At 69.2% G+C, this 115,343-nt stretch carries 85 protein-coding genes and 18 pseudogenes (1 of these 103 only partly in view); 68 read left to right on the top strand and 35 right to left on the bottom strand.

All coding sequences use genetic code 11. The features are described from left to right. Positions 1-177: 177 nt before the first annotated feature. Together ACKTSN_RS08535 and ACKTSN_RS08530 are read right to left on the bottom strand one after the other, a co-directional pair. The gene (locus tag ACKTSN_RS08535) at positions 178-987 is read right to left on the bottom strand and encodes a TetR family transcriptional regulator (RefSeq protein WP_409468533.1); all 810 of its coding nucleotides are present in this window, start codon (positions 985-987) and stop codon (positions 178-180) included. 135 nt (positions 988-1,122) lie between these two features. Further along, entirely contained in the window at positions 1,123-2,928 is a 1,806-nt protein-coding gene (locus ACKTSN_RS08530) for a 3-hydroxyacyl-CoA dehydrogenase family protein (RefSeq protein WP_409468532.1), read from the bottom strand. Positions 2,929-3,330: 402 nt separating this feature from the next. Here ACKTSN_RS08530 and ACKTSN_RS08525 point away from each other — a divergent pair, with 402 nt between their 5' ends. Further along, entirely contained in the window at positions 3,331-3,912 is a 582-nt protein-coding gene (locus ACKTSN_RS08525; RefSeq protein ID WP_409468531.1) for an adenylosuccinate lyase, read from the top strand. A gap of 11 nt (positions 3,913-3,923) precedes the next feature. Here ACKTSN_RS08525 and ACKTSN_RS08520 read toward each other — a convergent pair whose 3' ends face one another. The 3 genes and pseudogenes from ACKTSN_RS08520 to ACKTSN_RS08510 all read right to left on the bottom strand — a co-directional run. Next, on the bottom strand, positions 3,924-4,454 hold the full coding sequence (locus ACKTSN_RS08520; RefSeq protein WP_409468530.1) for a GNAT family N-acetyltransferase: 531 nt from the start codon (positions 4,452-4,454) through the stop codon (positions 3,924-3,926). 108 nt (positions 4,455-4,562) lie between these two features. Next, positions 4,563-6,125, bottom strand: a complete 1,563-nt coding sequence (locus ACKTSN_RS08515) for an alpha/beta hydrolase (RefSeq protein ID WP_409468529.1) — start codon at positions 6,123-6,125, stop codon at positions 4,563-4,565. Between the two features lie 136 nt (positions 6,126-6,261). Continuing rightward, a pseudogene (locus tag ACKTSN_RS08510) lies at positions 6,262-6,405 on the bottom strand (Rv2578c family radical SAM protein); the annotation flags it as partial. Here ACKTSN_RS08510 and ACKTSN_RS08505 point away from each other — a divergent pair. Next, positions 6,406-6,813: pseudogene (locus ACKTSN_RS08505) on the top strand (Rv2578c family radical SAM protein); the annotation flags it as partial. 351 nt (positions 6,814-7,164) lie between these two features. Here ACKTSN_RS08505 and ACKTSN_RS08500 read toward each other — a convergent pair. After that, positions 7,165-8,427, bottom strand: coding sequence for an IS701 family transposase (locus ACKTSN_RS08500; protein WP_409467247.1), 1,263 nt, complete (start codon positions 8,425-8,427; stop codon positions 7,165-7,167). A 232-nt stretch (positions 8,428-8,659) separates the two neighbouring features. On the opposite strand from ACKTSN_RS08500, the gene ACKTSN_RS08495 reads away from it, so the two are divergent. The 3 genes from ACKTSN_RS08495 (at position 8,660) to ACKTSN_RS08485 (ending at position 10,711) form a co-directional block, all read left to right on the top strand. Continuing rightward, positions 8,660-9,172: a DUF4145 domain-containing protein gene (locus tag ACKTSN_RS08495; RefSeq protein ID WP_409468528.1), complete on the top strand. Its 513-nt coding sequence runs from the start codon at positions 8,660-8,662 to the stop codon at positions 9,170-9,172. Positions 9,173-9,881: 709 nt separating this feature from the next. Further along, positions 9,882-10,130 (top strand): hypothetical protein, encoded by a 249-nt coding sequence (locus ACKTSN_RS08490; RefSeq protein ID WP_409468527.1) that lies wholly within the window; start codon positions 9,882-9,884, stop codon positions 10,128-10,130. A 272-nt stretch (positions 10,131-10,402) separates the two neighbouring features. Further along, positions 10,403-10,711: a hypothetical protein gene (locus ACKTSN_RS08485; RefSeq protein ID WP_409468526.1), complete on the top strand. Its 309-nt coding sequence runs from the start codon at positions 10,403-10,405 to the stop codon at positions 10,709-10,711. A gap of 385 nt (positions 10,712-11,096) precedes the next feature. Here ACKTSN_RS08485 and ACKTSN_RS08480 read toward each other — a convergent pair whose 3' ends face one another. Next, entirely contained in the window at positions 11,097-11,816 is a 720-nt protein-coding gene (locus ACKTSN_RS08480) for a hypothetical protein (protein ID WP_409468525.1), read from the bottom strand. Positions 11,817-12,080: 264 nt separating this feature from the next. After that, a complete protein-coding gene (locus ACKTSN_RS08475) occupies positions 12,081-12,434 on the bottom strand; it encodes a DUF6233 domain-containing protein (RefSeq protein ID WP_409468524.1) in 354 nt (117 codons plus the stop codon). A gap of 57 nt (positions 12,435-12,491) precedes the next feature. Between ACKTSN_RS08475 and ACKTSN_RS08470 the strand changes: the two genes are divergently transcribed. The 7 genes and pseudogenes from ACKTSN_RS08470 to ACKTSN_RS08440 form a co-directional block, all read left to right on the top strand. After that, positions 12,492-12,740 (top strand): hypothetical protein, encoded by a 249-nt coding sequence (locus ACKTSN_RS08470; protein WP_409468523.1) that lies wholly within the window; start codon positions 12,492-12,494, stop codon positions 12,738-12,740. A 74-nt stretch (positions 12,741-12,814) separates the two neighbouring features. Next, complete coding sequence (locus ACKTSN_RS08465) at positions 12,815-14,065, top strand: helix-turn-helix domain-containing protein (protein ID WP_409468522.1); 1,251 nt, start codon at positions 12,815-12,817, stop codon at positions 14,063-14,065. A gap of 185 nt (positions 14,066-14,250) precedes the next feature. Continuing rightward, positions 14,251-14,403, top strand: a complete 153-nt coding sequence (locus ACKTSN_RS08460) for a hypothetical protein (RefSeq protein ID WP_409468521.1) — start codon at positions 14,251-14,253, stop codon at positions 14,401-14,403. Beyond that, on the top strand, positions 14,400-14,891 hold the full coding sequence (locus ACKTSN_RS08455; protein WP_409468520.1) for a DUF6415 family natural product biosynthesis protein: 492 nt from the start codon (positions 14,400-14,402) through the stop codon (positions 14,889-14,891). Before ACKTSN_RS08460 ends, ACKTSN_RS08455 begins: the two co-directional genes overlap by 4 nt. 232 nt (positions 14,892-15,123) lie before the next feature. Next, positions 15,124-16,020: pseudogene (locus ACKTSN_RS08450) on the top strand (IS630 family transposase); the annotation flags it as partial. A 724-nt stretch (positions 16,021-16,744) separates the two neighbouring features. Then, positions 16,745-18,457, top strand: a complete 1,713-nt coding sequence (gene ltrA, locus ACKTSN_RS08445) for a group II intron reverse transcriptase/maturase (protein ID WP_409467920.1) — start codon at positions 16,745-16,747, stop codon at positions 18,455-18,457. A 116-nt stretch (positions 18,458-18,573) separates the two neighbouring features. After that, positions 18,574-18,774, top strand: a pseudogene (locus tag ACKTSN_RS08440) (IS630 family transposase); the annotation flags it as partial. Positions 18,775-18,795: 21 nt separating this feature from the next. Here the strand turns inward: ACKTSN_RS08440 and ACKTSN_RS08435 are convergent. Further along, entirely contained in the window at positions 18,796-19,890 is a 1,095-nt protein-coding gene (locus ACKTSN_RS08435) for an IS630 family transposase (RefSeq protein ID WP_409468486.1), read from the bottom strand. Between the two features lie 121 nt (positions 19,891-20,011). On the opposite strand from ACKTSN_RS08435, the gene ACKTSN_RS08430 reads away from it, so the two are divergent. The 4 genes and pseudogenes from ACKTSN_RS08430 to ACKTSN_RS08415 all read left to right on the top strand — a co-directional run. Then, entirely contained in the window at positions 20,012-20,905 is an 894-nt protein-coding gene (locus ACKTSN_RS08430; protein ID WP_409468485.1) for an IS982 family transposase, read from the top strand. A 63-nt stretch (positions 20,906-20,968) separates the two neighbouring features. Beyond that, a pseudogene (locus ACKTSN_RS08425) lies at positions 20,969-21,520 on the top strand (IS630 family transposase); the annotation flags it as partial. Positions 21,521-22,094: 574 nt separating this feature from the next. Further along, the gene (gene ltrA / locus ACKTSN_RS08420; protein WP_409468519.1) at positions 22,095-23,345 is read left to right on the top strand and encodes a group II intron reverse transcriptase/maturase; all 1,251 of its coding nucleotides are present in this window, start codon (positions 22,095-22,097) and stop codon (positions 23,343-23,345) included. Positions 23,346-23,440: 95 nt separating this feature from the next. Further along, positions 23,441-23,980: pseudogene (locus ACKTSN_RS08415) on the top strand (IS630 family transposase); the annotation flags it as partial. Between the two features lie 15 nt (positions 23,981-23,995). Here ACKTSN_RS08415 and ACKTSN_RS08410 read toward each other — a convergent pair. Beyond that, positions 23,996-24,220, bottom strand: a pseudogene (locus ACKTSN_RS08410) (allantoin permease); the annotation flags it as partial. Between the two features lie 386 nt (positions 24,221-24,606). Between ACKTSN_RS08410 and ACKTSN_RS08405 the strand changes: the two are divergent. Then, positions 24,607-25,716 (top strand): IS110 family transposase, encoded by a 1,110-nt coding sequence (locus ACKTSN_RS08405; protein WP_409468518.1) that lies wholly within the window; start codon positions 24,607-24,609, stop codon positions 25,714-25,716. Positions 25,717-26,110: 394 nt separating this feature from the next. Here the strand turns inward: ACKTSN_RS08405 and ACKTSN_RS08400 are convergent, their stop codons facing one another. Both ACKTSN_RS08400 and ACKTSN_RS08395 read right to left on the bottom strand, forming a co-directional pair. After that, complete coding sequence (locus tag ACKTSN_RS08400) at positions 26,111-26,719, bottom strand: hypothetical protein (RefSeq protein ID WP_409468517.1); 609 nt, start codon at positions 26,717-26,719, stop codon at positions 26,111-26,113. Positions 26,720-26,874: 155 nt separating this feature from the next. Continuing rightward, positions 26,875-27,669, bottom strand: coding sequence for an AraC family transcriptional regulator (locus ACKTSN_RS08395; protein ID WP_409468516.1), 795 nt, complete (start codon positions 27,667-27,669; stop codon positions 26,875-26,877). Positions 27,670-27,742: 73 nt separating this feature from the next. Here ACKTSN_RS08395 and ACKTSN_RS08390 point away from each other — a divergent pair, with 73 nt between their 5' ends. After that, positions 27,743-28,561 carry a phytanoyl-CoA dioxygenase family protein gene (locus ACKTSN_RS08390; RefSeq protein WP_409468515.1) on the top strand — a complete coding sequence of 273 codons (819 nt, stop codon included), beginning with the start codon at positions 27,743-27,745 and terminating at the stop codon, positions 28,559-28,561. Beyond that, positions 28,558-28,833 carry a hypothetical protein gene (locus ACKTSN_RS08385; protein ID WP_409468514.1) on the top strand — a complete coding sequence of 92 codons (276 nt, stop codon included), beginning with the start codon at positions 28,558-28,560 and terminating at the stop codon, positions 28,831-28,833. Before ACKTSN_RS08390 ends, ACKTSN_RS08385 begins: the two co-directional genes overlap by 4 nt. A gap of 38 nt (positions 28,834-28,871) precedes the next feature. Here the strand turns inward: ACKTSN_RS08385 and ACKTSN_RS08380 are convergent. Together ACKTSN_RS08380 and ACKTSN_RS08375 are read right to left on the bottom strand one after the other, a co-directional pair. Next, positions 28,872-29,088 (bottom strand): annotated as a pseudogene (locus tag ACKTSN_RS08380) (glycoside hydrolase family 6 protein); the annotation flags it as partial. Between the two features lie 96 nt (positions 29,089-29,184). Continuing rightward, positions 29,185-30,529, bottom strand: a pseudogene (locus ACKTSN_RS08375) (glycoside hydrolase family 3 C-terminal domain-containing protein); the annotation flags it as partial. 323 nt (positions 30,530-30,852) lie between these two features. On the opposite strand from ACKTSN_RS08375, the gene ACKTSN_RS08370 reads away from it, so the two are divergent. The 7 genes from ACKTSN_RS08370 to ACKTSN_RS08340 all read left to right on the top strand — a co-directional run bounded on the left by ACKTSN_RS08370 (position 30,853) and on the right by ACKTSN_RS08340 (position 39,767). Next, positions 30,853-32,532: an extracellular solute-binding protein gene (locus ACKTSN_RS08370; protein WP_409468513.1), complete on the top strand. Its 1,680-nt coding sequence runs from the start codon at positions 30,853-30,855 to the stop codon at positions 32,530-32,532. After that, the gene (locus ACKTSN_RS08365) at positions 32,532-33,584 is read left to right on the top strand and encodes an ABC transporter permease (RefSeq protein WP_409468512.1); all 1,053 of its coding nucleotides are present in this window, start codon (positions 32,532-32,534) and stop codon (positions 33,582-33,584) included. Before ACKTSN_RS08370 ends, ACKTSN_RS08365 begins: the two co-directional genes overlap by 1 nt. Next, the gene (locus ACKTSN_RS08360) at positions 33,581-34,507 is read left to right on the top strand and encodes a carbohydrate ABC transporter permease (protein WP_409468511.1); all 927 of its coding nucleotides are present in this window, start codon (positions 33,581-33,583) and stop codon (positions 34,505-34,507) included. The genes ACKTSN_RS08365 and ACKTSN_RS08360 overlap by 4 nt, the downstream gene beginning before the upstream one ends. 203 nt (positions 34,508-34,710) lie before the next feature. Then, positions 34,711-37,062, top strand: coding sequence for a xyloglucanase (locus tag ACKTSN_RS08355; protein ID WP_409468510.1), 2,352 nt, complete (start codon positions 34,711-34,713; stop codon positions 37,060-37,062). A gap of 180 nt (positions 37,063-37,242) precedes the next feature. Next, positions 37,243-37,461: a hypothetical protein gene (locus ACKTSN_RS08350; protein WP_409468509.1), complete on the top strand. Its 219-nt coding sequence runs from the start codon at positions 37,243-37,245 to the stop codon at positions 37,459-37,461. A gap of 101 nt (positions 37,462-37,562) precedes the next feature. Next, a complete protein-coding gene (locus ACKTSN_RS08345; protein WP_409468508.1) occupies positions 37,563-37,718 on the top strand; it encodes a hypothetical protein in 156 nt (51 codons plus the stop codon). 45 nt (positions 37,719-37,763) lie between these two features. Further along, positions 37,764-39,767 carry a beta-galactosidase gene (locus tag ACKTSN_RS08340; protein ID WP_409468507.1) on the top strand — a complete coding sequence of 668 codons (2,004 nt, stop codon included), beginning with the start codon at positions 37,764-37,766 and terminating at the stop codon, positions 39,765-39,767. Here ACKTSN_RS08340 and ACKTSN_RS08335 read toward each other — a convergent pair. Then, entirely contained in the window at positions 39,737-39,898 is a 162-nt protein-coding gene (locus tag ACKTSN_RS08335; RefSeq protein WP_409468506.1) for a hypothetical protein, read from the bottom strand. The two genes, ACKTSN_RS08340 and ACKTSN_RS08335, sit on opposite strands and share 31 nt — an antisense overlap. A gap of 286 nt (positions 39,899-40,184) precedes the next feature. Here ACKTSN_RS08335 and ACKTSN_RS08330 point away from each other — a divergent pair. After that, positions 40,185-40,601: pseudogene (locus ACKTSN_RS08330) on the top strand (phosphotransferase family protein); the annotation flags it as partial. Here ACKTSN_RS08330 and ACKTSN_RS08325 read toward each other — a convergent pair. The 3 genes and pseudogenes from ACKTSN_RS08325 to ACKTSN_RS08315 form a co-directional block, all read right to left on the bottom strand. Continuing rightward, positions 40,598-41,437 carry an IS5 family transposase gene (locus tag ACKTSN_RS08325; protein WP_409467189.1) on the bottom strand — a complete coding sequence of 280 codons (840 nt, stop codon included), beginning with the start codon at positions 41,435-41,437 and terminating at the stop codon, positions 40,598-40,600. The pseudogene ACKTSN_RS08330 and the gene ACKTSN_RS08325 overlap by 4 nt on opposite strands. A 278-nt stretch (positions 41,438-41,715) precedes the next feature. Further along, positions 41,716-42,159: a hypothetical protein gene (locus ACKTSN_RS08320; RefSeq protein ID WP_409468505.1), complete on the bottom strand. Its 444-nt coding sequence runs from the start codon at positions 42,157-42,159 to the stop codon at positions 41,716-41,718. After that, a pseudogene (locus tag ACKTSN_RS08315) lies at positions 42,156-42,989 on the bottom strand (IS5 family transposase). The gene ACKTSN_RS08320 and the pseudogene ACKTSN_RS08315 overlap by 4 nt, the downstream one beginning before the upstream one ends. Positions 42,990-43,094: 105 nt before the next feature. On the opposite strand from ACKTSN_RS08315, the gene ACKTSN_RS08310 reads away from it, so the two are divergent. Then, positions 43,095-43,298, top strand: coding sequence for a substrate-binding domain-containing protein (locus ACKTSN_RS08310; protein ID WP_409468504.1), 204 nt, complete (start codon positions 43,095-43,097; stop codon positions 43,296-43,298). A gap of 69 nt (positions 43,299-43,367) precedes the next feature. On the opposite strand, the gene ACKTSN_RS08305 is transcribed toward ACKTSN_RS08310, so the two are convergent. The 5 genes from ACKTSN_RS08305 to ACKTSN_RS08285 all read right to left on the bottom strand — a co-directional run bounded on the left by ACKTSN_RS08305 (position 43,368) and on the right by ACKTSN_RS08285 (position 53,833). Next, positions 43,368-45,140: a cellulase family glycosylhydrolase gene (locus ACKTSN_RS08305; RefSeq protein ID WP_409468503.1), complete on the bottom strand. Its 1,773-nt coding sequence runs from the start codon at positions 45,138-45,140 to the stop codon at positions 43,368-43,370. Positions 45,141-45,213: 73 nt separating this feature from the next. After that, positions 45,214-46,725 (bottom strand): glycoside hydrolase family 43 protein, encoded by a 1,512-nt coding sequence (locus tag ACKTSN_RS08300; protein WP_409468502.1) that lies wholly within the window; start codon positions 46,723-46,725, stop codon positions 45,214-45,216. Positions 46,726-46,766: 41 nt separating this feature from the next. Next, positions 46,767-48,899 (bottom strand): alpha-galactosidase, encoded by a 2,133-nt coding sequence (locus tag ACKTSN_RS08295; RefSeq protein WP_409468501.1) that lies wholly within the window; start codon positions 48,897-48,899, stop codon positions 46,767-46,769. Between the two features lie 15 nt (positions 48,900-48,914). Beyond that, the gene (locus ACKTSN_RS08290) at positions 48,915-50,900 is read right to left on the bottom strand and encodes a beta-galactosidase (protein WP_409468500.1); all 1,986 of its coding nucleotides are present in this window, start codon (positions 50,898-50,900) and stop codon (positions 48,915-48,917) included. Positions 50,901-51,601: 701 nt separating this feature from the next. Further along, on the bottom strand, positions 51,602-53,833 hold the full coding sequence (locus ACKTSN_RS08285) for an alpha-L-fucosidase (RefSeq protein ID WP_409468499.1): 2,232 nt from the start codon (positions 53,831-53,833) through the stop codon (positions 51,602-51,604). A gap of 472 nt (positions 53,834-54,305) precedes the next feature. Here ACKTSN_RS08285 and ACKTSN_RS08280 point away from each other — a divergent pair, with 472 nt between their 5' ends. The 12 genes from ACKTSN_RS08280 (at position 54,306) to ACKTSN_RS08225 (ending at position 65,995) form a co-directional block, all read left to right on the top strand. Then, on the top strand, positions 54,306-55,367 hold the full coding sequence (locus tag ACKTSN_RS08280) for a sugar ABC transporter substrate-binding protein (protein ID WP_409468498.1): 1,062 nt from the start codon (positions 54,306-54,308) through the stop codon (positions 55,365-55,367). 45 nt (positions 55,368-55,412) lie between these two features. Continuing rightward, positions 55,413-56,975 (top strand): sugar ABC transporter ATP-binding protein, encoded by a 1,563-nt coding sequence (locus ACKTSN_RS08275; protein WP_409468497.1) that lies wholly within the window; start codon positions 55,413-55,415, stop codon positions 56,973-56,975. A gap of 4 nt (positions 56,976-56,979) precedes the next feature. Further along, positions 56,980-58,026 (top strand): ABC transporter permease, encoded by a 1,047-nt coding sequence (locus ACKTSN_RS08270; protein ID WP_409474773.1) that lies wholly within the window; start codon positions 56,980-56,982, stop codon positions 58,024-58,026. A gap of 85 nt (positions 58,027-58,111) precedes the next feature. After that, positions 58,112-59,446: an L-fuconate dehydratase gene (locus ACKTSN_RS08265; RefSeq protein ID WP_409468496.1), complete on the top strand. Its 1,335-nt coding sequence runs from the start codon at positions 58,112-58,114 to the stop codon at positions 59,444-59,446. Continuing rightward, the gene (locus tag ACKTSN_RS08260; RefSeq protein ID WP_409468495.1) at positions 59,439-60,338 is read left to right on the top strand and encodes an amidohydrolase family protein; all 900 of its coding nucleotides are present in this window, start codon (positions 59,439-59,441) and stop codon (positions 60,336-60,338) included. The genes ACKTSN_RS08265 and ACKTSN_RS08260 overlap by 8 nt, the downstream gene beginning before the upstream one ends. Further along, complete coding sequence (locus ACKTSN_RS08255; protein ID WP_409468494.1) at positions 60,329-60,766, top strand: RbsD/FucU domain-containing protein; 438 nt, start codon at positions 60,329-60,331, stop codon at positions 60,764-60,766. The genes ACKTSN_RS08260 and ACKTSN_RS08255 overlap by 10 nt, the downstream gene beginning before the upstream one ends. Beyond that, complete coding sequence (locus tag ACKTSN_RS08250) at positions 60,763-61,806, top strand: zinc-dependent alcohol dehydrogenase (RefSeq protein ID WP_409468493.1); 1,044 nt, start codon at positions 60,763-60,765, stop codon at positions 61,804-61,806. The genes ACKTSN_RS08255 and ACKTSN_RS08250 overlap by 4 nt, the downstream gene beginning before the upstream one ends. Then, positions 61,803-62,564, top strand: coding sequence for an SDR family oxidoreductase (locus tag ACKTSN_RS08245; RefSeq protein WP_409468492.1), 762 nt, complete (start codon positions 61,803-61,805; stop codon positions 62,562-62,564). The genes ACKTSN_RS08250 and ACKTSN_RS08245 overlap by 4 nt, the downstream gene beginning before the upstream one ends. Further along, positions 62,561-63,190: a bifunctional 4-hydroxy-2-oxoglutarate aldolase/2-dehydro-3-deoxy-phosphogluconate aldolase gene (locus tag ACKTSN_RS08240; RefSeq protein WP_409468491.1), complete on the top strand. Its 630-nt coding sequence runs from the start codon at positions 62,561-62,563 to the stop codon at positions 63,188-63,190. The genes ACKTSN_RS08245 and ACKTSN_RS08240 overlap by 4 nt, the downstream gene beginning before the upstream one ends. Continuing rightward, positions 63,187-64,224 (top strand): PfkB family carbohydrate kinase, encoded by a 1,038-nt coding sequence (locus tag ACKTSN_RS08235; protein WP_409468490.1) that lies wholly within the window; start codon positions 63,187-63,189, stop codon positions 64,222-64,224. Before ACKTSN_RS08240 ends, ACKTSN_RS08235 begins: the two co-directional genes overlap by 4 nt. A gap of 35 nt (positions 64,225-64,259) precedes the next feature. Continuing rightward, positions 64,260-65,273, top strand: coding sequence for an aldo/keto reductase (locus ACKTSN_RS08230; RefSeq protein ID WP_409468489.1), 1,014 nt, complete (start codon positions 64,260-64,262; stop codon positions 65,271-65,273). Further along, positions 65,264-65,995, top strand: coding sequence for a FadR/GntR family transcriptional regulator (locus ACKTSN_RS08225; protein ID WP_409468488.1), 732 nt, complete (start codon positions 65,264-65,266; stop codon positions 65,993-65,995). The genes ACKTSN_RS08230 and ACKTSN_RS08225 overlap by 10 nt, the downstream gene beginning before the upstream one ends. Before the next feature lie 161 nt (positions 65,996-66,156). On the opposite strand, the gene ACKTSN_RS08220 is transcribed toward ACKTSN_RS08225, so the two are convergent. The 3 genes from ACKTSN_RS08220 to ACKTSN_RS08210 all read right to left on the bottom strand — a co-directional run bounded on the left by ACKTSN_RS08220 (position 66,157) and on the right by ACKTSN_RS08210 (position 70,151). Continuing rightward, the gene (locus tag ACKTSN_RS08220) at positions 66,157-67,533 is read right to left on the bottom strand and encodes an IS1380 family transposase (RefSeq protein ID WP_409468487.1); all 1,377 of its coding nucleotides are present in this window, start codon (positions 67,531-67,533) and stop codon (positions 66,157-66,159) included. 286 nt (positions 67,534-67,819) lie between these two features. Beyond that, entirely contained in the window at positions 67,820-68,968 is a 1,149-nt protein-coding gene (locus ACKTSN_RS08215; RefSeq protein WP_409474772.1) for an IS701 family transposase, read from the bottom strand. An 88-nt stretch (positions 68,969-69,056) separates the two neighbouring features. Beyond that, entirely contained in the window at positions 69,057-70,151 is a 1,095-nt protein-coding gene (locus ACKTSN_RS08210; protein ID WP_409468486.1) for an IS630 family transposase, read from the bottom strand. A gap of 121 nt (positions 70,152-70,272) precedes the next feature. On the opposite strand from ACKTSN_RS08210, the gene ACKTSN_RS08205 reads away from it, so the two are divergent. After that, positions 70,273-71,166: an IS982 family transposase gene (locus ACKTSN_RS08205; protein ID WP_409468485.1), complete on the top strand. Its 894-nt coding sequence runs from the start codon at positions 70,273-70,275 to the stop codon at positions 71,164-71,166. A 32-nt stretch (positions 71,167-71,198) separates the two neighbouring features. Here the strand turns inward: ACKTSN_RS08205 and ACKTSN_RS08200 are convergent. After that, positions 71,199-71,342: pseudogene (locus ACKTSN_RS08200) on the bottom strand (RICIN domain-containing protein); the annotation flags it as partial. Positions 71,343-71,641: 299 nt separating this feature from the next. Between ACKTSN_RS08200 and ACKTSN_RS08195 the strand changes: the two are divergent. From ACKTSN_RS08195 to ACKTSN_RS08175, 5 genes and pseudogenes are all read left to right on the top strand, one after another. Further along, positions 71,642-73,072, top strand: a complete 1,431-nt coding sequence (locus ACKTSN_RS08195; protein ID WP_409468484.1) for a glycoside hydrolase family 43 protein — start codon at positions 71,642-71,644, stop codon at positions 73,070-73,072. 248 nt (positions 73,073-73,320) lie between these two features. Then, positions 73,321-74,637, top strand: a pseudogene (locus ACKTSN_RS08190) (family 43 glycosylhydrolase); the annotation flags it as partial. Positions 74,638-74,723: 86 nt separating this feature from the next. After that, positions 74,724-76,967, top strand: coding sequence for a glycoside hydrolase family 97 catalytic domain-containing protein (locus ACKTSN_RS08185; RefSeq protein ID WP_409468483.1), 2,244 nt, complete (start codon positions 74,724-74,726; stop codon positions 76,965-76,967). After that, positions 76,967-78,346 carry a glycoside hydrolase family 43 protein gene (locus tag ACKTSN_RS08180; protein WP_409468482.1) on the top strand — a complete coding sequence of 460 codons (1,380 nt, stop codon included), beginning with the start codon at positions 76,967-76,969 and terminating at the stop codon, positions 78,344-78,346. Before ACKTSN_RS08185 ends, ACKTSN_RS08180 begins: the two co-directional genes overlap by 1 nt. Before the next feature lie 46 nt (positions 78,347-78,392). Continuing rightward, the gene (locus tag ACKTSN_RS08175) at positions 78,393-79,808 is read left to right on the top strand and encodes a non-reducing end alpha-L-arabinofuranosidase family hydrolase (RefSeq protein ID WP_409468481.1); all 1,416 of its coding nucleotides are present in this window, start codon (positions 78,393-78,395) and stop codon (positions 79,806-79,808) included. Positions 79,809-79,890: 82 nt separating this feature from the next. On the opposite strand, the pseudogene ACKTSN_RS08170 reads toward ACKTSN_RS08175, so the two are convergent. Further along, positions 79,891-81,874, bottom strand: a pseudogene (locus ACKTSN_RS08170) (glycoside hydrolase family 31 protein). 35 nt (positions 81,875-81,909) lie between these two features. Here ACKTSN_RS08170 and ACKTSN_RS08165 point away from each other — a divergent pair. Continuing rightward, positions 81,910-82,191: a hypothetical protein gene (locus ACKTSN_RS08165; protein WP_409468480.1), complete on the top strand. Its 282-nt coding sequence runs from the start codon at positions 81,910-81,912 to the stop codon at positions 82,189-82,191. On the opposite strand, the gene ACKTSN_RS08160 is transcribed toward ACKTSN_RS08165, so the two are convergent. Further along, entirely contained in the window at positions 82,148-82,678 is a 531-nt protein-coding gene (locus tag ACKTSN_RS08160; protein WP_409468479.1) for a hypothetical protein, read from the bottom strand. The genes ACKTSN_RS08165 and ACKTSN_RS08160 overlap by 44 nt on opposite strands. Before the next feature lie 351 nt (positions 82,679-83,029). Here ACKTSN_RS08160 and ACKTSN_RS47530 point away from each other — a divergent pair. Both ACKTSN_RS47530 and ACKTSN_RS08145 read left to right on the top strand, forming a co-directional pair. After that, positions 83,030-83,981: pseudogene (locus ACKTSN_RS47530) on the top strand (IS110 family transposase). A gap of 502 nt (positions 83,982-84,483) precedes the next feature. Then, on the top strand, positions 84,484-84,972 hold the full coding sequence (locus tag ACKTSN_RS08145; protein ID WP_409468476.1) for a GNAT family N-acetyltransferase: 489 nt from the start codon (positions 84,484-84,486) through the stop codon (positions 84,970-84,972). Between the two features lie 382 nt (positions 84,973-85,354). Here ACKTSN_RS08145 and ACKTSN_RS08140 read toward each other — a convergent pair. Beyond that, positions 85,355-86,130: pseudogene (locus tag ACKTSN_RS08140) on the bottom strand (MerR family transcriptional regulator); the annotation flags it as partial. A gap of 328 nt (positions 86,131-86,458) precedes the next feature. Between ACKTSN_RS08140 and ACKTSN_RS08135 the strand changes: the two are divergent. Then, the gene (locus ACKTSN_RS08135; RefSeq protein ID WP_409468475.1) at positions 86,459-87,874 is read left to right on the top strand and encodes a DEAD/DEAH box helicase; all 1,416 of its coding nucleotides are present in this window, start codon (positions 86,459-86,461) and stop codon (positions 87,872-87,874) included. A 205-nt stretch (positions 87,875-88,079) separates the two neighbouring features. Then, positions 88,080-88,322 carry a DUF5302 domain-containing protein gene (locus ACKTSN_RS08130; protein ID WP_409468474.1) on the top strand — a complete coding sequence of 81 codons (243 nt, stop codon included), beginning with the start codon at positions 88,080-88,082 and terminating at the stop codon, positions 88,320-88,322. 694 nt (positions 88,323-89,016) lie between these two features. Here the strand turns inward: ACKTSN_RS08130 and ACKTSN_RS08125 are convergent. Beyond that, positions 89,017-90,702: a ribonuclease J gene (locus ACKTSN_RS08125; RefSeq protein ID WP_409468473.1), complete on the bottom strand. Its 1,686-nt coding sequence runs from the start codon at positions 90,700-90,702 to the stop codon at positions 89,017-89,019. A 793-nt stretch (positions 90,703-91,495) separates the two neighbouring features. Between ACKTSN_RS08125 and ACKTSN_RS08120 the strand changes: the two genes are divergently transcribed. Together ACKTSN_RS08120 and ACKTSN_RS08115 are read left to right on the top strand one after the other, a co-directional pair. Beyond that, positions 91,496-91,672, top strand: coding sequence for a hypothetical protein (locus ACKTSN_RS08120; protein ID WP_409468472.1), 177 nt, complete (start codon positions 91,496-91,498; stop codon positions 91,670-91,672). A gap of 44 nt (positions 91,673-91,716) precedes the next feature. Continuing rightward, positions 91,717-92,897 (top strand): IS3 family transposase gene (locus ACKTSN_RS08115; RefSeq protein WP_409468471.1). Its coding sequence is split into 2 segments (ribosomal slippage): positions 91,717-92,001 and positions 92,004-92,897, totalling 1,179 coding nucleotides; the frame shifts between segments, so codons are not numbered across the junction. Positions 92,898-93,530: 633 nt separating this feature from the next. Here the strand turns inward: ACKTSN_RS08115 and ACKTSN_RS08110 are convergent. Beyond that, positions 93,531-93,737 carry a hypothetical protein gene (locus ACKTSN_RS08110; RefSeq protein WP_409468470.1) on the bottom strand — a complete coding sequence of 69 codons (207 nt, stop codon included), beginning with the start codon at positions 93,735-93,737 and terminating at the stop codon, positions 93,531-93,533. Positions 93,738-94,002: 265 nt separating this feature from the next. Here ACKTSN_RS08110 and ACKTSN_RS08105 point away from each other — a divergent pair, with 265 nt between their 5' ends. After that, positions 94,003-95,631 (top strand): IS200/IS605 family accessory protein TnpB-related protein, encoded by a 1,629-nt coding sequence (locus tag ACKTSN_RS08105; protein WP_409468469.1) that lies wholly within the window; start codon positions 94,003-94,005, stop codon positions 95,629-95,631. On the opposite strand, the pseudogene ACKTSN_RS08100 reads toward ACKTSN_RS08105, so the two are convergent. Next, positions 95,556-95,834 (bottom strand): annotated as a pseudogene (locus ACKTSN_RS08100) (hypothetical protein); the annotation flags it as partial. The gene ACKTSN_RS08105 and the pseudogene ACKTSN_RS08100 overlap by 76 nt on opposite strands. A gap of 181 nt (positions 95,835-96,015) precedes the next feature. On the opposite strand from ACKTSN_RS08100, the gene ACKTSN_RS08095 reads away from it, so the two are divergent. The 13 genes from ACKTSN_RS08095 to ACKTSN_RS08035 all read left to right on the top strand — a co-directional run bounded on the left by ACKTSN_RS08095 (position 96,016) and on the right by ACKTSN_RS08035 (position 112,691). Next, positions 96,016-96,459, top strand: a complete 444-nt coding sequence (locus ACKTSN_RS08095; protein WP_409468468.1) for an SRPBCC family protein — start codon at positions 96,016-96,018, stop codon at positions 96,457-96,459. A 148-nt stretch (positions 96,460-96,607) separates the two neighbouring features. After that, positions 96,608-99,013: an MFS transporter gene (locus ACKTSN_RS08090; RefSeq protein WP_409468467.1), complete on the top strand. Its 2,406-nt coding sequence runs from the start codon at positions 96,608-96,610 to the stop codon at positions 99,011-99,013. A gap of 138 nt (positions 99,014-99,151) precedes the next feature. After that, entirely contained in the window at positions 99,152-101,632 is a 2,481-nt protein-coding gene (locus ACKTSN_RS08085) for an ATP-binding SpoIIE family protein phosphatase (protein WP_409468466.1), read from the top strand. Positions 101,633-101,778: 146 nt separating this feature from the next. Then, positions 101,779-102,504, top strand: coding sequence for a class I SAM-dependent methyltransferase (locus ACKTSN_RS08080; protein WP_409468465.1), 726 nt, complete (start codon positions 101,779-101,781; stop codon positions 102,502-102,504). A 95-nt stretch (positions 102,505-102,599) separates the two neighbouring features. Continuing rightward, on the top strand, positions 102,600-103,433 hold the full coding sequence (locus ACKTSN_RS08075; protein ID WP_409468464.1) for a M55 family metallopeptidase: 834 nt from the start codon (positions 102,600-102,602) through the stop codon (positions 103,431-103,433). Further along, positions 103,426-104,730, top strand: a complete 1,305-nt coding sequence (locus ACKTSN_RS08070) for a M20/M25/M40 family metallo-hydrolase (protein WP_409468463.1) — start codon at positions 103,426-103,428, stop codon at positions 104,728-104,730. The genes ACKTSN_RS08075 and ACKTSN_RS08070 overlap by 8 nt, the downstream gene beginning before the upstream one ends. Before the next feature lie 3 nt (positions 104,731-104,733). After that, entirely contained in the window at positions 104,734-106,698 is a 1,965-nt protein-coding gene (locus ACKTSN_RS08065) for a S9 family peptidase (RefSeq protein WP_409468462.1), read from the top strand. Further along, positions 106,695-107,618 (top strand): S66 peptidase family protein, encoded by a 924-nt coding sequence (locus ACKTSN_RS08060; RefSeq protein WP_409468461.1) that lies wholly within the window; start codon positions 106,695-106,697, stop codon positions 107,616-107,618. Before ACKTSN_RS08065 ends, ACKTSN_RS08060 begins: the two co-directional genes overlap by 4 nt. A 164-nt stretch (positions 107,619-107,782) precedes the next feature. Further along, on the top strand, positions 107,783-109,561 hold the full coding sequence (locus ACKTSN_RS08055) for a CocE/NonD family hydrolase (RefSeq protein WP_409468460.1): 1,779 nt from the start codon (positions 107,783-107,785) through the stop codon (positions 109,559-109,561). Between the two features lie 34 nt (positions 109,562-109,595). Next, positions 109,596-110,147 carry a GNAT family N-acetyltransferase gene (locus tag ACKTSN_RS08050; RefSeq protein ID WP_409468459.1) on the top strand — a complete coding sequence of 184 codons (552 nt, stop codon included), beginning with the start codon at positions 109,596-109,598 and terminating at the stop codon, positions 110,145-110,147. Positions 110,148-110,200: 53 nt separating this feature from the next. Next, complete coding sequence (locus ACKTSN_RS08045) at positions 110,201-111,100, top strand: arginase family protein (protein WP_409468458.1); 900 nt, start codon at positions 110,201-110,203, stop codon at positions 111,098-111,100. A 64-nt stretch (positions 111,101-111,164) separates the two neighbouring features. After that, complete coding sequence (locus tag ACKTSN_RS08040) at positions 111,165-111,668, top strand: phage holin family protein (protein WP_224736362.1); 504 nt, start codon at positions 111,165-111,167, stop codon at positions 111,666-111,668. Between the two features lie 33 nt (positions 111,669-111,701). Next, a complete protein-coding gene (locus ACKTSN_RS08035) occupies positions 111,702-112,691 on the top strand; it encodes an SDR family oxidoreductase (RefSeq protein WP_409474771.1) in 990 nt (329 codons plus the stop codon). On the opposite strand, the pseudogene ACKTSN_RS08030 reads toward ACKTSN_RS08035, so the two are convergent. Together ACKTSN_RS08030 and ACKTSN_RS08025 are read right to left on the bottom strand one after the other, a co-directional pair. Continuing rightward, a pseudogene (locus tag ACKTSN_RS08030) lies at positions 112,688-113,811 on the bottom strand (enolase C-terminal domain-like protein). The gene ACKTSN_RS08035 and the pseudogene ACKTSN_RS08030 overlap by 4 nt on opposite strands. Positions 113,812-113,826: 15 nt before the next feature. Further along, on the bottom strand, positions 113,827-114,786 hold the full coding sequence (locus ACKTSN_RS08025; RefSeq protein ID WP_409468457.1) for an LLM class F420-dependent oxidoreductase: 960 nt from the start codon (positions 114,784-114,786) through the stop codon (positions 113,827-113,829). A 202-nt stretch (positions 114,787-114,988) separates the two neighbouring features. Here ACKTSN_RS08025 and ACKTSN_RS08020 point away from each other — a divergent pair, with 202 nt between their 5' ends. Next, positions 114,989-115,343 carry the 5' portion of an NAD(P)/FAD-dependent oxidoreductase gene (locus ACKTSN_RS08020; protein ID WP_409468456.1) on the top strand. 1,289 nt of this gene lie beyond the right edge of the window, so 355 of the gene's 1,644 nt are visible here — the first part of the coding sequence; it begins with the start codon at positions 114,989-114,991; its stop codon lies beyond the right edge, outside the window.

The following is a 115,343-nucleotide window of genomic DNA, read 5'->3' as shown; positions in this document are numbered from 1 at the left end:
GCACGCCGTGTCACCTGGCAAGGCACTGGGTGCCAGAAGTTTCGCTCAGACGAAATCTTTACGTAACAAATGAGCGATGATCGATCGTGTGGGGGCTGGGAAACGGGCGAAAGAGGGCTCCGGCATGCCAAAACGGCCACCCCGGTGGGGTGGCCGTTGTCACTGCGCTGCGGGCGCTCAGCGGTCCCGGAGGGCCTCCTCGATGGTCCGCATGACCTCGTCCAGCGGAGCGTCGGTGCGGGCCACCGTCACCAGCACCTCGCCCTGCGCCGAGACCGAGGCGGGGGGCGGCTTCGGCGCCGCGGAGCGTCCGATTCCGATGCCCGCCCCGAACGTCTTCCGCACGATCGCGAAGGCATGGTCGAGCTGTGCCTCCACGTCCCCCTGGCCGCCGGCCCGCAGCCAGCGCCGCAGCACGTGGTTGTGGGCGGTGACCACGGCGGAGGCGGCGACCTCGGCCAGCAGAGGGTCGTCGTTGGCGTCGTCGTCGTGCGCGTGCTCGTCGAAGTGGCCGAGCAGATAGCGGGTGAAGAGGCGCTCGTAGCGGGCCACCGACGCGATCTCCGCCTCGCGCAGGGTGGGCACCTCGCGCGTGAGCTTGTAGCGGGCGACCGAGATCTCCGGCCGTCCCGCGTACATCTTCATGACTTCCTTGATCCCGCGGCACACCGTGTCGAGCGGGTGCTCGTGCGCGGGTGCCGCGTTGAGCACCGCCTCGGCCCGGATCAGGGTGTCGTCGTGGTCGGGGAAGATCGCCTCTTCCTTCGAGCGGAAGTGGCGGAAGAAGGTGCGGCGGGCGACCCCGGCCGCGGCCGCGATCTCGTCGACGGTGGTCGCCTCGTACCCCTTGGTCGCGAACAGCTCCATCGCCGCGGCCGCCAGCTCCCGGCGCATTTTCAGCCGTTGGGCGGCGGCGCGACTGCCTGCGGCACTCTCCGGTGCGTCGGGCGCGGCTGGTGTACGTGAGGACTTGGCGGGCTGGGACATGCCCCGAACGTACTGCATGTGCGCAGCTCGATGCGCAGGTCCGGGGTTTCCCCCGCCCTGGAAGGGCGGGGGAAACCGGCCGGGTCGAGCAGTCCGCCCCACTCCGCGCCCGCGCGAAACCAGTCGCCGGGACGCTCAGCGGCGGGCATATTCGCGGAAGCCGCGGCCCGTCTTGCGGCCGAGGCAGCCCGCGGCCACCAGGTGCTCCAGGAGCGGCGCCGGGGCGAGGCCCGGGTCGCGGAACTCGCGGTGCAGGACTTTTTCGATGGCCAGCGAGACATCCAGGCCGACGACGTCCAGCAGCTCGAAGGGGCCCATCGGGTAGCCGCCGCCCAGCTTCATCGCCGCGTCGATGTCGTCGAGCGACGCGTAGTGGTCCTGCACCATCTTGATCGCGTTGTTCAGGTACGGGAAGAGCAGCGCGTTGACGATGAATCCGGCCCGGTCACCGCAGTCGACGGCGTGCTTCCTGATGGCGGAGCAGACCTCGTGAACCGTCGCGTGGACGTCGTCCGCCGTCAGCACCGTCCGCACGACCTCGACCAGCTTCATCGCCGGCGCCGGGTTGAAGAAGTGCATGCCGATCACGTCCTGCGGACGCGAGGTGGCACGGGCGCAGGTGACGACCGGCAGCGACGAGGTGGTGGTCGCCAGGACCGCGCCCGGCTTGCAGACCTTGTCCAGCGTCGCGAACAGCTGCCGCTTGACCTCCAGGTCCTCGGCGACGGCCTCGACCGCCAGGTCGACGTCGCCGAAGGCGTCGTACGAGCCCGCCGGCGTGATCCGGTCCAGCGTCTGCGCCGCCGCCTCCGCCGTCAGCCTGCCCTTGTCGACGGAGCGCGCGAGCGACTTGCCGATCCGGGCCTTGGCGGCCTCGGCCTTCTCCGCGCTGCGGGCGGCGAGGACCACGTCGTAGCCCGCCTTGGCGAAGACCTCGGCGATGCCGGACGCCATGGTGCCGGAGCCCGCGACGCCGACCGAGCGGACCGTACGGCCCGGCGTCCGGGAGTCGCCGGACCGCGGCGTCAGTGCGTCGGGCACGACGGTGGCGCTGCCCGGAGCGTCGTAGGTGTAGAAGCCGCGGCCCGACTTACGGCCCGTCAGGCCCGCCTCGCTGAGCTGCTTCAGGATCGGCGCGGGGGCGTGCAGCCGGTCGCGGGACTGCGCGTACATGGCGTCCAGGACGGTGCGCGCGGTGTCGATGCCGATGAGGTCGAGCAGAGCCAGCGGGCCCATGGGCAGCCCGCAGCCGAGTCGCATCGCCGCGTCGATGTCCTCCCGGGAGGCGTACTTCGCCTCGTACATCGCGGCCGCCTGGTTGAGGTAGCCGAACAGCAGCCCGTCGGCGACGAATCCGGGCCGGTCACCGACCGCGACGGGCTCCTTGCCGAGGTCGAGGGCAAGGCTGGTGACGGCGCTGACGGCAGCGGGCGCGGTCAGCACCGAGGAGACGACCTCGACCAGCTTCATCGCCGGCGCCGGGTTGAAGAAGTGCAGCCCGAGCACACGCTCGGGACGCGCCGAGTCGGCGGCCAGGCGCGTGACGGACAAGGCGTTGGTGCCGGTCGCGAGGATCGTCTCCGGGCGGACGATCCCGTCCAGTTCGCGGAAGATCTGCTGCTTGATCTCGTACGACTCCGGCGCCACCTCGATGACCAGGTCGGCGTCGGCCGCCGCGCGGAGATCGGTGGCGGTACGGACCCGGGCGAGGGCGTCCGCGCGCTCCTGCTCGGTCAGCCGGCCCCGCTCCACGGCGCGGGCCGTGAAGGCCTCCAGGGCGGCGACGCACCGGGCGGCCTGAGCCTCGCTGACGTCGATACCGACGACCTCGCGACCGGCCTTGGCCAGGACCTCGGCGATACCGGTGCCCATGGTGCCGAGGCCGACGACGGCAACGGTCTTGAGCGGGGACAGAGGGGTGTCGGACAGGGGAGTGGCCATCGCGGGACTCCTGGAAATGAGGGTGACGTCTGGGAACGCGACCGGGTGCGCCGAGGGGCGCACCGGGTGCGTGAGGAGTGCGGGTGGTGCCGGGCTGCAAGCGCACACGCCCGGTGCCGGCATGGGGGTCCCCCCGCTCGAGCGGAGCCGAGAGTGGGGGAGGACGTGCACACGTCCGAGGAACGGTGATGCCGACCGGCCCTGTCCCGTGGCCGAGTCGTACTCAGGTACGTGATGTACCGAACCGACTGCTCTCCCGACGGCTGCGTCACCAAACCGTCGCGAGGAGGGGCGGGTGGGTAACCCGCTCGTCTGAGCTTAACCCGCGGGTAACGAGCGCGCCAGTCCTCTGTCGTTGTGATGTGGGTCCCCCGAACCGAGATCGTTTGTACCCTCGGCGTCATGGACGAAGAGTTGCGATCGCTCACGGAGCGCTTACGGCGGGAGTCGGGCGCCACCACGGCGTACGAGCATCTGGTGGCGACCGAGGACCACGAGGAGCTGGCGAGTGTGCTCACCGCGGCGGAGCGGCCGCTGTGGGCCAGGGAGCTGGCCGCCTTCCGGCTGGGGCTGGCGGGCGACCGGCGGGCCTTCGAGTCCCTCGTCCTGCTCCTCAACCACCGCGACCCACCGCGTTGCGCCTCCGCCGCCCATGCCCTCGCCCGCCTCGGCGATCCGCGCACCGCCCGCGCCGCCGCCGCGCTCGCCACCAACGAACTGCGCGTCGCCTACGCCCTGCACCCGATCCGACTCCTCGTCGAACTGCGCGCCCCGGAGTCGGTGCCCACCCTGATCACCACGCTGGAACGACGGCTGCGCCCCCACGACCCTTACCGCCGCGTGGCCCTGGCCTGCGTGGAGGGGCTGGGGGTGCTCGGCGACGCCCGGGCCCGACCCGTACTGAACGAAGCCCTCGCGCACCCGGCGCTCGCCGAGGCCGCCGTGGCCGCGCTGGCCCGCATGCCCCGGCCACGGCAGAGGTGATGCCCGCCGGGTCACTCGACGCGGGTCAGCACCCGCACGTACCGCACCTCCGGCACCTCGGTCCCGGCCACCTCGAACGGCTCCTCGGCCCCGTCCGCACGGAATCCCGCCCGCTCGTAGAAGCGCCGCGCGAAGGCGTTCTCCTTGAGCACCCAGAGGAGCATGCGGGCGTGTCCGGCGGCCGTGCACTGCTGTACCGACTCGGCCAGCAGGGCCTGCCCGATGCCGGCGCCGTACCGCTCGGGATGCACGTATATCGCGTACAACTCGGCGTCGGCCGTGCGGACTTGGCCGTCGCGGTACGGGCCGTGGCAGGCCCAGCCGAGCACGTCGCCGTTCAGCTCGGCGACCAGGTTCACCACGCTGCCGTCGCCCTGGGCGAGGCGGGTGCGGTGGCGCTCGGCGTCCTCCGCCACGTCGAGCGCGTCGAGATACTCCTGCGGTATGAGGCCCCGGTACGCGCTCTGCCAGCCGCCGATGCGGATCTCGGCCACGCGGTCGCAGTCGGCGACGGTCAGTTCCCGGATCCGCAGGCCGCTCACGCGCCCACCACCGCGAACGCCTCGATCTCCCACGGCAATCCTGGTCGGCTCACTCATGCGTCCATGGTGGACCATGGGTCTGACAACGCCCCCGACGGGCCGGATCACTCAGCCCCGGAAGCCCAGCAGCCTGTGCAGCGTCGAACCCCGGGTCGCGCCGGACGCCCTGGTGGTCAGCGGCTTCGGGTCGGGCAGTGCCCTGCACACCGCGTCGACCCCGCCGCTCCCGCGCGGCACCGTGCCGTCGGTCAGATAGGCCGCCAGGTGCTTGTCCAGGCAGGTGTTCCCGCTCAGCGTGATGCCGTGGTTCCCGCCGCCCGCCTCGACGACCAGGCTGGAGCGGTGCAGCAGCCGGTGGACCGTCGCGGCACCCTGGTACGGGGTGGCCGCGTCGTGCGTCGCCTGGAACAGCAGGACCGGCGGCAGGTGGCCGTTGGCGATGTTCACCGGCCGGAGCGAGTCCGTCGGCCAGAACGCGCACGGCGCGTTGTACCAGGCGTTGTTCCAGGTCAGGAACGGCGCCTTCTCGTACACCGCCCAGTTGTCCTTGCTCCACTGGCGCCAGTCACGCGGCCATGCGGCGTCCCGGCACTGCACCGCGGTGTAGATGCTGTAGCCGTTCTCGTCGGAGGCATCCACGGCCCCGAAGTCCTCGTACGCATCGACCAGCGGGTCCGGATCCTTGTCGTTGACGTACGCCGCGAACGCCTCGGCGAGGTGGGGCCAGTAGCCGTTGTAGTAGCCGCCGGGCAGGAAGGTGTCCTCCAGTTCGGCGGCGCCGACCGTGCCACGCGCGGGTTTCCTGGCCAGCGCCGCGCGCATCGCGTACCACCTGGCCTCGACCCGGGCCGGGTCGGTGCCCAGCCGGTAGGTGGCGTTGTGCTTGGCGACCCACTTCATGAAGGCCCGGTGGCGGTCGTCGAAGGCGTGGTCCTGCGCCAGGTTGTTGTCGTACCAGACGCCGGTGGGATCGACGACGGAGTCCAGGACCGCACGACGGACCCGCTCCGGGTGCCGCCTGGCGTAGACCGCGCCCAGGTACGTGCCGTACGAGTAGCCGAAGTAGTTGATCCGCTCCGCACCCAGCGCGCGCCGGATCCAGTCCATGTCCTCGGCGGCGCTGACCGTGGCGAGGTACGGCAGCACGCGCGCGTACTTCTTTCCGCAGGCGGCGGCGAAGGACTTCGCGCGCGCGAGGTTGGCCGTCTCGGCGGCGGGCGTGGCGGGCCTCGGGTCGGGGCGCGCCGGGTCGAAGTGGCCGGGCCCGCAGTTCAGCGCCGGTTTGCTCGCGCCCACCCCGCGCGGGTCGAAGCCGATGACGTCGTACTGCGCCGCAACCGACTTCGGCAGGGCGGACGCGACGAATCCGGCGAGGGTCAGGCCGCTGCCGCCGGGACCGCCCGGGTTGACCAACAGCGGGCCCTGGTACCTCTTCGCGGTGTGCGGGACGCGGGACAGCGCCAGCGTGATCTTCTGCCCGTGCGGGTTCGCGTGGTCGAGCGGCACCTTCAGCGACGCGCACTGGAGCGTCGGGTAGTCGGTGGTGCCGCACTTTTTCCACGCCGGCCCCGAGGGAGCGGCGCGCGGGGCGCTCGCCTCGGCGGGGACTGCCGTGAGGGTGCCGGCCACGACGAGCGCGGCGCCGCACAGCACGGCTGCGCGTTTGTTCATCGGGTCCTCCCGGGACGGAGGGTTGCGGGGCCGCGCATCCCACGGCCCTCGCCGCATCGTCCCGAACGGAACGCCCGGAAGAACATATTCTGATCATACTTGACCCGATTGGGTCGATGGTTGCGCTCGAACGCTCTCAGATCAGCGAGAGTTGGGTCGGCCCGGGCAGGTCCGCAGGCGTCGGCTCGGGTTCCCGGATCCGGCGCGGCATACCCGCGCGGGTCGGCCCGATGCCGTACTCCTGGGCCAGCTCGTGGACCTGACGGGTGATCCGGCGCTTTGGCGGGGCGAGCACATCGCGATGGGCACCAACGTCGACTGCTACCAGCGCGCCGAGGGCCGCTACCGCCTGATGTCGGGCATCCTCGCCGCCCTGCGCGACCACGCGAACCCGTTCTCGATCCTGACGAAGGGCACCCTGATCCTGCATGACCTGGACCTGCTGACGCAGGCCGCCCGGGTGACGGACGTCGGCATCTCTGTCTCGGTCGGTTTCACCGACACCGAGCTGTGGCACACCGTCGAGCCGGGCACCCCGGCGCTGGAACGCCGCCTGGACGTCGTACGGACCCTGGGAGAGCACGGGATCGGCTGCGGTGTACTGATGGCGCCGGTGATCCCGTTCCTGAGCGATCAGCCCGCCCAACTGCGGGCCACCGTGCGGGCGATCGCCGCCGCCGGGGCCACGCCGGACCGCGCTGCTTCGGCTACACCGCCGACGGCAGCGCGCTGCGACGACGCCGGCGACTTCTGCCCCAACGACCGCTCGGCGCGCGCGACGGCGCGCGCCGCCGAACCGCAGGGAGCGAGCCAGTGAGAATGCCCGCGCCGCTCACGATCCCCGCGCGCCGCGCCATGGTCGAAGAGCTCATGCGCCAGGAACCGGGTATCAGCGCCAGGAACATCGCTGCTCGCCTAGTAGGGCTTTGTTAGGTCCTGTGGTGGGGTTCGGGTGCTGGTGCGGGTTGGCCGCATATCGAGCAGGCGCCGGTCCAGGTGGCCAGGAGGGCCTGGAGTTCGCGGAGGACCGCGTAGAGGGTCAGGCCGGCGCAGGGGCTTTTGGGTCGAGCCTGAGCATGGTGCAGAAGGCCTGGGCGAGGGACGCGAGGGTGACGTGGCGGTGCCAGCCGAGGTAGTTGCGGCCCTCGAAGTGGTCCAGGCCCAGACCGTCCTTGAGCTCGCGGTAGTCGTGCTCAACTCGCCATCGGATCTTGGCGATTCGTACCAGTTCGCGCAGTGGGGTGTCGGCGGGAAGCGTCGAGAGCCAGTAGTCGGTTGGCTCGGCGGAGTCGGGTGGCCACTCGACGAGCAGCCAGCAGTCGGGCAGGGAGCCGTCGGCGGCGCGGCGGATGGTGCGGTTGGCCGGTCGGACCCGCAGGGCCAGGAACTGCGAGCGCATCTCGGCGTTCGGGTTGCGTCTGGTGGCCTTGCTGCCCTGGCGCCAGGTGACGGTGCGGGTGGCCGCTCGGCCGACGGCCAGGGCCAGGGCGCGCAGGGTGGTGTGCGGTTGGGGGTAGGCGGACACGGGAGGGCGGCCCTGCCCGGAGTACGGCGGGCGTTGGGGTGTGGCATTGCCGGGGTGCGCGGTCGTGGTGGCTTTGACCGCGACCGCGTAGGTCAGGCCGCGCTCGGTCAGGCCCTCGCGAAAGCCGGTGGCGTCGCCGTATCCGGCGTCGGCGGCGACCGGAAGGTCGGGCAACTCCCAGTTGTCGCGCACCTCGTCGAGCATGTCCAGCGCCAGGCGCCACTTCTCCCGGTGCCGCTCGGTGTCCGGGATTCCCGCCTTGGCGCGGCGGCGCCGGATCGCCTCGGCCATCAGCGCGTCCTCGCCGTACTTGGTGTCGTCCCAGCTCTCGGGCAGGAACAGGCGCCAGTCGACAGCCGATGACGCACGGTCACTGACCAGGTTCACACTGACGCCGACCTGGCAGTTGCCGCGCTTACCCAGGGCGCCGCAGTACATCCGCGCCACCCCCGGTGAGTCGTAGCCGTCCTTGGGGAAGCCGACATCATCGATCGCGTACGCCTCGGGAGAAATGTGCGCGGCAGCCCAACGGGCCAGCCGCTCACGGACCTTGGAGTAGTCCCAGGTGGACGATGAGACGAACTGCTGCAGCTGCTGGTGGTCCACGCCCAGGCGCTCGGCCATCGGCTGCATGGACTTGCGCTTGCCGTCCAGCATCAGCCCGCGCAGATACAGCTCGCCCTTGGCCCGCTGGTCCCGACGCGCCAGCGAACCGAGCATCTCCGCCGCGAACGCCTCCAGGCGCGGGCGGACCGTCTCCATCTCCTCAGGTGTCACACCTGACAGAACATCACAATCTACCTGACGATGATCAATCGGGGTACCTAACAAAGCCCTACTAGGCGTCGGCAAGGACACGATCCGCCGGGACCTCGCCGAGATCCGCCAGGCGCAGAGGCCCGTGTACATGGCCGCCTTCCGGTGCGCCAACGAGAACTGCCAGCGTCTGTCAATCGGGTGGGCCGCCATTCCCAGGCACGCTTCCGGGACGCCCAAGCAGCTGCTGGCCATGGCAGAGCTGGAGTGGGAGCCGGTGAGAGCGCGCCGACCGGGCTTCCCTGACGTGCCGCCGGAGATCGCCCAGACGGCCAGCGAGGCTCACGCGTGCCTCAGCATCGGAGCCGCTCGCGGAGCGGTCGCCCTGGCACGGGCCGTCGTGGAAGCATCGGCCAAGGCCAAGGCCAAGGCCAAGGGCATCACCGTCAACGGCATCATCGGCAAGATCGACGCCCTGCGTGATGACGGGATCATCAGCCCCCTCACTGCGGAGGCGAGCCATCAGATCCGCAGGGACGGCAACAGCATCGCCCACGGCGACATCGGCGATGAGCCCATATTGCAGGACGACGCTGAAGCCATCCTGGAGTTCATGGACGCACTGCTGGACGAGGTCTTTCAGCGCCCCGCCAAGCTTGAGCGCCTCAAGGAGCGGCACGAGGAGCGGAAGCAGGCCAACGGCGTGAACTCCCAGACGTCACCGGGCCGCAGTGGCGCCGACTTTGGCGGCTCAGCCGCGACGTGAGCGCTCCCGCGAGCCCCGCCTAGGCAGGCGGGGCTCGCTACGTCAAGTAGGTCGGCCCACGGGCCCTGACCCCGGCGAGGCTGCCGTAAGCCTGAAGAGCGGCCCCTGTCACTCCGCCCACCGAGGGGCCCGGTTGCCCTGCCATGGCTGGGTGCCCCGGCCGGCTCGGCCGACCTCCCACCGTCGTGCTTCATGCCGTGGAACCAGGCAGCGTTCAGGCCCAGGTGTGTCGTGGCATCGAGGAACCGGCGGTAGACCTGAGCGCGGTCCTCCGAGTTTCCTGTGCGGACTACGCCCACAGGCCGGTACCGATTGATGACCGCGCCAGCGGCGGTCCCCGCAGCGCGGATGAGAGAAGAGCTCACTGCTGGATCCATGCCGTGGTCCTACCACGGAGCAGCCCCGACGGTGGGGGCAACCTACGTATTGCGAGCAGGGGCAGACCCGTCACGGGGGGAAACGAGCCTGCCCCTGCACGATGGCGCCCGCGTACCTCCCCCCGGAGGGTCGGCGCCCTGACCCCGATCGGGGTCACTCTGCTCAGCGCACCATGCGACTGGAGTGTCACGGGTGACCGCTGATGGTTGCAAGGTCAACACCCATGTGGACGGCGGCACTTGCGAACGTCACAACCACATCACACCCCCTCCACAGTCGGCGCACCGCGCGTCACAATGCGCGTGCCCGACATCAGCGCAGGGGGGAAGCAATGTCCGAGTACAGGGACGTGCAGACGGCCGTCAGAGTCGAGAAGTTCCGCATCTGGTTCGCCTGGGCCACCGGCACCTTCATCCTGCTCGCCATCGCCCTCGCCACCCAGGACGTCCGCATCGTCAGCGTCGCCACCCAAGTGCTGCTCGTTGTCGGCTTCCTTCTCCTGACCTTTACCGCCGTGCGGATGAGCAACGCTCTCAACCGCAAGGCTGTGGCCGCACGTCGTGAGGTCCTCGGCGACTGACGCTTGCCCTCCACGTGTCGATCGCGGGCGACCAAACTGCGGGCATCCGCCCAGATTAGGAACGAGGACAAAGGCTCATGGCTCTATTCCAGCGTGGCAGGAAACGTGACGTAGCGCGGATGGAGGCTGTGGCGCGCGGGTGGTGGCCGTAGGTTCCGCAGACCTTCCCCGACGGCTCACCATTTCCCGCCCGTGAGCCATACGAGGAGGTCCTCGCGATCGCCCTTCAGACCGTACGCAATGGAGGCCCCGCCTGGCTCCTTGCGTTCTGCATGAAGGTCCTCGCTCACTTCGCGACGCTGACCGAAGTCCCGTTCTACAAGTTGAGCTTCGTGGCGGGGGAGGTGCCGGAAGCCCGTAAGCAACTTCTTGCAGCGGGCATGAGAGCCGAAGAGCGGGCGATCGCAGACGCGATGCTCTTGGCGTTCGACTTCCATCAGAAGGCTGGTCACCGCCTGGTCCAGAACGTCGACCCGGAAGGGAGCGTCCTCGACGTGGACGACGCCGGGAACCTGCTCGACGAACATGGGAACATCCTGGCGACAGCTGAGCAGGGTCGAGCAAGCTGGCCAGAGAGCTGAGGGGCAGTTACACAAGCCAGGCACACTGAACACGTGACCACCCCGCGCACCGGACATGACGGCCGGCCCCTGGTCGCTACTGCCCCATGGGCTGTGGCACTCGGCTGCCCGCTCCAAACCGTGACGTACGAGCCTGCCGTATAGGCGCAGTCTGCCTCCGCCGCTTCGCGCAGCGGGGGCTTATTCGCATGCCTGCGCGCCCGGGGCGCGGTTACGGTGGACGTGTCCAGGCGCGCAGGCTGCGGCTACTTCCTTGTGCAGGCGCCCGCTTGAGTGCGGGCGGTTGCCGCTGCCGACCTCGATCTCTGGGCGTTTACACACAAGCCCCTGCGACACCAATGGGACAGGGGCTCACCTACCGGTACATTCTGTGAGCCCGGCAGGCCTATCCGCAGGCGTCGAGATCCGACGTTTCATACTTCTGGTCAATAAGGTCAGGCACCTTCACGATCCTCTTTTCCTCCTCGTCGGTGACCCTGCCGAACTCGGCGACCCTGGTGATTGACCGGTCGGGATTCAGCCACCAGTTATTTCCCCTGAAATCCGAGAATGCAAGGCTGAAGTCAAGATCTGTGCGCACTTTCTCACTATTCTTGGCGCCGTCGATCTGTACCGTGATACGGCTACACGGAGGAATATCGCCAGGCAAGTAGGACTGCTTAATGACGTCATCTTCAATGCCCTGGAGTGCAACGTCATAGATGGGGCTGAGGCCGCGATTTTCAATCGCTACGAACTCGGGTTTGTCTTCGGTCTTCCACCGAAAATACCAGACCACCTTGCTGACGGTGGAAAGGATGACCTCGCGCTCACTGACCCGTGCCGCCTTGTCCTGCGTCTCATTCGCGTTCAGTTGAGACCGATACGTCAATCCAGAGATGACCAAAGAGGCGATGGCGAAAAGGGCGGCGGCGATCGTGGCAATGGTATTGACTCGTTGGTACCTCTGTTCCCAATGAGATGGTGTAGTAGAGGGGCTACCGCCCCCTCCCGAGCTCCCACTCGTGCCGCCCCCTGATCCCGCGGGAGGCTGGGCAGCTGGCGCGTGCGCACCTGCGTTCTGGGGCGGGACACTCGATGATTGGTTGGAGCTGGCAGCGCTCAACTCATCCTCCTTGTCGCTGGGTTGGCGTGCGGAGGATCATGTTAGAGCGGCGCATAGGCGGCGCGTGCTCTTTCGAATGCGCACCGTCGGGCACGGGCCGCCCGCCACGGGGATCAGGCGGACGGCTGCGCCACGTCGTAGCCCGGACGCGTGATCTGCTCTTTCGCCTGGCAGGCGGGGCAGTGACCTGAGCGTTGCGCCCGTATCGGCACGTCAGTCTCTGGCAGCGGGCGCACGGTCCGAAATCGGGAAGCCGGACAGCGCCTACTCCAGAACGCCCAGCGCCGTATCCGGACGGCAGTACTGGCACGTCGGCACCTGATGCCGCAGCGCGTCGAGCGCTTCGGCGCGCCCGACCGGGCGGCACCGCCCGCTCTGCGCGGCCGCCCAGCAGTCCCCTGTGTGCACGGCATCCGCGTTCCGCCGGTTCAGGCCGTACTGGAGCAGCCACTCTGGCGGGGTCGGTTTCTGTGCCTCAGCTTCGCGCCGCTCCGCCTCTCGGCGCTCTTCGTCCGCGATCCACCGGTCGATCTGTGCCAGGCCTGCCGTCGCCTGTTGCACGAATACGCGCCGGGCGAAGTGCAGCAGCTCCAGGCGGGACGGCAGATCTTCACTCACGCGTTCGAGCCTACGCCGGCTTGCGTGAAAAATCGAACACACGCTCTAATCGGGTGTATGGCCAGACAGCGAGTGGACCACCTCACCGACCAGCAAGAACGCATCGTGCAGTGCATTCGGGAGTGGATCACGGAGCATGGGGAGGCGCCGACCGTCGTGGAGATTGGCCGGGCGGTTGGGCTGCGCGGCCGGGCGTCCGTCCACGAGCAGCTGGTGAAGATCGAGGAGAAGGGCGCCATCGTCCGCGAGCCCGGACGCGCGCGGCATCCGGCTCGCAGGGGAGCGTCAAGCGGGAATGCGCGTTAGAGCGGAGCCTCACATGAGACCGGCCCTGCCCCTACTCTGGCAGTGACGAAGCTGCTAGGAGGGGCAAGGCCGTGATGTCTCAAGATGCTACCCCGGACCCGTACGCCGATCCGCTGAAGTTCGGTCAGCGGGTTCAAATCCTGCGCGAGCGCCGGGGGATGACCCAGTCGCAGGTCGCTGATCTGCTGGGTATGTCACCGCACACGTACCGCAAGATTGAGAACGGACAGCAGAAGGCACCCGGCCTTGAGACGGTCCTGCGCATCGCCGAGGTACTCCGGGTTCGCGACCTTGCTGACCTGACAGGACGGCCGGAGGCACACATTGACCTGTTCATCGGCCCCGGCCACCCGCGCCTCGCTTCCGTGAAGGCAGCCATCGACAGCTTCCCGCTCACCGCGGGAGTTGAGCCGCCGCCCGTGGCACACCTCGAGGCCCGGCTGCACGCTGCGTGGAAGGCACGGCACGCGTCGAAGAACCACCGCGAGGCGATCGGCAAGCTGCTGCCCGACCTGATCCGGGACGCCCAAGCCCTTGTACGGCACGCCGACAGCGCTGCCGAGCGGCGCGAGGCACAGTCCCTCCTTGCCCAGACGTACTCGCTGTCGCAGTTCTTCATCGCCTACCAGCCCGACAGTTCCCTGCTCTGGAGGGTCGCTGAGCGCGGCATGATCGCCGCCCAGGAGAGCGAGGACCCGCACACCATCGGCGTTGCTTCCTGGCTGCTGGCGCAGGCCCACCGCGACAGCGGACCGAGGCATTACGAGGCGGCCGACTCCGTCAACCGCGAAGCGGTCCGGTTCCTGGAGCCTCTACTGCCTGACGCCCCGGACGATGTGCTGGCGATCGCCGGCGCCCTGGAGTTCGAACTTGGCTACACCGCGGCCCGCCGAAGGGAGACCGGTACGGCGTGGCGGCACTGGGACAAGGCGAACGACATGGCTGCGCGGCTGCCTGCCGAGTACTACCACCCGGTCACCAGCTTCAGCCGGGCCGTGATGGGCGCGCACGCGGTGACCGTGGCTGTCGAGCTGCACCAGGGCGGCGAGTCCGTCCGGCAGGCAGCCAGGGCAGACCAGAGCGTCATCAAGTCCCGCCCGCGGCGCGCCCGGCACCGCATCGAGGAAGCGAGGGGCTACCAGCTCGACAACCAGCCCGACGTCGCCGTCGCGTCGTTGGAGAAGGCGTACGAGGCCGCGCCTGAGACGATCCGTTACAACGGCTACGCCAGGGTGATCCTCTTGGAGGAGGTGGAGTCGACGCAGGCTCCCCGTCGTCGCCGGGCCGCCGAACTGGCGGAGAAGGTAGGCATCCTGGCTGCCTGAGAGTAGCGACCGGATTACGGTCGGCGGCACCGCACGGGCGCCCCTATGGTCAAAGCGTTAGACCCCGGCGAGGTGGTGAGACCTCCCGGGGCATGGCCAACGCTACGTAGGAGCGTCGACATGCCGAACGTTACTGCCCCACCCCCGGGGCGCGCACAGGGCGCCAAGATGACCATCGAGGTGTTGTGTACACGGTCAGCCGGGACGGGGTCGTGGTGAGCCCGCCGCGCGCCACGGTCAGCGTGCCGCACGGGTACGAGCCCGCCCTCGAAGCGCTCAACACCCAGCTCGCGCCGTGCGCCTGCCCCGTCCACCGCCAGGCGGGAGCTGCCCAGTGAACGCCACCCGCGACGAGACCGAGACTCCCGCGCAGTCCACCGCCACGATGCGCGCAGCAGCGACCTGGCTCCTGGACCAGCGCACGGTGCCGCGCCACCAGAGCGTGAAGCTCTTCAGCCAGGGCTTCCACGACTACCTGGGGCAGCTGATCCCGCAGATCGAGCAGCTCGCCGAAGTCCTGCCCCCGGAAGACGTTCCGGCGAAGGTGGCACTGGCCGCTGTCGGCGAGGCCCGGCGGCGTCTGGAGGAGCCCGAGGCTGCGGGCCTCTACGGCGAGGTCGACCGTGTCAGGCGGCTCGCCCGGTCCGTCGTAGCCCTGTGCGACCACTACGACGCGCTGACCGGCGTGGCGATGTGCCTGGTCTGCGACAAGCCGATCGAGGCAGGCGACGCCTGGGTGCCGTACGACAAGGTCAGCCCCTCCGGCGGCGCGGCACGGGCTGGCCGGATCCACTGCCGCTGCGCGAACGCGCCCCGCCGCCGCTGACCGGCCGCCCTGCCCCGGCGCGAAGGGGCCCCATGGCGACCGCAGGGTCAGGGTCGCGCCCCGAACGCCCCGCCCGTCGGTGTCCCGCAAGACTCCGGCGGGCGGGGTCCGCAAGCCCCCGCCCCGGCCCCAACCCTGGACAGGTCGAGCTCGGGGCGGGGTCCTCCCAGTACGGCACGACGCCCTAGTGTCCTGCGCCTGAAGTTCGTTGAATATGTGTAGCCTTGCGCGCATGGCGCGCATGGGACGGCCGGTGGCCGAGGTGACGTTGACCGACGACGAGCGCGAGACGCTGGTGTGTTGGTCTCGGCGGGCGACCTCGGCTCAGGCTCTGGCTCAGCGGTGCCGAATCGTGCTGGGCTGCGCGGAGGGAAAGTCGAACCAGCAGGTGGCCGCCGAACTGGGCATCTGGCCGCAGACGGTGGGCAAGTGGCGCCGCCGTTTCCTGGAGTCGCGCCTGGACGGTCTGGCGGACGAGCCGCGTCCCGGCGCCCCGCGCAAGATCTCCGACGAGGAGGTCGAGGCACTCGTCGTGGCTACCTTGGAGCGCACCCCGAAGGACGCCACGCACTGGTCGCGAGCCTCCATGGCGGCCGAGAGCGGCTTGTCGAAGTCCACCGTGGGGCGGATCTGGCGGACCTTCGGCCTCAAGCCGCACCAGGTGGACACCTTCAAGCTGTCCAACGACCCGCAGTTCGTCGACAAAGTCCGCGACATCGTCGGCCTCTACCTCGATCCGCCGGAGAAGGCCCTGGTCCTGTGCGTCGACGAGAAGTCCCAGATACAGGCGCTGGACCGCTCGGCACCGGTGCTGCCGATGATGCCGGGCATGCCCGAGCGCCGGACTCACGACTACGTCCGTCACGGCATCACCACCCTCTTCGCCGCTCTCGACGTGGCCACCGGTGAGGTGATCAGCTCCATTCACCGCCGCCATCGAGCCGCCGAGTTCAAGAAGTTCCTCGCCAAACTCGACAAGGAGGTGCCCGCTCACCTCGACGTCCACCTGATCTGCGACAACTACAGCACCCACAAGGCCCCGACCATTCGCAAGTGGCTCGAGGCCCACCCCCGCTTCCACATGCACTTCACGCCCACCTACTCGTCCTGGCTCAACCAGGTCGTGCGACACGAAAGCCGCTTGAGAAGAGCGGACTCACCGAAGGAGGATCGACTGATGTCGAAGGTGTAGCTCCCGAGCCAGTGCACAGGGCTCGTTCCCGCCTCAGCGTGCGTCGTGAGTAATCGCGGGGTGCGAAGCCTGGGGAAATGCCCAAGGATCCTCGTTCCATCCGGGGGTTACAGGCTGGGAAATGCCGGACGGGTGAATGCGAATGAACCCTTGATGATGCCTCGTCATGAGCACTCTCGCCGATGGGTCGTTTCAGCGAGAGATAGGGACTGGCCGCTGGAAATCGGCAGGCGCCGACTGGGGAAATCTGGCCAGTCGGGAGTGCACCGCCGTCCCCGGGGTGCAGAGGGCCCCCTCACCGGCAGCATCTCTCTCATGCGGAACGTGACAACCCCGATGGAGTCCAGGCAATGCAATTCTGACCTGGTAAGCCAACCGCAAGGAAGGCCCAACTCTCCAGCGGGCGCAGGAAGACCCAGCAAGCGAATGCCGGTCGCCGAAAGGCAACAGGAAACCGGGAACCATGCGCTGACACCTCCGTCGGTGGTCCCCGCATAACTGGCCGGATAGGGGCCGATGTCCCGGCCTGAAAGGGCGCTGACGTGGGTCTGGTGAGCCCGTGAAGAAACGATGACCAAAGACACCTGAACCGAAGGGCAAGTTGGACGCCGTGACGACACACGTGGCTGGGGCGGCGCAAGCCGCTGCGACCGCAGCCGGCATGGCGAACGGACCGGAGGACGAGATCACCGACTGGCCGTCGATCGACTGGCGGACCGTCGAGGACGACGTACGGCGTCTGCGGCAACGCATCTTCACGGCATCGCAGGCAGGAGACCTGGCCAAGGTCAGGAATCTGCAGAAGTTGATGCTCCGCTCCCGCGCCAACACACTCGCGAGTGTGCGGCGGGTCACGGAAGTCAACGCTGGCCGCAAGACGGCGGGCATCGACGGGAAAGTCGTCCTGCTGCCCCAGGGAAAGGCCGAGTTGGCCGACTGGGTCCAGCATGGCGCGGCCCCGTGGAAGCCCAAGCCCGTCAAGCGGGTGTATATAGCCAAGGCGAATGGGAAGCAGCGCCCACTTGGAATTCCTGTGATCGCCGACAGATGCCTTCAAGCTCTGACGCTGAATGCACTGGAGCCCGAGTGGGAGGCACGGCTGGAACCGAAGGTCTACGGTTTCCGTCCAGGCCGTGGCTGTCATGACGCGATCGTTGCCATCCACACGACGGCGAGCGGCAAGAACGCCAAACGCTTGTGGGTGCTCGACGCGGACTTGAAAGCGGCATTCGACCGAATCGACCACGATCACCTGCTCGCGTCATTGGGCTCCTTTCCCGGGAGGGGAATGATCGCCGGATGGCTGAAGGCGGGTGTGGTCGAGAAAGGTTGGTTCACCCCCACGGTGGAGGGAACTCCCCAGGGCGGGGTGATCAGTCCCGCGTTGTTGAACATCGCCTTGCACGGCATGGGAAAGGCTGCTGGAGTCCGCTACCAGAATCTCGGCAGTGATGCCACGATTCTGGCGCGCGATTCTCCGGTTCTGGTCGTCTACGCCGACGACCTTCTCGCCCTGTGTCATTCTCGGGAACAGGCCGAGCAGGTCAAGGCGCGGCTGACTGTGTGGCTCGCGCCCCGGGGCCTGGCCTTCAACGAGGACAAGACGCGCATTGTCCACCTCGATGAGGGCTGCGACTTCCTGGGGTTCAACATCCGACGCTACCGCAGCAAGCTGCTGACCAAACCGAGCAACGCGGCCTTGCGGCGGATCCGGGAACGGCTTGCCGCCGAGGTGCTGGCCCTGCGAGGGGCCAACGCCGACGCGGTGATCGCCAAGCTCAACCCGATCATCAAGGGCTGGGCTGCCTACTACCGGATCGGGGTGTCCAAGCGGGCGTTCAACTCGCTGGACGCCTACGTGTGGAGACTGGTCTACAAGTGGGCCAAGTTCTCCCACCCGAACAAGCCGATGCGCTGGGTGACTGCCCGGTACTTCGCCATGTTCAACCCGTTCAGGCAGGACACATGGGTATTCGGGGACCGCACCAGCGGTTTCTACCTCTACAAGTTCGCCTGGACGCCGATCGTCCGGCACCGGATGGTGCCAGGGAGGGCGTCAACCGACGATCCCGCCCTGGCCGACTTCTGGGCCAAGCGGTGCCGCCGCGGCAAACTCCCGCTGGGCAAGGGCACCTTGCATCTGTTGCAGATGCAAGACGGCCGATGTCCGCTCTGCGGAGGGCTGCTGCTGCACGCCGACCACGAGCCGCAAACTCCCGACCAGTGGGAGCAGTGGCTCAAGGTCACCCGCATCGCGATCCGCAAACACGCGGTCACCGCCGAAGCGGGCAACGGCAAGCCGGACAAACCCGCCGCCTCACGCCTGATACACACCCACTGCCGGCGTCGGCTGGCCACTGGCCCCGGCCGGTGACCAGCACTTCTGTTCGCCCGCGAGCCCAAGGGGCTTGCTTGAGCCGGTTGCCTGGAAAGCGGGCACGGCCGGTTCTGAGGGGGGACCGCTGCAGCAATGCAGCGGTCCTACCCGACGAGCGGTGGTTCGGACTGCTGACGGACAAACGGATACGGCGAGGCGTCCACAAGAACCTCCAGGCGTTGGAACGCGACATCCGCGCCTGGGTCGCCCAGTGGAACGACAACCCGAAGCCGTTCATCTGGACCAAGGACGCCGACGAGATCCTCCAACGCCTCGCTGCATATCTTGATCGAATTCCCGGCGCAGGACACTAGTGTCTCGTGATCCTGATTGTGTTACTTCGAGTTGTTGTTGACGAGTTTCTTCACGCTGGTCTGGACGAGGCGGACCTTGGCGAGGATCTCGTCGGCGGTGGCGGTCCAGGTGAAGGGTTTCGCGTTCTCGTTCCAGGAGTTGATGTAGTCGCGGATCTGTTTGACCAGGACGTTGACGCTGGAGAACGTGCCACGGCGGATGGACTGCCGGGTGATGATCCCGAACCAGATCTCGATCTGGTTCAGCCACGAGGACCCGACGGGAGTGAAATGGAAGTGGACGTGCGGGTTTTTCGCCAGCCACGCCTTCACGCCCGGGGTGGTGTGCGTGGAGAGGTTGTCCAGGACGACATGGATCTCCTTCCCCGCGTGCGGCTTGACGGCCTTCTTCAAAAACGCCAGGAAGTTCGCGCCGTTCCGGCTCGGCTTGCACTCGCCCAGCACTTCTCCGGTCGCGACGTTCAGCGCGGCGAACAGGTTCGTGGTGCCGTGCCGGACGTAGTCATGGGTGCGCTGCTCGGTGGCCGCGAAGGCCACCGGCAGCACCGGCTGGGTCCGGTCCAGCGCCTGCACCTGCGTCTTCTCGTCGACCGACAGCACTACGGCGCCACCGGGCGGGGCCAGGTACAGGCCGACGATGTCGGCGACCTTCTCCGCGAACGCCGGGTCTTTCGAGATCTTGAAGGTGCCCGAGCGGTGCGGTTTCAGATTCTCCTCACGCCAGATGCGGGCAACGTAATGCCAGGACACCGAGATGCCCTCGCGCCGCTTCAAGTGGTCGGCCAGCGATCGCGTCGACCAGTGCGAGAGCCCGGAATCCGCCGGCGGGGACATCCTCGTCAAGGCGATCACCCGCGCCCGCACCCGAGGCGGCACCTGAGTTCGCGGCCCGCCCCGGCGTTTGTCCTCCAGCCCGGCAACACCACGCTCGGCATAGCGGGACTTGCACCGGTCCACCGTCAGCGGTGCCACACCGGCGAGCTCGGCGATGTCCTTTCGCCGCCGCCCTTCGGCCGACCACAACACGACCCGCGCGCGAAGCGCCACGACAGCCGGCACATGCCGCGAACCCGCCAACTCCCGCAGCTCAGCAATCTGTTCAGAGGAGAGATCCATACCAGACTCAACGATCACAGACGCCTCAGGTTCCATGAACAGGATCACAAGACACTAGACGAGTTATTCCGAATGCTGACGGTGCGTCCGGGAACGCAGACAGGGCGTCCAAGATCGTTGTGTGACGAACAACCTAGACGCCCTGCTGACCGCACTGTACGTGAAGATCGACGACGGGATCGGAGGCACCCGGTGGCTGGGCCGACCGCCGCGGCTGACGGACTCCGAGCTCGTCTGCCTCGCCGTCGCGCAGGCGCTGCTGGGTTTCACTTCGGAGTCGCGGTGGCTGCGGTTCGTGGACTCCCGGCTGGGCGCGATGTTCCCGTACGTGCCCAAGCAGCCGGGCTGGAACAAGCGGCTGAGGGCCGCGTTGCCGCTGGTCAAGAAGGCGATACGGCTGCTGGCCGCCGACACGGACTTCTGGTTCGACAACCACTGGATCGTCGACTCCACGCCCGTGGAATGCGGTCGCTCGCGTCCCACGGTGAAGCGGTCGGACATGGCCGGCTGGGCCGGATACGGGTACTGCGCCAGCCACAGCCGGTTCTTCTGGGGCCTGCGCCTGTTCCTGGTGTGCACCCCGGCCGGGATGCCGATCCTGTGGGCTCTGGCGACCCCGAAGATGGACGAGCGCGAGGTACTGACCGCGATGCTCGACCGTGAACCGGAGACGGTCACGGACCGGCCTGGGCTGCTGGTGATCTCGGACAAGGGCTTCGCCTCCAAGGAGTTCGAGGCCGATCTGGCCTTGAGGGGCGCCGAGTTGCTGCGGCCTTCGTTCAAGCGTGAGAAGAAACGCAAGGGCGAGAGCCTCCTGAAATCAGTGCGACAGCTGATCGAGTCGGTCAACGACACTCTCAAGGGCCAGCTCGACCTGGAACAGCACGGCGGCCGGACCTTCGAAGGCGTCGCAGTCCGCGTCGCCCAGCGCATCCTCGCGATGGCCGCAGCAATCTGGCACAACCACAAGACCCGCCAGCCGATCACCCGATCACTGGTCGCCTACGACCACTAACCATTCGGAATGACTCGTCTAGTGTATTGAGTCTTTATTTCGCTATAGAAGTAGGCTGGGCTCATGGCGCGTATGGGTCGGCCGACGGTCGAGGTGGTCCTGACGGATGAGGAGCGAGAGACGCTGCTGCGCTGGTCGCGGCGGGCAACGTCCTCGCAGGCTCTGGCGTTGCGGTGCCGGATCGTGCTCGCGTGCGCGGAGGGCGGCTCGAACACCGCGGTGGGGGCGGAGCTTGGGGTCCACCCGGTCACCGTGGCCAAGTGGCGTAAGCGGTTCGCGGCCGACCGGCTCCAAGGCCTGTCCGACGAGCCGCGACCCGGCCCGCCGCGCACGGTGAGCGACGAGAAGGTGGAGGAGGTGGTCGTGCGGACCTTGGAGACCACTCCGAAGAACGCCACGCACTGGTCGACACGGGAGATGGCCAAGGTCAGCGGCCTGAGCCAGTCCACCATCTCGCGGATCTGGCGGACCTTCGGCCTCAAACCGCACCTGGTGGACACCTTCAAGCTCTCGAAGGACCCGCAGTTCATCGAGAAGGTCCGCGACATCGTCGGCCTGTACCTGGACCCGCCCGAGCGGGCCATCGTCCTCTGCGTGGACGAGAAGTCGCAGATTGTGTGCCACGAACGCTGAAGGAGGCATTGATGTAGCAGCTTCTGGAAGCGGTGCTGTGCAGGAGATGGAGATAGGTCCTCCGGGGTCGCCCTGCAGGGGGAGGCTCCAAACCACCGCAGGCTGCGTCGGTTAAGTGCCGATCGTGGTGAGCGCTGCGGCAAAAGGCGCGGCAGTGATCGCGTCAGGTGTGGGTCAGGAAGGCGAGCGTGAGCGAACCGCTGACGACGTGTCGTAACTTTCTTCAATGGCGTCGAAACCGGGGCATGATTTGGGCTCCGGGACAAGTCCGGGGGGAGCCTGCCGACTGCCCGGATGGCGTCCGGCATGGAGGCGGCGCGAGCCTGGCCCGGGCTCTTGCACGGAACGTGGGAACCTGTCGCCCCGATACTGCGGTCGGCCCGGTGGGCCGGCGGCGAGAGGGAGTGCTCCAAGCGGACAAGACCGCGAGGGGCCGAGTACCGAAGCGGGGCACGGGGGCGGACCGTCTCGTAGTAGTGGTGAAGCCCGGTAATGCGGGTGGAGCGAAGGGGACGGGTCGTCCGGGTCTGTTTGGCGGTCAACCGGAGTGCCCGGGATGAGCCGGACGAGCGGACCAAAGTCGTTCGGGATCTCGAAACACCTGGTGTTCGAGGCGTACTTGAGGGTCAAGGCCAACAAGGGAGCGGCGGGCGTCGACGGCGAGTCGATCGAGCAGTTCGAGGCTGACCTGCGGGGCAACCTCTACAAGCTGTGGAATCGCATGTCGTCGGGCTGCTACTTCCCGCCGCCGGTGCGGATGGTGGAGATCGACAAGCCGGGAGGACGCGGGGTCAGGATCCTCGGTGTGCCCACGGTTGCGGACAGAATCGCGCAGACGGTGGTGGCCATGGTGCTGGAGCCGCTGGTGGAACCTGTGTTCCACCCGGACTCCTACGGCTACCGGCCCCGCCGCAGTGCGCTGGATGCGGTCGCGGTGTGCCGGGAGCGGTGCTGGAAGACGGACTGGGTGATCGATCTGGACATCCGGGGCTTCTTCGACAACCTCGATCATGATCTCGTCCTCAAGGCGGTCGCGCACCACACCGACCAGCGGTGGGTCCTGCTGTATGTGGAGCGGTGGCTCAAGGCCCCGCTCCAGCGGCCGGACGGCAGCCTGCAAGCCCGGGACCGCGGCAGCCCGCAGGGCTCGGCGGTCTCACCCGTGTTGTCCAACCTGTTCATGCACTACGCGTTCGACGCCTGGATGGCCCGGGAGCACCCTGGCGTCCAGTTCGAGCGCTATTGCGATGACGTGGTGGTCCACTGTCGCAACGAGGTCCAGGCGCATCAGATGCGTGAGGCCATCGCCGGGCGGCTGGCCGACTGCGGGGGGCTGCAACTGCATCCCCAGAAGACCCGCATCGTGTATTGCAGGGACAGGAACAGGCGTGGCTTGGCCGAGCACACCTCGTTCGTGTTCCTGGGGTACGGGTTTCGCGTACGGAAACTCCGGACGAAGCGCGGAGACTTCTTCTTCGGCTTCAACCCGGCCGTCAGCGACGAGGCCGCCAAGCAGATCCGGGTGCAGATCCGCCGCTGGCGGCTGCACTTGCGAAGTGAGACGACCCTGGAGCAGCTCGCCCGGGAGATCAACCCGGTCGTGCGGGGCTGGATCAACTACTTCGGGCGCTTCCATCCGTCCGCGTTGTACCCCAGCCTCAACCGCATCAACGACTACCTGGTGCGGTGGCTCGTCCGCAAGTACAAGCGGTTCAAACGGAAACGAGCCAGAGCGCGTGAAGCCCTGAGCCGTCACGCCAGGCGGTTCCCCGGACTCTTCGCCCACTGGAAGTTCGTCAAGCCGTGACCGCGAACGACTGGACGATGGGAGCCGTGTAAGCCGAGAGGCTTACGCACGGTTCTGAGAGCGGCGGCGGGTGAAACTCCCGCCGCCGACTCACCCAGGCCCTGGACCGGACCCAGCCGGTGCTGCCGATGGCGCCGACCACGCCGGCGAAGATGACGCACGACTACGTCCGGCACGGCACGACCAGCCTGTTCGCCGCCCTGGACATCGCCTCTGGCTCGGTCATAGCCCAGCACTACCGCCGCCACCGCCACCAGGAGTTCCTCCGCTTCCTGAAGGTCATCGACGCAGCCGTTCCCAAGCACCTCGAACTCCACCTGGTCCTGGACAACTACGCCACCCACAAGACCGAGCCGGTCAAGAAGTGGCTGCTTCGGCACCCCCGCTTCCATCTGCACTTCACTCCCACCTCGGCGTCCTGGCTCAACCTCGTCGAGCGCTGGTTCGCCGAGCTGACCTGCCGCAAACTCCGCCGCTCGGCCCACCGCAGCGTCGTCGAACTGGAACGGGACATCCGCGGCTGGATCAACGAGTGGAACCGGAACCCCAAGCCGTTCGTCTGGACGAAGACCGCCGACGACATCCTCGACACCCTTGCCGCATACTGCACACGAATTAACGACTCAGGACACTAGCCGACCCGTACATGCGCCCTTGGTGGCGATCGCCATCAGCGGCGTGAGTACGAAGGCGATGACGGCGGCGGCGACAGGAGAGTACGGCTGGAGGGTGTCGCCGAGGGCGTGGAAGTACATGGCGGTGGACAGGCCGGAGGCGGCCACGAAGGCGACCACGCCGACCGGGTTGACGGCGTGGAGCATGCCGCGGCGGAACTCCGGCTGGAGCGGGGAGATCTTGAGTACGTACTTGTTCATGCGCCGCACTTGCTGCTGGCGACCCCTGATCGCGCAGCTCCCCTTCGTGCGCTGTTGTGCTCGGTCGGGATCAGGTTCGGGGTGTGCGTGAAGGGGATTGAGCATGTCCTTCGGTTCCTGAGCGGTAGCGAGATGAGGGGCGGGAGGATGGGCGGGTGCTGTCCCGGGTCCGTGGTCTGACTCATGATTTCTCTGACCGAAGTGTCTCGATCACACGGTGTCGGCCTTTGGCCGGGGATGGTGCGTTGTCGGTGCCGGGCCGGCGGGGTGTGTCCCGATAGGGGCCTGCCGATTGTTGTGGCGTCCTCACGATTCTGACCGTCTGACGCGGCCTGGTACCGGCAACGCGACACGTCATCGGACCGGAAGGGAGGAACGGGACGGGCATGTCCAGTTCGACCGTGCCCAGTACGTCGTCGGTTCCGCGGACCCGCCGCCCTGCGGGGGAGGTGGTGCTGGGGGTGGATACGCACCGGGATGTTCACGTGGCTGCGGTGCTTTCCGTGTCAGGGGCAGTCCTTGCCACCGATGAGTTCCCGGCCACCGCGGCGGGATACCGCGATCTGCTGAAGTGCGCCAGGAAGTGGGGAATCGTGAGGCGGGCCGGAGTGGAGGGGACCGGCTCATACGGAGCGTCGTTGTCTCGCTATTTGCTGGCCCAGGGCATAGACGTGTTTGACGTGAATCGGATGGACCGTGCGGATCGTCGTCGGCGCGGCAAGTCGGATCCGCTCGATGCCCAGAACGCGGCGCGATCCGTGTTGAGCGGGCGGGCCCGTGCCCGGGCCAAAACGGGCGACGGGCCGGTGCAGATCGCGAGAATGTACAAACTCACGAAAGTGTCGGCCGTCAAAGCCCGCACGCAGGCCATCAACCAGCTCAAGTCCGTCCTCGTCACGGCGGACCCCGTCTTGCGGGAGGAAATGGCCGGACTGGGCAATGCCGAACTCTTCCGTACCTGCGCACAGTTCACCGATGCGCGTGGTCGCGAGGAGGGCGGCGCGGAGTCGGTGGTGCAGGCCACCCGGATCACGCTGGGCCTGCTGGCTCACCGGATCGGCCGGCTCTCCGAGGAGATCCGGGACGTTGAGGCTCGTCTGACCCGGCTTGTGGAACGGCATGCCCCGCAGCTGCTCGATGTGGTGGGGATCGGTCCGGACACGGCGGTCGCTCTGCTGATCACAGTGGGGGACAACCCGGAACGGTTGGACAGTGAGGCGTCGTTCGCCGCGCTGTGCGGTGTCAGCCCGGTTGAGCGTTCCTCGGGGCGTCGGCAGTTCCGCCGTCTCAAGCGTGGCGGCGACCGGCAGGCCAACGCCGCGCTGCATCGCATCGTGTTCACCCGTCTGCGGGTCGACCCGCGTACCCAGGACTACTACGAGCGGCGGATCAAGGAGGGCAAGACCCGGCGTGAAATCGTCCGTTGCCTCAAACGCTATGCGGCCCGCGAGGTCTTCCACCTGGTCAAACAGCTACAGTCGGCACCCCGCTCATAGGGGCTGTGTGATAGCGGGTGATACGGCGAGGCCCCGCCGGGGACCATCCTGACGGGACCTCTGCGCGGAGCCGTGAGACGACGAAGCCGCACCGGAGCGCTCCGGTGCGGCTTCGTCGTGAGGTCGGCTGCGCTGACGCGCACGATGCGGTCGGCGCCTCATGCGGTCCGTGTTCCTGTGATGCGCTGGCCCGACCGCACAGCGCGCCGTCTGCTCGGGAAGTCGGACCCGCTCGATACGCAGGCTGCTGCGCGGGCCGTGCTCAGTGGCCGCGCCCAGGCCCGCGCCAAGACTGGCGACGGTCCGGTGCACAGCGCCCGGATGTTCAAACTCGCGAACGTCTCCGCGGTCAGGGCCCGTACCCAGGCGATCAACCAGCTCAAGGCTGTCCTGGTCATAGCCGACCCGGCCCTGCGAGAGCAGCCCAGCGTCCCCCCGTTATAGGGACGTCCGGGACTTGGGTTTCGTGGACGCGTTCCATGCGCAGGGTCTGTGATTCATGAATGGCGTGAGTCGTGTCGTCGGACCAGGTGCGCCACTTCTCCCAGTCCGCGTGTGTGGCGAGGAACTCATCGAGGATGGCGTCGTGGTCGGCGGGGTCGGCGGCGAAGGCCGGCACGAGCGTTGGTCCTGAGACGGACGACTTGGAGGCTGTGGCCGGTGTGCCGAGGGCGGTGCGGGCTTCGGCGGCGTGGCGCTCGGCGGCGGTCGCCGGCGCGGGGCCGTCGCGCATGGTGTCGCATTGGAGGCGCTCGAAGGATGCGAGGGCCTGGGCGGGTGAGTCGAAGGTGTCGGTGATCTGCCGCAAATGGTTCTCGCCGTGGAGGTAGACGCTCTTGCCGCTGTCGCAGTAGGTGCCGATGGCGACCACGGTGCCGGCGTCGTCGGCGTGGGCGTGGATGACCAGGCGGCCGTAGCGGATGTCGTCGTAGATCTTCTGGGCTTTGTTGGAGACCCCCGGATCTCCTCGCGGGTGCACCAGGGCATGGGGTGGTTGGCCCATGTCCACTCTTCATCGATCGCCTCGCGGAGCCGCGGGATGATCTCGGTGGTGATGCCCGCAGCGGTCAGGGCCTGAGCGGCCTTCCAACGAATCGGCCAGGGCCGGCTTCGTGGACGCCACCTGCCGGGCCGACGGCAGCTGTCCGTCGGCACCGCTTACGGTCCTGGGCCGTCCGGCCCCGCAGGGGCAGCCGCACGTACGTCACGCGGGCTCGCGCCGAGTTCGCGGCGGCAGGCCTTGTTGAAGGCCTGGAGATCGGCGATGCCCACGGCCGCGGCGATGGCGGTGATGGACAGGGTGGAGGACAACAGGAGGTGGCGGGCGCGTTGAAGGCGTCGGTGCCGGATGTACGACACGACCGTGAGGCCGGTTTCGGCACGGAACACGCGCGTCAGGTGTGTGTGGGAGATTCCGACGGCGCGAGCGACGTCCGGTACGGACAGCGGGCCGGCCAGGTGTTCCTCGACGTAGGCCTGGGCGGCTGCCACGAAGGGGTGGCGGCGCCCGGCTCCATCGCCCCTCGGCAACTCGGCGATGCGCCACAGAGCGGTCCAGACCTCGGCCGTGGCTCGCGGGGGAGAAGTCGGCATGGCCGTCACGGCGTGTCGGAGCAGATCGGCCAGGCGTGTGCTCTCGGCCGCGGCGTCCTGCATCACCGGGACCATGCGCGCGGTTCCGCCGTCGTGCAGCCGCAGGTGGACGTAGAAGTGCTCCGACCTGCCCCGGTAGTGAAAGTGCACCTCGGTGTTCGGCGGTACGAGGCTGACGTGGCCGGGGCGTATGGGCTGGACCGACTGCCCGAGGGACAGTGCGCCCTCGTAGTGGTAGAGGTGCAGCTGCCACAGGTCGGGCAGCCGGAAGACGTCGTGCGCGGTGGAGACGCCGTGCACGCCGATGCCTGCACCGACCACGGTGGGCGCCTCGTCGAGCCGTAGCGTTACGAGCTTCACGAGGACGAGAAATTACCAGCAGTGGACGATTTCAGCCCACGACGGAGCGGGAGTCGGCCCGTACGTTCGTCGTATGTCAACCAGCAAACAGCTCCTGACATCGGTTCAGGTGGCACGCTTCGTCGCGCAGGGATTTCTGCGCCTGGACGGGGTGGTGCCGGAGGAGATCAATCAACGGGCCGTCGCGGCCTTGACGGAGGGCCTGCCGGAGGTGTCCTACGGCACTCCGCTGGGCAAGGCGTTCGCGCAGGACACCTTCGTCCATGAGCTGCTCGCCCTTCCGGTCGTCGCCGGCGCCGTGGAGAGCCTGGTCGGGCCCGAGCCGACCGTCGACCACCATGCGGTGCATGTGCGCGAGCCGCACGAGGGACAGGCGCAGCCGCTGCACGGAGACGCGATCATCGACGTGCGGCCGGATGCGTTCGACATCCAGCTCATGTACTACCCGCACGAGGTGACCGCCGACATGGGCGGCACGCTCAGTGTGCCCGGCAGCCATCTGCGCAGGATCAACGAGACGGACGTCGGCCGGGTCCAGAACCTCAGGGGGCAGACACGGCTGACCTGCCCGGCGGGCACGGTCGTCCTCGTGCACCACGGCATCTGGCACGGTGGCCGCCGCAACGACACGGCCCGCCGTCGCTACATGTACAAACTCCGCCTGAATCCGACGGTGCCGCAGGTGCGCCTCTGGGACACCTCCGACCTCGAGGACCCGGCCGTGACGGCGGAGCTCAACACGTACTTCCCCTGGTACGAGCAGGCGACCGCGCGGCTGGAGATCTACAACCGGGTCCTGCTGTGGCGGGCCCTGACCGGCGACGACTCGTTCGACATCGACTACTGGGTCACGCGCGTCAGCAACCGTCCGGCCGTGAGGAGTCACGCATGAGGCAGCAGGTTCTGGTCCTCTATCTCTCGTCGTCGGCGCTCGACTCCGATGTCGTGGGCTGGTCCCGGTACGACGGGACCGGCCGGACCCGTCCGACGACCGGTGACAGTGACGAGCCGCCCTACCCCACCGGGCTTGCCGCGCTGCACGACGGGTGGCGCCTCTTCCAGGCCTCCCAGTTGCTGCCGCCCGAGTCGGGTCACGAGTACGACGTCTCCTTTCTCAAGCACGAGTTCTTCTTCGAGAAGGTGGAGGACAGCTCTCGCCCTTGACCCGGCGCTGGAACTGCTGCTCCTGGCCGGTGGGTGGCGTAGCTGTAGCGGGCGTTGAGTTCCTGTTGACGGCGTTTCCGCAGGCGGGGTTCTCCGCCGTGGTGAAGTAGTCGGGGACGTTGAGCGAGGAGCCGTGGGGCTGGTGGAGGCCGACTTCGTGGAGGCGCGGGGTCATGTGCGCGGGCTCGCCCAGCCGGGGTTGCCGGCGTTGAGGTGGCGGACCCAGGTGTTGGGGACCTGGCGGTTGAACCGGGCGCCCACCATGACCGTCCGGGGGACGGACGGCTCGCCGTCAAGGTGGACGGTCTGGGTCAGGCGGATGTCCTCGCTGGACGCTCCGACGAGGATCTCGTAGAGGCCCGGTGCCACCCGCTGACGTCCCTGCGCCACGTCCCAGAACGCGAAGGCCGACATCGGCACCTGGAAGGCAATCTCCGTGACCTCGCCGGGCGCGAGCGTCACACTCTGGTGCGCGGCCAGTTCCCTGCGGGGCCGTGGCACCGACGGCTCCATGGCCCGGGTGTAGAGCTGGGCGACCTCGTCCGCCGTGACGTCACCGGTGTTGCCGACCGTGAAGGACAGGTGGAGTGTCCCGTCCTCGACGCGAGTCGTGAGGCCTTCGTAGGAGAAGGACGCGTACGACAGGCCGTGGCCGAACGGGAAGAGAGGCGTGCCCTCGAAGTAGAGGTACGTCTGGCGGCCGCCGATCACGTCGTAGTCGAGGAGGTGGGGCAGGTCGGCGTCGTCGGCGTACCAGGACTGCGGGAGGCGGCCGGCGGGGGAGACGTCGCCGGCCAGGATCCGGGCCAGGGCGCTGCCGGCCGCCTTGCCGCCGTGGGCCGTCCACAGCAGCGCCGGCACCTCCGCGTGATCGACCGTGTACGGGTACGCCGACACCAGCGCCAGCGCCGTGTTCGGGTTGGCGGCGAGGGCCGCGCGCAGCAGGCGCTCCTGGTGGGCGGGGAGGGCCAGGGTCGTACGGTCCTCGGTCTCGCGTCGGTCCAGGTGCGGAGGTGCTCGCGCAGATACGGGGAGACGTGGTTGGGGCGGCCGTTGACCAGGTTGTACGCCGGCATCACGCCGGCCGTCGCGCCCGCCTCGACCGTCTCGCGGAAGGCGCGCAGGTCGTACTCGTTGAGGACGCGCGGGCGGACCGAGAAGGACGTGACGTCGCGGCCCGTCTCGTTGTTGTGGGCCAGCCAGTGCTTGAGGGCGGGCGCGGTGCGCCAGTACGTGGGGTGGTCGCCGCGCAGACCGTGCGTGTAGGCGGTGGCGATGGCCGAGGTGAGCTTCGGGTCCTCCGAGCAGCCCTCCTCGTTGCGGCCCCAGAGCGGGTGGCGCTGCAGGTTGACGGTCGGGGCCCAGATGTTGAGGCCCACGCGGTCGTCGCGGGCGCGCATCGCTCGGACCTCCTTGCCTCGCCGACGCGTCGTACGAGATCCCTGTTCCAGGTCGCGCCCAGGCCCACCGCCTGCGGGAAGACGGTGGCCGGACCCATCCAGGCCACGCCGTGCAGGGCCTCCTGCCCGGTGCGGAACCCGGCGACGCCCAGGCGCTCGACGGCGGGCGTGAACTGGTGCAGGGATCCCATCTTCTCGTCGAGGGTGAGCCGCGACAGAAGGTCGTCGATGCGCTTCGCGAACGGCAGCTGCGGATCGCGGAAAGGTGGTGGCGTGTGCGGCGTGTGTGCGGACACGTGGGATTCCCTTGAGATGGAGCGGCAAGTGCTCTCGAAGCGCTTCGACGCTCGTCAGACACCAGAGGGATTGTCAAGAGACCAACATCGTCGCATCAAGCAGGGCATACGGAGAGTCCCTCCAGTACCTCGGAGGAACCTTGGAAGCGACCCTTGTGCGCCCATGGGTGTTCACTTAACCTCACTGCAACATCGAAGCGCTTCGACTGCGAATCACGTCGCAGTAATGGGATGTCCCCTTTCAGCTCAGCCAGTTCCAGTCACGACACCGCAGCCGACGGCCCACCGCCGGGTGTCCAGGTGCGCCATGAAGGGTTGACGCAATGACGCCGAACGCCGCTTCCGCCTCCTCCGGACCGAGCCGGAGAAGCTTCCTCGCCTCCACGGCGGTCGCCACCGCAGCGGTGGCCGGTGGGATGCCGCTGCTCACCGCCTGTGGCGGGTCGGACAGCGGTTCGCGCGAGGGCACCACCTCGGGCAAGGCCGCCGACAAGCTGCTCCCGACGTTCGTCGCCAGCGCGGTCGCCAAGCCGGACCTCCCGTCGAAGAACGGTTCGTCGGCCGGCTACACCAGCAAGGTCGACCTCGCGACCCTCGCCACCTCGGTCCCGAAAAAGCTCGGCACCGGCGCTCCCCTCAAGATCATGTCCCCGTTCTGGGGAACCCCGCCGAAGCCCGGGTGCGCGTACTACACGGCACTCGACGCCACGGTGGGCACCAAGATCACCTGGCAGAACCAGGACGGCAACACCTACGGTGAGAAACTCGGCGCCGTCCTCGCCTCCAGCTCCATACCCGACATGGTGGTCGTGCCCGGCTGGGAACTGGTCGGCAAGATCTCGAACGCGGTCACCGCGAAGTTCATGGACCTCGGCCCCTACCTGGCGGGCGACAAAGTCAAGAAGTACCCGAACCTGGCCGCGATCCCGTCCGACTCCTGGCGCATGAGCATCTTCGGAGGCGCGCTGCGCGGCATCCCGATGCCCGCCGCTCCCGCGAGCTTCATCACGCCCTACTACCGCAAGGACATCTTCGACAAGAGGGGCTACACCGTCCCCAAGTCGGCCGACGAGTTCCTCAGCTGGGCCAAGGAGGCCACCAGCGCCAAGGCCAAGGTGTGGGCCTGTGGTGACATGAGGTGGAGCTCGGCGGGCATCTTCGGTGTCCTGCCCTCCGGGACGCTCGGCTGGAACATCGGGGACGACGGCAAGCTGACGAACCGCATCGAGCATCCTGAGTACCTCGAATCCCTGGAGTGGGTCCGCAAGCTGTTCGCCGCGGGTGTGGTTCATCCCGACGACAAAGCAAACACGGGCGACCCGGGCCAGCGGTTCACCGCCGGGCAGGTCCTGGTCTACAACGGCAACGGGGCCGACTGGTGGGGCAAGACCGCCGAACAGGCCCAGTCCAACCCGGACTTCCAGATCGAGGGCATGGACTACTTCGGCGCGGACGGCGGCCACCCGACCCTGTACGCCGGCCAGCCCGCCGGCATCTGGTCGATGATCCGCAAGGGCGCCTCGAAGGAGACGATCGAGAACGCGCTGGCCGCCGCCAACTTCGCGGCAGCGCCCTACGGCACCAAGGAGCGGATGTACGTCGACTTCGGCGTCGAGGGCACCCACTACACCGTCAAGAACGGCGTGCCGGTCAAGAACGAGCTGGGTCAACAGGAGGTGAACAGCGCCTGGGTGCTGCTGGCCGCCCCGGCTCCCTACACCGCCCACCCCGACTTCCCCGAGATCGCCCGCAAGCAGGTCGAGTGGCAGCAGCGGCAGGGTGTCTTCATGAAGAAGACGTCCACCTACGGCATGAACATCGTCGAGCCGACCCGCTACGCCACCCTCTCCAGCCAGTTCGAGCAGCTGGAGATCGACTTCGTGCGCGGCAACAAGAAGCTGTCCGACGTACAGCAGGCCATCTCCACCTGGAAGTCCTCCGGCGGCGACAAGCTGCGCGACTGGTACAAGCAGCTCCTCGACAAGAACGGCAGTGGCAACTGATGTCCCTCACGGCCGGGAGCAGGCCCGACGGGACACGTCCCCCCGCGGCCGTCGAGGAACCGACGGCCGCGGTCGCCGCGGCCACCGTGAAGGAGAGCGTGCCGCGCAGGGCCGGCACGGCGGGCAAGGTTCCCTTCCGGGTCCGGTTGCGCCGCGACCGCACGCTCATCCTGATGACGCTGCCCGTCATCGTCCTGCTCCTGATCTTCAACTACGTCCCGCTGCTCGGCAACGTCGTCGCCTTCCAGAACTACGACCCCTACGCCGCCAGCAACGGCATCACGGCGATCTTCCACAGCCCCTGGGTGGGCGTGGAGCAGTTCTCGCGGATGCTCGACGACCCGCTGTTCTGGAGCGCCACGAAGAACACCCTCGTCCTGTTCCTGCTCCAGCTGGTGCTCTTCTTCCCGGTCCCCATCGCCCTCGCGCTGGTCATCAACAGCGTGATCCGGCCGAGGGTGCGGGCCGTGGCGCAGGCGATCATGTATCTGCCGCACTTCTTCTCGTGGGTCCTCGTGGTCACCGTGTTCCAGCAGATGCTCGGCGGTGCGGGCATCATCGCGCAGACCCTGGAGAAGCACGGGTGGAGCGGCTTCGACCTGATGACGAACGCGAGCCTGTTCAAGTACATGGTCACCGCGCAGGCCGTGTGGAAGGACGCCGGCTGGGGGATCATCGTCTTCCTCGCCGCGCTGGCCGCCGTCAGCACCGACCTGTACGAGGCCGCCGCCATGGACGGCGCGGGACGCTGGCGTCGCATGTGGCACGTCACGCTGCCCGCGCTGCGCCCGGTGATCGCGCTGCTGCTGGTCCTGCGGGTGGGCGACGCGCTGAGCGTGGGATTCGAGCAGTTCCTGCTCCAGCGCTACGCGGTCGGCGCGGGGGCCAGCGAGGTCCTCGACACCTACGTGTGGAACATGGGCATCCAGAACGGCGACTTCAGCTACGCGGCCGCGGTCGGCCTTGCCAAGGGAGTCATCGGAGTGTGTCTCATCCTGGGCGCGAACAAGGTCGCGCACCTGCTCGGCGAGCAGGGGGTGTACAAGAAATGAGCCTCAACACGCAGCTCATCCGCAGCCTGAAGGCACCCGCCCGCCCCGTGTGGGAGGAGCCGCCGAGCAAGGCCGGACTCACCGCCAAGGGCGCGTTCCTGCTGCTCTGCTGCCTGGGGGTGCTCGGTCCGCTGTGGATCGTGATCGTCACCAGCCTCTCTCCCAAGCCCGTGATCGACCGGGTCGGCGGCCTCGTCGTGATCCCCCAGGGCATCACCTTCGTCAACTACACCGAACTGCTCAGCGGCGGCCAGGTCAGCCGGGCGATCATGGTCTCGGTCGGCGTCACGCTCTTCGGCACGCTGTTCTCGATGACGGTGTCGGTACTCGCGGCCTACGGCCTGTCCCGGCCGGGCAGTCTGGGGCACCGGTTCTTCCTGATGATCATGATGGCGACCATGTTCTTCGGAGCCGGGCTGATCCCGACGTACCTTCTGGTGCAGTCGCTGGGCCTCACCGACACCTACCTGTCCCTGATCCTGCCGAGCGCGGTCAGCGTCTTCAACATCCTCGTCCTGCGGGCCTTCTTCATGGGGATCTCCCCCGAACTCACCGAGTCCGCCCGCATCGACGGGGCCAGTGACCTGCGCATCCTGCTGACCATCATCATGCCGCTGTCCCGGGCGGTGCTGGCCGTCATCTCCCTGTTCTACGCGGTCGGCTACTGGAGCGCCTGGTTCAACGCCTCCATCTACCTCACCGACCAGCAGATGATGCCGCTGCAGAACGTGCTCATCCAGCTGGTCCAGAAGAACACCGAGGCGCCGACCGGCCTCGCGTATGCGGTCCGCACCGGTCAACTCTCTGCCCTGGGGCTGCAGATGGCCGTCATGGTCCTCGCTCTGATCCCCGTCGCCGTCGCCTCCCCCTTCGTCCAGCGGCACTTCAAGAAGGGCATGCTCACCGGAGCCATCAAGGGCTGAAACGTACCCCCACAGACCTGCCTCCACCTCCAGACCTCGCCCCAACACCAAGAGGAGACAGCCGGTGGCCGCGCTCAGCGACGCGCCCCAGGGGCGGTTGCACATCGTCAACCTCGCTGGGGCGGACTCATTCATCTAGGCGATTTCCGTGTGCCGCGCGAGTCGAAGACCAACCTCTCGTATCCATCGCAAAGGAGAACATCATGCGACGACGCACGTTCACCGCCTCCCTCGGCGCGGCCGCGGTCGTGGCCGGTGCCCTGCCCGCCCCGGCCTTCGCCAAGGCCGATCCGCGAGGCATGGACGCCTACATCTGGAAGAACGCCGTCGTCAACGGCGGCGGCTTCGTGCCCGGCATCATCTTCAACGAGACCGAGCCGAACCTGATCTACGCCCGCACCGACGTCGGCGGCTGCTACCGGTGGCAGGAGGACTCCCGGACCTGGAAGCAGCTGCTCGACTGGGTCGGTCGCGACAACTGGGGCTACTACTACGTGGTCTCCATGGCCACCGACCCGGTCGAGACCAACCGCGTCTACGCCGCGGTCGGTGCCTACACCATGGATTGGGACCCCAACCCCGGCGCGATCCTCTACTCCGACGACAAGGGCGAGACCTGGGGCATCGCCGAGCTGCCGTTCAAGCAGGGCGGCAACATGCCCGGCCGCGGCATGGGCGAGCGCCTGGTCGTCAACCCGGCCGACAACGCCGAGCTGTACCTGGGGACGCCGAGCGGCCATGGACTGTGGCGCTCGCGCGACTACGGCCGCACCTGGAGCAAGGTCGAGTCCTTCCCCAACCCCGGCAACTTCGTCGTCGACCCCTCGAACACCTACCTCGCCGACAACCAGGGCGTGATCTGGATCGACTTCGACCAGATCGGCGGCAAGATCTATGTGGGCGTCGCCGATCCGGCCGACCCGCTGTACGTCTCCTCCGACGGCGGCGCGACCTGGCAGCCCGTCCCCGGCGCGGCTGCGGCGCTCGGCAGCGTCGACGGGAACCGCACCATCCCCAAGCAGTCCGCAGTGGACAACACCAACGGGTACCTGTACGTCATCACCAGCCACGACCCCGGCCCCTACAACGGCGCGCCCGCCTCGGGCAACGGCGGCAAGATCCAGCGGCTGGCGACCCAGACCGGCGTATGGACCGACGTCACCCCCGCCTACAACCCGAGAGGCCAGATCCCCGGCTTCGGCGGGATCACCGTCGACCGCCAGAACCCCGGTACTCTGATGGCGTCCACATGCAACAACTGGTACCCCGACGAGATCCTCTACCGCTCCACCGACTCCGGCGCCACCTGGTCGCTCAGCTGGGACTACGCCGAAGGCACCGCGCGCACCGATCGCTTCGCCATGGACAGCAGCGCCGCCCCGTGGGTGTCGTGGAACGGCACCGACCAGGGGCCCGCGTACGCGGTCAAGCACGGGTGGATGATCGAGGCCCTGGCCATCGACCCGCACAACTCCGACCGCATCATGTGGGGCACCGGCGCCATGATCTGGGGCACCGAGGAACTGACGCGGTGGGACACCCAAGGCGAGCTGATCGGCCGGAACGACGCCGGCCAGCGGATCGCCCTGCCGATCGAGAAGTTCACGGTCAGCGTGCGGGCCGAAGGCGTGGAAGAGACCTGGGTCCGCGACATCGCCGCCCTCGGCGGCACCCTCGTCTCCGCCATGGGCGACGTCAGCGGCTTCGTCCACACCGACCTCAACCGGGCCGAGCCGATGCTCCGCCCCGGCTGGGGCGGCAACAGCCTCGACTTCGCCCAGTCCGACCCGAACGTCATCGTCGGCAGCGGCGAAGTCAACGTGGACGTGGACACCCACGTCATCGTCTCCACCGACCGCGGCAAGACCTGGAAGAACGCGGCGCGGCTCGACGGCGTCCCCGGCGGCGGCTCCGGCGTCGTCGCGATCACCGCCGACGCCTCCGCGCTCCTGTGGTCGCCCAGCAACACGGACAAGACCCCGGTCCGCAGCACCGACCTGGGGGCGACGTGGAGCCCGGTCCAGGGTCTCCCAGCGGGAGCCAGGATCCGGTCCGACCGCGTCAACTCGTCCGTCATGTACGCCTTCTCCGGCGGCACGTTCTACCGCAGCACCGACAAGGGCGCGACCTTCACCGGCACCGGAGCGACCGGCCTGCCCACCGAAGGCGTCGACGACTTCCGGACCGTCCCCGGCCGCGCGGGCCACGTCTGGCTCGCCGGCCGCAGCGACAAAGCGGGGGTCGCAACCGGCTTGTGGTTCTCCAAGGACGGCGGCGCGACCTGGACCCGCATCAGCGCGGTCGACCTGGCGATCGGGGTCGGCTTCGGCAAGGCCGCCACGCGATCCGGCTATCCGGCGATCTACATCTCGGCCACGGTCGGCGGCCAGGACGGCATCTTCCGCTCCACCGACGGCGGAGGCCGCTGGTACCGCATCAACGACGACGCCCACCAGTGGGCCTTCGCGGGGAGCGCCATCACCGGCGACCCGCTCGTCTACGGCCGCGTCTACCTCAGCGCCCGCGGCACAATCTACGGCGACATCGCCGGCTGAGGCCGCCGCCGCCCACTACCTGTTCGGCCGTTAACCGCACCGACCTCACCGGCCTGGCCGGTCAGGACCCCGGTCCGTCCCCGGGGCTGGACGCCTCGGGGACGGACCGGCCCCGCATACGCGCTCATTTCCCGGAAGGACGCCATGAAACGCTCACTGTGAATCCGATCGCGGATCGCCTTGGCGGTGATCGCGATGGCGGCCATGGTCACCGCCGCGGCCCCACCGGCCGGCGCCCAGCAGGCACCGCCCCCGGTGCAGGCGGACCAGCTCACCTCGACCTACCAGTGGTCCTCCACCGGGCCGGTGATCTCACCCAAGCCCGACGCGAGCCACCCCGTCGTCTCGGTCAAGGACCCCACCGTCGTTCGCTACAAGGCCAGTGGCTGGTCTACCTGACCACCGCCGACACGTCCGGACGCTGGAGCCTGGCCTACCCCGGCTTCTCCGACTGGTCCCAGGCCGGCAACGCGCCGCAGACCTTCCTGGAAACCCTCTGGATGAGCCCCGACGGCGACGCCTTCGCGCCGCTGCACCGCGCCGGACCCGGCGGCGAGCTCGCCGCGTCCCTCGACTTCCCGATCCGCCTCGCCAAGGCCGTGCGGCTGTCCTTCCCGGAGCAGCCGCTCGACGTCGAAGCGATCCGGGTCTACTGAACCGCCCTCGCCCACCCGCCACCGACCTGAAACCAGAGGAACCCCGTGAACCGCTCCGCCGCAGGCCAGAACCTGCCCGATCTCATCGTCGGCGCGAACTACCACCCGCACGACTCCGACCCGGCCACCTGGCGGCGCGACGCCGCGATGATGCGCGAGGCCGGCATCCGCATGGTGCGCCTGGGTCACCTCGCCTGGGACACCTTCGAACCCGCCGACGGCGACTTCCGCTTCGAATGGTTCGACGAGGTCATGGACCTCATGCACGAGCACGGGATCGGCGTGATCCTCGACATCGCTGTCCGGCCCGCCCCGCTGTGGCTCCATCGCAAGCACCCCTCGATCGACGTCACCGACGCGAACGGCAACCGACTCTACGCCAACCACCGCTACATGGACGACGTCGGCGACCCCGCGTTCCGCACGCACGCGAAGCGGTTCGCCGACAAGCTGACCAAGCGCTACGCCGCCCACCCCGCCCTGGCCGCCTTCGGCATCGACAACGAGCCCGGCGACGGCCCGATCTCCTACTCCGAGACCGTCAGGTCGCGCTTCATCGCCTGGCTGGAAGCCAAGTACGGCACCACCGAGGCGCTGAACGCCGCCTGGGCCGGCCACCGGTGGTCCCGCCGGATCGGCGACTTCGCCGAGGTCGGTCTCCCCAAGTCCGGGCACTACTCCGGCGCCCCCGAGCGCGTACTCGACTTCCGCCGCTTCGTCTCCCATGAGGTCGAGACCTACCTCGCCGAGCTCCTCGACATCGTCGAGACGAACGCGCCGGGCGTCCTCACCACCGGCAACATGTGGTACTACAGCCACGGCAGGCACTTCGACTACGCCCCGCTCGCCTACACCGGACGGATCACCCGCGCTGGCAACGGGTTCTACCCGGGCGAGTCGATCATCGACACCGCGGGCCTGCGCGCCATCCTGTTCGGGGTAGCCCGCATCCAGTACGAGAACACGACTCCGTTCTGGTGCACCGAGTTCACCACCATGACCGCCGTCCCCGGCTCGATCCGCAGGTCCGCCTACGCGTCCCTGATGCTCGGCAACCAGCTCGTGTGCGGCTGGACCTGGCAGACCATGCACGCCGGCGAAGAGCAGTTCCTCCAGGGCATGGTCGACTGGGACGGCCGCCCGAACCGCAAGCTCGACGAGTACCGGCAGATCGCCGCCGAGTTCGCCAAGCTCGAAGGCCGCGGCTTCCCCTACCGGCCCCGACCCGAGATCGCGGTGGCGCTCGACTTCCCGAGCCAGATCGCGAGCGCGGTCCTCCCCGAGCGCCACGACGCCCAGGCGCAGACCGCGTTCGAAGCCGTCATCGACCGCAACCTCGACGCCCGCCTGGTCGACCTCGCCCGCAGCGAGCTCGACTACAAGCTGCTCCTCATCCCCGGCGTGCTGGTCCTCGACGAGGCGGCCGCCTTCCGCATCCGCGCGTTCGTCGAACGTGGCGGGACCGCGATCATGACCTCGTACTCAGCGACGCTCGACGCCGACGGGCAGGCGTTCGCCACCACCCGGCCGGGCCGGCTCGACGACGTCTTCGGCATCCGCGTCGGCTCCTACGAGGAGACCGCGATGCTGAACGAACTCGCGCACGGCCGCACCGGACACGAGGTGCTCGACCTCGAGTTCGACGGCCGCGCCATCGCCGCCGCGACCCCGCGGTTCGACGTGGTCGAGCCGGTCACGGCCGACGTCCTCGCCCGCGCCGCCGGACTCGACGGGAACCGCCCGTTCATCACCGCCAACCGGTACGGGGCCGGACGCGCGGTCTACATCGCGCTCCCGGCGCGGCGCGAGGTCCTCGACCCGCTGCTCGAATCCGAGATTACCCGCCTGGGCATCGACCCGGGCCCGTCGGTCCCGCCGGGGGTGATGGCCCGCGCCGTCGACGACCGCCATGTGCTCTACCTCAACCTCGACGCCGAACCCAAATCGATCGTTTTGCAGGGCAAGGCGACCGGTGTCCTCCGCAAAACGCGCTACGACGGCGGGCTCACTCTCGGCGCCTACGATGCCGAAGTGGTCGAACTCGACTGACTGCCCTCGTCGGCCGCCCGTCCGCGGTCCCCCAGGTCGCGGACGGCCTCCTCGACCCCGATCAGATGGTTCGCTATGCGCACCCGCGCCGCGTCCGCGTCCCTGCTGCGCAGGGCCCGCCAGATGGCCACCGTACGTGCTCCTCGTGCGTGCGCCTGTCGGTGCCCTCCTCGCGGAGGCTTCGCCACAGGCGCCGACGACGCCTCGTTCGACATCGACCACTGGGCGACCCGCGTCGCCAACCGTCCCGGGAGGGTCGCATGAAGCAGCAGGTCCTCGTCCTCTACCTGAACACCTCCGCGCTCACGGTCGCCAAGATGACGGAGTACTTCGCCGTCCTCTATCGGTTCGGGGCTTTCACTCTGAGGCGGCTCCGCCGAAGATCCTGGCGATGGCCATGCAGCCGCACGACGGCAAGCCGCCGACCTGTTGGCCCGGCTACATTTGGCCGCACGCGAGCTGACGCTGAAGGGGCGACGCCCGCAGCCGATCCCACGCTGCGAACGGTGCGGGCATTGGGCTGACCTGCAGGACCCGGACCTCGATGCGACACTCGTTGACTGGGAGCGCCAACAGCAGCAGATCGCGGTTCCCCTACTCTTGCATGGAGATTTCTACCGTAGAAACCTGATTTGCCGGGAAGGGACCATCGCCGGGCTGATCGACTGGGACGAGCTGCGAGTCGACTTCCCCGAACGAGAACTCGCGTGGGCGACATGGGAGCTGTCGAAGAATCCAGCCGGTGACACACTCCTGCACGACCGAGCCCAAGACTTCCTGGATGTCTACTCTCAGAGGGCGTTTGATGTAGACGAATTGCCGTTTATTTCCTAGTAAGTTCCTCGCCAGGTTGGTGTGGTCTCGTCCGTTATGCGCTTGGTGAGGTTGTCGATCGAGGCGATGTGGATCATGGCTTCGGAGCTGGCGGGCAGGGTCTCGTAGTCGCGGGTGAGGCGGCGGTGCATCATGATCCATCCGATACTCCGCTCCACGACCCAGCGTCTTTTGACGACATGAAAGCCGCGGATTTCGGGGTTTCTTTTGACGACTTCGACGTCGATTCCGAGGTTGGCTCCGTGCTCGATGACGGCGTTTTTGAAGCCGGTGTCGACCCACGCCTTTGAGATGGTGGGGTAGGTCTTCTTGGCCTGGTCGAGGAGTTGTATTCCTACGGCGTTTTCCGACAGGCTTGCGGCGGTGACGGTTACGGCGAGGAGTAGGCCGAGTGTGTCGGTGATGATGCCCCGCTTCCTACCGACGATCTTCTTTGCGGCGTCGGTTCCCTGGCTGGTCAGGGGTACGTTGGTGGAGGTCTTGACGCTCTGGGTGTCGATCACGGAGGCGGTGGGTTCGGGTTTGCGGCCTTCCTTGACGCGGGCCAGGCCGGTGAGGTCGTAGTTGAGCTGGGCGAGGATTCCTTCGTCGCGCCAGGCGGCGTAGTAGGCGTAGACGGTGCCGTGGTTGGGGAAGTCGTGCGGGAGGTATTTCCAGGGGATTCCGGTGCGGTTGACGTACAGGATTGCGTTGAAGACATCGCGCAGTTCGACCTGGGCCGGCTGGCCGGTGGGTCTGCGGTCGAGTCGGGCTTTCCTCCAGGCGGATAAGGTCGGTTCGATCAACGCCCATCGGGCGTCGGACAGGTCGCTGGGGTACGGCTTGCGCTGGCTCACGAAAGGGCTCTTACACGAACAGCACCGCTGACAGCGGTACTTGACCGGCTGGGCGTTTCCATGACGTCCATAGACCAGACGGAATCTGGGTGCGAGATGCGGAGTAAATAGGCGCCGAGGCTGGAGCCTGGAAGGCCGTGAAACTGCACGTAGGGCGTGAATCACTCCAAAGAGATCACGCCGCAAGAACGACGCAACACCGCAAGCCATACCTAAACGCCCACTCAGAGGGTGTTATGCGGCTTTCCGTCGGCCCGCTGTGGAGCCGGATGTGACTGTTAATCAGCGCTTTGTGCTTGTGGAGGCGCGAGGGCGAACAGGCCTGGTGAGGGCTCGGTAAGGATACCGCGGGCGGTGAGTTTCTTGAGCTTCGAGCGCGTGCCTTCGACGTGCCGGGGCTCGGTTCCAGCCTCCAGTGCCTGGCAGATCTCCTTCGCGCGTAGTGGTCCAGCGGCGTCGGTGAAGGCGGCGAGGATCTGCTGGTAGGCGGGGGTGGCAGACCGCGCGGCGTCGGTGGCCTGGTCGGGGTGGACCTCGGCGACCAGCGCCATGACGGTCTCGCGGGCGTCGGCCCATCGGTCGCGTTCGTGTTCGGCCGCAGCCAGGGCGTCGGTGACCTTGGCCACGCGTTCGCGCAGGTCGGCGACCTCGGCGTCAGCCGCGGCCTGGCGGGCGGTGAGCTTGTCGAGCAGCGCCGCGACGGTGAGCGCACCGGTGCTCACGACCACCGCCACGGCAGGGTGCGGGTGAAGGTGAGCCGTCGGGTCATGTTCGCGGCCGCGGCCCAGTACAGGCGGGAGGCCGTGGAATCAGGATTCTTCTCGTACTCACGCGCCAGCCGCCGGTGCAGTATCAGCGTGCCCTGCGTCTACTCGACCACCTATCGTTTCGGCAGCGGCCGGAAGCCGCTCTCGCCATCGAGGCGGGATACGACCTCCACCTCGATGCCGTGCAATGCGCCGTGGATGGCGACCTCGTCCTTGAACCCGGCGTCGACGAACGCCTTGCTCACCGTGGGGTTCTCGGCCGCGACCCGCGTGAGCAGCGCGGTACCGATGGCGTTGTCATGCGCGCTCGCGGCCATGACCACGACCGCGATGATCAGCCCCATCACGTCCACCGCCAGCCCGCGCTTGCGTCCCGGGGTCTTCTTCGCCGCGTCCAGGCCGGTCGTGGTCTTCGGCACGCCGGCGGCCGCACGCACCGATTGCGAGTCGAGTACCACCGCGCTCGGGTCCTCGGCACGCCCGGCCGCCTCGAGCACCTGCATGCGTAGCAGGTCATGGATTTGCTTGTCGGTCCCGTCCCGCCGCCACAGCGCGAAGTAGTAGTACACCGCCCCGTACGGGGGCAGATCGCGAGGCAGGTAACGCCACTGGCAGCCGGTGCGCGTCTGGTAGAGGATCGCGTTGACGATCTCGCGCATCTCGTACCGGCCCTGATGCCCGGAGACCGATGGATGCGCCGCCTTCCACGCTTCGATCACCGGCCGGATCAACTCCCACCGCTCGTCCGACAGATCGCTCGGATACCTGACCTCGTCGTATCTCACCACCCCAGCCCAGCACGCCAAACCTGGTGGCGGGCCGAAACCGCCCCGGCGTCAGGACAACGAGCGAGGACAAACCTTCAAAACCTCACATAACACCTTCTGAGTGTGGTCGGCTTCGACGACGTACCGGCCGTGGCCTGGATGGATCCGCCCTTGACCACGGTCCATCAGCCGCTGGCCGAGATGGCGACGGCTGCCACCGAACTGGCTCTGGCGCTCGGCCGCGGCGAGGAAGTGCCGCAGGTGGGACTGGAGATCGCGACCACCCTCACCGTCCGGGAGAGCACGGCTCCTCCGAAGGAGGAGTGAGGGGGCCTCTGGACACGCGTGCCTTGGTTGCCGGGGAAGGGCAACCAGGGCGAGGGGCGGGTCGGTCGGTCAGGAGGTGGGTGTGACGCGAGTGCCGGTGACCGAGTCTCCGGACTTCTTGACGTGGTGCATGAGCTTTTCGCCGCTGTAGAAGTGGAAGGTCAGTGTGACCAGTTCGCCGTCGCGCAGCGCGTCCAGGAACTCGGTGGTCAGGATGATCGTGTCGTTCGGGTAGTCCGGCTTGAAGGACTTGTTGAACTCCTGGTACGGGGTCCAGTCCGTCTGGCCGGCGTTGCTGCCGTCGCCGTACCTGGCCTCCATGGTGGCCAGCACGTCACCGCGGTACTGCGTGGGGATGGTGAACGCGTCGGTCTTGCCCGTGGCGTCGGACAGCACCGGGGCGTCGTGGGTGACCACCTCGATCCTCCAGGGCAGCCCGCGGGAGAACCGGGCCTCAAGCGTGGCGTTCACCCCGTACTCGCGGTCGCCCGTCAGCCGGGTCAGCGCGCCGGCCGTGAGGACGAGCCGCGTCTTGTCGAAGAGGGTGTAGTCGCGTCCCTCGACGAGCTTGGTGTTGCCGTGCCACAGGCCCCGGAACTTGGTCCCATTCAAGTTCAGGGTGAGGCCCTTGGCCGTGATCGGTTCCGACTTCGGCACGAAGACCTTGTCGAAGGAGGCCGTTCCCGAACGGGTGGTCCAGCTGGACTTGATCCACGCGATCAGGGCGGGGTCGGTCCACTTCAGGGTCTCCCGGTTCAGGTAGGCCCACGTTCCGGGGTCCCACAGCGCGGTGGTGACACCAACGAGGCGCGCCGCGTGTCCGAAGTGCTCGTAGTACTTCAGTGCCTCGCCCCGCTCGACACGGGAGGGATGGTTGTGGTCGGGCCAGCCGAGCAGGCCGTACTCACCGAGGTAGACGGGGATGCCCCGGGCGATGAAGGTGTCGCGCATGCGGGCGAAGGCGTCGTTGAGGTCGTTCTGGGCGACATCGTCGTAGTGGGTGCCGCCCGCGATGTTGATGCTGAACGGATACCAGCTGTAGTAGTGCACGGTGGCGATCAGGTGGGGGTCGTTCAGCGACTTGATCGTGGTGTACAGGTCGTCCATGAATTTCTGGCCGGGCGTGCATCCGTCCGTGGGCAGCATCAGCAGGCGGTCGGTGTTCCCCCCGCCCGAGGAGCGGACGATCTTGTGGAAGGAGGTGTTCAGCTCGTGCAGGAGCTTGGCCTTCTGCTCGGCCGTGGCGTTCTCGAACTGCGGCTCGTTGACGCTCTCGAAGATCAGGGTGCGCGGCTCGTCGCGGAATGTCTGGGAGATCTGGGTCCAGGTCGAGTTGAAGCGGGCCAGCACTCCGTCGTGGTCGGCGGGCATCTTCTTGATCCACTGCCACGAGTCGTGGTGGACGTTCAGCACGACGTACAGGCCCTCGTCGAGCGCCCAGTCGACGACCTCCTTGACGCGGCTCATGAACGCGGCGTCGACCGTGTAGGGGGCGGTGGCCGACTGGTGGTCGGTCCAGGTCACCGGGATCCGGACGCTGCGGAAGCCTTCCGCGCGGATGGTGGTGAACAGGTCCTTGGTGACCTTCGGGTTGCCCCAGTTCGTCTCGTCGGGAATGGCGTCGAGGGTGTTGCCCAGGTTCCAGCTGGGCTGCATCGCCGCGACGGCGTCCATGGCACGGGCCGGAACCCGGACCGTCGACCTCGTGGGTGCCGCCTTGTCGTCCGGTGCGGCCGATGCGGTACCGCCCGCCAGTCCGACCATGACGGCGAGCGCCATCAGGATGCCGGTCAGTCGTCCTGGGCCGCGGCCGCGGTGACGTCTGAAGAGCGAGGTGCGCATGTGGTGTCCCTCTCTCGACCGGTCGTACGGGTCGGTGCGATCGGTGGTCCGGAAGCGGGGCAGGAGCGCCCGCTCAGGGTGCGAGCGGTTCGTAGTCGAACCAGTCGAAGTGGACGGTGCCTTCGGCGGCGTACATGCCGATGACCCGGCCGGTGAAGCCGCCGGCCACCTCGGTCGACAGGTAGCGGCCGTCGAGCGTCGCCAGAGCGGTGAAGATGCCGTCGGGTTGTTCGATGCCGAGGGAGAAGGTGTCGGGTCCGGTGCACGGCCCGTGCGGAGGCGGCGGGTCCGTGATGGTGAGGGCGAGGACCAGCGGCCCGGCGGGTACGGAGTGTTCGGCCACGACCGTGCGCAGGGAGCCGACGCGCGCGATCACCCTTACGTCCGTCCCGGACGCCTCGATCGCGTAGTGGTGCCGCTCGTCCAGCCGGACGGCGAGGCCGCCGCGCCCCTGCTCCGGGTCGACCAGGGTGCGGGCCCGGCAGGTGAGGTGCTGCTGGCGGCGGCCGGTGAACACCACGTCGGGCTCGTCCAGGGAGCCGCCCCGCGCGCGGAGCGTCAGCCATCCGGGGCGCTCCTTGGTGGTGCAGAGCTCGGCGGGGCGGTCCCGCACGGAGATCCAGGTCGGCCCGAGTTCGCTGAGTTCGAAGTCGTCGCGCCGTTCCTCGGCGGGAGCGGGGGAGAGCGGCCAGGGGAACGCGGACAGGTCCAGGGTGACCTCGCCGACGACCGGCCAGCCGTCCTCCCAGGTCACGGGAGCCAGGAAGGTCTCGCGGCCGAGCACGTGCCAGCCGGGCGTGCCGCCGCGCGGCCGTACGCCGAGGAAGACCATCCACCACGAGCCGTCGGGGCCTTGGACGAGGTCGGCGTGGCCGGTGTTCTGGACGGGGTGGTCGGTGCCGCGGTGGGTGAGGATCGGGTTGGCCGGGCACGGCTCGAACGGGCCGGCCGGCGTCCGGCCGCGGGCGATGGACACGCCGTGGCCGCGCTCGGTGCCGCCCTCGGCGATGAGCAGGTACCAGTAGTCGCCGATCCGGTACAGGTGCGGCGCCTCCGGGGCCTTGGCGCCGGGTGCGCCGGACCAGAGCTTGTGCGGTGTTCCGTGCGTCTGTCCGGTGGACGGGTCGAGGCGGACCTGCGCGACCCCGGCGACGGTGCACCAGCAGGTGCCGTCCTCGTCCCAGGCCAGGTCGGGATCGATGCCGGGCACGCCTGGCGCCGGGATCGGATCCGACCACGGTCCGGCCGGGTCGGTGGCCGTGACGATCAGGTTGCCGCCGCCCTCGCTGCAGTTGGTGACGATCAGCCAGAAGCGGCCGTCGTGGTGGCGCAGGGTGGGGGCGTAGATGCCGCCGGAGGACGGCATGGAGGCCGGCAGGCGCAACTGCTCCGGCCGGTCCAGGGCGTTGCCGATCTGCCGCCAGTGCACCAGGTCGCGGCTGTGGAACAGGGGTACGCCGGGGAAGTACTCGAAGCTGGAGCAGGCCAGGTAGTAGTCGTCGCCGACACGGCAGATGCTCGGGTCGGGGTGGAACCCGGGGAGCACGGGGTTGGCAGGGCGGGCGGGCTGGTTCTGAGCGGGCACCCTTGGTCGTCCTTTCGTCGGGTGGGCAGCAGGGGCGGTGCTCAGGGAGCGTCCGGCTCCGTGCGGGTGATGCGCAGCAGCGCCGCGGAGGGCGCGGTGGGCAGGGTCACGGTGAGGTCGGCGGTGTCCGGGTTCCAGACGGCAACGGCCTGACGTGCGGCGGGGTACAGCACCTCGACACAGGCTGCGCCGTCCGCCCGTTCAGGCAGCCGGAGGGTAGTGGTGGCCTCACCGCCCGGGCGGCGCCAGACGGTGAGGTAGGTGGTGGCGGGGGTGTGCAGGGCCAGGGCGAGCCAGGGGTCGTCCCAGGCGGGAAGGCCAAGTGGCCAGGAGGGCAGGGCCCGGGGCAGGTCGGCGCGGATGGCCTTGTACGCGGTGACCGCCTCATGGACGAGCGCGCGGGCCTCGGGCCCCAGCTCCTGGAGGCGGCCGGAGAGGTGGATGCGGCCGAGGAGGGCGTTCGCCATGGTGAAGGCGACCTCGTCGAGGGAGTCCTCCGGCTGTGGGTAGGCCCAGACGGCTCCCTGCTCGGGGGTGACGGCGGTGGGTGCGGAGGCCGCGATGGGCGCGTAGTGGTGGAGGTTCTGCTGGTCGCTGGTGGACTGCAGTTGCAGCCGGGACAGCAGGGCGTGGTCCCAGCGCATGCCGCCCGAGGCGCAGTTCTCCACCACCAGGTGCGGATAGCGGTCGAGGACGCCGTCGAGCCAGTCCAGCTGCGCCCGGTTGTGGCCGAGCAGACCGGCGCCCGGGGTCTCGCCGGGGTGGGCGCTGGTGCCGGAGCCGGGGTCGATGTTGTGGTCGAGCTTGAGATAGCCGACGCCCCACTCGCCGACCAGGCGGTCCACGACCTGGTCCAGGTGGGCCCGGGCGGCCGGGTGGCGCAGGTCCAGGTGATGGCGGCCGCTCTCCGTGACGCGGACGCCGTCGCGGCGGAAGAACGCCTCGTCGGGCAGGGACTTGGCCATGGGGCTGTGGACGCCGATGACTTCCGGCTCCAGCCACAGGCCGGGCACCATGCCGCGTTCGCGGATACGGTCCAGCACCTGGTGGATCCCCTTCTCCCCGGGGAAACGTGAGGCGGATGGTTCCCAGGCGCCGACGCTGGTCCACCAGCCGTCACTGTCGTCGTACCAGCCCGCGTCGATGACGAAGTACTCGGCGCCGGCCTCGGCCGCCGCGTCGATCAGCGGCAGCAGCTTGTCGGTGGTGGGGTCTCCCATCAGGCAGTTCATGTAGTCGTTGAAGATGACAGGCAGACCCCGGTGGTCGGGATGCGGGCGGCGGTGGGCGCGGCGGTAGCGGGTCAGCGCGGCGAACGCGGCGTCAGGGCCGCCGTCGGCGCTGAAGGACAGGGCCACGGGTACGGTGCGGAAGGCGGCGCCGGATTCCAGGGGGTGCCGCCAGCCGTGGTGGGTGTCGGTGGGACCGAACAGTGCCGTGTAGGCAGCGTGGTCGTGCTCTTGGCACTCCCAGCGCCAGCCCCCGCCGTTGTGCTCGATCTGCCACATCCAGGTGCGGCCGGTGCGCCGGTCCGTCAGGCCGCCCATGGGCAGGTGTCCGCAGCTGGACCAGGAGCCCTGTCCGGTCAGTTCGAAGCCGGCCTTGCCGTGCCCGTACTTCACGCGTCCGCTGACGGCGGGTGTGGTCCGGCGCATCGGCTGTCGCTGCCAGCGGCATTCGGCGAGCCAGTCGTTGTCCGCCCACAGCAGGTCGGCGGCGTCGACGGCCGTCGGGTCCTGCGGGGTGAGGCAGCCCACCGCGAGGGAGCTGACCGACTCCAGGTGCAGCGTGGACGGCCCTTCGTTGCGCAGGGTCACTTCGCTGCGGAGCACGGGGATGCCGTCCGGTGACCGGTAGGTCACCTCTGCGACCAGTCCGGTTTCCGGGTCGTGGAGTTGGACGGTCAGGGTGTGCCAGTCGCCGTGGCGGGCCGCGTGGTGGGTCCGGTGGCGCAGCCGCTCGCCGAGGGCGGTCCCGATCAGGCGGCTGCCCGACCAGCCGCGGCCGTGACCCGCGGCCGTCACCTCCACCAGAGGCAGGGACGCACCGGGGTCGCTGCCCGCTTCGCCGGGCAGTCCGAGATGCGTCAGGCGGACGCTGCCGTCGTCGCCGAGGACGAAGTCGAGATGCAGGGCCTCGTGACCCCAGCGCAAGCTCCGCTGTTCGTTTTCCATGTGTCCTTTTCCAGGTCAGTGGCCGCGCAGGACCGCGCAGCCGCCGGGCGGCAGTTCGTGGGCCGTTGTGCCGGTGAGCAGGTTGTGGGCGGGCTCCGGCAGGGGCACGGCGTCCTCGGTGTGGTTGATCAGGACGTGCCAGTGGCGGCCGTCGGCTGCGTGCCGGGTGACGGCTTCGACACCGGCCGGCAGGCCGGGTACGTCCGGTTCGACACCGGCTTCCTTCAGCAGGCGCCCGACGAGAGCGCCGTAGTCGGCGTCGTCCAGACGCGTGGAGACATACCAGCCCTGCCCGGTGCCGAAGCGGTGCCGGGTGAGTGCCGGGCTGCCCGCGAGCATGCCGTGGGTGTAGGCGGCGAGTGTTTCGGCGCCCTCGGCGCGCAGGGACTCGCTCCAGACGGTGCCGTGCGAGCCGTCCGAGAGGGTGATCCGCTCGTCCGTACGTAGCGGCCGGTGCTCCTCGACGCGGATGCCCAGCGCCTCGCGCAGCGGTCCGGCCGGATAGCCACCGAGGCGGGCGTGCATGCGCTCGTCGACGTATCCGGTCGCGTGCTGGACGAGGAGGGTCCCGCCGCCGGCGACGTAACGGCGCAGGTTCTCGGCGCCCTTGTCGGACATAAGGAACAGGGACGGCGCGATGACCAGCCGGTAGCGGATCAGATCGTGCTCCGGGTGGGCGAAGTCCGCCGTGACGCCCGCGTCCCACAGCGCGCGGTGTGCCCCGGCGAGCGGCGCGTGGTAGTCGAGGCGGGAGGAGGGCAGGCCGTCCACCTCCAGTGCCCACATGGCGTCCGGGTCGTCGAGCACGGCCACGGACGCGGTGACCGTCGATCCCGCCAACTCCCCGAGCGCGGCGACCGCCTCACCGCTCTGTGTGACCTCGCGGAAAATACGGCTATCGGGACCCGCGTGCGGAAGCATCGCCGAGTGCCAGGTCTCGGCGCCCGCCCGGGACTGCCGCCACTGGAAGAACAGGGCGCCCTCCGAACCGCGCGCGATGTGGCCGAGGCTGTGGCGCAGTACGTCACCCGGCTCCTTGCCGATCACCTGCTCGCCGTCGTAGACCGTGCTGGTGCCCTGCTCCATCAGCAGCCACGGGCGGCCGCCGGCCAGGGAGCGGGAGCGGTCGGCGTAGAAGGCCACATGTGCGGCGCCGTCGAGGCCGTTCGCGTCCGGGTACTGGTCGGAGGTGACGACGTCGAGTTCGCGTGCGAACGCCCACAGGTTGAGCCGCAGGTAGTAGGGCAGCATCAGGTTCGTTGTCACCGGACGGTCGCTGTGCTCGCGGATCGCGTCGCGCTGCTCGCAGTAGGCGGCGATGATCTCGTCGGCCCAGAAGCGGTGGAAGTCCACTGTCTGGCCGGGGTTCTTGTGGTACTGCGTCGCACGCGGCGGCAACACCTGCTCCCAGGAGGAGTAGCGCTGGCTCCAGAAGGCCGTGCCCCACGCCTCGTTGAGGGCGTCCAGCGAGCCGTGCCGGGCGCGCAGCCACACCCGGAACGCGGCCGCCGCGTGGTCGCACCAGCAGAGTGTGCCGTACTCGTTGTGTACGTGCCACAGCGCGAGGGCGGGGTGGTCGCCGTACCGTTCGGCCAGCGCGGAGGCGATCCGGCGGGCCGCGCTGCGGTAGGCGGGCGAGGCGAGGCAGTAGGTGTCGCGGCTGCCGTGGACGAGCCGGGTGCCGTCGGCCCTGACCGCCAGCGCCTCGGGGTGGGCGAGGGTGAACCAGGGCGGCGGGGAGGCCGTCGGGGTGGCGAGGTCGACGGCCACGCCGTTGGCGTGCAGGCGTTCGATGTGGGCGTCGAGCCAGGAGAAGTCGTAGCGTCCTTGCTCGGGTTCGAGCAGGGCCCAGGAGAAGACTCCGAGGGTGGCCAGGTTGACCCTGGCCCGGCGCATGAGCTCGTCGTCCTCCTTCCAGACCGGCTCGTCCCACTGCTCGGGGTTGTAGTCCCCGCCGAAGGCGAGGCCGCCCAGGCGGTCGGTGATCCTGCGTGCCGTCATGACGGCTCCTCGGTTATGGAGAGTCGTGTGGCAATCTGATGGAGTGTCAGCACACCTGTGAGGAAGGCCCTTCCCGCAGTGTCGAAGCGCTTCACCTCATGGGGAAGTTAACGGACATGTTTCATACGAAACAAGAGCTTGGACGCGAAGAAAGTTTCTCTGTCCTCGTCCGTTCCCGGCCTACCGGCGGAATGGCCGGTGTCGATGCGCTTCGACAACTCTCAGTGCCGCGGACCCCGGTCGACTGCACGACGTCCGGCCGCAACGCGATCCCGGTGATGGTCAGTCGTTCGCCGTAGATGTCCGTGATCTTGCGTTCCCGACGCGGTCGGGGTGCTCGCCTCCGGCTGCGGGGTGGCAGTAGCCCTCACTCGGTCGGTGGCGACGGGCGTTGCGGCGGCAGGGCCTGCCTCTTCCTTCCGGTCGGGGAGCAACCCCATGACCAGGTAGGCGAGAACGCCCGCTGCGGTCACCGCCACCGTGGCGCCCAGCATGAGCCTGCGTCTGCGCTGCCTCGCTGGTCTCATTACCCGTCCGTACGGAAGATCGAGCCGCTGGTGCACTGTGCAGTGATCGCACGAGACGAAAACGTTGCCGGGGATGAGGAGTACTCGAGTGGCCGAGCCGGGCGGCAGCGTGACAGCGGCTGCTGCGGCGTATTCCTCGTACGCCGTCGCAGCCGCTGGCGTGCGTCCCGAGGATCAGACGGCCGTGAAGCTCCAGAGCAGGTTGGAGCTGCTGCCGTACGTCCACTGCTTGGTGACGGAGCCGGAGGCGACGTTGCCGCCGCCGTCGAGGACCAGGCCGGTGGTGCGGTTGGCGATCGAGTAGCGGTCGCCGCCCCGGTGGGTGATGGTCCACTGCTGGTTGGTGCCGCCGTTCCAGGGGGCCTGTCGGGCTGGAGAGCCGTTGGCGGTGGCGCCCCAGCTGTCGGCGACCATGCCGTTGGTGCGGTTGACCAGCCTGTAGTAGCCGCCTCCGACCGGCTCCGCCTGCCATTGCAGGTTGGGGCTGCCGTCCCAGGTCCACTGCTTGAGGTTGGACCCGGAGGCTACGTTGCCGCCGCTGTCCAGGGCGAGTCCGTTGGTGGCGTTGGTGATCCGGAAGTACGTCGCCGGGTTGAACTGGACTCTCAGCGAGGTGATCCGGTCGTTGTTGCCGGTGACCCGCAGGTCGGGGTTCTCGGCGGTGAACGTCCAGGAGGTGCCGGTGAAGTTGTCTCCGGAGTAGCCGACAACCTGGTAACCGGGGGCCGGCCGCAGGGAGGAGAGCGTGCCCGCGCCCAGTCCGGCCGTGGTCAGGTCGGCCGCGGTGTAGTCGCCGACGGCGAACACACCTGAGCTGCCACTGTAGTTGACGTCCGCGAAGGCGACGGCGCCGGAGAGCGGCCGCAGGCCCGGGATCGTGCCGGAGAAGGTGAGCTTCAGTACGTAGGCGCCCGCGCTGTAGGGCGCCGAGGAGGGCAGGGTGACCGTGAGGCCGGAGGAGTTCTGGGTCGGCGTGGGCAGGTCGATGTAGGTGCCGGCGGTGGCGCCGAGGAGCTTCACCGAGGTCAGCGACGAGAGGTTGATCCGGTCCGAGCTGAGGGTCTTGATCGTCACCGAGCTGCCGGGCCAGCCCAGGACGGTGGCGTACAGGACGGTGTTCGCCTTGTTCCGGGTGAAGCGGATGTCCTGTGGCGTGCCGGCGTGCGGGGTGGTGAACGAGCCGCCGCCCATCTTCGTCGGGCCCTCGCCGTACGTGGTCCAGGCGCGGGTCGCGTACACCGACTCGCCGAAGCGCTTCAGGTGGTCTCCGATACCGAGCAGGATGTCCTTCTGCGCCTGGGGGATGGTGCCGTCGGCCATCGGCGCGATGTTCAGCAGCACGTTGCCGTTCTTGCTGACCCGGTCGATGAACGAGTGCAGCATCTGCTGGAAGGTGTAGTAGCCGATGCCCTGCGTGTAGCACCAGCTGCTGCTGGAGATGCTGTCGTCGGTCAGCCAGTACGGGGTGGTGAGGTCGGCCGGGCCGCCGCGCTCGTAGTCGAAGACCTCGCCCTTGCCGTGCATGCCGTCCTTGTACGTGGTGACGACCTCACGGCCCCAGCTGTTGGCCTGGTTGTAGTAGTACGCCAGGAAGTTGAGGCGTTGTTGCTCGTCGACGTCGTCCAGATTGAAGTCCTGCCACAGGATGTCGGGCTGGGCGCGGTCGATGACCTCCTTGAGCTTGTCGAACCAGAGCTGGTTCTCCGCGGCCGGGCCCAGCTGCCCGTAGAGCTTCTTGAGGCTCGGGTCCGTCTGGGCGGGGACGTGCTCGTAGAAGCCGGTGAAGTTGTACGCGTGGTGCATGGCCACCAGCAGCTTGAGGCCCCTGGCGCGGATGGCCGTGGAGAAGAGCTTCAGGAGGTCAAGCCCCGGCCCCTTCTTCACCGAGTTCCACTCGTTGACCTGGCTGTCCCACATGGAGAAGCCGTCATGGTGCTCGGCGACCGGGCCGGCGAACCTGGCGCCCGCGTCGACGAACAGCTGCACCCACTCGTCGGGGTCGAACTTCCCGCCGGCCGACTTCAGCTTCGGCGCGAACTTCACGAAGTTGCCCGCCAGGTCCCGGGCCCCGTCGATGAAGTTGTGGTACGGCCACTCCGACGGCTGGCCGTAGGTCGCGATGTGGTGCTGGTTGGCGGCATCGCCGGCCCGGTACATGTTGCGCGGGTACCACTCGTTGCCGAAGGCCGGGACGCTGAAGACGCCCCAGTGGAAGTAGATCCCGAACTTGGCGTCCTGGAACCACTCCGGGGCCGGCGGGTGCTGGTCGACCGAGTTCCAGTCCGGTGTGTACGTGCTGGGCGCCGCCTGGGCGACGCCGGAGCCGAACACACCTCCGGCGACGGCCGCCGCGGCGACGCAGGTGGCACCGGCCAGGAAGTGGCGTCTGTTGATCGAACTCGACATGAGGACATCCCTGGTGCAGAAGGCAGAGGGGGACAGGGGAGCGCAGGGGAGACCAGTCGGCGTGACCGCTGTGCATAGGGCGCCGCTTGTTACGCACGAAGGTCCGCCATGTATCCCTGCGGTGTCAACCGGCGTGCAGGGATGAAAGGCGCTGCCCAGTCAGTCACTTGACGGCCTTTGAGGCGCTCTTGATGCGATTTGCGACCAGCCAGACATGGCATGTCTGCCAGGTCCTCATGGCGAGATCGTGCCCATTCAGCGGCGAGGATTGATGGGATGGATCGTTTTGAAGTGCGCCAGGCCCCTGTCGTCGTGGCGGGATTGAACTGGAATGTTGTAACCGGTTAGAGCGAGGGGCTGGACACGGCGTCGGAACGGCCCCTATAAACATCCCATCTCTACCGCGCGGCGATGCGCAGATGTCGTCGAGGCGAAACCTCTCCCGCTACGGGACCGGCGCGAGGAAGCACCGATGAGACTCAGAACCGCCCTCTGTTCAGCCGTCTCCGCCCTGTCCGCACTGGCGTTGCTCAGTGCGTGCGGCAGCTCCACCACCGCTGCGTCGTCGAGTGACGCGCCGTTGGTCGGCATCGACTACCCGCGCTCCGACACCGACTTCTGGAACTCCTACATCAAGTACACGCCCCAGTACGCCAAGGAGCTGGGCCTGGATCTGAAGACCACCAACTCGCAGAACGACGTCGCCAAGCTCACCGCCAACGCGCAGACCTTCATCAGCCAGGGCGTCAAGGGCCTCGCGATGGCCCCTCAGGACACCGCCGCCATCGCCCCGACGCTCGCGCAGATGGAGGCGAAGAAGATCCCCGTCGTCACCGTCGACACCCGCCCAGACACGGGCAAGGTGTTCATGGTCGTACGCGCCGACAACCGCGCCTATGGCGAGAAGGCCTGCCAGTACCTCGGCACCAAGCTCGGAGGCAAGGGCAAGGTGGTGATGCTGCAGGGTGGCCTGGACTCCATCAACGGCCGTGACCGCACCGAGGCGTTCAACGACTGCATGAAGAAGAACTACCCGGACATCACGGTGTTCGGTGAGGCCACCAACTGGGACGGCGCGGTTGCCGCACAGAAGCTCCAGACGCGGCTGACCCAGCACCCGGACATCAAGGGCGTCTACATGCAGTCAAGCTTCGCCCTGTCCGGGACCCTCCAAGTGCTCAAGCAGAAGGGCCTGTTGGTGGGGCCGGAGGACAAGAAGCACGTGTTCGTCGTGTCCAACGACGGCATCCCCGAGGAGCTCAAGTCCATCGCCGAGGGCAAGATCGACGCCACCGTCTCCCAGCCGGCCGACCTCTACGCCAAGTACGCCCTGTACTACCTCAAGGCCGCGATCGACGGAAAGACGTTCAAGCCCGGCAAGACCGACCACGACAGCACCATCATCCAGGTCCGCGACGGCCTGCTCGAGGACCAGCTCTCCGCCCCGCTCGTCACCGCCGACGGCGGCACCTACGGCGGCGTGCCCAGCGTCAAGAGCGACGACAAGGCGCTGTGGGGCAACAACCTCGGCTGACCCCTCACCCGGAATCCAACAGCTCACGGACACAAGGCGGTTGAGATGAGCGACGGGGAGCGAGCAGTCACCCCCGCGCCCGCCCCGGCGGACGACGGACGGGTCCCCTCGGACCCGCCCGTCGTCGAGGCGGCGGGCATAGTCAAACGATTCGGTCCGACGGTGGCCCTGAACGATGCCCGGATCACGATCAGGACCGGCGAGACCCACGCGCTCGTCGGCCGCAACGGAGCCGGCAAGTCGACCCTGGTGTCGGTCCTCACCGGCCTGCAGGCCCCCGACGAGGGAACGGTGACCTTCGGCGGCGAGCCGGCCCCCCGGCTCAGCGACCGCGACGCCTGGCGTCGGCGCGTGGCCTGCGTCTACCAGAAGTCGACGATCATCCCCACGCTGACCGTCGCCGAGAACCTCTTCCTCAACCGGCACGACCACGGACGAGGCCGGCTCATCAGCTGGCAGGCCACCCGTCGCCGGGCACAAGAGCTGCTCTCGACCTGGTCGGTGGACGTCGACCCGCAGACCCCGGCCGGCGACCTGAGCGTCGAGCAGCGGCAGTTCCTCGAGATCGCCCGCGCGCTGTCCTTCGGGGCGCGGTTCATCATCCTCGACGAGCCGACCGCCCAGCTCGCCGGGGCGGCCATCCACCGCCTCTTCGACCGCATCCGCGACCTGCAACGCCAGGGCGTCACCTTCCTGTTCATCAGCCACCATCTCCAGGAGATCTACGAGATCTGCGACATGGTGACGGTGTTCCGCGACGCCCGGCACATCGTCACCGCTCCGGTCGCGGAGCTGCCCCGCGCCGACCTCGTCGCCGCCATGACCGGCGAGGCGGCGGCCGACCGGCGCGAGGAACGTACGAGCACCCTCGACCCTGGAGCCACGGCCGCACTGAACGTCCACGCGCTGCGGGGCGACGGGTACGACGCCGTCAGCTTCCAGGTCGGGGCCGGCGAGATCGTCGGCCTCGCGGGGGCCGCCGGCAGCGGGCGCACAGAGGTCGCCGAGACCGTCGTAGGACTGCGGGCGGCGGACAGCGGTGAAGTGGAGATCGCCGGGAACCGGCCCCGGCCCGGCAGCGTGCCCGCCGCGCTCGCCGCGGGCGCCGGGTGCGTCCCGCAGGACCGGCACCACCAGGGCTTCGTTCCCGACATGTCGATCGCGGACAACGTCACCCTGTCCGTTCCCCGCAGGCTCGGCCGGGGCGGGTTCCTCAGCCGCGGCCGCCGGGACCGGCTCGCCGAGGGCATGATCGAGAACCTCGCGATCAAGACCCCGGGCCCCGAACTGCCCGTCTCCACCCTCTCCGGCGGCAACCAGCAGAAGGTCGTCATGGCCCGCGCCCTCGCCGACGACCCCCGGCTGCTGGTCCTGATCAACCCCACCGCGGGCGTGGACGTGCGCTCCAAGGAGTTCCTCCTCGGCAGGGTCGAGGCGACCGCGGAAACCGGCACCGGAGTGCTCATCGCCTCCGACGAACTCGACGACCTGCGCATGTGCGACCGGGTCCTGGTGATGTTCCAGGGCCGTGTGGCCTCGGAGTTCGCCCGTGGCTGGCACGACCACGACCTTGTGGCCGCGATGGAAGGAGTGGACCTGCATGCCTGAAGTGATGCCTGAAACAGTCCTCGCGGACACCGCCGCGGCCAAGGCCCCGGAGCCTCGACAGCCGAAGCGGACCGCGCTGCTCGGCGGCCGCATCCCCCTGGCCCGCCTGCGCGACCTGGCGCTCGTCCCGGCGATCGTGGTCATCGCCATCGTCGGACAGATCGTCAACCCGGTCTTCCTTCAGGCCGACAACCTCATCAACGTCCTGCAGACGATGTCCGAGATCGCCCTGCTGGTCCTCGCCCAGACGATGGTCCTGATCGTCAAGAAGATGGACCTGTCCCTGGAGTCCACCATGGGCCTCGCGCCCGGCGTCGCCGCCTGGCTGGTGGTGCCGACCGGCGCGGGCCACGGACTCGGACTGCTCTCCGGCGTCTGGGCCATCCCCGTAACCCTCGCCGTGGGCGCGCTTGTCGGAGTGATCAACGCCCTGCTGATCATCCGCTTCGGCCTCAACGGCTTCATCGTCACCCTCGGCATGCTGATCGTGCTGCGCGGTGTCCTCACCGGCATCTCCGGCGGCCAGACCTTCTTCCAGCTGCCCGAGTCGATGCTCTACCTCGGCACCGCCGAATGGTTCGGGATGCCCGCGTCCATCTGGATCTGCCTGGTGCTGTTCGCCGTCGCCATCGTCGTCCTCGGGTGGACCAGCTTCGGCCGCTCGCTGTACGCCATCGGCGGCAACGTCGACGCCGCGAAGGCCGCCGGGATCCGCACCGACCGGGTGCTGTGGATCGTCATCGTCACCGGCAGCGTGCTCGCCGCCCTCGCCGGACTGATGCTCTCCGGACGCCTGGCCTCCGTCGCCTCGGCACAGGGCAACGGCTACATCTTCACCGTCTTCGCCGCCGCCGTCATCGGCGGGATCAGCCTCAACGGCGGCAAAGGCACCATGTTCGGGGCCTTCAGCGGCATCCTGCTGCTGTTCCTGATCCAGAACGTGCTCACGCTCGGCGGTGTCCCCGCCCAGTGGATCGGCGCCCTCAACGGCCTGATCATCCTGGTCGCGCTGACCATCTCACGCATCACAGGCGGCAAGGTCCAGGAGTGAACCCGGCGGCCGTCCGACACCCCCGCCGTCTCTTATCCCGCCGCGAGGGGCCGTATCTCCCCTGCGTCTCACAGGAGTTGCCGCCATGCCATCCGCCCTGTCCGCCTCCCCGGCCGCTGCCCGCATCACCGCCCTCGACGTGCTGGACGTGCGTTTCCCGACGTCCGAGCACCTGGACGGGTCGGACGCGATGAACCCCGAACCCGACTACTCCGCCGCCTACGTCATCCTGCGCACCGACGCCGGCGACGGACTCGAGGGCCACGCCCTGGCCTTCACCACCGGCCGCGGCAACGACGTCCAGGCCGCCGCCATCGCCGCCCTCGCCCCGCACGTGGTGGGCCTCTCGGTCGAAGAAGTCTGCGCCGACCTCGGCGCGTTCTCCCGCTCCCTCGTCCACGACCCCCAACTGCGCTGGCTGGGACCGGAGAAGGGCGCCATCCACATGGCCACCGGCGCGGTCGTCAACGCCGCCTGGGACCTGGCGGCCAAGCGAGCCGGAAAGCCCGTATGGCGCTTCCTCGGCGAGATGTCCCCGGAGGACCTGGTCGCACAGGTCGACTTCCGCTGGCTGTCCGACGCCCTCACCCCTGAGGAAGCCCTGGAGATCCTGCGCCGCGCCGAACCCGGCCGCGAACAGCGCATCGGCCACCTGCTCGACAAGGGCTACCCCGCCTACACCACCACCCCCGGCTGGCTCGGCTACTCCGACGAGAAGCTGGCCCGCCTCGCCCGCGAAGCCGTCGCCGACGGCTTCACCCAGATCAAGCTGAAGGTCGGCGCGGACCTGGAGGACGACGTACGGCGCATGCGCACGGCCCGTGAGACGGTCGGCGACGGCATCCGCATCGCGGTGGACGCCAACCAGAGATGGGACGTCCAGCCCGCGATCGACTGGATGCGCGCCCTGGCCCCCTACCAGCCGTACTGGATCGAGGAGCCCACCTCACCCGACGACATCCTCGGCCACGCCGCCGTCCGCCAGGCCGTCAGCCCCATCAAGGTCGCCACCGGCGAGCACATCGCCAACCGGGTCGTCTTCAAGCAGCTCCTCCAGGCCGGCGCGGTCGACATCGTGCAGATCGACTCCGCGCGGGTCGGCGGCGTGGGCGAGAACATCGCGATCCTGCTGCTCGCCGCGAAGTTCGGGGTGCCGGTCTGCCCGCACGCGGGCGGTGTCGGCCTGTGCGAGATGGTCCAGCACCTGTCGATGTTCGACTACGTCGCCGTCTCCGGCACCACCGAGGACCGCGTCATCGAGTACGTCGACCACCTGCACGAGCACTTCGTCGACCCGGTGCGCATCGTCGACGGCCACTACCTCGCGCCGACCCTGCCCGGGTTGAGCGCGCAGATGCACCCCGAGTCCCTCAAGGAGTACGCCTACCCCGACGGCCCCGTGTGGACCGCTCGTGTCTGACGCCCAGGCCCTCGTCGACGCCCACCACCACGTGTGGGACCTCAACGTCCGTCCGCAGCCCTGGCTGGACGAACCGGGCCACGAGCCGATCCGCCGCAGCTTCAGCTCGCACGCTCTGCGATCGGCCGCGACCAGGACGATCGCCGGACGGCGACTGACGAGCACGGTGGTCTTCCAGTGCATCGCCTCCGTGCCCGAGACCCGCGACCTCCTCGCCCTGGCCGACAGCGACCCGCTGATCGGTGCCGTCGTCGGCTGGGCGGATCTGACGTCCCCCGCGATCGGGGACGTACTCGACGACCTGCGGACCGGGCCCGAGGGCAGATACCTGCGGGCCGTACGGCACGTCGTACAAGGCGAGTCGGACCCGCGCTGGCTCCAACGACCCGACGTCGAACGCGGTTTACGAGTGGTCGGGGAGCGCGGGCTCGGTTACGACGTGCTGGTCCGCAGCCACCAGCTTCCGCAGGCGATCGCCCTCGCGGAACGCCTTCCCGAGCTGCCGCTCGTCCTGGACCACGCGGGCAAGCCCCCCATCGCGCGGCGCGAACTGACGGACTGGGATCGGCACTTGCGGACACTGGCCCGGCATCCCCAGGTCCGCTGCAAGGTGTCGGGTCTCGTCACCGAGGCCGACCACGAGAGGTGGACCGTCGACGACATCCGCCCGGTGTGGGACGTCCTGCTCTCCGCCTTCGGTCCCGACCGGCTGATGTTCGGCTCCGACTGGCCGGTCTGCGTCCTCGCCGGTGGCTGGAACCGCTGGGCCGCCACCGTCGAAGAGCTGCTGGGCGACTGTTCGGAGAGCGAAACGCAGGCGGTGCTGTCCGGTACGGCGACCGACTTCTACCGGCTGTCCGACGAGAAGGAGGGGACACTTCCGTGCTCCTGACCGAACTACTGCATCCCGGCATCCTCGAATCGCTGGCCGGAGCCGGCCACGGCGCCCGCGTGCTGCTCGCCGACGGCCACTACCCGGCGAGCACCGCCACCGGCGAGCGCGCACGGACCGTCCACCTCAACCTGGCCCCCGGCCTGCTGGACGTCACCACCGTGCTCGACGTCCTGCTGCGGGCCCTGCCCGTCGAGTCGGCCCATGTGATGGTGCCGCCCGAGGGCGAACCGGAGCCGCCCGCCATCGCCGAGTACCGCTCGATGCTGGCGCCCGTCCCGGTCTCCACGCTCGGCCGCTTCGAGTTCTACGACGCCGCCCGCTCGCCCGACCTGGCGCTGGCGATCGTCACCGCCGACACCCGTACCTACGCCAACCTGCTGCTGACCATCGGCGTCCGCGCTGAAGGGACCCTGACGACACGATGACGCTCGCCGTCCGTTACACGGCCGCCCACACTTTGGACACGGCTCCGGCACTCAGCGCGCCGCCCGGTCCCGGCGAGGTGGAGCTGGCCCCCGCCTATGTCGGCATCTGCGGTACCGATCTGCACATCTTCCACGGCGACATGGACGCCCGAGTCCAGGCGCCCGCCGTCCTGGGACACGAGATGTCCGGCCGCGTCGTACGCGTCGGCCCCGACGTGGAGGGCTGGCAGCCCGGCGACGCGGTCACCGTGATGCCGCTGCGCTGGGACGACACCTGCCCCGCCTGTCTCACCGGCCACCAACACATCTGCCAGCACCTCGACTTCATCGGCATCGACTCCCCGGGCGCGATGCAGCAGCGGTGGACCGTGCCCGCCTCGACGCTCGTCCGGCTGCCCGACTCCCTTCCCCTGGACCGGGCCGCGCTCGTCGAGCCGACGGCGGTCGCCGTGCACGACGTGGGCCGGGCCGAGGTCACCGAGGGGGAGAAGGTGGTCGTGGTCGGCGGCGGCCCCGTCGGTATCCTCATCGCGCTGGTCGCGCGGGCCGCGGGCGCCGAGGTCCGGGTGGTGGAGCTGAGCGCCCATCGTCGGCTGCTGGCCGAGGAGTTGGGGCTGACAGCCTGGAACCCGACCGACGACGACGTGCCGGAGCTGGTGCGGCAGTGGACCGGGGACGCGGGCGCGGACGTCGCCTTCGAGGTGTCCGGCGCGGCGGGCGGCGTGGACACGGCGGTGGAAGTCCTCGGTGTGCGCGGCCGTCTGTGCCTCGTCGCCATCCACCCCCGCCCCCGCGAGGTCGACCTGCACCGCTTCTTCTGGCGCGAACTCACCCTCATCGGCGCCCGGTTGTACGACCGCGGCGACTTCGAGAAGGCGGTGACCCTGGTCGCCGACGGCACCATCCCGGCCGAGCGGCTGATCAGCAAGGTCGTGCCGCTCACGCAGGCGCCCGCCGCCTTCGAGGCCCTGGAGGGCGGCGGTGACGTGATGAAGATCCTCGTGGACTGCACGGACGACGCCCAGGGAGCCACCGTATGACCGCCTTCGACCTCACCGGAAAGCTCGCCGTGGTCACGGGAGCCCGGCGCGGCATCGGCCGGGCCATGGCCCGCGCGCTCGCCGAGGCGGGCGCGGACGTCATCGGCGTCAGCGCCTCGCTGGAGGAGTCCGGCAGCGCGGTGGAGAAGGACGTCCTCGCCGCGGGCCGTACGTTCGAGGCGATCCGTACCGACTTCGCCGACCCCGAGGCCGTACGGGCACTCGGCGCGGACCTCGCCGGGCGGGAGCGGCCGGTGGACATCCTGGTCAACAACGCGGGCACGATCCGTCGTACCCCGGCCGCCGAACACGCGGACACGGACTGGGAGTTGGTGCTCCAGGTCAACCTCAGCGCGCAGTTCGCGCTGACCCGCGCGGTCGGCGCGTCGATGGTGGCCCGCGGCCGGGGGAAGGTCATCTTCACGGCGTCGCTGCTCAGCTTCCAGGGCGGCATCACCGTCCCCGGCTACACCGCCGCCAAGCACGGCATCGCCGGTCTGACCAAGGCGCTGGCCAACGAGTGGGCGCCACACGGTGTGAACGTCAACGCCATCGCCCCCGGCTACATCGCCACCGACAACACCCAGGCACTGCGGGACGACCCGGTGCGCAGCAAGGCGATCCTGGAGCGCATCCCGGCCGGACGCTGGGGCGACGCCGACGACCTGGCGGGCGCCACGGTGTTCCTCGCCTCGGACGCCGCCGCCTACGTGCACGGGGTCGTCCTGCCCGTCGACGGCGGATGGCTCGGGCGATGAGTACAGCGCTCGCCGACGTGCTGGCCGGCGCGCGGATCCTGCCGGTGCTGACCGTGCCCGACCCCGCCACGGCCGCGCCGCTGGCCGAGGCGCTCAACGCGGGTGGGGCACGGTGTGCCGAGGTCACCTTCCGTACGCCGGACGCCGAACAGGTCCTGAAGACGATGGCAGCCCACGGTGGCCTGACCGTCGGCGCCGGCACGGTCCTCACACCCGAGCAGGCGGAGCGGGCCGTGGCGGCCGGGGCCCGCTTCGTGGTCTCGCCCGGCTTCGACGAGGAGGTCGTCGCGAAGTGCCGCGAGGTGGGGGTGCCCGTGGTGCCCGGCATCGCCACCGCCACCGAGCTGATGCGCGCCCTGAAGGCGGGCCTCGACACCGTCAAGCTCTTCCCCGCCGAGCCGCTCGGCGGCCTGCCGACGCTGCGAGCGCTCGCGGCACCCTTCCCCCGGACGCGCTTCGTGCCGACCGGCGGGATCGACGCCTCCCGCCTGGCCGCCTACCTCGCCCACCCGGCGGTCCTCGCCGTCGGCGGCAGCTGGATGGCCACCACCGACCACCTTCGGCGGGGCGCCTACGAGGAGATCCGCCGGCTGACCGCCGAGGCGGTGGAGAGGAGCACGACGTGATCGACGTGGTGGCCCTCGGCGAGGTGATGCTGCGCCTCGACCCGGGCGAGGGACGGATCCGCACCGCCCGCTCCTTCCAGGTCTGGGAGGGCGGCGGCGAGTACAACGTCGTACGCGGACTCCGGCGCTGCTTCGGCCTGCGCACAGCCATCGTGACCGCGCTCGCCGACAACGCGGTGGGCCGGCTCGTCGAGGACCTGATCCTCCAGGGCGGCGTCGACACCTCGCTGATCCGCTGGGTACCCGACGACGGCATCGGCCGCACCGCCCGCAACGGCCTCAACTTCGTCGAACGCGGCTACGGCATCCGCGGCGCCCTGGGCGTCAGCGACCGCGCGCACACCGCCATCTCCCAGCTGCGCAAAGGGGACGTCGACTGGGACAGCGTGTTCTCGGCCGGGGTCCGCTGGTTCCACACCGGCGGCATCTTCGCGGGCCTGTCCGACACCACCGTGGACGTCGCGGACGAGGCCATGACCGCGGCCCGCCGCCACGGCGTCACCGTCTCCTACGACCCCAACTACCGCCCCAGCCTGTGGGCCGGCCGGGGCGGCGCAGTAGCGGCCCGCGAGGTCGACCTGCGCCTCGCCCGGCAGGCCGACGTCGTGGTGGGCGCCCTGGGCCTGGCCGGGGCGTACCCGGGCGGCGTGCGGGCCGGTGCCGACGAGGTGCCCGACGCACTCGCCTCCGTCGCCGTCCTCCTGCCCGACGCGAAGGTATTGGCGACGACCCTGCGCGAGGTCCCCTCGGCCGGCGTCAACGACTGGTCCTCGGCCGCCTGGTCCGCCGAGACCGGCTTCGTCACCGGCCCCCGGATGCCCGGCCTGCACGTACTGGACCGCATCGGCTCCGGCGACGCCTTCGCCGCCGGCCTGATCCACGGACTGCTCGGCGGCACCGGCCTGGAGCGCGCCCTGGCCTACGGCACCGCCCACGGCGCGCTCACCATGACCACGCCCGGAGACGTCTCCATGGCCTCGCTCGCCGAGGTCGAGGCGCTCATCGCGGGCGGGTCGGCCCACGTCAGACGCTGATCGGCGCCCCCTCACTCGTATCCCAGGAGTACGTCTTGCACCAGCGGAAGATCCAGAACACGTCCGTCTCCCTCACCGAGCTCGGCTTCGGGGCGTCCGTGATCGGCAACCTGTACCGCGTCACCCCGGTCGAGGACGCGACGGCCGCCGTGGATGCGGCCTGGGAGGCCGGCATACGGTACTTCGACACCGCACCGCACTACGGCCTCGGCCTCTCCGAACGCCGCCTGGGCGCCGCCCTGCGAGGCCGCCCGCGTGACGAGTACGTCATCTCCTCCAAGGTGGGCAGGCTGCTGGTGCCCAACGAGGAGCCACGCGGCGTCGACAGTTGGGGCTTCGTCGTACGGGACGACCTGCGCCGGCAGTGGGACTTCAGCCGGGACGGCGTGCTCCGCTCCCTCGAGGACACGCTGGAACGCACCGGCCTGGACCGCCTCGACATCGTCTACCTGCACGATCCGGACGACCACTGGCGGCAGGCGGCCGAGGAAGCCATGCCCACCCTCGCGGAGTTGCGCGACCAGGGGGTGATCGGCGTGATCGGCGCCGGCATGAACCAGTCGGCGATGCTCGCCCGCTTCCTGCGCGAGACGGCCGCCGACGTGGTGATGCTGGCCGGTCGCTACACGCTCCTGGACCAGTCGGCGCTGGACGACGTCCTGCCCGCCGCGCGGGAACTCGGCAAGAGCGTGGTGGCGGTGGGGGTGTTCAACTCGGGACTGCTCTCCCTCGACCGGCCCGCCGAGGGCATGAAGTACGACTACCAGGACGCCCCGCCGGCCATGGTCGCCCGTGCCCGGGCGATCGCCGAGGTCTGCGAGGCGCACGGGACCACCCTGCCCGCCGCCGCGATCGCCTTCCCGTACACGCATCCCAGTATCATCAACGTCACTCTCGGCATGCGGACTGCGGAACAGGTCGGACGAAACGTGGAACTCCATGATCAGCGCGTCCCCGACGGCCTCTGGGACGATCTGCGCGCGCAGGGGCTGATCAGGTCGGACGTGCTCGCGGGGCACGGTGGGGGGAGGGATGCGCGGTGTCTTTGACGGACAAGGCCATCGAGCAGATCCGTGAGCTGATCCGGACCGGTGCGCTGCCTCCGGGCTCGAAGCTACCGCCGGAGCCCGACCTGGCCGCCCAGCTGGGACTGTCCCGCAACCTCGCCCGGGAAGCGGTCAAGGCACTGGCCGTCGCCCGGGTTCTGGACGTCAGGCGCGGCGACGGCACCTATGTGACCAGCCTGCAGCCCAGCCTGCTCCTGGAGGGTCTCGGCGGCGCGGTGGAGCTGCTGCAGGGCGACTCGGTCGCCCTTCAGGATCTCATGGAGGTACGGCGGCTCCTCGAACCGATGGCCACGGCACTTGCCGCCACCCGGATCTCCGACGAGCAACTGGCCGAGGTGAAGCGGCACCTGGACGCCATGCGCGAGGCCCGCGACGACGTCGAACGGCTCAACGCCCACGACGCCGCCTTCCACCGCGCCGTCGTCTCGGCCACGGGCAACGAGACCCTCCTCACCCTCCTGGAAGGGATCTCCGGCCGCACCCTGCGCGCCCGCATCTGGCGCGGTCTGGTCGACGACAAGGCCGCGGGCCGCACCCTCGCCGAGCACGAGGCGATCTTCGACGCCCTGTCCACCCGGGATGCCGCCCTCAGCCAGGCCGCCGCACTGCTGCACGTGAGCAACACCGAGCAGTGGCTGAGGGAACACCTGCGCTCGAGCGAACACTTCCCCTTCGGGACGACGACGGCGTCACACACCCCCTAGCCTCGATCTTTCGTGACGGTCCGTCGGATTCTCTGGCGGGCCGTTTCGGTCGTCCGGGCTGATCACGGGCAGGCCTGTGGCCCGGCTGTCGCGTCGGGTGGGCGCCGGGTTCCACGGCTCCGGTCGGGGTGGTGCTGCTCGTAGGGATGGGAAGCTGCTGGTCAGCCAGGGTTCGGCAGGGCCGCGAGCCGTTTCAGGACTTCGGTGGTCACGTCGGTCCAGGGCCAGTGTTTCGCGAGGCGGAGGATGCGGCGCCGGCCGGTGGTGACGAGTTGGGCGGCGGCGGAGAACAGCCGCAGCCTCAGGCGCTTGGGTTCCCACAGCCGAGCGGGGCCGGTCAGGGCCAGCATCGGCATCCAGGCCAGCAGGTCGAGGGCGATCTGGACGATCTCCAGCCAGATCTGGTTCTGCGCGGCGTCGTGGAGAGGCAGGTTGCGCAGGCCGGTGGCGCGGGCGGTGCGGATGCGGTCCTCGGCGCGGGCCCGCTGGCGGTGCCGTAGTTCCAGCGCCGCGATCGCGGCGCCGGGGGTGTTGGTGGCGAACGCCGTCAGGCGATGGCCGTCGGCATCGGTGAAACGCAACTGGGCGCCGGGATGCGGGCGTTCCTTGCGGACGATCAGCCGCATGCCCTTGGGCCAGCCGTCCAGGACGTCTCCGGCGAGTTCGGCGACCCAGGCCCCGTCACGGATCTGGCCGCCGGGTTCGACGGCCGGCGTCCACGCCGAGGCGGGGATCTTCAGCACCGTCTGATGGATCTGTTCGGTGATGGTCATGCCGACCGAGTAGGACAGCCACCGGCCGCGCGCGGTGAGCCAGTCGAGGAACTTGTGGGTACCGCCGGCGGAGTCGGTGCGGATCAGGGTGCGCCGACCGCGCCGGAACTTCCTCGGCAGCTGGGCCAGCGCCAGGCGGGTGGTCTCGATGTGGTCGGCGGCGGTGTTGCTGCCCGCCCTGCCCGGCCTCAGCAGTCCCGCGACTGGCTCTCCAGTGCCGCCGCCTGCGTGGTCGACGAAGGCCAGGAGCGGATGATGCCCATAGGTCTTCTTCCAGGTCCGTGTGGCGTCTTCCTTGTCGGAGTGGGCCAGCACCAGCACGCCGTCGATGTCCACGATCACCTGCCCGTCGGCGTGCGGAGCATCGGGCCCGGCCAACTTCCAGATGCGGTCGCGGACTTCGGCCCGTGCGGTGCGGATGGCGGCCAGTGCCCGAGAGCCCGCTGCGGCGAGCGTGTCGACGAGGCGGGAGACGGTCGGGTCGGAGGCCACCGGCCCGAAGAGGGCCGGTCCGGCCCTCAGCATCGCGATATCGGCCAGGCAGTCCCCGCCCAGGGCGGTCGCGAGCGCAAGGTCCAGCAGGATCTTGCCTGGGTCGTGCACCGCCCGTGGCTTGCACCACGGCGCCAGCGCCTGAGATATCGCCTGATCCAGGCCGATCTTGCGGACCGTCTCCACCAACAGCACGGCACCGGCCTGCGAGACCACCGCACGGCCGTTGCCCTCGACTCGGACAGGCGGGTACGACCCGCTACGCTTCTTCACCCGGGGAGTGCTTCTCTCTTGGCGACGAACAGGACCTTCGACAAGCCCTATCGTCCCAGCTCAGAGGCACTCCTCGCCTATTTGATCAACCCTCGGACGGCCCGCTTGGTGAAAGCCCGAGGCTAGTACTGCAACGACACTCCGTGATGTCCTCGTCGTTTGAAGTGGCTGATGCGAGCTCGGGCCTGGCTCCTTCTTCGCCATAATGACCAGGCGATTACGTGCTGGATGCAGTGGCGGATAGGAGAGGAGATGCGGTTGAAGAGCCGCCGGGCCTCGTTCATGGTCACGGGTATGAGGGATTGAGCGGTACCAGTTTCCGGATCCCCTTTTTTGCCTCGACTCGCAGGATGGCGAGGAAGGCGAGGGCGGCCATGGAGAGTGTTATGTGCCGGTACCATGCGGTGTAGCCGCGGACCTGATAGTGGTCGAGTCCGGTTTCGTTCTTCGCGGTCTGAAAACATTCCTCGACCATCCACCGTGATCCCGCGACCTGCACCAGTTTCTCCAGCGGAGTTCCGGCCGGGCAGAAGCAGATGTAGTAGGCGATGTCCGTAGGGTCGGTGACGCTGCGCCGTGCCATCAGCCAGTGGTCCCAGCCCTGGCGCCGCCAGGGCCGGATCGCCGCTGCGGCCCAGTCGTATTCGCGTGGACCGTGAGCGCCGTCGCCGCAGCTCATGCGCGTCCACGCATCGTTGGGGAGCTCGCCGATCAGCTTGTGCGCCCGGGCCTGGCCGAAAAACTCCATGGTCATGACCATCTGCGATTTCGGGACCGCAAGTACATGAGGGATGTCATGTTCTTCCAGCCAGATACGAATCCGGCTTGTCTGCCCATAGACTTCATCGGCGGTGACCCACCCGAACGGGATGCCGGACTCCACGGCACGCTTCAGCATGCGCAAGCCCAGGTCGGGTTTCGTGGTGAACTCCACATCATCACCGATACCGGCCGCCCGGCAGCGCTCACGGTTCGATGTCCATTCCTTCGGGAGATACAACTCGCGGTCGATCAGCGCCCGGCCCATACCTGATCCATACGCCAGGAAGACACCCACCTGGGAATTCTCGATCCGTCCGGCCGTTCCTGAATACTGCCGGGCCACGCCCGCCGATCTGACGCCCTTTTTGAGAAATCCCGTCTCATCGAGAATGAGGATCCCCCACTCAGGGTCTCCGAGGCGCTCCACCACTGCGTCACGGACGTCATCACGCACGGCGTCCGCGTCCCACAGGTAGTGGTTCAACAGCCGCTGCATGCCTTGAGGACCGCCGTCCCCGGCGGCCTCCGCCAGGGTCCAGCTGTTCTTCCGCTCTGTCTCACTGAGCAGTCCTCGCAGGTAGGACACCATCCGTCGCCGTGGCTCCACCCGGCCGAACCGGCCTGCGAACCTAGCCACGAAGTCGTCAAACGCACCTGTCCAGCCGTCAGTTATCTCTTCCCCCACGCAACAATCAACGACGCGGCACCCACAACGTCACGGAGTGTCGTTGCAGTACTAGTGTCTCGTGATCCTGATTGTGTTACTTCGAGTTGTTGTTGACGAGTTTCTTCACGCTGGTCTGGACGAGGCGGACCTTGGCGAGGATCTCGTCGGCGGTGGCGGTCCAGGTGAAGGGTTTCGCGTTCTCGTTCCAGGAGTTGATGTAGTCGCGGATCTGTTTGACCAGGACGTTGACGCTGGAGAACGTGCCACGGCGGATGGACTGCCGGGTGATGATCCCGAACCAGATCTCGATCTGGTTCAGCCACGAGGACCCGACGGGAGTGAAATGGAAGTGGACGTGCGGGTTTTTCGCCAGCCACGCCTTCACGCCCGGGGTGGTGTGCGTGGAGAGGTTGTCCAGGACGACATGGATCTCCTTCCCCGCGTGCGGCTTGACGGCCTTCTTCAAAAACGCCAGGAAGTTCGCGCCGTTCCGGCTCGGCTTGCACTCGCCCAGCACTTCTCCGGTCGCGACGTTCAGCGCGGCGAACAGGTTCGTGGTGCCGTGCCGGACGTAGTCATGGGTGCGCTGCTCGGTGGCCGCGAAGGCCACCGGCAGCACCGGCTGGGTCCGGTCCAGCGCCTGCACCTGCGTCTTCTCGTCGACCGACAGCACTACGGCGCCACCGGGCGGGGCCAGGTACAGGCCGACGATGTCGGCGACCTTCTCCGCGAACGCCGGGTCTTTCGAGATCTTGAAGGTGCCCGAGCGGTGCGGTTTCAGATTCTCCTCACGCCAGATGCGGGCAACGTAATGCCAGGACACCGAGATGCCCTCGCGCCGCTTCAAGTGGTCGGCCAGCGATCGCGTCGACCAGTGCGAGAGCCCGGAATCCGCCGGCGGGGACATCCTCGTCAAGGCGATCACCCGCGCCCGCACCCGAGGCGGCACCTGAGTTCGCGGCCCGCCCCGGCGTTTGTCCTCCAGCCCGGCAACACCACGCTCGGCATAGCGGGACTTGCACCGGTCCACCGTCAGCGGTGCCACACCGGCGAGCTCGGCGATGTCCTTTCGCCGCCGCCCTTCGGCCGACCACAACACGACCCGCGCGCGAAGCGCCACGACAGCCGGCACATGCCGCGAACCCGCCAACTCCCGCAGCTCAGCAATCTGTTCAGAGGAGAGATCCATACCAGACTCAACGATCACAGACGCCTCAGGTTCCATGAACAGGATCACAAGACACTAGACGAGTTATTCCGAATGCTGACGGTGCGTCCGGGAACGCAGACAGGGCGTCCAAGATCGTTGTGTGACGAACAACCTAGACGCCCTGCTGACCGCACTGTACGTGAAGATCGACGACGGGATCGGAGGCACCCGGTGGCTGGGCCGACCGCCGCGGCTGACGGACTCCGAGCTCGTCTGCCTCGCCGTCGCGCAGGCGCTGCTGGGTTTCACTTCGGAGTCGCGGTGGCTGCGGTTCGTGGACTCCCGGCTGGGCGCGATGTTCCCGTACGTGCCCAAGCAGCCGGGCTGGAACAAGCGGCTGAGGGCCGCGTTGCCGCTGGTCAAGAAGGCGATACGGCTGCTGGCCGCCGACACGGACTTCTGGTTCGACAACCACTGGATCGTCGACTCCACGCCCGTGGAATGCGGTCGCTCGCGTCCCACGGTGAAGCGGTCGGACATGGCCGGCTGGGCCGGATACGGGTACTGCGCCAGCCACAGCCGGTTCTTCTGGGGCCTGCGCCTGTTCCTGGTGTGCACCCCGGCCGGGATGCCGATCCTGTGGGCTCTGGCGACCCCGAAGATGGACGAGCGCGAGGTACTGACCGCGATGCTCGACCGTGAACCGGAGACGGTCACGGACCGGCCTGGGCTGCTGGTGATCTCGGACAAGGGCTTCGCCTCCAAGGAGTTCGAGGCCGATCTGGCCTTGAGGGGCGCCGAGTTGCTGCGGCCTTCGTTCAAGCGTGAGAAGAAACGCAAGGGCGAGAGCCTCCTGAAATCAGTGCGACAGCTGATCGAGTCGGTCAACGACACTCTCAAGGGCCAGCTCGACCTGGAACAGCACGGCGGCCGGACCTTCGAAGGCGTCGCAGTCCGCGTCGCCCAGCGCATCCTCGCGATGGCCGCAGCAATCTGGCACAACCACAAGACCCGCCAGCCGATCACCCGATCACTGGTCGCCTACGACCACTAACCATTCGGAATGACTCGTCTAGTCCCTGCGAACGCGCCGTCTGCCGTGGACATGTCCTGGATGCCGAGCACCTTGCCGCTGTGGGCATTGCGGAAGCGGACCGCGTTTCCGTCGGTGATGATGTGCCAGTTGTGGTCGGCGGTGCCCGAGTCGTGCCACTGCAGAGCGCGGCCACCGTGAGGTTTCGGCGCCCGAGCTCGGTCAGGTCGGATGTATTGACGCACCCTGTTTCGCCCATCTATTGTCTGCCCGATCTTACGAACACTGTTCGATATGTCGCACAACTCGACTGGCGGGACAGCGAGTTGGCTGCGGAGGCTGCCCCGGCCGACCACCGGGAGGGAACGCCGCCGAGCGCAACAGCTGTCGCCGAGAAACCGCCAACCGTCCTGCTGCGCAGCGACCACCCGCGCTCGGATCAGCCAACCGCATCGTCCGGCCCGCCGTCACCACGGCAGAACGACAGGAGATGTGCATGTCCGCGCTTCGCGCCCGGCTGTCGGCGATATTGCTCGCCGCGTGCCTCCTCTTCACCGGCCAAGCCCTGACCACACCGGTGCGGGCGGCCGCTGCTGACCCGGGCTACCTGATGGCGCACTTCATCGGTGAGGGGGCGACCGGTCAGCAGATCTACTTCTCGCACAGCACGGACGGCCTCCACTGGAACGACCTCAACAGCGGCGGGATGACCCTGCGCTCCACGGTCGGCACGCGCGGGGTGCGCGACCCCGCACTGGTCCGCTCCCCGGGCGGCGACAAGTACTGGATCATCGCGACCGACCTGTGCATCGGCTGCGGGCAGACGTGGAATCAGGCCATCAACGACGGCAGCCGCAACCTTGTGGTGTGGGAGTCGACGGACCTGGTCACCTGGTCGCAGCCGTGGCTGCTGAACGTGGCCGGCGCGATCCCTGACGGGCGCAACGCGTGGGCGCCGGAGGCGATCTGGAACCCCGAGACCAACGACTACGTCCTGTACTGGGCGACGAACGTGCCCCTCGACGGCGCGACGAAGCACCGCATCTTCTACGCCCGTACCAAGGACTTCCGCACCATCACCACCCCGCAGATCTACATCGACCGCCCCGGCACCCAGGAAATCATCGACACGCAGATCGTCGAGCTGCCGGCCGGCGTCGGCGCCTACCGCTACGTACGGGCCTCCGGCGACGGCCAGATCACCCTCGAAGGCAGCAACTCGATCCTCGGGACGTGGACGAACCTCGGCAACCTCTCCGGCATCGGCCTGACCGGTTCCCAGGTCGAGGGTCCGATGTGGATGAAGTTCCGCGACCGCAACGAGTGGACCCTCTACCTCGACCAGTACGCCTCGAACCGCGGTTACATGCCGGTCACGACGACCGACCCCTCCAGCCCCGGCGCCTACAAGCTCCCGGCGTCGGGAAGCTACAACATGGGCGGCACCAAGAAGCGCCACGGCTCGATCCTGAACCTGACGGCCGCCGAGGAGAGCCGCGTGCTCGCCCGCTGGGCCAACACCCCGGCCAAGCGGCTGCAGTCGTTCAACTTCCAGGACCGGTACGTGCGGCACGCCGACTTCGACGTGCGCATCGACCAGAACATCACCGGCCCCGACGCCCAGTTCCGGCTGCGGCCCGGCCTGGCGGGCTCCGGCACCGTCTCCTTCGAGTCGGTGAACTACCCCGGCTACTTCCTGCGGCACGCCAACTACGACTTCCAGCTCGCCTACAACGACGGCACCACCCGGTTCGCCGCGGACGCCACCTTCCGCCAGGTCGCCGGCCTCGCCGACTCGGGCTGGTCGTCCTTCCAGTCGTACAGCCACCCCGACCGCTACATCCGCCACTACGCCTACCAACTCCGCCTCGACCCGATCACCACCGCGACAGGACGCAGCGACGCCACCTTCCGCGTGACGAGCTGACCCGACGCCGACAGGCATTCCGGCGCCCTCATGGCGACCCGGACGCCCGAACACGCCTCGCCACAGCCATGTCTTCTTCAGGGATGTGACCCATGCACAGCGTGAGACTTCCCGACCGCCGGAGATTCCGGCCGGCCGCTCCGGCCACCGTGGCCGTCGCCTCGCTGCTGTGGGGCTTCGCCGGCCCGGCCGTACCCGCCCAGGCGACCCCCGGGAACCCGTCCGCCGAGCAGAACACCCAGGCCATCATGAGGAGCCCGGTCCTGCCAGGGCTCACCGCCGACCCGAACATCATCAGGTTCGGCGACACCTACTACCTCTACCCGACGACGGACGGCTTCCCGGGGTGGAGCGGCACACGGTTCAAGGCGTACTCCTCCAAAGACCTCGTCCAGTGGACCGACCACGGGGTCATCCTCGACCTCGGCCCGGACATCAGCTGGGCCGACAGCAGGGCCTGGGCCCCGACGATCGAGGCGAAGAACGGCAAGTACTTCTTCTACTACTCCGCCGACACGAACATCGGCGTCGCGGTCTCCGACTCGCCCACCGGCCCGTTCAAGGACCCCCTGGGCAAGCCGCTGATCGCCCGCGGCGCGTACGCCGGCCAGATGATCGACCCGGCGGTCTTCACCGACGACGACGGTCAGTCGTACCTCTACTGGGGCCAGGGCAGGGCGTACGTCGTGCCGCTGAACGACGACATGGTCTCCTTCGACGCCTCGAAGGTCACCGACATCACCCCCAGCGGCTACAACGAGGGCACGTTCGTCATCAAGCGCAACGGCACCTACTACTTCATGTGGTCGGAGAACGACACCCGGGACGAGAACTACCGCGTCGCCTACGCCACCGGCCCCTCCCCGAGGGGCCCCTGGACCAAGCGGGGCGTGATCCTCGAGAAGGAGCTCTCGCTCGGCATCAAGGGCCCCGGCCACCATTCCGTCGTCCAGGTCCCGAACACCGACGACTGGTACATCGCCTACCACCGCTTCGCCATCCCAGGCGGTGACGGCACCCACCGTGAAACCACCATCGACAAGCTGGAGTTCGCCTCCGACGGCCTGATCAAGAAGGTCGTCCTCACCCTGAGCGGCATCGACCCGGTCACCGCCGGCACCGCCCTACCGACCGACACCACCCGCTCGCTCCGATCGGTCAACTTCCCCGGCCGCTACGCCGTCGTGCGCTCGGACAGCCGCAGCTACCTCGACCCGGTGACGTCCTCCAGCGCCACGGCGGTCAAGCAGAACGCCACCTTCACCGTCGTCCCCGGCCTGGCCGACTCCAAGTGCTACTCGTTCCGTGACGCGTCCGGCCGCTACCTGCGCCACACCGACTTCCGGGTCCGCTTCGACAGCAGCAACGGCACCGACACCTTCAACAAGGACGCCACCTACTGCGCCCGCCCCGGCACTGCCCCCGGTTCCGTCCGCCTGGAGTCGTACAACTACCCCGGCCGCTACCTCCGCCACCACAACTACGCGCTGCGCATCGACCCCTACCAGGACAACGCCACCTTCCACGCCGACAGTTCCTTCACGGCGGTCAGCCCCTGGGCCTGAACCCTCCGACTCCCGGCGCGAGCGATACGCGGCGGGCCACCTGCAACCACCCGGAAGGCCGCATGAGATTCCTCCAACGAAGCGGGATGCGAGTCGCCGGGACGGCCGCCGCCGTCCTCGCCGGCATAGGCTCGGTCACCGCGGTGCCCGCATCCGCCGCCACGCCGGGCAACTGGACCTCGGTCCAGCCCGGTGTCGCACAGACCGGCTGTGACGGCGTGCGCGCCACCGTGGCGCTGGACGCGAACGGCGCCCTGTCGCTCGGCGCGACCTGGAACTGCCGCCAAGCCCTGATACCCGCTCCGATCGGGCTGGTGACCAGCCAGGCCGACTTCACCACCGGACTGGAGTTCGTCAGCCGCACGGATACGCCCGTCTCGTACAGCTACGAGGTCGCAGCGGGGAAGTCCCGCGTCCGGACGCGGTCCGCGACCGAGACGAGACTGGTGTTCGCGAAGGGCTCCGCGCAGATGACCGTGCACGTCCGCACGTCCGCGGACGGTATGGCGCTGCGGTACGAACTGCCGTCGGGTGCGACCGTGCTGAGCGAGGGGACGTCGTTCGAGCTGCCGACCGACGCCCAGCTGTCCCGGCAGGTGTTCAGTCCCGATCACGAGCGGGGTTATGTGACCTCTACGGTCGCCGACGTCCCGACGGGCTCCTACGACATGGGCATGTTGGCCCAGCAGACCAACGGCGCGCGGGTGCTGCTCGCCGAGTCCGGTGTGGACGGTGGCTATTCGGGTGGCCGGTTCACCCACACCCAGGGCACCGGCCGGTTCACTGTCGCGCTGGCCGACGCGCAGATCGTGCGATCCGGCGCGTTCGTCACAGCGTGGCGCACCGCCGTGATCGGCAGCACGGCGACGGTCGTGGAGTCCACGCTGGTCGACGACGTCGCGCCCGCGTCGAAGGTCTCCGACACCTCGTGGATCAAGCCGGGTGTCGCCGCGTGGCCGTGGCTGGACGGCATGTGGGACACCCAGCGCGACCTGACCAAGCTCAAGCAGTGGGCCGACTACACCTCCTCGCAGGGCTGGCCCTACCTTCTTGTGGACGACGGGTGGAAGGCCAACCAGGCGATCATTCCCGAGCTCGTGGCCTACGCCCGGGAACGCGGCGTGCGGATCATGCTCTGGTACCACTGGCAGGACCTGGACACCGCCGCCGAGCGGGACGCCGAGTTCACCAAGATCACCGGGTGGGGTGTCGTCGGCGTCAAGATGGACTTCATGGGTTCCGAGACCCGGGCCCGTCAGCAGTGGTACGACGCGGCCCTGGCCGACACCGCCCGGTACAGGCTGATGGTCGACCTTCACGGCTCGCGCCTGTCCGTCGGCGTCCACCGCACCTGGCCGCACGTGCTGACCAATGAGGCCGTCCGCGGCGAGGAATACCCCGGCGGCCGGGACATCGGGCACGTGGCCGCGCTCCCGTTCACTCGCGGCGTACTGGGCCCGGCCGACTACTCGCCGATGAGCTTCCAGCAGGGCAACCCGAACAGCGACGCCGCCGAACTCGCCCTCGGCGTACTCCTGGACAGCGGCATCATGCTGCCCGGCAGCCGCATCTCGGACTACCAGGCCCGGCCCGAGGCACAGCGGTGGCTGCGCATGCTGCCGACCGTGTGGGACGAGACGCAGTACGTCTCGGGCGACCCGCTCACCGGGGGGGTCATCGCGCGCCGCAACGGCGACCGGTGGTTCGTCGGGGCTTTGAGGCGCGGCGGCGCCACCACCATCAGCTACCCGACCACGTTTCTCGGCTCCGGCACCTGGCACGCGGAGATCACCACCGACGGCTCCAACGGTCTGACCCGCACCAGCAAGGTCATCCAGGCCGGTGACATGCTGAGCGTCCCGGCGGTCGCCAATGGCGGCCATGTGGTCAAGTTGACCAAGGCGCCGGTCATCCCGACCGGGAACCGTACGGTGACCGTCGCCGGCGGCAGCCACGTGCTAGACGTGAAGAGCGCAAGCCTCGCGAACGACGCCGCGATCATCCGCTGGCCCAGCACCGGCGGCACCAACCAGCGCTTCGCGTTCATGCCTCTCGGCGACGGATACACGCGGATCGTCAACCAGGCGAGTGGCAAGGACGTCGTCATCCGGTGGGCCTCCCGCGACGCGGGCGCGAAGGCCGTCCAGTACTCGTACGAGGCCAACGCGAACACCAACGACGAATGGCTGGCGGAAGACGCGGGCAACGGCCGTATCCGGCTCCTCAACCGCCACAGCGGCCTCTACCTCACCGCGGGCGGCGCCCAGGGCGACCAGTTGGAGCAACGCCCGTTCGACGGCGCCGACCACCAGATGTTCACCGTCTCGTGATGCCCGGCCCGGAGGAAGAGTTGAACAGAACCGTAAGAACGCTGCTCGCCCTGCTGGGCCCGCTGCTGCTGGTCCTGCTGGGTGTCCCCGCCCTTCAGGGCACCGCCTCCGCCGCCGCCCCACCTGCCGGGCAGGCCACGCGGTACACGATGACCGCGTTCACCAACAGCGTTGAGTCGAACATGTACGTGTACGACTCGCCGGACGCCACCGGATTCACCCTGCGGAAGGGCCCCGCCTACACTCCGCCGTCCGGTCTGATCCGGGACCCCAGCATCTTCAAGCACACAGACGGCTACTACTACATCACTTACACCACCAACTGGACCGGGAACACCATCGGTTTCGCCCGGAGTGCCGACCGGGTGAACTGGACGTTCCTGTACAACTACACGATCCCGATCAGCGGCCTGACCCGCACCTGGGCGCCCGAGTGGTTCATCGACATCGACGGCAGCGTCAACGTCATCGTGTCCCTGACGTCGGCGAGCACCGCCACCCACTTCACCGCCTACAAGATCACGGCGACCAACTCCGCGCTGACCACCTGGTCCGCGCCCGCCCAGCTGTCCGGCATCGGCTCGAACCACATCGACACCTTCATCGTCAAGGTCGGCTCCACGTACCACGCGTTCACCAAGAACGAGACGACGAAGTACATCGAGTACGCCACGGCCTCCAGCCTCACCGGCCCCTACACCATGCGGAAGACGGGCGACTGGGCCGGATTCGGCAGCTGGGTCGAGGGCCCGGCCCTGGTCCCGCTCGACAACGGCGGCTGGCGCATCTACTACGACGGCTACCGCGCCGGGAAGTACTGGTACAGCGACAGCTACGACAACTTCGCCACCTGGTCCACGCCCACCGAGGTGCCCGGGCTGACCGGCTTCATACGCCACGCCACCGTACTGAAGGAGACGGTCTCCGGCGGTGTCACCCTGCCCACCAACACCACCAGGTCGCTGCGGTCGGTCAACTTCCCCGGCCGGTACGCCGTGGTGCGCTCCGACAGCCTCGGCCACATCGACCCGGTGAGCGCCTCCAGCAGCACCGCCGTCAAGCAGAGCGCGACCTTCACCGTCGTGCCCGGCCTCGCCGACGCCAACTGCTACTCCTTCCGCGACTCCGCCGGCCGCTATCTGCGCCACTGGGACTTCCGGGTCCGCTTCGACAGCAGCAACGGCACCGACACCTTCAACAAGGACGCCACCTACTGCGCCCGCCCCGGCACCGCCTCCGGTTCCGTCCGCCTGGAGTCGTACAACTACCCCGGCCGCTACCTGCGCCACTACAACTACGCGCTGCGCGTGGACCTCTACCAGGACACCGACACGTTCCGCGCCGACAGCTCCTTCACCGTGGTCAGCCCCTGGGCCTGACCTGTCCGCGCCAACCGAAAACGCATACTCAAGGAATGAGGACCCCATGCACAGACGTATCTTCAGCCGCAGACATCTGTCTATGGCGCTCGCGGCCCTGGTCGCTTCGGCGGCGACGCTCGTCGCCAACCCGGCTCAGGCGGCCACCAGCGGCGCCTTGCGCGGTGTTGGTTCCGGCCGGTGTCTCGATGTGCCGGGTGCCAGCCAGACCGACGGCACGAACCTGCAGATCTGGGACTGCCACGGCGGGACCAACCAGCAGTGGACGCTGACGGACAGCAACCAGCTCACCGTGTACGGCAACAAGTGCCTGGACGTTCCGGGCCACGCCACGACCGCCGGGACCCGGGTGCAGATCTGGACCTGTTCCGGCGGTGCGAACCAGCAGTGGCGGGTGAACGCCGACGGCACGGTCGTCGGCGTGGAGTCCGGGCTGTGCCTGGACGTCAGCGGCGGCGCCACGGCCAACAGCACGGCGGTGCAGCTTTGGAATTGCAACGGCGGCAGCAACCAGAAGTGGACCGGCCTGTCCGCGCCGCCGGGCGGCACGTGTGCTCTTCCGTCGACGTACCGGTGGACCTCGACGGGTCCGCTGGCGCAGCCGGCGAACGGGTGGGCCTCGCTGAAGGACTTCACCACCGTGACGTACAACGGCAGGCACCTGGTCTACGCGACCGCCTCTGACGGATCGTCGTGGAAGTCGATGGGGTTCAGTCCCTTCACGAACTGGTCGGACATGGCGACGGCCGGCCAGACCGGCATGAGCCAGGGCGCGGTGGCGCCCACCCTGTTCTACTTCGCGCCCAAGAACATCTGGGTGCTGGCCTCAAATGGGTGGGGTACCGCCTGGACCTTCACCTACCGCACGTCCAGCGACCCCACCAACCCCAACGGCTGGTCCGCGCCGCAGCCGCTGTTCACCGGCAGTGTCCCCAACGGCAGCGCGATCGACCCGACCCTGATCGCCGACGACCAGAACATGTACATGTTCTTCGCCGGTGACAACGGCAAGATCTACAAGTCGACCATGTCGATCGGGAACTTCCCCAGCAGCTTCGGCTCGTCGTACACGACGATCATGAGCGACACGGAGAAGAACCTGTTCGAGGCGCCGCAGGTCTACAAGGTCCAGGGCCAGAACCAGTACCTCATGATCGTTGAGGCTCGGGGTGCGATCGAGCACCGCTTCTTCCGCTCGTTCACGGCCTCCAGCCTGAACGGTCCGTGGACCCTCCAGGCCGGCAGCGAGAGCAGCCCCTTCGCGGGCAAGGCCAACAGCGGTGCCACCTGGACCAACGACATCAGCCACGGTGACCTGATCCGCACCAACCCCGACCAGACCATGACCATCGACCCCTGCAACCTGCAGTTCCTCTACCAGGGCCTGTCCCCCAACATCCCGCCGAACACCCCCTACGTGCAACTGCCGTACCGGCCGGGCCTGCTCACCCTGCAGCGCTGACCTGCCCGATCCACGGCTCGAGGAACCCCAGCCGCACGTCGGCTGGGGTTGCTCTCTTGCGCATGTCTACGTCCAAAGGAGGTCAGCCGAGCAAAGCGGCGACGTGGGCCCCCTCGCGGACGAAGACGGGAACGCGCTCGAGCGGGGCGTCCGCTTCGAGCGTCGTACCGCCCTCCACCACGCGTCCGGTGGCCGGGGCGAGCCAGCGGGCGCCGGACGGCAGATACACCCGGCGGGCTCGGGCGCCCTCCTCGTACACGGGGGCCACCAGCACATCGGGGCCGAGCAGGAACTGGTCGTCCACGTCCCAGGCGTGCTCGTCGTCGGGGAAGTCGAAGAACAGCGGGCGCATCACCGGGGCGCCGGTGCGGTGGGCGGCCTCGGACAGCCGCGTCAGGTACGGGCGCAGGCGCTCGCGCAGCACCAGGTGGTCGCGGAGGATGCCGTACGCCTCCTCCCCGTAGGACCAGACCTCGTTCGGCCCGCCGGTCATGTCCGTAGAGAAGGAGGGGTGGTTGGGCTCGCGGTCCCCGTGCAGCCGCATGACGGGGCTGAAGGTGCCGTACTGGAACCACCGGATCAGCAGCTCACGGTAGGCGGGGTCGTCCGGGTCGCCGCCGACGAAGCCGCCGATGTCGGTGTTCCACCAGGAGATGCCGCTCATCGCGACGTTCAGCCCGGCCCTGATCTGGCGTGCGAGGGAATCGAAGGTGGTGGGGATGTCGCCGGACCACAGCAGGGCCCCCGTGACGCTGGCTGCCCGCCCACGCCGAGCGGACCAGCGACAGCGGCCGGTCCTCGCCCGCCGCGCGCAGGCCGTCGGCCACCGCGCGGGTGTGCTCCAGGGGATAGAGGTTCGCTGCCTCGGCGGCCGGTCCGGCCGCGTAGACGGCGCGGTCGGCGAGCTCCCGGGGCAGGTCGGGTTCGCAGGCGTCCAGCCAGAAGCAACCCACGCCCAGCGAACGGTAGTTGTCGTTCAGCCGTTGCCACAGCGCGGCGCGTGCCCCGGGGTGGGTGGCGTCGTAGTACGCCATCGGGCGTGTCAGCGCATCCCCGCTGTACCGGGACGGCCACGGGAAGGTGAGCAGGCCGCCGTCCGCGTCCCGCACGAGGTGCCCGGCCGAGCGCAGTCGGTCGTGCGTGTCACTGCCGGGCTCGACGGTCGGCCACACGGAGACGGCGAGCTTCACCCCGAGGTCCGTCAAGTCCTTGACCATGGCGGCGGGGTCGGGCCACTCGCTCTCCTCGAACCGCCAGTCGCCCATCCTCGGCCAGTGGAAGAAGTCGCAGACGATGACGGAAAGCGGCAGTCCGCGCTCCTTGTACTGCCGTGCCACCGAGAGGAGTTCGCCCTGGGAGCGGTAGCGCAGCTTCGACTGCCAGAAACCGGATGCCCACTCGGGGAGGAGGGGCGGGCGACCGGTGGCCAGTGTGTAGGCGTCCAGGATCTGGGCCGGGGTGTCGCCGGCCGTGATCCAGTAGTCGACGCGCCCGCCGGCGTCGGCGGTCCACCGGGTGGTGTCGGCGCCCAGTTCGACGCGGCCGGTGGCGGGGTTGTTCCACAGCAGTCCGTAGCCGCGCGAGGAGTGGAGAAAGGGGACGGCTGCCACGGTGTTGCCCTGGACGAGGTCGATCACACAGCCCTTCTGGTCCAGGCGTCCGTGCAGATGCTGCCCGAGGCCGTACAGCCGTTCCCCGTCGTAGGCCTCGAAGTGCTGCTCCGTCCTACCGCCCGCCGCATGGACGCGGGGGCCGGCATGGTGGGTGTACGGGGTCTTGTCGGCGAGGAGTTCACGGCCCGAGGCGGCATGCAGGAACCTCAGCCGGCAGTCCGCCGCGGCCTCGACGGCGAGGCGGCCGTTGACCAGGCGGGCGGAGCCGTCCTCCGCCACGGACAGGTCGGCCTCCGGAGAAGGCGAGGGGCTCTCCAGCGCGCCGGGGGCGGCGGGGTCGACGCCCCCGGACAAGGCCCGGACCCGCACCGAGTGCGGCCCCCAGGGCTCGATGCGGAGGATTTCTTCGGCGGTGTGGCGTTCCAGGCCGCCCGCGCGGATGGTGTACGGCAAGGTGATTCCTCTGCTGCTCGCAAGGGCGCGGACACGTGCATCGAGCTGATGGCGGCTACGCGGGCAGTCTCATCGAGTACAGCCTGGCCACGCTCGCGCTGGTCCTTACGATCGTCAAACGCAGCGACGATCAGAAGGGGTTCGTGGTGCTGGCCAAACGGTGGATCCTCGAGCGCCTCTTCGCCCACCCGATGGGAAGCCGCCGACTGGTCCGCGACTTCGAACTCCGCACCACCAGCGCCGAGGCGATGGTCTACTGGTCGATGGTTCTGCTCATGGCTCGCCGCCTGGCCCGGCCGCGCCCTGCGCGAGCGTGAACGGGCCGGACGCCGGCTCGGCCGACCAGCCGCGTGCCACCAGCCCTTTCGCCTTCGACCGCAGCGCCGCCACCCGCGCCGGGACCACGTCCATACCGAACTGAGCGGCCGTCTCCTGCCGGGTCAGCGGCCCTTGACCGAGCCGGACACGGTCCGCGAGAGCCTGCAGGATGCGCTGGTGGTCCACCGACAGCACCGACCAGGCCAGCCCCTCACGCCACACCGGCACCTGCGACTTCGGCTTCGCCGCATCCCGGGGCGCAGAGGGCGCGTCCTGCGGATGGTCGGTGATCTCTGTGTCGGCGGTGATGCCGCCGTCCGGAGCCAGCACCGCATCGACCCGCCTGCGGGCGATCGCCCACTCCTGCCACTCCTGCTCGGCTGCGGCGAGCGCGGCCTGGATGCGGTCGGCTTCCTCACGCAGTTCGTCGACTCGACGCCGAGCGGCGAGTCGACGATCACGCCCGGAAAGGCAACAGCTTCTCAATGCCGGTCACGAGTGGACGAGAAGCCAACTCGGTGTCAGCCCGCCCATGCCAGATTGAGTACTGGTTCGGACGAAGCCATCCGGCTGTGGTCGGGTCATGCCGGTGTGCCGGGATCAATGGGACGGTGGCGCAATGCCCTTCCGGACGGCGGTCTGACTCATGAGATCTATGACCGAAGTGTCCAGTCACAGGCGTGTCGACTGCCGTTGCGGGGGGTGCCTGCTGTCACCGAGCCACAGGGCGTGTCCCAATAGGGGCCTTGCCGACGATCAGGCGCCATCACGGTTCAGACCGCCCGAGCAGGCCGGTGCCATCCACCCAGCACGTCACCACACGGGAGGCGAACCACCATGACGACCAAACAGCGCAGCACCTCCTCCAGTACGGACCCTCCCACTCCGGGCGAGGTCGTCCTGGGCGTGGACACGCACGGCGAAGTTCACGTTGCCGCCGTGGTCTCCCCGCTGGGGAAGGTCCTGGGCACCGAGTCCTTTCCGGCCACGTCGGCCGGCTACCGTCGGCTGCTCGTCTGGGCCCGCAAGCTGGGAAGGGTGCGCCGGGCCGGTGTGGAGGGCACCGGCACCTTCGGCGCGGGACTGTCCCGCTACCTGCTGGCTCAGCACGTCCAGGTGTACGAAGTGAACCGGCCCGACCGCACAGCCCGCCGTCTGCTCGGGAAGTCGGACCCGCTCGATGCGCAGGCTGCTGCGCGGGCGGTGCTCAGCGGTCGCGTCAGGGCCCGTGCCAAAACTGGCGACGGTCCGGTGCACGCGCCCGGATGTTCAAACTCGCCAAGGACTCAGCGGTCAAGGCTCGCACCCAGGCAATCAACCAGCTCAAGGCCGTCTTGGTCATAGCCGACCCTGCTCTGCGGGAACGATTGTCCAGCCTGGGCAACCGCGAGCTGTTCCGCACCTGCGCGCGCCTCAGCCCGCTCGACGGCGAAGACGGCGAGGGCGATGAGGACGCCGTGGCCCAGGCCACCCGCATCACCCTGAGCCTGCTGGCCCAGCGCATCGAGCAGCTCACCGCGCAGATCGATGAGCTGAACCAGCGCCTGACCCGGCTCGTCGAGCGCCATGCCCCGCAGCTGCTCGTACCGGTGGGCATCGGCAGGCCAACGCGGCCCTGCACCGCATCGAGTTCACCCGGCTGCGCCACGACCCGCGCACCCAGGCGTACTACGAACGCCGTTCCCAAGAGGGCAAGACCCGACGTGAGATCATCAGATGCCTCAAACGATATGCCGCCCGTGAGGTCTACAACCTGGTCAAGACGGTACCCAGGGTCCCCCCGTTATAGGGGCGTCTGTGCGACGAGAAGCCCCGCGGGTGCGGCCTGGCGGGGCTTCCGCACAGGTGGGTTACAACGCCGGCGCGGGCGCTGTTGCACTCGGTTGTCCTCTTGGTAGCCACCCGAAGCAAGGACACAGCGACGGCACGCGTTATACGGCCGATGCGCAACACACGCCCCAGGGACTTGGTGCGATCAACCAGAACACATCCGCTTGCTGGCGCAAAGTCCAGCGTCTCCTGATGCGGCTCACGAAGCCAGCCTGAAGTCGTCCTGCACAGGCTGGCCCTCGCTGCGGCAGGCCCAGGGGAAGCGGCGGTTGACCACCCCGTTCTCCGGCTCCTCCGCAGAGGTTCGGGCGTCCCAGTTGCTGTCGGCGTGCGGTCGATGCGGCGGCAGTGACTTGGTCGATCGGGGCCAGGGCAGGCGGTTCCCGGGAGCGGTGCAGGAATCCTGCCCGAGCAGCCGACCCGCCGCACGACGGCACTTCCCGGTGCGAAATACTCTCCCGATGAGTTCACGCACTTCCCCGGTCAGCCAGCCGGTCACGATACGGAGGGCGGTCGCGCGGGATGCCAAACGGCTCACGCGGCTCGTGCGTGGCTCAGGCGCCTATGAGGGTAAGTACGCAGCCGCAGTCGCGGGCTACCGGGTCGGTCCTGATTACATCGAGGCCCACCGCGCCTTTGTGGCCGTCGGCGCCGACGAGCATGGAGGCCGGGTCCTCGGGTTCTACTCGCTCGTCCTCGCTCCACCAGAGCTCGACCTGCTGTTCGTCGCCGACGAAGTGCAAGGACGGGGTATTGGACGGCTGCTTGTGGCGCACATGCAGTCCGAGGCCCGTGCTGCCGGGATCGACCGTCTCAAGGTCGTGTCGCACCTTCCCGCCGAGGACTTCTACCACCGCGTCGGTGCAGTGCGGACCGGGACCGCGCTCGCGAACCCGCCCGCCGTGCCGTGGGACCGTCCCGAATTCGAGTTTCGCATTCCTTCGGAATGACGCGGTGTGCCGGTTCGCAGGGCACCGGCTTCGCCTGCATGGAGGGTGGCCGGCTTGCAGGAGCCGCTGGGCGCCGCGCGCTCCGTGCGTGCCGTCTCCTCTGCCCTGGCGCCGTGATCACCTGCGCCAGCGGTCTGCCCCCCAAGGCCCGGACGTCCCAGGCCAGGGCCCGGGCGGGATCTTCGTGAGATCTGCCAGGTAGTGAGCGAGAGAGCAGCGGTGAAGCGGGTCGCCCGTGACACCGACCGCGGACCACAGGGTCAGAAGCTTCTGGCGGGCAGAAGCGATGTCACCGGCTCGGCCTTCGGTGACGGCTTGCCTTATGGCTTCCATGGTCGGGGCTGGCGGGTGCGGTGGTCGTGGATGTTCCTCGTCGTCTTTCTCAGGCGGAGCGGCGGGGCTTGATGGGCATGGCCAGGGTGGTGAGATCGCCGCGGTCGGCGGAGCGGATCGTGACGGGCTGGTCGTTTCCCCTCAGGTCGGGCATCACGTCGGGGCTGATCGCGGTGCTCACGGCGGGATAGAGCGTGGTCAGCTCGAAGCAGATCTGGAGGGCCTGCCCCGTCGCGGTAGCCGGGAGCGGGATGTCGGGGTGCTCGTCATCTGCGGACACGACGTCCACTCCCTGGGCGGCAACGTGCAGCGCGATGCGCTCGCCGGGGTGTTCTTCCAGGGCTCGCAGGAGCAGTTCCTAGACCGTCACACGGGTGGTGACTCGCTCAGTGACGCGAGCATCAGCCGATAGTCGGGGAACTCCTCGAGCAGCAAACGGCAATGCCGGTCCTCCCGGTCGGCCACGCGGAGCCCGATCCCGTGCGGCAGTCGCACCAGCCCGCAGCGGCGGATCTCGGCGACCGCGGCCCGCATCTCATCGCCGTTGACCGTGCCGGCCCACGCCTGCCTCGGTGGTTCAGTCGGCACCAGGGTTCGGGTGGAGAGCCGGTATCGGTCAGTCGCGGTCAGCGTGACCGCCTCATGACTCGCCTCGATACGCAGGCCAGCAAGCACCGGCATGCCGGGCTCGCGTGCGGGCGCGGTCAGGACCTGCTCGACCGCATCCGCCAGCACGGGACCCTTCAGCGCCGTGATCGGAAGACCCGGCACGTTCCCGAGCGCGGACTTGATGACAGCAGCCTTCTGCTGTGCCGCCGCCGCGTCTCCCGCGTCCGGCTTGCTGACCTGCACCCGCAGCAGGGGCCTGCTGACCCGCCCGGCGCCCCGCTCGTAAGGCTCGATGCGTGGCTCGACAGCTCGCCCGTGGGGTGGGGCCGTTCTTCAAGGGGAACGGTTGTTCCATGCCGACCCGCTGCCAGCACCCGTACACAGGGGCGATCGGTATCAACGGCGCGAGGTTATGCCATGTGTTAGTCTCACGCGTTTGCGTGGTCGTCGCGGTGGGCGATTCTGCCTGTTCCGTTCGGCTTGTGCGTGGGCTGTTCAAACCTGCCGGGCCTTCCTCGGTACGTTCCCTTGCGGAAGGCTGTTTATGAAGCATCCCAATTACTCCGGCATCGCTCACGGCAGTCCCGCCCAGCCCGGGGCAACGACCCCGGCGCTGCTCCCGGCCGTCACCTTCGCCGGTCTGGAACTGCCGACGGAGGTGCTGCGGACACTGAGCGAACTCGGGGTGCGCGAACCCTTTCCGATCCAGGCCGCCACACTGCCCGATGCCCTGGAGGGGCGCGACATCCTGGGACGCGGGCGCACCGGATCAGGCAAGACGCTCGCCTTCGGCCTGCCGCTGCTGACACGTACAGCCGGGCGGCGCGCCGAACCGAAGCAGCCCCTCGCTCTGATCCTTGTGCCCACCCGGGAGCTGGCCCAACAGGTCACCCAGGCGCTGGCGCCGTACGCCGAGGCACTGCGGCTGCGGATCGCCACGGTCGTCGGCGGAACGTCGATCGGCCGGCAGGTCACCGCGCTGCGCCAGGGAGCCGAGGTGGTCGTCGCCACCCCCGGACGCCTGCACGACCTGATCGAGCGCAACGCCTGCCGCCTGGGACGGGTGAGAATCACCGTGCTGGACGAGGCCGACCAGATGTGCGACTTGGGATTCCTGCCGCAGGTTGCCGACGTGCTCGACCAGGTGCACCCCGACGGTCAGCGGATGCTCTTCTCGGCCACTCTCGATCGCGACGTCGATCAACTGGTCCGCCGCTACCTCCACGACCCCGTCGTCCACTCGGTCGACCCGGCCGCGGGCACGGTCACGACGATGGAGCACCACGTTCTGGTCGTCCACGGCCCTGACCGCTACGCCGTCACCACGGAAATCGCCGCCCGCGACGGCCGCGTACTGCTGTTCCTCGACACCAAGCACGCCGTCGACCAGCTCACCCGGCATCTGCGGGCCAGCGGGGTGCACGCCGGGGCCCTACACAGCGGCAAGTCCCAGCCACAGCGCACACGGACCCTGGCGCAGTTCAAGAACGGCCAGATCACCGTTCTGGTGGCGACCAATGTCGCGGCCCGTGGCCTGCACGTCGACGACCTCGATCTCGTGGTCAATGTCGACCCGCCCACCGATGCCAAGGACTATGTGCACCGGGCGGGCCGCACCGCCCGCGCTGGTGGGTCCGGCAGCGTGGTCACGCTCGTGCTGGCGGGCCAGCGCCGCGAGACGAGCCGCATGATGGCCGGGGCCGGCATCGAGCCGACCGTCACCAAGGTGTGCTCGGGCGAGGCGGAACTGAGCCGGATCACCGGCGCCAAGACTCCCTCCGGGATCCCGCTCGACGGCGGGCCCGCCGTCCCCCGACCCAAGAACACCAACGCTCCCTTCCGCGGCCTCGGCACCAGCAAGGGCACCTCCCGCGGCGCCGGCGGCAAGTCCCGAAAGGCCGGCGAGGCCCGCAAGCTCGCCGAGGCCCGCAGGGCCGCCCTCGTGCGTCGCAACGGCTGAGAGCCGTTGCCCTGGCAGCCTGGCCACGGGATCGACAACCCTCGGTCCGGCCCGAAGCCGTCCTGTGCGCCTCACCTACGAAGTCAACGCCTTTGGCCGCGAGAGGGATGCCCGCCGAAACGGAGCAGGATGACGTTGTCGGGGCCTCGCACTGCGCTCGGCATGACAAGCTGTGCTTGCCCATCCCCGAACCCAGGAGGTCACCATGACCGCAGAGCCCGTATCTACGGAAGGTTCGGAGCCGGCTGCCCCGGAGACGTCCCCTTTGGCGCCGGACAGCGACGGCAACTACGACCTCAAGCGGAAGTTCCGTGAAGCCCTGGCGCGCAAGCGCGGTGCGCAGGCGGACGCCGCTGATATTGCCGCCAAGTCCGATGCGTCGAAGGTGCGTTCGGCGCACGGCCCGGCTGCGAGCCAGCGGTCGTTCAGGCGCAAGAGCGGCGGCTGAGTCGATGAGTCCCGCGATCTAACCGCTTCACCGGCACTCGCGCTATCCACTCGCGCGTCCCGTGCAGTGGCCCGCGACGTGCGCATGCCCGTGCGCACGTTGCGGGCGGAGCGTAGCCGGCGGACTTGCCTGGGGGAATGGCCCAGATGCGGTTGGTTCGGGTTGGTGGCGCCGCCGAACTGGAATTCCGGGATGAGGGCACTGCCTTGTCCGAGGGTGCACGGCCGGTGTTGCGCGCCTTGCGTGCCCCTGTACCGCTGTGAAAATCGACTGCGGTTGTCCGGGGTGACGGTAGGCATCCGCGTGGCGTTCCCCGTCCTGCTGCGGCTGATCGACACACAGTCGGTCGCGTTCCCGGCAGCGGTCGCCTTCGTGCCCAGCCACGACGTGCAGTGCCGACCTGCCCCGAGTGAACGCTGTCCGATCTGGTGCAACATCTGGGCGGGGTGCACCGCCGCCATGTCACCCGGTCCTCCCGCGGCTTCGGCCGCGAGTTCGCGCAGGCGGCCCTGGAGCGCGGCGACAGGGCCGTCGCCCGCAACACCGACTCCCTCGCGGACCTGCTGGCCGCCCACGGCGAGGCGATCCGCCTCGTCGAGCCCGGCGGCTTCGCCACCGTCCGGTCCGGGCGTGCCCGACCTCGATGCTCGCGGGGCCGCGACCGGAATCGGCGACCGTGCTGCCGGGCTGTGGCTCAGGCGTCGATGATGACGGGGATGATGAGGGGCCGGCGGCGGTGGGTGCGGAACGCCCAGTTCGCCACGGCGCGGGCGAGGAGTTGTTCGAGTTGGCGCGCGTCCCCGACGCCTTCCTCGGCCGCGGTGGCCAGGGTCTTCTCGATGACGGGGATGACCGGCTCGAAGGTGGTGTCGTCGTGGACGAAGCCGCGGGCCAGGAAGTCGGGGGCCTCGGCGAGGGCGCCGGTGTCCGCGTCGACGATCGCCACCACCGTGACCACGCCTTCGGCGGCGAGGGTGAGGCGGTCCTTGAGGGACGCTTCGGTGGCGCCGCCGACTTCCATGCCGTCCACGTAGACGTTGCCGGCGGGGACCTTGCCGGTGATGGATGCGCGCCCGTCGACCAGGTCGACGACGACGCCGTCCTCGGCGATGACGACGCGTTCGGGGTCGACGCCGGTACGGATGGCGAGGTCGCCGTTGGCCCGCAGGTGGCGCCATTCGCCGTGCACGGGCATGACGTTGCGGGGCTTGACGATGTTGTAGCAGTAGACGAGTTCACCGGCGCTGGCGTGCCCCGAGACGTGCACCTTGGCGTTGCCCTTGTGCACCACGTGGGCGCCCCACCGGGTGAGACCGTTGATCACCCGGTAGATGGCGTTCTCGTTGCCGGGGATCAAGGAGCTGGCGAGCAGGACCGTGTCGCCCTTGCCGATGCGGATCATGTGGTCGCGGTTGGCCATCCGTGACAGCGCGGCCATCGGCTCGCCCTGGGAGCCGGTGCACACCAGAGTGACCTTGTGGTCCGGGAGCTTTTCCAGCTCCTTGGTGCTCACGACCAGACCGGACGGGACCTTCAGATAGCCCAGGTCACGGGCGATGCCCATGTTACGGACCATCGACCGGCCGACGAAGGCGACCTTGCGGCCGTGCTGGTGGGCGGCGTCCAGGACCTGCTGGATGCGGTGCACATGGCTGGCGAAGCTGGAGACGATGACCCGGCGCGGCGCGGTGCGCATCACCTGCTCGATCGCCGGGTTCAGCTCTCGTTCGGAGGTGGTGAAGCCGGGTACTTCGGCGTTGGTGGAGTCCGTGAGGAACAGGTCCACGCCCTCCTCGCCGAGGCGGGCGAAGGCGCGCAGATCGGTGATGCGGTCGTCGAGAGGGAACTGGTCCATCTTGAAGTCGCCGGTGTGCAGCACCATCCCGGCCCGGGTGCGGATCGCGACCGCGAGGCTGTCGGGGATGGAGTGGTTGACCGCCACGAACTCGCAGTCGAAGGGCCCGAAGCCACGCCGGTCGCCCTCCCGCACCCGCACCGTGCGCGGCCGGATGCCGTGTTCCTTGAGCTTGGCCTCCAGGAATGCCAGCGTCAGCTTGGAGCCGACGACTGGAATGTCGGACCGCTCGCGCAGCAGGTACGGCACGCCGCCGATGTGGTCCTCGTGGCCGTGGGTGAGTACCACGGCCACGATGTCGTCCAGCCGGTCCCGGATCGAGGTGAAGTCCGGCAGGATCACGTCCACGCCGGGCTGGGTCTCCTCGGGGAACAGCACGCCGCAGTCGACGATGAGCAGCTTGCCCGCGTGCTCGAAGACGGTCATGTTGCGGCCGATCTCACCCAGGCCGCCCAGGGCGACGACCCGCAGCCCTCCTTCGGGAAGGGGCGGGGCGGCTTTCAGCTCGGGGTGCGGATGACTCATACCCTGACGGTACCCGGAGAGCGGGACGGGGTGATCCGTGGAATGAGAACGGCCCGCGGAGCGACCTACGATCGTCTGTCATGGGTGTATACGCGAGCCGGAATCGGACGGATGCGGCGCCGAAGCGGGCGGCCGAGCCACAGGCCGAGTTCTTCGAGAGGGTCGCCGGTCCGTTCTGGGACCAGGTTCGGGATGTGATCAACGAATGGTGGTCGCGCTTCCCTGACCAGGCTCAACCCGGCCTGCTCAGCCGGCTGCGGGACCGAAACTCCGACACGAACGTCTACTCTGCGCTGTGGGAATTGTACCTGCACCAGATGTTGCTCGGTTCCGGTTGCAGCGTGGAGGTTGAGCGGCAAACGGGAACAGGTGGCTATAAGCCCGACTTCCTGGTTACGCGCGGTAACGAGCAGTTCGTCGTCGAAGCGATCTGGAAGGCTCAAAAGCGCGACGCTGGGCCTTACTCGCTCCCACCGCAGTTGAGCGATGCCATCGATCGCTTGCCGAGTCCGAACTTCTTCGTATCGTGCGAACTCCATAGCGCCGGTACGGCAACGCCGCCGCAGAGACGGCTGAAGTCCGGGCTCACGCGATGGCTTGCAAGCTTGGACCCCGACCAGGTCATCGCCGACCATGAGCGCAAGGTGCCGCTTCCCAGTCACACTTGGCAAGAGGCTGGCTGGTGCCTCAGTTTCAAGCGATCCCCCGCAGCCCAGGCAAACGTGGCAATCCATCCAGCAGGACAATCGGCGTCTACCCCTCGGCATGGGTGGTCGAGGACGGATCGGAGCGAGTGCTCGACGCCGTCACACACAAGGGTGGGAGGTATGGTGACCTGGAGCTGCCATTCATCGTGGCGGTAGGCCATGCAGCCGACTTCCCCGAAGATGAGGACCTCGAGAGAGCGCTGTACGGGAGTACGGTTGAGTACGCCTACGACAGCGGATGGGACTGCTGCAGGGTTGGGTGACACCTGACCTGGCTTGCTGAGAAGCGGCCTGGAAGGATGTTGCAGTGCCCAAGCCGTATCCGAAGGAGTTCCGCGAGGACGTCGTGCGGGTCGCGCGCAACCGCGAGCCCGGCGTCACCCTGGAACAGATCGCCGCCGATTTCGGCGTCCACCCGATCACGCTGTCGAAGTGGATGCGCCGTGCTGACACCGACGAGGGCGCCAGGCCCGCAACGACGTCGGGTGAGTCGGCCGAGCTGCGCGAGGCCCGCAAACGGATCCGGCTGCTGGAGCAGGAGAACGAGGTACTCAGGAGGGCGGCGGCGTATCTGTCGCAGGCGAACCTGCCGGCAAAATGATGTACCCGCTCGTCCGCGAGCTGGCCGCTTCGGACGCCCCTGTGCGGGTGCCGGTGGCGGTGACGTGCCGGGTGCTGGGGCTGGCCCGCCAGCCCTACTACCGGTGGCTGGCCTGCCCGGTCACCGGCGCCGAACTGGCCGAGGCATACCGGGCCAATGCACTGTTCGACGCACACCGCGACGACCCGGAGTTCGGCCACCGCTTCCTTGCCGACGAGGCCCGCGCCGCGGGCGAGGTGATGGCCGAGCGGACCGCCTGGCGGATCTGCCGGGACAACGGCTGGTGGAGCGCGTTCGGAAAGCGAAGCGGTCGCGGCAAGAACGCCAAGGCCGGGCCGCCGGTCCACGACGATCGAGTGCGACGCAACTTCACCGCCGACGCCCCGAACCGGCTGTGGCTCACTGACATCACCGAGCACCCCACCGGCGAGGGGAAGCTGTACCTGTGCGCGGTCAAGGACGTGTTCTCGGGCCGCATCGTGGGCTATTCCATCGACTCCAGGATGAAGTCCCGCCTCGCGGTCACCGCTCTGCAATCTGCCGTCGCCCGCCGCGGCCAGGTGGCCGGGTGCATTGTGCATTCGGATCGCGGCTCGCAGTTCCGGTCACGGAAGTTCGTGTCCGCTCTCGTCCGGCACGACCTGGTCGGCTCGATGGGCAGGGTCGGGGCGGCGGGCGACAACGCGGCCATGGAGAGCTTCTTTGCGCTGCTGCAGAAGAACGTCCTGGACCGTCAAGTCTGGGCCACCCGGCAGGACTTGCGGATCGCGATCGTGACCTGGATCGAACGCACCTACCACCGACGCCGACGCCAGAGACGCCTGGCCCGATTGACCCCCGTCGAGTACGAGACCATCATGGCCTCACCCGCAGCCCTGGCTGCATAAACCCCGCTGTCACCTGATCACGCAGCAGTCCCAGTCGATAGCATAGGACGTGGCGAACGAGGCCGTGCCGTGGCTGGGAACGCGATTGGCTGGACTGCTCTGGACAAGCCAGCGGCCAGTGAACGGGTAAGCCAAGTCGATCATCACCCTATCGGCGCATCGATTCATGAAACCCCAGCGATGCACTGCAGCGCCCCGTGAACCTCTCCCGTGGAGTGACTCAGCGACAACCTGCTCCAGGCCGTGCCGGAAGCGACCTGGGACGTACCACGGCAAATCGTCAAGGCTCGAAGAATCATAAATGCCCAGTTCAGAGCGCATTTTCTCTTTAGGGCAGGCACCACCCGGGGTCGGCAAGACCATGCTGTCCGTCGAGCTCGGGCGGGTGGCCCTGCCCATGCCCGCCCGTCCTCCCTGCGGCGCACCAAGGCCGCCTGCGCAGACACTCCGAGGTCGCCAGCGCCGTGACGATCACCCGGCTCTACCTCGGAGACGATGGGCGACGTAGCGTTCGGCTCGTTGGGCGGTCCGACGACGGCCGGATCACAGGCTTCATTCGGCCAGCGCATCGCATGCAGAGGTGTCCTGGGCGACTGACGCGTTCCTGAAGTGTGGCTGCTGCTGGTGCGTCGGTTACAGGCGCTTCGCTGTGCGGTCGCGCAGCAGCAGCCACTGACTCGCGTCGGGGCCGCCTGAGCGCGCGGCCGGTCCGTGCAGCAGCACGGCGTAGGCCGTCCTCTCCGCCTTGCTGGGGGCGGCATACTGGCCTGGCGCCTCCGGGGTCGGGAATGACCTCGTCATGCCTTTCCAGGCCTTGTCCGCGTTCGGAGTGCTGAGCATCGGCCCTCCCGGGCTCAATAGGGTCATGCAGTGAAGTACACACACGCGTGCGTGCAGCCCCGATAGGGGTTGTGAGTTGCTGTTGATTGAGTGTGTATGAGTGCGTATGAGCGCGTTCTGGCGCGTGTGAGTGCGTGCCCGGGCTGCGGCCTGCGCGGTTCCCGCGGGGGAACGGGGGTTCCCGGATCGAATGCGTGACCTTTTCGCAGGTGTGGTCGTTGGGTGGGTGACAGGCGTGTCCGGGGCGTGTGGAGGGGGGACGGGGGTGGGTGTGCCGCGTGAGCTGTCGGCGCCGTTCGTCGTCCTCGGCCCGTCCGGTGTCGCGATCCGTACCCGGCTCAAGGGCCTGACCGCTGGGGACGAGGAGGTGCTGCGGCTGGTCGGCGCGCATCTCGGGTCGCTGGCTTCCCGCGGCCTGAAGCGGCGCTGTGCCGATGGACTGGGGCACTCCACGGACACGTGGGCCCGGCGCAAACGCGCTCTGACCGAGCAGTCCTCGGCGCGGTGGGCGGGCAGTATCACCAGGGCCACGCATGACCAGTGGGCGCTGTCGCGGCGTGCGCAGCACGCCCACATCCAGGGCCTGGAGGCCGGTGTGCGCACCATCGCGCACCGGCTGTCGCTGCCGGTCGGCGAGAAGGGGACGAAGCGGGCACCGGGCGGCTACCGCACCCGGCAGGAGTGGTTCGCCAAGACCCGCCGGTTGCACCTTCTGGAGGACCGGCTCGCCGCCGCGCGGGCCGACCGCGAAGCCGGGCGCGTCCGCGTGGTGCGAGGTGGCAAGCGGCTGGCCCGCAACCGTCACAACCCCGAACAAGCGCAGCTCACCGAGGCCGAGTGGCGGCAGCGGTGGGAGGCCGCGCGCTGGTTCTGCCAGGCCGACGGCGAGAGCGGGAAGCGGTTCGGGAACGAGACGATCCGCGTCACCCCGGACGGGGAGGTGAGCATCAGGCTCCCGGCGCCGCTCGCCCACCTGGCCAACCGCGGGCACGGCCGATACGTCCTCACCGGCACCGTCGCCTTCCGCCACCGGGGCGAGGAATGGGCCGACCGGGTGTCGGCGAACCGAGCCGTGGCCTACCGCATCCACATCGATACCGGCCGCGGCCGCTGGTACCTCACCGCCTCGTGGACGATCCCGCCGGTCCGGACCGTACCCCTCGCCCAGGCCCGCACCGGCGGCCTGGTCGGCGTCGACACCAACGCCGATCACCTCGCCGCCTGGCGCCTGGACCAGCACGGCAACCCGGTCGGCGAGCCCCGCCGCTTCTGCTACGACCTCGACGGGCCGGCCGCCCACCGCGACGCCCAGGTACGGCACGCCCTGGTGCGCCTGCTGCACTGGGCCAAGCGGCACGGCCTGAGTATCGCGATCGAGGACCTGGACTTCCAGGCGGACAAGACCAGGGAGAAGCACGGCAGACGGAAGCGGTTCCGCAAGCTGATCTCCGGCATGCCGGTGTCCAGGCTGCGCTCCCGGCTGGTGTCGATGGCGGCCGAACTCGGCATCACCATCGTGGCCGTTGACCCGGCATACACGTCCCAGTGGGGCGCCCAGCACTGGCAGAAGCCCCTCACCAGCAACCAGCGCGCCACCACGCGGCATGATGCCGCCTCGGTGGCGATCGGAAGGCGCGCCCTCGGGCACCCGATCCGGCGCCGGACGGCACCGCCCCACGACGACCGGAGCGATCGTCATGGGCATCGGACCGCCCAGGCCGGACCGGGCACCCAGGGGCGTGAGGAATCCCGCCCCCGCATCCCCGGACCACGGACACGATCCGACGGCGCCGGACGCGGAGCGAAAGCGGGGGACCAGCGTGCCCAACACCGTTCGGGGCACGCGGCTGAGCATGGGCTCTGGCAACAGGACTCACTCCCGCTCAGCCCGTAGGAACGGTTCACGGTCCACTCGAACGGCATGCGGGAGGCCCCGGGCACCCGGTTGAGGATCGAGCGGGCCCGCACCTCGTGGAAGGTGATCCCGCGGAACTCGGGCGTGTCGAAGGTCCTGGTCACCACCGCGTCCGCGCCGAACAGCGCGGCGTCGGCCCGGCTGTGCTCGCCGGACCCCGGGGTGAGGTTCTCCCAGCGCATGACGCCTCCTCGGGGTCGCTCGGCACAGAATAGAACAACCGTTCCCATGATCGTGCGAGCGTCACTCCCGATCGCGTCACGGAACCCGATCGATCACTTCCGTGCTCCCGATTTGGGCAGCCGGGTGCCGGGGTGGTTGGCTGTGCCGCAACCCCGAGAACTCAGGTGCTGGAGGAACGCAATGGCGCAGGTCGAGGCCACTACGGAGCGGGTCGTCGCGGCGGACCCGGAGACGGTGTTCGACACCCTCGCCGACTACGCCGGCACGCGGGCGAGGCTGCTGCCCGAGCACTTCAGCGAATACGAGGTGCGCGAGGGCGGTGACGGTGAGGGCACCCTCGTCCACTGGCGCCTCCAGGCCACCAGCAAGCGCGTCCGCGACTGCCTCCTGGAGGTCAGTGAGCCGACCGACGGCGAGCTCGTCGAGAAGGACCGCAACTCCTCCATGGTCACCGTCTGGCGGGTCACCCCGGCCGGCGAGGGCAGGTCCCGGGTGGTCGTGACCACCACCTGGACGGGCGCCGGAGGCATCGGTGGCTTCTTCGAGAAGACCTTCGCGCCCAAGGGTCTCGCCCGGATCTACGACGCGGTGCTCGCCAAGCTGGCCGCCGAGGTCGAGAAGTGATCAAGGGGCAATCCCTCAGGGGTCGTTGAGGTCTCACCGGTTCGAGTGGACCTCCTGGCCGGCCGGCATGATTCCGTAACTCGTCGCGCTTGCTCGTGGTTGTCGCTTTACGCGGCAATTGTGTGGCGGTGCGACGAGGGGAGCGGTAGTGGGCGGGACGACTCTGGTGCAGGACGGACCAGTTGCGACGGCACCCCCACACCTCCCTGCCCCACCGCCGGTCCTGACCGCCGAACTCAGCCCGCGCCGGGTGCGGTTGGTCTTCCTCGGGCTGATGCTCGCGCTGCTGCTCGCCGCCCTGGAGCAGATGATCGTCGCCACCGCGCTCCCGAGGATCGTCGGTGAGCTGCACGGCCTGGACAAAATGTCCTGGGCGATCACCGCCTACCTGCTCACGGCCACCATCGGACTGCCGATCTACGGCAAGCTCGGCGATCTCCTCGGCCGCAAGGGCGTCTTCCAGTTCGCCATCGTCGTCTTCGTCGTCGGCTCCGCGCTCGCCGGCCGCGCGCAGACCATGGAACAGCTGATCGCCTTCCGCGCGGTGCAGGGCGTCGGCGCGGGCGGGCTCATGATCGGCGTCCAGGCGATCATCGCGGACATCGTGCCGCCCCGGCAGCGGGGCAGGTTCATGGGGCTGATCGGCGCGGCGTTCGGCCTCGCCTCGGTGGCCGGGCCCCTGCTGGGCGGCTACTTCACCGATCATCTCTCCTGGCGCTGGTGCTTCTACATCAACGTGCCCTTCGGCCTGATCACCATGGCCGTCGTCGCCGTCGTGCTGAAACTTCCCAAGCCGACCGCCAAACCCCGCCTCGACATCCTCGGTGCGCTCCTCCTCGCCGCCGCCTCCACCTGCCTGGTCCTGCTGACCAGTTGGGGCGGCACCGAGTACGCCTGGGACTCGGACGTCATCCTCGCGCTCGCCGCCGGGGCCGCGGCCACCACCGTGCTCTTCCTCGTGGCCGAGCACTTCGCCGCCGAACCCCTCATCCCGCTGCGGCTGTTCCGCGACTCCGTCTTCAACATCACCGGCCTGGTGGGCCTGGTGGTCGGCGTCGCCCTCTTCGGCGCCGCCAGCTACCTGCCGACGTTCCTTCAGATGGTGGACGGGGCGAGCGCCACCGAGTCCGGGCTGCTGATGCTGCCTATGATGGGCGGCATCGTCGGCGCCTCGATCATCTCCGGGCAGCTCATCAGCAGCACCGGCCGCTACCGGATCCACCCGATCATCGGCGGCGCCCTCTCCGTCGTCGGCATGTGGCTGCTCTCCCGGCTCGAAGCCGACACGCCCCGGCTGCACTACAGCATCTGGATGGCCGTCCTCGGCGCCGGGATCGGCATGGTGATGCCGGTCCTGATCCTCGCCGTGCAGAACTCCGTGCGCCCCGCCGACCTCGGCACCGCCACCAGCGCCAACAACTACTTCCGGCAGATCGGCGGCAGCGTCGGCGCCGCGATCTTCGGCACCCTCTTCGCCGACCGGCTCACCGACTCCCTGCGCGAACACCTCCCCACGCGCGCGGACGCCGGTCTGCCCGACCCCGAGTCCATCACCCCCGAGCTCGTCCACGCGCTGCCCCCGGCGCTGCGCGAGGGCTACATCCAGGCCTACGCCGACGCCATGCCGAGGATCTTCCTCTACCTCGTGCCGGTGCTCGTCCTCGGGCTGCTCATCTCGTTCTTCCTCAAGGAGACCCCCCTGTTGACCAGTACAGCGTCCCCCCACGCCCCCACCACCGACCCGGAGGCAGCTCAGGTGAACGCCCCCATCCCGCACGCCCGTTCGCCGTACGCCGCCGGAATCGCCGTCTGCGGCACCGTGCAGCACTCCGACGGGACCGTCGTGCCCCGCGCCGCGCTCACGCTCATCGACGTCGCCGGACAGCAGATCGGGCGGGGCGCGAGCGGTGAGGACGGACGGTACGCGCTGGCCACGCCCGGCTCGGGGGCATACGTCCTGATCGCCGCGGCCGGCGGCCACCAGCCGCAGGCCGTCTCCGTGACCGTCGGCGAACGCCCCGTCGAACTGGACGTCGTCCTCGGCGGCGCCGGACGCCTCGCCGGCAGCGTGCTCACCGCGGACGGCAGCCCCGTGCGCGACGCCACCGTCACCCTGACCAACGCGCACGGTGAGGTCGTCGCCAGTACCCGCAGCGGACGCGAGGGCGGCTATGCCATCACCGAGCTGGTGGCGGGCGAGTACACGCTCGCCGCGAGTGCTCCCGCGTTCCGGCCGGCCGCCCTCCCGGTCACCGTCCAGGCGGCCCGCGAGACCCGGCAGGACATCGAACTCGCCGGCGGCGCCGTGCTGCGCGGCACGGTGCGGGCGAGCGGCGGGCGGCCTGTGGGGGACGCGCGGGTGACCCTGCTGGACGCGGCCGGCAACGTGGTCGACACGCTCACCACCGGGGCTGACGGAACGTTCCGGTTCGTCGATCTGTCCTCCGGCGAGTACACCGTCATCGCGGCCGGATATCCGCCCGTGGCCACCGTGCTGCAAGTGGCGGGCGGGGGACGCACGGAACGCGACCTTCAGCTGGGCCACGAGGACTGAACCGCCCGTCGGCGCGGCGTGCGCCCGCGCGGTCCGGCGACATCAATTCCCGCATTGCCGCACATCCTGGACGGGTGCCGCCGTACGGTGGTGCGGGGTACAGATCTTGCACAGCCGTGGGGAGAGGGGGCCTGGGCCATGGACCGTGGCACCGACCGGGAAGCACCTCCCAGCCACCTGGCCGGGAGCGGTGCGCCGACGGGGCATGGCCCTTCCGGCCGCATTCCGCTGGCCGTGGTGGTGGTGGACTGTGACGGCCTGGTCTCCCACTGGAGCACCGGCGCGCGACGGCTGTTCGGCGCCGCCAAGGAGGCCGCGATCGGCCGGCCGGTGGCCGACCTGCTGCCCGTCTCCGGAGCGCTGCCCGAGGGCCCCGAGGACGGGGAGGGCACCCCGTACGGGCCGTACGGCAGCTACGACGGCCTCGGCCCCGACCTGGAGGCCTCCCTCGACGGCGGGCTGTCCTACCCGGCCGCGGGCAGCGCCCGCATCACCGTGCCCGAGGGCGACCGGGTCGACGTCCTGTGGTGGGCGTATCCGCTGGTGGGACCCAGCAGGGAGCGGCTGCTCGTGCTCGCCGCCGACGCGGCCGGGCTGCGCCCGGACACCGCAGAGGAGCACGCCGGCGTCGCCGCCGTCGAACGGATCGCGCCCGGCTTCGCCCTGCACACCGACTTCCCAGGCGCCGATGAACTCGCCGGCAGGCTCCCCGAGATCCTGCCCAGCATGAGCGTCGGGGAGAGCGCCCGGATCGTCGCCCAGGTCCTCGAACTGGGCTATCCGATCCTGGAGTTCAGCCAGAACGACCGGGTGCCCATCACCCCCGACTGGGGTGTGCCCCGGCGGGCCGAGCGCAAGGCCCGCCGCGAACGCCTCGCCCGGGCTGTCGCCGCCGGTGAGCCCGTGCCCGAGGAACTGCGCGACGAGACCGAGGACCTGGAACACGCCGCCGTGCGTGAGCGGCTGGAGTTTCTCAACGCGGTCAGCAGCAGGATCGGCACCTCGCTCGACCTGGCACAGACCATCATCGAGGTCAGCAAGGCCGTCGTGCCGCGCTTCACGGACGTGGCCTGCACGTATCTGCGCGAACACGTCGTCGCCGGAGAGGGGTTCCCCGACGGCGTGCCGGACACCACCACCATGTGGCACCGGGTCGCCCTCGAGCACACCGACGAACCGGGCCGCTGGGAGGACGTCGTGCCGGTCGGCGAGGCCATGCCGTTCCCGGCAGATACGCCTTTCTTCCAGTGCATGACCACCGGCGAGCCGATCCTCATCCCACGCATCAGCGAGGAGATGGGGCACGCCATCGCCTCCCAGTTCGACAAGCGCGACATCCGGCCCCTCATCACCCATCGCTCCATGCTGATCGTGCCCCTGAAGGCCCGCAACGTGGTGCTCGGTTTCATGGCCCTGATGCGCCACCCGGAGCGGCCCGTCTTCAACGACATGGACCGCGTCACGGGCGCCGAACTCGCCGCCCGCGCGGGCCTCGTGCTCGACAACGCGCGCATGTACACCTACCAGGAGAACGTCGCCGAGACCCTCCAGGACAGCATGCTGCCGCACATCCCGCCGCGCATGGCGGGCTGCGACATCGCCACCCGCTATCTGCCCGGCACGATGCTCGGGCGGGTCGGCGGCGACTGGTTCGACTCGGTGAAGCTGCCCGGCGCCCGCACCGCGTTCGTCGTGGGCGACGTCATGGGTCACGGCCTCAACTCCGCTGCCATGATGGGCCAGTTGCGGACCGCCGTGCAGACCATGGCCGCCCTGAACCTGCCGCCCGCCCAGCTGCTGCGCAACCTCGACGACCTCGCCCAGCGGCTGGGCGACACCTACCTGGCGACCTGTCTGTACGCCGTCTACGACCCGATCGCGAGCGAGCTGCACCTGGCCAACGCGGGCCATATTCCGCCGGTGCTGGTGCGGGCCGAGGACGGGCGCAGTGAACTGCTCGACCTGCCCACGGGTGCGCCCATCGGCGTCGGCGGGGTGCCCTTCGAGGCGGTACGCGTGCGCGTGCAGCCCGGCGACCGGCTGGTGATGTGCACCGACGGGCTGGTCGAGGTGCGCGGCGAGGACATCGGCGTCGGCCTCGCCACGCTGTGCGAGTCCGCCGCGCACCCGGCCGCGTCCATGGACGACGCCTGCGACACCATCATCCACGCCCTCAACACTCGCGGCGGCCGCAAGGACGACGTGGCGCTGCTGATGGCCCGCCTGAACGGCATCGAACCCGGCGACGTCGTCGAATGGCGGCTCGCCCTCGACCCGGCCGAGGTGGGCCGGGCCCGCGCCGCCGTCCGCGAGCAGCTGCACGACTGGGGTCTGGCCCGGCTGGCGGACAGCGCCGAGCTGATGGTCAGCGAACTCGTCACCAACGCGGTACGGCACTCCCACCGCCGGCCCGTCGAGCTGCGTCTGGTGCGCGGCGACACGCTGCTGTGCGAGGTGGACGACGACGATCACGACCTGCCGACGCTGCGGGGCGCCGGGCCCGGCGACGAGGCGGGGCGCGGACTGCGCGTGGTCAGCACCCTCGCGCGCGAGTGGGGCGCCAGCCGAAGGGGTGCGGGCAAGACGGTCTGGTTCGAGCTCACGCTGCCGCGCCGCTGAACCGTCGGACGCAGGCGCAGGGCCGTAGGCCTGTCGAACGAGCCGTGAAGGTATGCACCGTGTGCTTGTGACCGTGCCCCGGGCGCGATACACCGTACTGGCCCGTCACTTACGGGGGGATCGGCGTCGGACCTGGGGAGTTGGCCATGAGCGTGACGAGTCGGTACCGGGAGGCCTGGGAGGCGTTCTGGCGTGAGGCGCCCCGCGAGCAGGGCGCCGTGTTCTGGGACGCCGAGCCCGCGCTCACCGCGGGCCGCCACCTCGCCCTGTTCGAGCCGCACCTGACCGACCCCGCCCTGCCCGTGGTCGACCTGGGCTGCGGCAACGGCACCCAGACCCGCTACCTCGCCGACCGCTTCCGGCGCGTCCTCGGCGTCGACCTGTCCGTGGCGGCCGTCGAGCACGCCCGGTACGGGGATCCCGCCGGGCAGGCGGGTTACCGAGCACTGGACGCCGCCGAGAAGAGCGAGACCGAGGCGCTGCACGCGGAACTCGGCGACACCAACGTCTATATGCGCGGTGTACTCCACCAGTGCGAGTCCGACGACCGGCAGCCACTGGTGGACGGCATCGCCACCCTCGTCGGCACCCGCGGCCGGGTCTTCCTCGTCGAGCTCGCCGAGGCCGCCGGTGCCGTCCTGCGCTCTCTGGCCCAGGGCCCCGCCGGCCCGCCGGCCAAGCTCGCCCCCGTCTTCCGGCACGGCATCGCCCCCGGCGAGGTCGCCGACGCCGCCGTGCCCGACTACCTGCGGGCGGCCGGGCTCACCGTGCTGGCGAGTGGTGAACTGCCCCTGACGACCACGGAGTCCGGCCCGGACGGCGCCAGGATCGAACTGCCGTCGAAGTGGCTGGTGGCGGGCCGGGAGGGCTGACCGCACGCGTCCCGCTTCACCGGCGCCGCCGACCGCTTTTCGCCGGTGGGCCCCCTCCTGGTCGTGCGCTGATTCTCCGCGTAACGTGACGCACCATGAAGATCCTCATCAGCGCCGACATGGAGGGCGCCACCGGTGTCACCTGGCCGGCCGACGTGTTGCCGGGGACACCGCAGTGGGAGCGGTGTCGTTCGATGTTCACGTCGGACGTCAACGCCGCGGTGCTCGGCTTCTACGACGGAGGTGCCGACGCGGTCGTCGTCAACGAGGCGCACTGGACCATGCGGAACCTGCTGTTGGAGCGCCTGGACGAACGGGTCGAAATGCTCACCGGACGGCACAAGTCGCTGTCCATGGTCGAGGGCGTGCAGCACGGCGACGTGGACGGTATCGCGTTCGTCGGCTACCACGCCGGCGCCGGAGCGGAGGGCGTGCTCGCACACACCTACCTCGCGAACTCGATCACCGGGGTGTGGCTGAACGACGTCCGCGCGAGTGAGGGACTGCTGAACGCGCATGTCGTCGCCGAGTACGGGGTACCGGTGATCCTCGTGACGGGGGACGACGTGGCCTGCGAGGACGCGCTCGGGTATGCGCCCGAGGCGTTGAAGGTCGCTGTGAAGGACCATGTGTCGCGATATGCGGCGGTGTGCCGTACGCCGGCCAGGACCGCCGCCGACATCCGGGCCGCGGCGAAGGAGGCGGCCGCCCTGGCGGTGCGTCATGAGCCGGTCAGGGGCGGCCCGTACACCGTGGCGGTCGAGTTCGACGCCGAACATCTGGCCATGGCCGCGACCGTCGTGCCGGGCGTGGACCGGAGCGGGGAACGGAAAGTGGCGTACACCAGCGAGACCATGTACGAGGGCATCCGTACCTTCAAGGCGGTCACCACTCTCGTCTCGGCCGCCGTGGAGGAGCAGTATGGCTGACCAGCGGGCCCTGGACGAGGTCGTCGAGTTCACCTCCGACCTGATCCGTATCGACACCACCAACCGGGGCGGCGGCGACTGCCGGGAACGGCCGGCCGCCGAGTACGCGGCGGCGCGGCTCGCGGAGACGGGACTGGAGCCCGTGCTGCTGGAGCGCACCGAGGGGCGGACCAACGTCGTCGCCCGCATCGAGGGCACCGACCCCTCGGCGGACGCGCTGCTCGTCCACGGGCACCTGGACGTCGTACCCGCCGAAGCCGCCGACTGGAGCGTGCACCCGTTCTCCGGGGAGATCCGGGATGGGGTCGTCTGGGGGCGGGGCGCGGTCGACATGAAGAACATGGACGCGATGATCCTCGCCGTCGTCCGGGCCTGGGCCCGGGAGGGTCTACGGCCCCGGCGGGACATCGTGATCGCGTTCACCGCGGACGAGGAGGCCAGCGCCGAGGACGGTGCCGAGTTCCTCGCCACGCGGCACGCCGAGCTGTTCGAGGGGTGCACGGAGGGCATCAGCGAGTCCGGGGCGTTCACCTTCCACGACGGCAGCGGCCGGGAGATCTATCCGATCGCCGCCGGTGAGCGCGGCACGGGCTGGCTGAAGCTCACCGCGCGCGGGCGCGCCGGACACGGCTCCAAGGTGAACCGCGAGAACGCGGTGACCCGGCTGGCCGCCGCGATCGCCCGGATCGGCGCGCACGAGTGGCCGCTCAGGCTGACCCCGACCGTGCGCGCGGCCCTCACCGAACTCGCCGCGCTGTACGGCATCGACACGGACCTCTCCGATGTCGACGCGCTCCTGGACAAGCTCGGCCCGGCCGGAAAGCTCGTCGAGCACACCGTCCGCAGCAGCGCCAACCCGACCATGCTGACCGCCGGCTACAAGATCAACGTCATTCCGGGCGAGGCCGTCGCGTATGTCGACGGACGCTTCCTGCCGGGCGGCGAGGACGAGTTCCGCACCACCCTCGACCTGCTGACCGGGCCGGACGTGGACTGGGAGTACGAGCACCGCACGGTGGCCCTGCAGGCGCCCGTGGACTCGACGACGTACGCGAAGATGCGGGCCGCCGTCGAGGAGTTCGCGCCCGAGGGGCATGTGGTGCCGTACTGCATGTCGGGAGGCACCGACGCCAAGCAGTTCTCGCAGCTCGGCATCACCGGCTACGGCTTCGCGCCGCTGAAGCTCCCGGAGGGCTTCGACTACCAGGCCCTCTTCCACGGGGTCGACGAGCGCGTCCCGGTCGAGGCGCTGCACTTCGGCGTCCGCGTCCTCGACCGGTTCCTGCGGAGCGCCTAGAGCATGGGGGAGAACGTGCAGACCATGGCGTACGGTTCCTGGCCCTCGCCGATCGACGCGGCGCTCGCCGCCGCGCACGACGGCCATCCCGAGTACGTGGGCTTCGTCGGTGACGAGGCCTGGTGGACCGAGCCGCGGCCCGCCGAGGGGGGCCGGCGCACACTGGTGCGCAGGCATGCCGACGGCGTGGAGGAGTCCGTGCTGCCCGCTCCGTGGAACGTGCGCAGCCGGGTCATCGAGTACGGCGGACAGCCCTGGGCCGGAGACCTCGTCGACGGCCGGCCGCTGGTGGTGTTCGTGCACTTCGCCGACCAGCGGCTGTACCGCTACGAGCCGGGGAGCGAGCCGCGCCCGTTGACGCCCGTGTCCCCGGTGGGCGGCGGGCTGCGCTGGGCCGATCCGCAGCTGCGGCCGGAGCGCGGTGAGGTGTGGTGCGTGCTGGAGGAGTTCACCGGTGACGGACCCACCGACGTGCGGCGCGTGCTGGCCGCGGTGCCGCTGGACGGCTCCGCCGCCGAGGACCGGGACGCCGTGCGGGAACTCACCGACGACCGGCACCGTTTCGTCACCGGTCCCCGCCTCTCGCCCGACGGACGGCACGCGGCCTGGCTGGCCTGGGACCATCCGCGCATGCCGTGGGACGGCACGGAGCTGGTGCTCGCCGAGGTCGGATCCGACGGGACGCTCCTCGCGCCCCGCACGGTCGCCGGCGGCCCTCAGGAGTCGATCGCCCAGGTCGACTTCGCGACCGACGGCTCCCTGCTGTACAGCAGCGACCACACCGGCTGGTGGAACATCTACCGCGACGGTGAACCGCTGTGCCCGCGCGAGGAGGAGTTCGGCGGACCGCTGTGGAAGCTCGGGCACCGCTGGTTCGCCCCGCTGGACAGCGGGCTCATCGCCGTCGTGCACGGGCGCGGCGCGACCGCCCTCGGGATACTGGACCCCGAGACCGGCGAGGTCGTCGACGCGGCCGGCCCCTGGACCGAGTTCGCGCCCACCCTCGCGGTGCACGGCGAGCGGATCGTCGGCGTCGGGGCCAGCCCGCGCAGCGCCTATGAGGTGGTGGAGCTGGACGCCCGGACCGGCCGGGCCCGGGTGATCGGCGCCGAGCACGACGACGCCGTGGACCCGGCGTACTACCCCGAACCGCAGATCCGCACCTTCACCGGCCCCGCCGGACGCGAGATCCACGCGCATGTCTACCCGCCGCACAACCCCGGCTGCATCGCGTCCGGCGCCGAGCTGCCGCCGTACGTGGTCTGGGCGCACGGCGGCCCCACCGGACGCGCACCGCTCGTCCTCGACCTGGCCATCGCCTACTTCACCTCCCGCGGCATCGGCGTCGCCGAGGTCAACTACGGCGGGTCCACCGGGTACGGCCGCGCCTACCGGGACCGGCTGCGTGAGCAGTGGGGTGTCGTCGATGTGGAGGACTGCGCGGCTGTTGCGCTCGCGCTGGCCGACGAGGGCACCGCCGACCGTGACCGGCTCGCGGTGCGTGGCGGCAGCGCGGGCGGCTGGACCGCGGCGGTGTCCCTCGCCACGACCGACGTCTACGCCTGCGGCACGATCATCTACCCGATCCTCGACCTCACCGGCTGGGGCACGGGGGAGACCCACGACTTCGAGTCGCAGTACCTGGAGAGCCTGGTCGGGCCGCTCGCCGAGGTGCCCGGACGGTACGTGGAACGCTCGCCCGCCGAGCACGCCGACCGCATCACCGCGCCCTTCCTGCTGCTCCAGGGCCTGGACGACGTGATCTGCCCGCCCGCGCAGAGCGAGCGGTTCCTGGCCCGCATGGAGGGCGGACGGGTGCCGCACGCATACATCGCCTTCGAGGGGGAGGGACACGGGTTCCGGCGGGCCGACACGATGATCCGCGCCCTGGAGGCCGAACTGTCCCTGTACGCCCAGGTGTTCGGGCTGAACCCGCGCGGCGTTCCCACGTTGGAGCTGGCCAAGTGAAGGAACTCCTGCGTCCGGCCCGGCTCGCCCCCGGCGCCCGTGTGGCCGTCGTCGCCCCCAGCGGACCGGTGCCGGAGCAGCGGCTGCAGGCCGGACTCGACGTGCTGCGCGGCTGGGACCTCGACCCGGTGACGGCGCCCCATGTGCTGGACCGGCACGGGACGTTCGACTACCTGGCGGGCACGGACGCCGACCGGGCCGCCGACTTCCAGGCGGCCTGGTGCGATCCGTCCGTGGACGCCGTGCTGTGCGCCCGCGGCGGGTACGGGGTGCAGCGGATGGTCGACCTGCTGGACTGGGAGGCGCTGCGGGCGGCCGGGCCGAAGCTGCTCGTCGGCTTCAGCGACATCACGGCGCTGCACGAGGCGTTCGCCGTGCGGCTGGGCCTGGTCACGCTGCACGGGCCGATGGCGGCGGGCGTCGACTTCATCAAGAACGCGCGGGCGCAGGAGCACCTCAAGGCCACGCTGTTCGCGCCGGAGACGGTCCGCACGATCGCCTCCGGCGGTACGGCCCTGGTTCCCGGCCGGGCGCGGGGTGTCGTCCTGGGCGGATGCCTCTGCCTGCTCGCCGCGGAACTGGGCACTTCGCACGCCCGTCACTCCGCGCGCGGCGGGCTGCTCTGTCTGGAGGACGTGGGGGAGGAGACGTACCGTCTGGACCGCTACCTCACCCAACTGCTCCGGGCCGGCTGGCTCGACGGGGTGTGTGGGGTGCTGCTCGGGTCGTGGGAGCGATGCGATGCCTACGACCGGGTGCGCGCCCTGCTCGTCGACCGGCTCGGCGGGCTCGGGGTTCCCGTGGTCGAGGAGTTCGGATTCGGGCACTGCGACGGGGCGTTGACGATTCCGTTCGGGGTTGCGGCCGAGCTGGACGCGGACACGGGCACCTTGACGCTGGACGAGCCCGCTCTGCGCTGAGCAGCGGAACTGAAATTCCGTCAGGAAACTCCGATCACGGTGATTGACCCGTCCTGACACGTGTCACAACATGATTACCGGCCTGCACCTACTGGTCGGTATTCGTGTTGTCCGGTTGTCCTCGTTCCCCAGGTTCTCCGGTTGCCCTCAGTGTGGAGGTCTGTGTGTCCCGACGTGCGTCCAGGTCCCGTGCCGTTCTCGCCGCCGCGCTGGGCGCTGCGCTCACCGCACCCCTCGCACTCACCGCTCCCGCCGCCGCGACCGGCCAGTACACCGTCAGCGCCCTGAAGTTCACCGTCAAGGCGGGCGGCCGCACCTGCACGATCGACGCCGACCTCTACCGGCCCGCGGGCGTGAACAGTGCCCGCCCCGCTCCCGCCGTGCTGGCCACCAACGGCTTCGGCGGCAGCAAGAACGACGGCTCCACGGACGCCATCGGCAAGGCCTTCGCCCAGCGCGGCTACGTCGGGCTCGTCTACTCCGGGCTCGGCTTCGGCAGATCGGGCTGCCTCATCTCGCTCGACGACCCGGCCATCGACGGCCGGGCCGCCGCGCAGCTGCTGGACTTCCTGGCCGGCAAACGGGCCGCCGACGACGGCACCAGCGTCGACTACGTCACCCTCGACCGTCCGGGCGACCCGCGCGTCGGCATGATCGGCGGTTCCTACGGCGGGGCGATCCAGCTGGCCACGGCCTCCGTCGACCACCGCGTCGACGCCCTCGTGCCCATGATCACCTGGAACGACCTCGTGTACTCGCTCGACCCGAACAACGCCGTCGGCGCCCGCGGCGTGCCCGGCGCCTTCAAATGGCAGTGGACCAACGGCTTCTACCTCATCGGCGAGGGCCAGCCGGTGAGCCGGCCGAGCCTCGACCCGTCCCGCATCAACTCCCGCACCTGTCTGCACTTCGTCAGCAGGGCCTGCGACACCATCCGCACCCTCAACTCCGGCCGCTATCCGGCCGACCGGACCGCCGGACTGCTCGACTACGCCCGCAGCGTCTCCCCGGTGTCCTATCTGCACCGGGTCAAGGCGCCCACCCTGCTGGTCCAGGGGCAGGCCGACACCCTGTTCAACCTCAACGAGGCGACCGCCACGTACAAGACGCTCAAGGCGCACGGCACGCCGGTGAAGATGATCTGGCAGTCCTGGGGGCACAGCGGCGGCCTCACCGACCCGGCGACCGGCGAACTCAATCTCGTCCAGGGCAACCTGGAAGGCAGCTACGTGGGCAAGCGGATCCTCTCCTGGTTCGACCGCTATCTGCACAAGAAGAAGGTCGACACCGGACCGTCCTTCGCGTACTACCGGGACTGGATCACGGACCCGCACCGCACCTACGCCACGGCCGACCGGCTCCCCGCACCCGGCCAGCAGCTCTACCTCTCCGGCGACGGCAAACTCGTCGACAACCGCAGGAAGGTGGCGCGCGGAAGCCGCTCGTACACCAACTGGCTGAAACCCACGAGCCATTCGGAGAGCTCAGTGGCCGGGCTCGCCGGGCTGCCGGACCCGGCGCCGTACGACACCAAGGGCACCTATCTGGGCTGGACCAGCGAGCCGCTCGGGCGGGCCGTGGACGTCGTGGGCGCGCCCCGGGCCACGCTGAGGGTGGTCTCGCCGAAGGCGGAGCGCACCCAGCACTCGGGTGACGCCGCGGACAAGCTCGTCCTGTTCGCCAAGCTGTACGACGTCGCGCCCGACGGCAAGCAGACACTGGTCCACCGGCTGGTCGCGCCGGTCCGCGTGCCGGACGTGACCAAGCCGTTCACCGTGACCCTGCCGGGCATCGTCCACCGGTACGAGAAGGGCCACCGGCTGCGGTTCGTGATCGCGGCGAGCGACGACGCGTACCTCGGCAACCGGGGGATCAAGCCCGTGACCGTGGTCAGCGCGCCGGGGGACACGGGGGTGCTGGAGTTGCCCGTGGTGTCTGAGTGAGCCCGCTCGGAGGGAGCCGTCGTAGGGTGGCGGCGTGCCACACTCCGCGTCCCGCTACCTCGCCGAAGGTCCCCGCGTGGGCATACGCCACTTCACCCACGAGGACGGCGCCGAGTTCACCGCGCGTGTCCGGGAGAGCAAGGCGCTGCACCATCCGTGGCTCTTCCCGCCGGACACCGCCGAGGCGTACGCCCGCTATGCCGGCCGGCTGATCGAGGACCCGACGAAAGCGGGGTTCCTGGTCTGTGACCGGGTCACGCACGCCCTGGCCGGCTACATCAACATCAACAACATCGTCGGCGGCGCCTTCCAGAGCGGGGCGCTGGGATACGGCGCCTTCGCGCACGCCGCCGGGCGCGGGCTGATGCGCGAGGGGCTGAACCTGGTCGTGGACCATGCGTTCGGGCCCATGCGACTGCACCGGCTGGAGATCAACGTGCAGCCCGGCAACGCCGCCTCGATCGCCCTCGCCCGCGCCTGCGGATTCCGCCTGGAGGGCTTCTCGCCGCACATGCTCTACATCGACGGCGCCTGGCGGGACCACGAACGCTGGGCGCTCACCGCCGAGATGCGGGCCTGTAGTTGATCTTCATCGTTTGCCGTTGAAAGCTCGACTCCACGTCGGGGAGGATGCGGCGCATGCGGAATATCGTCGTGATCGACGCCCCCTCCAACCTGGGCCTGCGCCCGCCCGCCCCCGGTACCGTCCCCGGCTGCCACAAGCTCGCCGGGGCCCTGCGTGAGCAGCGGATACTGCAGCGGCTGAACGCCCTGGAGGGCGGTGTCGTCGTGCCGCCGCGCTACGACCGCGGGGACTGGCAGGAGGGCGACGGCGTCTTCAACGCGGCCGCCATCGCCTCGTACACCTGCAGACTGGCCGACCGGATCGAGCACCATGTACGCGCCGGGGACTTCCCCCTCGTGCTCGGCGGCGACTGCTCCATCCAGCTCGGTGCCTCGCTCGCGTTGCGCCGCATCGGGCGGTACGGACTGGCGGCCGTGGACGCCTCGCACGACTTCCGCCACCCGGGCAACTCCGACCACGTCGGCGCGGCGGGCGGCGAGGAGCTCGCGCTCGCCACCGGGCGCGGGCAGGAGGACCTGACGAACCTGGAGGGGCTGAAGCCGTATCTGCGGGACGCGGACGTGCGGCTCTTCGGCATCCGCGACTATTTCGACGAGGACACGGCAGAACTCGCCGGCCTGAAGATCCCGGTCGTCACGGTCGGCGACATCCGGGAGTGGGGCGCCGACGCCCTGGCCCGCGTCACCGCCGAGGCCTTTGCGACTGGGCAGCTCCAGGGGTTCTGGGTGCACCTGGACGCCGACGTCCTCGACCCGTCCGTCATGCCCGCCGTCGACAGCCCCGACCCGGACGGACTGCTCCCCGACGAACTCGTCGCCCTGCTGCGGCCCTGGCTCGCCTCCCCGCACTGCGTCGGCCTCAACGTCACCATCTACGACCCCGACCTGGACCCGGAGGGCACGGCGGGCGCGCTGCTCGCCGACGTCGTCGTGGACGCCTTTGCGCAAGCCTGATCTGCGGCTCCTCCGGCCAGTGTCCGTGGCGTTACTCGGGCAGGGCCGCGGGTACCCGGCGGGCATGGACCGCATGGATCATCTGGAGCATCTGGACAAGCATCTGGTCGACGAACTGGCGCAGGTCGCGCGTGAGACGATCCGTGACGAACTGCGGCAGCAGACCCGTAAGCAGCGCCGCACCGCCATGCTGTACGGCGCTTCGGGAGCCGTCGCCCTCTACGCGGGAGCGGCCCTCGCCCTCGCCGTGGGCCTGGCCCTCGCCATCGCCCTGCCGGACTGGGCCGCTGCGCTGGTCACCGCGGCGATCCTTGGTGTCATCGCCTACGTGCTGCGCGGGGCGGCACGGCCCACACACCGACACATGACCGAACCGGCCGCCGGCCACCCGGAGCGTGTCCCCGGCGGCGCCGCGCCGTATCCGCCGATGCCGCCTGTCGCGCCCGGCGAGGCCCCCTCGGCGACCGGCGCGCCGACGGCGGACACCCCGCAACCGGGCACGCCCGCCCCGGGCCCGGTACCGCGGCCGGACCTGATCGACCCCGAGAACCCGCACCACCGGGCGTGACGACCGGTGCGCACGTGGCGTCGCAGCACCGTCGTGGTGACCGGGGCAAGCGGCGGCGTGGGCCGGGCCACCGCCCGCGCCTTCGCCGCCCGGGGCGACCGGGTCGCCCTGCTGGCCCGGGGCCGCGAGGGCCTCGCCGCGGCGGCGGACGACGTACAGCGCGCCGGAGGTGAGGCGCTGGTCGTCACCGTCGACATGGCCGACGCCAAGGCCGTCGACGACGCCGCCCAGCAGGTCGTGGACGTCTTCGGACGGATCGACGTCTGGGTCAACAACGCCTTCGCCGGGGTCTTCGCGCCGTTCACGGAGATCACCCCGGACGAGTTCCGGCGGGTGACCGAAGTGACGTACCTGGGCTGTGTGTTCGGTACGCGGGCCGCGCTGCGGCACATGCTGCCGCGGGACCGGGGCACGATCGTGCAGGTCGGTTCGGCGCTCGCGTACCGGGGGATTCCGCTGCAGTCCGCCTACTGCGGCGCCAAGCACGCGATCCAGGGATTCAACGAGTCACTGCGGTGCGAGCTGTTGCACGAGAGGAGCGGGGTGCGGACGACGATGGTGCAGCTGCCCGCCGTCAACACGCCGCAGTTCGACTGGGTGCTGAGCCGGGTGCCGGGGCGGGCCCGGCCGGTGGCGCCGGTGTATCAGCCGGAGGTCGCGGCGCGGGCCATCGTGCACGCGGCGCGGCACGGGCGGCGCCGGGAGTACTGGGTGGGCGGCTCCACGGTGGCCACGCTGCTCGCCAACGCCGTGGCTCCCGGGCTGCTGGAGCGGTACCTCGCCCGGACCGCGTTCGACGCCCAGCGGGACGCGGGCGAGCATCCCGGGCAGGGGAACCTGTGGGTGCCGGCCGACGGTCCGCACGGGCGGGACTTCGGCGCGCACGGACGGTTCGACGCGGAGTCCGTTCCGGCCAGTCCCCAGGAATGGGTTTCCCGCAACCGTGGACATGTGGGGAAGGCACTCACCGTCGGCGCCGGGGTGCTGGCCGCACGCAAACTGACCCGGCTCGCCCGCCGTTAGGCGACCCGGTATTCCTCCACGTCGTCGGTCCGCAGCGTGAGGCCGTGGCCTGTACCCGCGGTGGGGCGGACGGTGCCGCCCGTGGGGTCCAGGGCGCCGGTGAAGAACATCGACTCGATCCGGACGTGGTCGTGGAACCACTCGATGTGCCGCAGGTTGGGGATCGCGGCCGCCACGGCGGCGTGGGCGTGCGGGGCGCAGTGGGCGGAGACCTCCAGGCCGTGCGCCTGGGCCAGGGCCGCCGCGCGCAGGAACTCGGTGATGCCGCCGGTGGGGGTGCCCCCACGCCTTTAGGGCAGTGGGGGAGGGTTGCGTCGATCTGCAGGCAGTCGACCGCGCCCGCCGTGATCATGCGGGCGAAGTAGGGCAGGTCGTAGCCGTACTCGCCCGCCGCGATGTCGCAGACCAGGGCGTCACGCACCAGCCGCAGCCCCGTCAGGTCGTCGGAGGGAACCGGTTCCTCGAACCAGCCGACCCCGTGCTCGGCCAGCGCGTGACCGACGCGCACCGCCTGTTTGCGGGTGTAGGCGCCGTTGGCGTCGACGTACAACTCGGCCTGCTCGCCGATGACATGGCGGGCCGTGCGTACCCTGGCCACATCGCGGGCCACCGCCCGGCCCCGGCTCTCGCCGATCTTCATCTTCACGCGCGGGATGTGCTGCCCGTGCACCCAGCCGTTCAACTGCGCGGCCAGATGGGTGTCGTGGTACGTCGTGAAGCCGCCGCTGCCGTAGACGGGGACCCGCTCCCGGACCGTGCCCAGCAGCCGGGCCAGCGGGAGTTCCAGGAGCCGGGCCTTCAGGTCCCACAGGGCGATGTCCAGGGCCGAGATCGCGCAGGACGCGATGCCCGGGCGGCCCGCGTTGCGCACGGACCGGACCATGGCGTGATGGGTGGCCGGGATGTCCAGGGCGGTGCGGCCCTCGACGAGCGGGGCGAGCTGGTCGCGCAGGAAGTCGCCGACCGCCGGCGGGCCGTACGTCCAGCCCGTGCCGGTCGCCTCGCCCGCGGTCACCTCGGTGAGCACCACGGTCGTGGTGTCCCAGTCCAGCGTGCCGTCCGCCTCGGGGGCGTCCGTGGGCACCGTGTACACCGACACGGCGGGGCGATGCAGCTTCATCGGGCCCTCACGAGATCAGTGACTCTGCTGGAGCTGGGGCAGCACCTTCGTGCGGTAGAAGTCGAAGAAGGCACGCTGTTCGGGGCCGATCTGGTTGACGTAGATCCGGTCGAAGCCCGCCTCGGCGAACGCGTTCAGCGTGGCGACGTGCTGGTCGACGTCGTCGCCGCAGACCGTGTTGTCGCGCACCATGTCCTCGGTGATCAGCGGCTCCAGCTGCTCGAAGTGGCGCGGTGAGGGCAGGACCTGGCCCATCTCACCGGGCAGCAGCTGGTTCGACCACAGCCGGCGGACCGTGCGGACGGCCTCGTCGCGGTCGGTGCCGTAGCAGACCTTCGTCCCGCCGCTCACGAGCTTCGCGCCCCCGCCGCCCCTGCGGAACTGCTCCACCATCGACGCCTCGGGCGTCATCGTGATGTAGCCGTCGCCGACGCGTGCCGCCAGGGCCGTCGCCTTGGGGCCGAAGCCGGAGATGTCGATCGGGACGGGCTCGGCGGGGACGGTGTACAGGCGGGCGTTCTCGACCTTGTAGTGCGTGCCGTAGTGGCTGATCTTCTCGCCGGAGAACAGCTTGCGCATGACGAGGATCGCCTCCTCCAGCATGTCCATACGGACGCTCGCGGGCGGCCAGGTGTGGCCGACGACGTGCTCGTTCAGTGCCTCGCCCGTGCCGACGCCGAGGCGGAAACCGTTCGTCATCACCGCGCTGGTCGCGGCGGCCTGGGCCACCACCGCCGGATGGATCCGGACCGTCGGGCAGGTGACCGCGGTCTCGATCGGCAGGGACACCACCTGGGAGATCGCGCCGATCACCGACCACACGAAGGGGCTCTGGCCCTGGGCGTCGTTCCAGGGGTGGTAGTGGTCCGAGATCCACAGCGTCTCGAATCCGGCCTGCTCCGCCATCCTCGCCTGTTCGACGAGATCCGCGGGGCCGAACTCCTCGCAGGAGAGGAAGTAGCCGTACTGGGGCATGGGGGGGCGCCTCCACGAAGGAGCGGTCGGGCAGGTCACCGGCCGGGTATCCGCCCGCCCCGGCGCGAAACGCGGGTGGGGGTGGGGGCCGGACCAGGGGCCTGGCGCGTTTGGGTGCCGGGGCCAGGGGGACGTGGAAAACCTCGTACGAGCCACACCCCCTCTGCCTCGAGGGCGTGGGGGACCCCCACCGGAGGCGAACGTGAGTCGACCCCGCATCGTGATCGTCGGTGCCGGTTTCGCCGGCTACCGGACCGCCCGCGAGCTGTCGCGGCTGGCCCGGGACAAGGCCGACATCACCCTGCTCAACCCGACCGACTACTTTCTGTATCTGCCCCTGCTGCCCCAGGTGGCCGCCGGGATCCTGGAGCCGCGCCGGGTCACCGTCTCCCTCTCCGGCACCCTGCCCCGGGTGCGGCCCGTGCTCGGCGAGGCCGACGGCATCGACCTCGACGCGCGCACCGTGCACTACTCCGACCCCGAGGGCGGTGGCGGCACCCTCCAGTACGACCGGCTGGTGCTCGCCGCCGGCAGCGTCAACAAGCTGCTGCCCATTC

It is taken from the genome of Streptomyces flavusporus (assembly GCF_046267975.1).
GTDB classification, from domain to species: Bacteria; Actinomycetota; Actinomycetes; order Streptomycetales; family Streptomycetaceae; genus Streptomyces; species Streptomyces flavusporus.
Note: the sequence above shows the minus strand (reverse complement) of the source record. Positions and strands in the feature narration are given on the sequence as shown.

Bases quoted from the DNA above. Each gene is read 5' to 3' on its own strand.
- ACKTSN_RS08365 (WP_409468512.1), top strand. From the start codon at position 32,532: ATGTCCCTCACGGCCGGGAGCAGGCCCGACGGGACACGTCCCCCCGCG.
- ACKTSN_RS08275 (WP_409468497.1), top strand. From the start codon at position 55,413: ATGAGCGACGGGGAGCGAGCAGTCACCCCCGCGCCCGCCCCGGCGGAC.
- ltrA (WP_409467920.1), top strand. From the start codon at position 16,745: ATGGCGAACGGACCGGAGGACGAGATCACCGACTGGCCGTCGATCGAC.
- ACKTSN_RS08345 (WP_409468508.1), top strand. From the start codon at position 37,563: ATGAGCCCCGACGGCGACGCCTTCGCGCCGCTGCACCGCGCCGGACCC.
- ACKTSN_RS08110 (WP_409468470.1), bottom strand. From the start codon at position 93,737: ATGCTCAGCACTCCGAACGCGGACAAGGCCTGGAAAGGCATGACGAGG.
- ACKTSN_RS08065 (WP_409468462.1), top strand. From the start codon at position 104,734: ATGGGGGAGAACGTGCAGACCATGGCGTACGGTTCCTGGCCCTCGCCG.
- ACKTSN_RS08250 (WP_409468493.1), top strand. From the start codon at position 60,763: ATGACGCTCGCCGTCCGTTACACGGCCGCCCACACTTTGGACACGGCT.
- ACKTSN_RS08535 (WP_409468533.1), bottom strand. From the start codon at position 987: ATGTCCCAGCCCGCCAAGTCCTCACGTACACCAGCCGCGCCCGACGCA.
- ACKTSN_RS08085 (WP_409468466.1), top strand. From the start codon at position 99,152: ATGGACCGTGGCACCGACCGGGAAGCACCTCCCAGCCACCTGGCCGGG.
- ACKTSN_RS08145 (WP_409468476.1), top strand. From the start codon at position 84,484: ATGAGTTCACGCACTTCCCCGGTCAGCCAGCCGGTCACGATACGGAGG.
- ACKTSN_RS08265 (WP_409468496.1), top strand. From the start codon at position 58,112: ATGCCATCCGCCCTGTCCGCCTCCCCGGCCGCTGCCCGCATCACCGCC.
- ACKTSN_RS08280 (WP_409468498.1), top strand. From the start codon at position 54,306: ATGAGACTCAGAACCGCCCTCTGTTCAGCCGTCTCCGCCCTGTCCGCA.
- ACKTSN_RS08025 (WP_409468457.1), bottom strand. From the start codon at position 114,786: ATGCCCCAGTACGGCTACTTCCTCTCCTGCGAGGAGTTCGGCCCCGCG.
- ACKTSN_RS08465 (WP_409468522.1), top strand. From the start codon at position 12,815: ATGTCTCAAGATGCTACCCCGGACCCGTACGCCGATCCGCTGAAGTTC.
- ACKTSN_RS08210 (WP_409468486.1), bottom strand. From the start codon at position 70,151: ATGGATCTCTCCTCTGAACAGATTGCTGAGCTGCGGGAGTTGGCGGGT.
- ACKTSN_RS08360 (WP_409468511.1), top strand. From the start codon at position 33,581: ATGAGCCTCAACACGCAGCTCATCCGCAGCCTGAAGGCACCCGCCCGC.
- ACKTSN_RS08385 (WP_409468514.1), top strand. From the start codon at position 28,558: ATGAGGCAGCAGGTTCTGGTCCTCTATCTCTCGTCGTCGGCGCTCGAC.
- ACKTSN_RS08355 (WP_409468510.1), top strand. From the start codon at position 34,711: ATGCGACGACGCACGTTCACCGCCTCCCTCGGCGCGGCCGCGGTCGTG.
- ACKTSN_RS08435 (WP_409468486.1), bottom strand. From the start codon at position 19,890: ATGGATCTCTCCTCTGAACAGATTGCTGAGCTGCGGGAGTTGGCGGGT.
- ACKTSN_RS08080 (WP_409468465.1), top strand. From the start codon at position 101,779: ATGAGCGTGACGAGTCGGTACCGGGAGGCCTGGGAGGCGTTCTGGCGT.
- ACKTSN_RS08495 (WP_409468528.1), top strand. From the start codon at position 8,660: ATGGCAGAGCTGGAGTGGGAGCCGGTGAGAGCGCGCCGACCGGGCTTC.
- ACKTSN_RS08185 (WP_409468483.1), top strand. From the start codon at position 74,724: ATGCGAGTCGCCGGGACGGCCGCCGCCGTCCTCGCCGGCATAGGCTCG.
- ACKTSN_RS08240 (WP_409468491.1), top strand. From the start codon at position 62,561: ATGAGTACAGCGCTCGCCGACGTGCTGGCCGGCGCGCGGATCCTGCCG.
- ACKTSN_RS08485 (WP_409468526.1), top strand. From the start codon at position 10,403: ATGAAGGTCCTCGCTCACTTCGCGACGCTGACCGAAGTCCCGTTCTAC.
- ACKTSN_RS08400 (WP_409468517.1), bottom strand. From the start codon at position 26,719: ATGGGCCAACCACCCCATGCCCTGGTGCACCCGCGAGGAGATCCGGGG.
- ACKTSN_RS08515 (WP_409468529.1), bottom strand. From the start codon at position 6,125: ATGAACAAACGCGCAGCCGTGCTGTGCGGCGCCGCGCTCGTCGTGGCC.
- ACKTSN_RS08305 (WP_409468503.1), bottom strand. From the start codon at position 45,140: ATGCGCACCTCGCTCTTCAGACGTCACCGCGGCCGCGGCCCAGGACGA.
- ACKTSN_RS08285 (WP_409468499.1), bottom strand. From the start codon at position 53,833: ATGTCGAGTTCGATCAACAGACGCCACTTCCTGGCCGGTGCCACCTGC.
- ACKTSN_RS08270 (WP_409474773.1), top strand. From the start codon at position 56,980: ATGCCTGAAACAGTCCTCGCGGACACCGCCGCGGCCAAGGCCCCGGAG.
- ACKTSN_RS08370 (WP_409468513.1), top strand. From the start codon at position 30,853: ATGACGCCGAACGCCGCTTCCGCCTCCTCCGGACCGAGCCGGAGAAGC.
- ACKTSN_RS08175 (WP_409468481.1), top strand. From the start codon at position 78,393: ATGCACAGACGTATCTTCAGCCGCAGACATCTGTCTATGGCGCTCGCG.
- ACKTSN_RS08290 (WP_409468500.1), bottom strand. From the start codon at position 50,900: ATGACGGCACGCAGGATCACCGACCGCCTGGGCGGCCTCGCCTTCGGC.
- ltrA (WP_409468519.1), top strand. From the start codon at position 22,095: ATGAGCCGGACGAGCGGACCAAAGTCGTTCGGGATCTCGAAACACCTG.
- ACKTSN_RS08295 (WP_409468501.1), bottom strand. From the start codon at position 48,899: ATGGAAAACGAACAGCGGAGCTTGCGCTGGGGTCACGAGGCCCTGCAT.
- ACKTSN_RS08045 (WP_409468458.1), top strand. From the start codon at position 110,201: ATGCGGAATATCGTCGTGATCGACGCCCCCTCCAACCTGGGCCTGCGC.
- ACKTSN_RS08095 (WP_409468468.1), top strand. From the start codon at position 96,016: ATGGCGCAGGTCGAGGCCACTACGGAGCGGGTCGTCGCGGCGGACCCG.
- ACKTSN_RS08040 (WP_224736362.1), top strand. From the start codon at position 111,165: ATGGACCGCATGGATCATCTGGAGCATCTGGACAAGCATCTGGTCGAC.
- ACKTSN_RS08195 (WP_409468484.1), top strand. From the start codon at position 71,642: ATGTCCGCGCTTCGCGCCCGGCTGTCGGCGATATTGCTCGCCGCGTGC.
- ACKTSN_RS08245 (WP_409468492.1), top strand. From the start codon at position 61,803: ATGACCGCCTTCGACCTCACCGGAAAGCTCGCCGTGGTCACGGGAGCC.
- ACKTSN_RS08135 (WP_409468475.1), top strand. From the start codon at position 86,459: ATGAAGCATCCCAATTACTCCGGCATCGCTCACGGCAGTCCCGCCCAG.
- ACKTSN_RS08075 (WP_409468464.1), top strand. From the start codon at position 102,600: ATGAAGATCCTCATCAGCGCCGACATGGAGGGCGCCACCGGTGTCACC.
- ACKTSN_RS08470 (WP_409468523.1), top strand. From the start codon at position 12,492: ATGGCCAGACAGCGAGTGGACCACCTCACCGACCAGCAAGAACGCATC.
- ACKTSN_RS08525 (WP_409468531.1), top strand. From the start codon at position 3,331: ATGGACGAAGAGTTGCGATCGCTCACGGAGCGCTTACGGCGGGAGTCG.
- ACKTSN_RS08405 (WP_409468518.1), top strand. From the start codon at position 24,607: ATGTCCAGTTCGACCGTGCCCAGTACGTCGTCGGTTCCGCGGACCCGC.
- ACKTSN_RS08390 (WP_409468515.1), top strand. From the start codon at position 27,743: ATGTCAACCAGCAAACAGCTCCTGACATCGGTTCAGGTGGCACGCTTC.
- ACKTSN_RS08070 (WP_409468463.1), top strand. From the start codon at position 103,426: ATGGCTGACCAGCGGGCCCTGGACGAGGTCGTCGAGTTCACCTCCGAC.
- ACKTSN_RS08180 (WP_409468482.1), top strand. From the start codon at position 76,967: ATGCCCGGCCCGGAGGAAGAGTTGAACAGAACCGTAAGAACGCTGCTC.
- ACKTSN_RS08490 (WP_409468527.1), top strand. From the start codon at position 9,882: ATGTCCGAGTACAGGGACGTGCAGACGGCCGTCAGAGTCGAGAAGTTC.
- ACKTSN_RS08130 (WP_409468474.1), top strand. From the start codon at position 88,080: ATGACCGCAGAGCCCGTATCTACGGAAGGTTCGGAGCCGGCTGCCCCG.
- ACKTSN_RS08125 (WP_409468473.1), bottom strand. From the start codon at position 90,702: ATGAGTCATCCGCACCCCGAGCTGAAAGCCGCCCCGCCCCTTCCCGAA.
- ACKTSN_RS08530 (WP_409468532.1), bottom strand. From the start codon at position 2,928: ATGGCCACTCCCCTGTCCGACACCCCTCTGTCCCCGCTCAAGACCGTT.